The organism is Rhodobacteraceae bacterium Araon29 (assembly GCA_039640505.1).
In the GTDB taxonomy this organism is placed as follows: Bacteria; Pseudomonadota; Alphaproteobacteria; order Rhodobacterales; family Rhodobacteraceae; genus CABZJG01.
Window position 1 is genome coordinate 1821199 of sequence record CP046865.1, and the last position, 115343, is coordinate 1936541.

The 115343-nt window shown below is 46.1% G+C and carries 106 protein-coding genes and 1 tRNA gene (2 of these 107 only partly in view); 53 read left to right on the forward strand and 54 right to left on the reverse strand.

Translation table 11 applies throughout. The features are described 5' to 3' along the window. Both GN278_08835 and GN278_08840 read left to right on the forward strand, forming a co-directional pair. Positions 1 to 974: the 3' portion of a phosphoesterase gene (locus GN278_08835; GenBank protein XAT60827.1), read on the forward strand. It extends 604 nt beyond the left edge of the window; the window shows 974 of its 1578 coding nt (coding positions 605-1578); its start codon lies beyond the left edge, outside the window; it ends in the stop codon at positions 972 to 974. 13 nt (positions 975 to 987) lie between these two features. Further along, positions 988 to 1911 carry a hypothetical protein gene (locus GN278_08840; protein ID XAT60828.1) on the forward strand — a complete coding sequence of 308 codons (924 nt, stop codon included), beginning with the start codon at positions 988 to 990 and terminating at the stop codon, positions 1909 to 1911. Between the two features lie 10 nt (positions 1912 to 1921). Here the strand turns inward: GN278_08840 and GN278_08845 are convergent, their stop codons facing one another. The 7 genes from GN278_08845 to GN278_08875 all read right to left on the reverse strand — a co-directional run bounded on the left by GN278_08845 (position 1922) and on the right by GN278_08875 (position 9216). Next, complete coding sequence (locus GN278_08845; GenBank protein ID XAT60829.1) at positions 1922 to 2608, reverse strand: hypothetical protein; 687 nt, start codon at positions 2606 to 2608, stop codon at positions 1922 to 1924. A gap of 273 nt (positions 2609 to 2881) precedes the next feature. Beyond that, complete coding sequence (locus GN278_08850) at positions 2882 to 4174, reverse strand: branched-chain amino acid ABC transporter permease (GenBank protein ID XAT62609.1); 1293 nt, start codon at positions 4172 to 4174, stop codon at positions 2882 to 2884. 8 nt (positions 4175 to 4182) lie between these two features. Then, positions 4183 to 5193, reverse strand: a complete 1011-nt coding sequence (locus tag GN278_08855) for a branched-chain amino acid ABC transporter permease (protein ID XAT60830.1) — start codon at positions 5191 to 5193, stop codon at positions 4183 to 4185. 4 nt (positions 5194 to 5197) lie between these two features. Continuing rightward, positions 5198 to 5911 (reverse strand): ATP-binding cassette domain-containing protein, encoded by a 714-nt coding sequence (locus GN278_08860; GenBank protein ID XAT60831.1) that lies wholly within the window; start codon positions 5909 to 5911, stop codon positions 5198 to 5200. 76 nt (positions 5912 to 5987) lie between these two features. Further along, a complete protein-coding gene (locus tag GN278_08865; GenBank protein ID XAT60832.1) occupies positions 5988 to 6764 on the reverse strand; it encodes an ATP-binding cassette domain-containing protein in 777 nt (258 codons plus the stop codon). A gap of 103 nt (positions 6765 to 6867) precedes the next feature. Next, entirely contained in the window at positions 6868 to 8061 is a 1194-nt protein-coding gene (locus tag GN278_08870) for an ABC transporter substrate-binding protein (protein XAT60833.1), read from the reverse strand. A 156-nt stretch (positions 8062 to 8217) separates the two neighbouring features. Further along, positions 8218 to 9216, reverse strand: a complete 999-nt coding sequence (locus GN278_08875; GenBank protein XAT60834.1) for a helix-turn-helix domain-containing protein — start codon at positions 9214 to 9216, stop codon at positions 8218 to 8220. 174 nt (positions 9217 to 9390) lie between these two features. Between GN278_08875 and GN278_08880 the strand changes: the two genes are divergently transcribed. Then, the gene (locus GN278_08880; protein ID XAT60835.1) at positions 9391 to 10767 is read left to right on the forward strand and encodes a 3-deoxy-7-phosphoheptulonate synthase class II; all 1377 of its coding nucleotides are present in this window, start codon (positions 9391 to 9393) and stop codon (positions 10765 to 10767) included. A 91-nt stretch (positions 10768 to 10858) separates the two neighbouring features. Here the strand turns inward: GN278_08880 and GN278_08885 are convergent, their stop codons facing one another. Then, positions 10859 to 11359, reverse strand: a complete 501-nt coding sequence (locus GN278_08885; protein XAT60836.1) for a PAS domain-containing protein — start codon at positions 11357 to 11359, stop codon at positions 10859 to 10861. A 193-nt stretch (positions 11360 to 11552) separates the two neighbouring features. Here GN278_08885 and GN278_08890 point away from each other — a divergent pair, with 193 nt between their 5' ends. From GN278_08890 to GN278_08925, 8 genes are all read left to right on the forward strand, one after another. Further along, positions 11553 to 12458, forward strand: coding sequence for a YicC family protein (locus tag GN278_08890; GenBank protein ID XAT60837.1), 906 nt, complete (start codon positions 11553 to 11555; stop codon positions 12456 to 12458). Between the two features lie 4 nt (positions 12459 to 12462). Further along, positions 12463 to 13110 (forward strand): guanylate kinase, encoded by a 648-nt coding sequence (locus GN278_08895; protein ID XAT60838.1) that lies wholly within the window; start codon positions 12463 to 12465, stop codon positions 13108 to 13110. Beyond that, entirely contained in the window at positions 13107 to 13631 is a 525-nt protein-coding gene (locus GN278_08900) for a gamma carbonic anhydrase family protein (protein ID XAT60839.1), read from the forward strand. The genes GN278_08895 and GN278_08900 overlap by 4 nt, the downstream gene beginning before the upstream one ends. After that, the gene (locus GN278_08905) at positions 13591 to 14811 is read left to right on the forward strand and encodes an aminotransferase class I/II-fold pyridoxal phosphate-dependent enzyme (GenBank protein XAT60840.1); all 1221 of its coding nucleotides are present in this window, start codon (positions 13591 to 13593) and stop codon (positions 14809 to 14811) included. The genes GN278_08900 and GN278_08905 overlap by 41 nt, the downstream gene beginning before the upstream one ends. Positions 14812 to 15054: 243 nt before the next feature. Next, entirely contained in the window at positions 15055 to 16311 is a 1257-nt protein-coding gene (locus GN278_08910) for an FAD-dependent oxidoreductase (GenBank protein XAT60841.1), read from the forward strand. Between the two features lie 38 nt (positions 16312 to 16349). Continuing rightward, a complete protein-coding gene (locus tag GN278_08915; protein ID XAT60842.1) occupies positions 16350 to 16517 on the forward strand; it encodes a hypothetical protein in 168 nt (55 codons plus the stop codon). Further along, positions 16514 to 17017, forward strand: a complete 504-nt coding sequence (locus tag GN278_08920) for a hypothetical protein (protein XAT60843.1) — start codon at positions 16514 to 16516, stop codon at positions 17015 to 17017. Before GN278_08915 ends, GN278_08920 begins: the two co-directional genes overlap by 4 nt. A gap of 742 nt (positions 17018 to 17759) precedes the next feature. Next, complete coding sequence (locus tag GN278_08925; protein XAT62610.1) at positions 17760 to 18491, forward strand: LuxR family transcriptional regulator; 732 nt, start codon at positions 17760 to 17762, stop codon at positions 18489 to 18491. 501 nt (positions 18492 to 18992) lie between these two features. Here GN278_08925 and GN278_08930 read toward each other — a convergent pair. The 4 genes from GN278_08930 to GN278_08945 all read right to left on the reverse strand — a co-directional run bounded on the left by GN278_08930 (position 18993) and on the right by GN278_08945 (position 23075). After that, positions 18993 to 19787: an alpha/beta hydrolase fold domain-containing protein gene (locus tag GN278_08930; GenBank protein ID XAT60844.1), complete on the reverse strand. Its 795-nt coding sequence runs from the start codon at positions 19785 to 19787 to the stop codon at positions 18993 to 18995. 204 nt (positions 19788 to 19991) lie between these two features. Next, a complete protein-coding gene (locus GN278_08935) occupies positions 19992 to 20867 on the reverse strand; it encodes an elongation factor Ts (GenBank protein XAT60845.1) in 876 nt (291 codons plus the stop codon). A gap of 79 nt (positions 20868 to 20946) precedes the next feature. Beyond that, on the reverse strand, positions 20947 to 21756 hold the full coding sequence (rpsB, locus tag GN278_08940; GenBank protein XAT60846.1) for a 30S ribosomal protein S2: 810 nt from the start codon (positions 21754 to 21756) through the stop codon (positions 20947 to 20949). A 179-nt stretch (positions 21757 to 21935) separates the two neighbouring features. After that, positions 21936 to 23075, reverse strand: coding sequence for a HupE/UreJ family protein (locus GN278_08945; protein XAT60847.1), 1140 nt, complete (start codon positions 23073 to 23075; stop codon positions 21936 to 21938). Here GN278_08945 and GN278_08950 point away from each other — a divergent pair. The 4 genes from GN278_08950 to GN278_08965 all read left to right on the forward strand — a co-directional run bounded on the left by GN278_08950 (position 23047) and on the right by GN278_08965 (position 26472). Next, positions 23047 to 23883: a DUF4198 domain-containing protein gene (locus GN278_08950; GenBank protein ID XAT60848.1), complete on the forward strand. Its 837-nt coding sequence runs from the start codon at positions 23047 to 23049 to the stop codon at positions 23881 to 23883. The genes GN278_08945 and GN278_08950 overlap by 29 nt on opposite strands. Further along, positions 23880 to 24779 (forward strand): kinase, encoded by a 900-nt coding sequence (locus GN278_08955; protein XAT60849.1) that lies wholly within the window; start codon positions 23880 to 23882, stop codon positions 24777 to 24779. Before GN278_08950 ends, GN278_08955 begins: the two co-directional genes overlap by 4 nt. Continuing rightward, positions 24776 to 25681 (forward strand): pseudouridine-5-phosphate glycosidase, encoded by a 906-nt coding sequence (locus GN278_08960; protein ID XAT60850.1) that lies wholly within the window; start codon positions 24776 to 24778, stop codon positions 25679 to 25681. The genes GN278_08955 and GN278_08960 overlap by 4 nt, the downstream gene beginning before the upstream one ends. 83 nt (positions 25682 to 25764) lie before the next feature. Next, entirely contained in the window at positions 25765 to 26472 is a 708-nt protein-coding gene (locus GN278_08965; GenBank protein ID XAT60851.1) for a DUF502 domain-containing protein, read from the forward strand. Between the two features lie 838 nt (positions 26473 to 27310). Here the strand turns inward: GN278_08965 and GN278_08970 are convergent. After that, positions 27311 to 27934, reverse strand: coding sequence for a helix-turn-helix domain-containing protein (locus tag GN278_08970; GenBank protein XAT60852.1), 624 nt, complete (start codon positions 27932 to 27934; stop codon positions 27311 to 27313). A 64-nt stretch (positions 27935 to 27998) separates the two neighbouring features. Here GN278_08970 and GN278_08975 point away from each other — a divergent pair, with 64 nt between their 5' ends. From GN278_08975 to GN278_08985, 3 genes are all read left to right on the forward strand, one after another. Continuing rightward, positions 27999 to 29540, forward strand: a complete 1542-nt coding sequence (locus GN278_08975; GenBank protein ID XAT60853.1) for an AMP-binding protein — start codon at positions 27999 to 28001, stop codon at positions 29538 to 29540. Further along, positions 29527 to 30192 (forward strand): thioredoxin domain-containing protein, encoded by a 666-nt coding sequence (locus tag GN278_08980; protein XAT60854.1) that lies wholly within the window; start codon positions 29527 to 29529, stop codon positions 30190 to 30192. The genes GN278_08975 and GN278_08980 overlap by 14 nt, the downstream gene beginning before the upstream one ends. Positions 30193 to 30336: 144 nt before the next feature. Next, a complete protein-coding gene (locus GN278_08985) occupies positions 30337 to 31551 on the forward strand; it encodes an NADP-dependent isocitrate dehydrogenase (GenBank protein XAT60855.1) in 1215 nt (404 codons plus the stop codon). A 36-nt stretch (positions 31552 to 31587) separates the two neighbouring features. Here the strand turns inward: GN278_08985 and GN278_08990 are convergent, their stop codons facing one another. Both GN278_08990 and GN278_08995 read right to left on the reverse strand, forming a co-directional pair. Continuing rightward, positions 31588 to 32349, reverse strand: coding sequence for a class II glutamine amidotransferase (locus tag GN278_08990; GenBank protein XAT60856.1), 762 nt, complete (start codon positions 32347 to 32349; stop codon positions 31588 to 31590). Next, positions 32350 to 32556 (reverse strand): hypothetical protein, encoded by a 207-nt coding sequence (locus GN278_08995; GenBank protein ID XAT60857.1) that lies wholly within the window; start codon positions 32554 to 32556, stop codon positions 32350 to 32352. 113 nt (positions 32557 to 32669) lie between these two features. Here GN278_08995 and GN278_09000 point away from each other — a divergent pair, with 113 nt between their 5' ends. Continuing rightward, the gene (locus GN278_09000; GenBank protein XAT60858.1) at positions 32670 to 33134 is read left to right on the forward strand and encodes an AsnC family transcriptional regulator; all 465 of its coding nucleotides are present in this window, start codon (positions 32670 to 32672) and stop codon (positions 33132 to 33134) included. A 141-nt stretch (positions 33135 to 33275) separates the two neighbouring features. Here the strand turns inward: GN278_09000 and GN278_09005 are convergent, their stop codons facing one another. The 5 genes from GN278_09005 to pdxH form a co-directional block, all read right to left on the reverse strand. After that, positions 33276 to 36926, reverse strand: coding sequence for a vitamin B12-dependent ribonucleotide reductase (locus tag GN278_09005; protein ID XAT60859.1), 3651 nt, complete (start codon positions 36924 to 36926; stop codon positions 33276 to 33278). A gap of 700 nt (positions 36927 to 37626) precedes the next feature. After that, a tRNA-Pro gene (locus GN278_09010) sits at positions 37627 to 37703 on the reverse strand. Positions 37704 to 37773: 70 nt separating this feature from the next. Then, entirely contained in the window at positions 37774 to 38283 is a 510-nt protein-coding gene (locus tag GN278_09015) for a DUF192 domain-containing protein (GenBank protein ID XAT60860.1), read from the reverse strand. Then, on the reverse strand, positions 38259 to 38774 hold the full coding sequence (locus GN278_09020) for a cold shock domain-containing protein (GenBank protein ID XAT62611.1): 516 nt from the start codon (positions 38772 to 38774) through the stop codon (positions 38259 to 38261). The genes GN278_09015 and GN278_09020 overlap by 25 nt, the downstream gene beginning before the upstream one ends. Before the next feature lie 122 nt (positions 38775 to 38896). After that, on the reverse strand, positions 38897 to 39502 hold the full coding sequence (pdxH, locus tag GN278_09025) for a pyridoxamine 5'-phosphate oxidase (GenBank protein XAT60861.1): 606 nt from the start codon (positions 39500 to 39502) through the stop codon (positions 38897 to 38899). 101 nt (positions 39503 to 39603) lie between these two features. Here pdxH and fabI point away from each other — a divergent pair, with 101 nt between their 5' ends. The 5 genes from fabI (at position 39604) to GN278_09050 (ending at position 45696) form a co-directional block, all read left to right on the forward strand. Beyond that, positions 39604 to 40425 (forward strand): enoyl-ACP reductase FabI, encoded by an 822-nt coding sequence (gene fabI / locus GN278_09030; protein XAT60862.1) that lies wholly within the window; start codon positions 39604 to 39606, stop codon positions 40423 to 40425. Between the two features lie 119 nt (positions 40426 to 40544). After that, positions 40545 to 41048 carry a xanthine phosphoribosyltransferase gene (locus tag GN278_09035; protein ID XAT60863.1) on the forward strand — a complete coding sequence of 168 codons (504 nt, stop codon included), beginning with the start codon at positions 40545 to 40547 and terminating at the stop codon, positions 41046 to 41048. A 6-nt stretch (positions 41049 to 41054) separates the two neighbouring features. Further along, a complete protein-coding gene (locus tag GN278_09040; protein XAT60864.1) occupies positions 41055 to 42272 on the forward strand; it encodes an aminotransferase in 1218 nt (405 codons plus the stop codon). Positions 42273 to 42325: 53 nt separating this feature from the next. Continuing rightward, positions 42326 to 44173, forward strand: coding sequence for a peptidylprolyl isomerase (locus GN278_09045; GenBank protein ID XAT60865.1), 1848 nt, complete (start codon positions 42326 to 42328; stop codon positions 44171 to 44173). A gap of 8 nt (positions 44174 to 44181) precedes the next feature. Then, a complete protein-coding gene (locus GN278_09050; GenBank protein ID XAT60866.1) occupies positions 44182 to 45696 on the forward strand; it encodes an anthranilate synthase component I in 1515 nt (504 codons plus the stop codon). A 2-nt stretch (positions 45697 to 45698) separates the two neighbouring features. Here GN278_09050 and GN278_09055 read toward each other — a convergent pair whose 3' ends face one another. Further along, the gene (locus GN278_09055; protein ID XAT60867.1) at positions 45699 to 47378 is read right to left on the reverse strand and encodes a hypothetical protein; all 1680 of its coding nucleotides are present in this window, start codon (positions 47376 to 47378) and stop codon (positions 45699 to 45701) included. Between the two features lie 569 nt (positions 47379 to 47947). Between GN278_09055 and GN278_09060 the strand changes: the two genes are divergently transcribed. The 6 genes from GN278_09060 to lexA all read left to right on the forward strand — a co-directional run bounded on the left by GN278_09060 (position 47948) and on the right by lexA (position 52773). Next, a complete protein-coding gene (locus GN278_09060; GenBank protein ID XAT62612.1) occupies positions 47948 to 48529 on the forward strand; it encodes an aminodeoxychorismate/anthranilate synthase component II in 582 nt (193 codons plus the stop codon). Further along, on the forward strand, positions 48526 to 49548 hold the full coding sequence (trpD, locus tag GN278_09065) for an anthranilate phosphoribosyltransferase (GenBank protein XAT60868.1): 1023 nt from the start codon (positions 48526 to 48528) through the stop codon (positions 49546 to 49548). Before GN278_09060 ends, trpD begins: the two co-directional genes overlap by 4 nt. Further along, a complete protein-coding gene (trpC, locus tag GN278_09070) occupies positions 49545 to 50354 on the forward strand; it encodes an indole-3-glycerol phosphate synthase TrpC (protein XAT60869.1) in 810 nt (269 codons plus the stop codon). The genes trpD and trpC overlap by 4 nt, the downstream gene beginning before the upstream one ends. Continuing rightward, complete coding sequence (moaC, locus tag GN278_09075; protein ID XAT60870.1) at positions 50354 to 50830, forward strand: cyclic pyranopterin monophosphate synthase MoaC; 477 nt, start codon at positions 50354 to 50356, stop codon at positions 50828 to 50830. The genes trpC and moaC overlap by 1 nt, the downstream gene beginning before the upstream one ends. Beyond that, positions 50827 to 51999, forward strand: coding sequence for a molybdopterin molybdenumtransferase MoeA (locus tag GN278_09080; protein ID XAT60871.1), 1173 nt, complete (start codon positions 50827 to 50829; stop codon positions 51997 to 51999). The genes moaC and GN278_09080 overlap by 4 nt, the downstream gene beginning before the upstream one ends. A 78-nt stretch (positions 52000 to 52077) precedes the next feature. Further along, positions 52078 to 52773 carry a transcriptional repressor LexA gene (gene lexA, locus GN278_09085; protein XAT60872.1) on the forward strand — a complete coding sequence of 232 codons (696 nt, stop codon included), beginning with the start codon at positions 52078 to 52080 and terminating at the stop codon, positions 52771 to 52773. 9 nt (positions 52774 to 52782) lie between these two features. On the opposite strand, the gene GN278_09090 is transcribed toward lexA, so the two are convergent. Beyond that, positions 52783 to 54819 carry a DUF4131 domain-containing protein gene (locus GN278_09090; protein XAT60873.1) on the reverse strand — a complete coding sequence of 679 codons (2037 nt, stop codon included), beginning with the start codon at positions 54817 to 54819 and terminating at the stop codon, positions 52783 to 52785. Positions 54820 to 54895: 76 nt separating this feature from the next. Between GN278_09090 and GN278_09095 the strand changes: the two genes are divergently transcribed. Both GN278_09095 and gltA read left to right on the forward strand, forming a co-directional pair. Continuing rightward, entirely contained in the window at positions 54896 to 56308 is a 1413-nt protein-coding gene (locus GN278_09095) for a glutamate--tRNA ligase (protein XAT60874.1), read from the forward strand. 96 nt (positions 56309 to 56404) lie between these two features. Next, entirely contained in the window at positions 56405 to 57700 is a 1296-nt protein-coding gene (gene gltA, locus GN278_09100) for a citrate (Si)-synthase (GenBank protein XAT60875.1), read from the forward strand. A gap of 82 nt (positions 57701 to 57782) precedes the next feature. Here gltA and GN278_09105 read toward each other — a convergent pair whose 3' ends face one another. From GN278_09105 to GN278_09140, 8 genes are all read right to left on the reverse strand, one after another. Then, positions 57783 to 58559, reverse strand: a complete 777-nt coding sequence (locus GN278_09105; GenBank protein ID XAT60876.1) for a 2-(1,2-epoxy-1,2-dihydrophenyl)acetyl-CoA isomerase — start codon at positions 58557 to 58559, stop codon at positions 57783 to 57785. A 92-nt stretch (positions 58560 to 58651) separates the two neighbouring features. After that, positions 58652 to 59113, reverse strand: coding sequence for a cytochrome C biogenesis protein CcdA (locus tag GN278_09110; protein ID XAT60877.1), 462 nt, complete (start codon positions 59111 to 59113; stop codon positions 58652 to 58654). Beyond that, positions 59110 to 61080, reverse strand: coding sequence for a heme lyase CcmF/NrfE family subunit (locus GN278_09115; GenBank protein ID XAT62613.1), 1971 nt, complete (start codon positions 61078 to 61080; stop codon positions 59110 to 59112). The genes GN278_09110 and GN278_09115 overlap by 4 nt, the downstream gene beginning before the upstream one ends. Positions 61081 to 61162: 82 nt before the next feature. Beyond that, on the reverse strand, positions 61163 to 61606 hold the full coding sequence (ccmE, locus tag GN278_09120) for a cytochrome c maturation protein CcmE (GenBank protein ID XAT60878.1): 444 nt from the start codon (positions 61604 to 61606) through the stop codon (positions 61163 to 61165). Between the two features lie 15 nt (positions 61607 to 61621). After that, complete coding sequence (locus GN278_09125; GenBank protein XAT60879.1) at positions 61622 to 62650, reverse strand: N-acetyl-gamma-glutamyl-phosphate reductase; 1029 nt, start codon at positions 62648 to 62650, stop codon at positions 61622 to 61624. A 33-nt stretch (positions 62651 to 62683) separates the two neighbouring features. Continuing rightward, positions 62684 to 63496, reverse strand: a complete 813-nt coding sequence (gene murI / locus GN278_09130) for a glutamate racemase (protein XAT60880.1) — start codon at positions 63494 to 63496, stop codon at positions 62684 to 62686. A 3-nt stretch (positions 63497 to 63499) separates the two neighbouring features. Then, complete coding sequence (locus GN278_09135) at positions 63500 to 64390, reverse strand: acyltransferase (GenBank protein XAT62614.1); 891 nt, start codon at positions 64388 to 64390, stop codon at positions 63500 to 63502. 68 nt (positions 64391 to 64458) lie between these two features. Next, complete coding sequence (locus tag GN278_09140) at positions 64459 to 67866, reverse strand: indolepyruvate ferredoxin oxidoreductase family protein (protein ID XAT60881.1); 3408 nt, start codon at positions 67864 to 67866, stop codon at positions 64459 to 64461. Between the two features lie 155 nt (positions 67867 to 68021). Between GN278_09140 and GN278_09145 the strand changes: the two genes are divergently transcribed. Further along, complete coding sequence (locus tag GN278_09145; protein XAT60882.1) at positions 68022 to 68930, forward strand: LysR family transcriptional regulator; 909 nt, start codon at positions 68022 to 68024, stop codon at positions 68928 to 68930. 217 nt (positions 68931 to 69147) lie between these two features. On the opposite strand, the gene GN278_09150 is transcribed toward GN278_09145, so the two are convergent. From GN278_09150 to GN278_09160, 3 genes are read right to left on the reverse strand one after another with little or no spacing between them, the layout of a single operon-like run. After that, a complete protein-coding gene (locus GN278_09150) occupies positions 69148 to 69894 on the reverse strand; it encodes an Asp/Glu racemase (protein ID XAT60883.1) in 747 nt (248 codons plus the stop codon). A 2-nt stretch (positions 69895 to 69896) separates the two neighbouring features. Next, entirely contained in the window at positions 69897 to 71048 is a 1152-nt protein-coding gene (locus GN278_09155; GenBank protein XAT60884.1) for a M24 family metallopeptidase, read from the reverse strand. Further along, positions 71045 to 72064, reverse strand: a complete 1020-nt coding sequence (locus tag GN278_09160) for a pyridoxal-phosphate dependent enzyme (GenBank protein ID XAT60885.1) — start codon at positions 72062 to 72064, stop codon at positions 71045 to 71047. Before GN278_09160 ends, GN278_09155 begins: the two co-directional genes overlap by 4 nt. Before the next feature lie 201 nt (positions 72065 to 72265). Between GN278_09160 and purL the strand changes: the two genes are divergently transcribed. From purL to grxD, 3 genes are all read left to right on the forward strand, one after another. Then, a complete protein-coding gene (gene purL, locus GN278_09165) occupies positions 72266 to 74425 on the forward strand; it encodes a phosphoribosylformylglycinamidine synthase subunit PurL (protein XAT60886.1) in 2160 nt (719 codons plus the stop codon). 91 nt (positions 74426 to 74516) lie between these two features. Further along, positions 74517 to 74756 carry a BolA/IbaG family iron-sulfur metabolism protein gene (locus tag GN278_09170; protein XAT60887.1) on the forward strand — a complete coding sequence of 80 codons (240 nt, stop codon included), beginning with the start codon at positions 74517 to 74519 and terminating at the stop codon, positions 74754 to 74756. Positions 74757 to 74816: 60 nt separating this feature from the next. Continuing rightward, entirely contained in the window at positions 74817 to 75179 is a 363-nt protein-coding gene (gene grxD / locus GN278_09175) for a Grx4 family monothiol glutaredoxin (protein XAT60888.1), read from the forward strand. Between the two features lie 33 nt (positions 75180 to 75212). Here grxD and zapA read toward each other — a convergent pair whose 3' ends face one another. Together zapA and GN278_09185 are read right to left on the reverse strand one after the other, a co-directional pair. Beyond that, entirely contained in the window at positions 75213 to 75596 is a 384-nt protein-coding gene (gene zapA / locus GN278_09180) for a cell division protein ZapA (protein ID XAT60889.1), read from the reverse strand. Continuing rightward, entirely contained in the window at positions 75596 to 75934 is a 339-nt protein-coding gene (locus tag GN278_09185) for a hypothetical protein (protein ID XAT60890.1), read from the reverse strand. Before GN278_09185 ends, zapA begins: the two co-directional genes overlap by 1 nt. 220 nt (positions 75935 to 76154) lie before the next feature. Between GN278_09185 and tkt the strand changes: the two genes are divergently transcribed. The 3 genes from tkt (at position 76155) to gap (GN278_09200) (ending at position 80715) form a co-directional block, all read left to right on the forward strand. After that, a complete protein-coding gene (tkt, locus tag GN278_09190) occupies positions 76155 to 78173 on the forward strand; it encodes a transketolase (protein XAT60891.1) in 2019 nt (672 codons plus the stop codon). Between the two features lie 209 nt (positions 78174 to 78382). Further along, positions 78383 to 79387 (forward strand): type I glyceraldehyde-3-phosphate dehydrogenase, encoded by a 1005-nt coding sequence (gene gap, locus GN278_09195; protein ID XAT60892.1) that lies wholly within the window; start codon positions 78383 to 78385, stop codon positions 79385 to 79387. Positions 79388 to 79713: 326 nt separating this feature from the next. After that, complete coding sequence (gene gap, locus GN278_09200) at positions 79714 to 80715, forward strand: type I glyceraldehyde-3-phosphate dehydrogenase (GenBank protein ID XAT60893.1); 1002 nt, start codon at positions 79714 to 79716, stop codon at positions 80713 to 80715. A gap of 28 nt (positions 80716 to 80743) precedes the next feature. Here the strand turns inward: gap (GN278_09200) and coaD are convergent, their stop codons facing one another. The 3 genes from coaD to GN278_09215 form a co-directional block, all read right to left on the reverse strand. Then, on the reverse strand, positions 80744 to 81238 hold the full coding sequence (gene coaD / locus GN278_09205) for a pantetheine-phosphate adenylyltransferase (GenBank protein XAT60894.1): 495 nt from the start codon (positions 81236 to 81238) through the stop codon (positions 80744 to 80746). Between the two features lie 67 nt (positions 81239 to 81305). Next, positions 81306 to 81740: a CBS domain-containing protein gene (locus GN278_09210; GenBank protein XAT60895.1), complete on the reverse strand. Its 435-nt coding sequence runs from the start codon at positions 81738 to 81740 to the stop codon at positions 81306 to 81308. Positions 81741 to 81796: 56 nt separating this feature from the next. Continuing rightward, positions 81797 to 82693: a LysR family transcriptional regulator gene (locus tag GN278_09215; GenBank protein XAT60896.1), complete on the reverse strand. Its 897-nt coding sequence runs from the start codon at positions 82691 to 82693 to the stop codon at positions 81797 to 81799. A 101-nt stretch (positions 82694 to 82794) separates the two neighbouring features. Between GN278_09215 and mmsA the strand changes: the two genes are divergently transcribed. The 5 genes from mmsA to GN278_09240 all read left to right on the forward strand — a co-directional run bounded on the left by mmsA (position 82795) and on the right by GN278_09240 (position 88401). Continuing rightward, complete coding sequence (mmsA, locus tag GN278_09220; protein ID XAT60897.1) at positions 82795 to 84294, forward strand: CoA-acylating methylmalonate-semialdehyde dehydrogenase; 1500 nt, start codon at positions 82795 to 82797, stop codon at positions 84292 to 84294. Between the two features lie 74 nt (positions 84295 to 84368). Beyond that, on the forward strand, positions 84369 to 85511 hold the full coding sequence (locus GN278_09225) for an acyl-CoA dehydrogenase (protein ID XAT60898.1): 1143 nt from the start codon (positions 84369 to 84371) through the stop codon (positions 85509 to 85511). Further along, the gene (locus tag GN278_09230; protein ID XAT60899.1) at positions 85508 to 86539 is read left to right on the forward strand and encodes an enoyl-CoA hydratase/isomerase family protein; all 1032 of its coding nucleotides are present in this window, start codon (positions 85508 to 85510) and stop codon (positions 86537 to 86539) included. The genes GN278_09225 and GN278_09230 overlap by 4 nt, the downstream gene beginning before the upstream one ends. Before the next feature lie 10 nt (positions 86540 to 86549). Beyond that, complete coding sequence (gene mmsB / locus GN278_09235) at positions 86550 to 87425, forward strand: 3-hydroxyisobutyrate dehydrogenase (GenBank protein ID XAT60900.1); 876 nt, start codon at positions 86550 to 86552, stop codon at positions 87423 to 87425. 391 nt (positions 87426 to 87816) lie between these two features. Continuing rightward, positions 87817 to 88401 (forward strand): hypothetical protein, encoded by a 585-nt coding sequence (locus GN278_09240; protein ID XAT60901.1) that lies wholly within the window; start codon positions 87817 to 87819, stop codon positions 88399 to 88401. On the opposite strand, the gene lpxB is transcribed toward GN278_09240, so the two are convergent. From lpxB to GN278_09305, 13 genes are all read right to left on the reverse strand, one after another. Continuing rightward, positions 88398 to 89561: a lipid-A-disaccharide synthase gene (gene lpxB / locus GN278_09245; protein ID XAT60902.1), complete on the reverse strand. Its 1164-nt coding sequence runs from the start codon at positions 89559 to 89561 to the stop codon at positions 88398 to 88400. The genes GN278_09240 and lpxB overlap by 4 nt on opposite strands. Continuing rightward, positions 89558 to 90370, reverse strand: a complete 813-nt coding sequence (gene lpxI, locus GN278_09250) for a UDP-2,3-diacylglucosamine diphosphatase LpxI (GenBank protein XAT60903.1) — start codon at positions 90368 to 90370, stop codon at positions 89558 to 89560. Before lpxI ends, lpxB begins: the two co-directional genes overlap by 4 nt. Position 90371: 1 nt before the next feature. Continuing rightward, positions 90372 to 91163: an acyl-ACP--UDP-N-acetylglucosamine O-acyltransferase gene (gene lpxA / locus GN278_09255; GenBank protein XAT60904.1), complete on the reverse strand. Its 792-nt coding sequence runs from the start codon at positions 91161 to 91163 to the stop codon at positions 90372 to 90374. 1 nt (position 91164) lies between these two features. Then, positions 91165 to 91632, reverse strand: a complete 468-nt coding sequence (gene fabZ / locus GN278_09260; GenBank protein XAT60905.1) for a 3-hydroxyacyl-ACP dehydratase FabZ — start codon at positions 91630 to 91632, stop codon at positions 91165 to 91167. A 211-nt stretch (positions 91633 to 91843) separates the two neighbouring features. Then, positions 91844 to 92731 (reverse strand): hypothetical protein, encoded by an 888-nt coding sequence (locus GN278_09265; GenBank protein XAT60906.1) that lies wholly within the window; start codon positions 92729 to 92731, stop codon positions 91844 to 91846. A 75-nt stretch (positions 92732 to 92806) separates the two neighbouring features. Continuing rightward, positions 92807 to 93364, reverse strand: a complete 558-nt coding sequence (locus GN278_09270; GenBank protein ID XAT60907.1) for a hypothetical protein — start codon at positions 93362 to 93364, stop codon at positions 92807 to 92809. A 2-nt stretch (positions 93365 to 93366) separates the two neighbouring features. Next, the gene (gene bamA / locus GN278_09275) at positions 93367 to 95619 is read right to left on the reverse strand and encodes an outer membrane protein assembly factor BamA (GenBank protein ID XAT62615.1); all 2253 of its coding nucleotides are present in this window, start codon (positions 95617 to 95619) and stop codon (positions 93367 to 93369) included. A gap of 187 nt (positions 95620 to 95806) precedes the next feature. Further along, positions 95807 to 97153: an RIP metalloprotease RseP gene (rseP, locus tag GN278_09280; GenBank protein ID XAT60908.1), complete on the reverse strand. Its 1347-nt coding sequence runs from the start codon at positions 97151 to 97153 to the stop codon at positions 95807 to 95809. A 16-nt stretch (positions 97154 to 97169) separates the two neighbouring features. Continuing rightward, entirely contained in the window at positions 97170 to 98342 is a 1173-nt protein-coding gene (locus tag GN278_09285) for a 1-deoxy-D-xylulose-5-phosphate reductoisomerase (GenBank protein XAT60909.1), read from the reverse strand. After that, a complete protein-coding gene (locus GN278_09290; protein XAT62616.1) occupies positions 98339 to 99127 on the reverse strand; it encodes a phosphatidate cytidylyltransferase in 789 nt (262 codons plus the stop codon). Before GN278_09290 ends, GN278_09285 begins: the two co-directional genes overlap by 4 nt. After that, entirely contained in the window at positions 99127 to 99852 is a 726-nt protein-coding gene (uppS, locus tag GN278_09295) for a di-trans,poly-cis-decaprenylcistransferase (GenBank protein XAT60910.1), read from the reverse strand. Before uppS ends, GN278_09290 begins: the two co-directional genes overlap by 1 nt. A 23-nt stretch (positions 99853 to 99875) precedes the next feature. Next, entirely contained in the window at positions 99876 to 100439 is a 564-nt protein-coding gene (locus tag GN278_09300; protein XAT60911.1) for a ribosome recycling factor, read from the reverse strand. An 86-nt stretch (positions 100440 to 100525) separates the two neighbouring features. Next, positions 100526 to 101257 carry a UMP kinase gene (locus tag GN278_09305; protein XAT60912.1) on the reverse strand — a complete coding sequence of 244 codons (732 nt, stop codon included), beginning with the start codon at positions 101255 to 101257 and terminating at the stop codon, positions 100526 to 100528. Between the two features lie 124 nt (positions 101258 to 101381). On the opposite strand from GN278_09305, the gene miaA reads away from it, so the two are divergent. From miaA to ssb, 6 genes are all read left to right on the forward strand, one after another. Further along, a complete protein-coding gene (gene miaA, locus GN278_09310) occupies positions 101382 to 102284 on the forward strand; it encodes a tRNA (adenosine(37)-N6)-dimethylallyltransferase MiaA (protein ID XAT60913.1) in 903 nt (300 codons plus the stop codon). 429 nt (positions 102285 to 102713) lie between these two features. Then, on the forward strand, positions 102714 to 104369 hold the full coding sequence (locus GN278_09315) for a diguanylate cyclase (protein ID XAT60914.1): 1656 nt from the start codon (positions 102714 to 102716) through the stop codon (positions 104367 to 104369). 101 nt (positions 104370 to 104470) lie between these two features. Beyond that, the gene (locus GN278_09320) at positions 104471 to 105517 is read left to right on the forward strand and encodes an ABC transporter permease subunit (GenBank protein ID XAT60915.1); all 1047 of its coding nucleotides are present in this window, start codon (positions 104471 to 104473) and stop codon (positions 105515 to 105517) included. Between the two features lie 13 nt (positions 105518 to 105530). Next, complete coding sequence (locus tag GN278_09325; GenBank protein XAT60916.1) at positions 105531 to 106724, forward strand: ABC transporter permease subunit; 1194 nt, start codon at positions 105531 to 105533, stop codon at positions 106722 to 106724. 87 nt (positions 106725 to 106811) lie between these two features. Beyond that, positions 106812 to 108899: a dipeptide ABC transporter ATP-binding protein gene (locus GN278_09330; protein ID XAT60917.1), complete on the forward strand. Its 2088-nt coding sequence runs from the start codon at positions 106812 to 106814 to the stop codon at positions 108897 to 108899. A gap of 151 nt (positions 108900 to 109050) precedes the next feature. Next, a complete protein-coding gene (gene ssb / locus GN278_09335) occupies positions 109051 to 109524 on the forward strand; it encodes a single-stranded DNA-binding protein (protein XAT60918.1) in 474 nt (157 codons plus the stop codon). Between the two features lie 24 nt (positions 109525 to 109548). On the opposite strand, the gene GN278_09340 is transcribed toward ssb, so the two are convergent. After that, complete coding sequence (locus GN278_09340) at positions 109549 to 110670, reverse strand: 3-dehydroquinate synthase (GenBank protein XAT60919.1); 1122 nt, start codon at positions 110668 to 110670, stop codon at positions 109549 to 109551. After that, complete coding sequence (locus tag GN278_09345) at positions 110663 to 111214, reverse strand: shikimate kinase (GenBank protein ID XAT60920.1); 552 nt, start codon at positions 111212 to 111214, stop codon at positions 110663 to 110665. Before GN278_09345 ends, GN278_09340 begins: the two co-directional genes overlap by 8 nt. Before the next feature lie 257 nt (positions 111215 to 111471). On the opposite strand from GN278_09345, the gene GN278_09350 reads away from it, so the two are divergent. Then, the gene (locus GN278_09350) at positions 111472 to 113004 is read left to right on the forward strand and encodes a hypothetical protein (protein XAT60921.1); all 1533 of its coding nucleotides are present in this window, start codon (positions 111472 to 111474) and stop codon (positions 113002 to 113004) included. After that, the gene (locus GN278_09355) at positions 113004 to 113972 is read left to right on the forward strand and encodes a tyrosine recombinase (GenBank protein XAT60922.1); all 969 of its coding nucleotides are present in this window, start codon (positions 113004 to 113006) and stop codon (positions 113970 to 113972) included. Before GN278_09350 ends, GN278_09355 begins: the two co-directional genes overlap by 1 nt. On the opposite strand, the gene GN278_09360 is transcribed toward GN278_09355, so the two are convergent. Next, positions 113912 to 114727 (reverse strand): metallophosphoesterase, encoded by an 816-nt coding sequence (locus tag GN278_09360; protein XAT60923.1) that lies wholly within the window; start codon positions 114725 to 114727, stop codon positions 113912 to 113914. The genes GN278_09355 and GN278_09360 overlap by 61 nt on opposite strands. 70 nt (positions 114728 to 114797) lie before the next feature. Here GN278_09360 and GN278_09365 point away from each other — a divergent pair, with 70 nt between their 5' ends. Continuing rightward, positions 114798 to 115343 carry the 5' portion of a DUF21 domain-containing protein gene (locus tag GN278_09365; protein XAT60924.1) on the forward strand. Its footprint extends 762 nt past the window's final position, so only the first 546 of its 1308 coding nucleotides appear in the window; the start codon lies at positions 114798 to 114800; the stop codon falls past the right edge of the window.

Here is a 115343-nt window from a genome sequence, read left to right on the forward strand (position 1 = left end):
TTTTGGCCTCTGCACTGTCATTCAAACCGGACGTCATATTGCATGTGGGCGATGTTTATTATTCCGGCACCCAATGGGAGTTTGACCACTACTTTGTGGGCCTGTTGAAAGCGGCATTTGATGCAGCTGGTCATGCGCCGCCGGTTTATACACTGCCTGGCAATCACGAATATTTTTCGGGAGCGTTTCCCTATTTCAAATGTCTGGACAGCAGGACGCTTGTTCATAGCCCTGATCAATCTCAGCGGGCGAGTTTCTTTAAGCTGACAACCGAAGATGGCGGTTGGCAATTTCTTGGCATGGATACCGGATATCACGGGCATTACATGGGCGTTAAAGGTGATAAACTGGCCAAAGCGCTTAAGGCGATGGGCGTGAATCCAAAAGACGTGCGTGATCCGGTGAAGCCACCTGAAATGGTGCATCTCAGACCCGATGAAGTAGACTGGCATCGCTATCATCTTGGCCAGTTCCAGGGTCGGTCGATCTTGTTTGGCCATCACCAGCTTTATTCAGCCAATCAGAAAGTGGGTGCTGACCCGACATCCCCGGATGATTATGCAAGGCCGGGGGTGAATATCGCACTGTGGCAAGCGATGGGCCCCTATTTCGATAAAGTGGCAGCGTGGTTCTGGGGCCATGAGCATAATCTTTGTATATTTGAGGATGACTATCGCCCCGAAGGCCGCCCTGCGCCATCTGAAGCGCCGGATGATCCGTGGAAAACGCTGCACAAGGGGCGATGCATCGGTCATTCTGCAATCCCGGTCGCAGAAAAAGAAACCCCCTATAAGGCAAACAACCCGGTTCCGTTGATCCCTGATACTCAGCTCGCCATGACTGGCGGTTGGTACAATCGGGGGTATCAAATTCTGAAACTGAATGGCGCGGGCAAGGCCGCGCATTGCAGTTATTACCAGATCAACGGCGCCGATCCCAAACCCATCAAAATTTATTCAGAAAACATCTCATAACAGGAGAGTGCCCATGACATCCGCCCAGTTATATTCAATGACCCAGACCAACAGCCGTAACAAAATGGATTGGACCGATCTGGGGGCCGTTCCCCTGAAGCGCGTTTATACGGCCATGACCACCTATGACAACTATGGCACTGAAATGCTGATCGGATACGATAGCGCATCCGGCACCTGCGATACTTATGAGCTATTGGACAAGGCGCCGTGGGTGAAGGAAGTTGCGAACATCTTTGACTTTGGCAAAGGCTGGGATTCGATCCAGCCCTTTTACATGATGAACCATCCGCATATCCTCGCCTATCAGGCGAAGAATGGGCATATGTATTTCTTCCCGCTTACGAAATCACTGCACTCAGAGCACCCGCTGCATTTTTATCATCTGCGCTACCCCTACACCAACAACCTAAGCGAAGTGCGGTGCCTGAACTCTTTGGGCCAGAATTTTGTGCTGGGATATAACACCGAAGATGGCGCAGTGAATATCTGGACGATATCGGCGACGGCCACCTCAACCGGAAAATCGCCACCTTTAGTGGTAGAAAGTGTCTGGGCGCATCAATGGGCCAAGGGCTGGACAAGGTTTGCGTTTTTCACTTGGGGTGCAGAAAGCTTTTTCTTAAAGACCAACACCTGGAAGCCAAATGTGAATATTGATCACGTCTGGAATGATCTAAGCGCCGGTACCAACGAGGTAGGATCGCATCTGAAACTGAAGGATGATCAGACGCTTAATATTGTGCGACCCTTTATGGTTGGCTCCGGAGATCCGTATTTCCTGACTTATCTGAGCGCGACAGGTGAAGTCAGGTTGAACCGGGTACATGGCGATTGCATGGGATGGACGACCGAAGCCACTGAAAGGGCTTTTGCAAATGCAGAAACGATCCTTACCTATCGGTTGGGTGATCAGAACTATGGGCTCTTTGTCTAGATCGATTGGTTTACCCGGTCATCAGGCCGGGTAGCCCCACAATCAATATACCAGCAGAAAAGGCCAGCGGGGATAGGTTTTTGCGCGCTGATAGCTCTTCTTTAAACGCGCGCAACATGATGGACCCGGCGATCAGTGCGGTCAGAAAGCCGATGATCTCAATGGAAAATTCCGTCAGAAATCCAACCAGCCAACCCGCCAGCAATGCGCCTTCCAGCATTCCGGTTGTCATTCTGCCCTGGCTTTGCGGAACGCTGCTGGCCAACCCATGACGTTGCTGGATCAGATGAAGGCCCGGACCTAGGACAAATATCAGCGCCATCCAAAGGTTTTCGGGAATATTTTCATGCAACGTAAAGACCAGCAGAAATTGGTAGATAACGGCCTGTGTCATCTCAAAACCGTAGGTCACAACACCTGGCCTTTCCCTTTTTTGGGAAATAATAACCGACGCGATGTAAAACAATACAAAGCCTACCAACGTGACCAAATGGATATTCTTGCCGAGTATTCGGTGGCCGTTTTCAATCTCCGGGATCAGGACCAGAAACACATAGGCAGCCGCAGCACCGCCAGCAAATGATGTGGTCCAAGGACGTGCCTGGGCAGGTTGCCAAAGCCGCATCGCCACAAGGTTGCAAATAAACAAAACGAGCACAGCGCAGCTCGCATAAAGATCTTGCGTGGTGTAACTCACCTTTTGGAGGCTTCTACTCTGAAGACCGGGAACAGTAAAATATCAGTTCGTATAAGCATATCTCTGATCTAAAAATCCGTCATTACATGTTTGTATAATGGTATTCTTGGCGATCACATAAATCAACTTAAATTTGTATAATGCGGACCAATTTCGGCGAGTTATGAATTAGAACATCTGCGCATACGCTGGTTACAACTGCGCAACCAGCTTTACTCTAATTTACGACCATTTCTTAAGTAATACACCTTAATCAGTTTTGGGCTTCGCCCTCTACTTTTCAGGGATTAACCCGCGTGGAGAAAACCTAAGGACCAAAAGTAAAATTAAACCCATAGTCAAAAGCCGCATATGTGCCACACTGTCTATAAGATGCAGTCGCAATGCGTTATCCTCGGCCATACCCATTGTGATCAAACTCATCAGGAAATATCCGATAGGTTCCACTTGAACCCATAGGAACCAGATCAGAAAGCCCCCAAGAACAGCGCCAAAATTATTCCCCGAGCCGCCAACGATAACCATCACCCAAATCAGAAACGTATATCTGAGAGGTTGATAAGTGCCTGGGGTTAGTTGGCCGTCCAGAGTCGTCATCATGGCGCCGGCAATCCCGCAAATTGCGGATCCTAAAACAAAAATCTGTAAATGGCGCCGGGTTACATCTTTACCCATTGCTTCAGCGGCAACTTCGTTATCCCTTATTGCTCTCATCATGCGGCCCCAGGGGCTGTTTAAGGCTCTTTGCGCCATCCAGAGAAGGATAATCAACACCACCAAAAAGAGGACAGAGTAATTAAGCTTTACAAAAAGCGTAGAGCCAGTGACCGGATTAATACCGAGGGCTTGTGCCCGATCAACAAAGTCGGCAGTGTTCTGAAGGTCAATTTCATAAGGAACAGGCCGCGGCAAACCAATGACATTTTTAACTCCGCGCGCGAGCCAATCTTCATTTTTAATCACAGCAATTACAATCTCGGCTATCCCCAAAGTGGCAATAGCAAGATAATCTGAGCGAAGCCCCAATGCGGTTTTTCCAATCACCCAAGCTGCTGCAGCCGCCAATACGCCACCGGCAGGCCAAGCTAATAGTACTGGCAGGCCAAGTCCGCCAAGATAACCCGTAGCAGCAGGGTTCACCGATTCTACGGCTTCGACACCGCCGTCAAAAACAGCCCTGTACAAAAAGAAGCCGCCGATAAGAGTGACTAAAACAGCGACAGTTCTATTGCGTCCCTTTGGCAAAGAATTAAACAGATAGGCAGCGAGGCTGACAGTTATTGCGCCAAGAACAAGTCCCAAAATCACCCTTGTACCACCGGCAGACCACGCTTCTTCAACAGGTGCCATAGAGATAAGAACAGTGGCGAGACCGCCGAGCGCAACAAAACCCATAATGCCAACATTAAAGAGGCCTGCAAATCCCCATTGGAGATTAACGCCTAAAGCCATGATTGCACTGATTAACCCCATGTTCAAAATAAGTAGAGCCGTATTCCAGCTGTTAATGAACCCTGTGATTACAATTAAACCCGCAACTATTGCGAAAAGCGTTATGTTTTTCATTTGCTGCATTAGAACGCCTTTCCTTTGAAAAGTCCCGTTGGCCGAAACAATAATACGATCACCAAAATTACAAAGCTCACGGCAAATTTGTAATCCGTACTTAAAAGTTGCACCAAACTGCTTGGTTCCAGATGTTCAGGAAGTGCATACTTGAGGACTTTCTTCCATGCATAGGTTATGGTGACTTCAGAAAAAGCGATCACAAAGCCACCTGCAATAGCGCCTAGTGGATTGCCCAAGCCTCCTACTATCGCTGAGGCGAATATTGGAAGCAGCAGCTGAAAATAGGTGAAAGGTTTAAAAGTTTTATCAAGGCCATACAGAACCCCTGCGATCGTAGCCAGGGCAGCAACAATTATCCATGTAACCATCACAACGCGCTCTGGATTTATGCCTGACAGCAAAGCTAAATCTTCATTATCAGAGTAGGCGCGCATAGATTTTCCGGTACGGGTTTTGTTGAGAAACCAAAATAGTAAAACCACCACAATAACGGCTGTTACAACCGTAAGGCCTTGTGTTGTTTTTATTGCTAGGCCTTCGCGCAAACCAGTGAGTTGTTTGAACTCTCTTACAGATATTATGAACCGCTCACCGTCAGCAAACCGTTGGTCATTGGGGCCTATTATAAAGCGTACAAGCCCATTCATTATGAACATAACGCCCATCGACACAATCACCAATATAACTGGCTTTGCTTTTTTTACACGGTAGAATCTATAAACAACTCTATCGGTAAAAAGAACGAGTGCTGCGCAACCCAAAAGCCCGAATGGCAATGCTAAGAGTGCGGTTGGCAAAGGGCCAAATGATATTCCAACTGATTGCATCCACCAGGTGACTAAAATGGTCACCATGGCCCCGAATGCCATGGTATCCCCGTGAGCAAAGTTGGAAAAGCGCAAAATCCCGTAAATCATTGTTACGCCTAAAGCGCCTAACGCCAACTGGCTGCCATAGGCAATTGCAGGCACCAAAACAAAATTTGCAAGAACTATAAAAGCATTTAAGAAGTCCATAGTCTTATCCTCCTAAAAAGCTTTTGCGGACATCAGGATCAGCCAAAAGGTTTTTTCCTGTATCTGTATAAGCATTGCGGCCCTGTACCATGACATAGCCTTTATCGGCTATTTCCAAAGCCTGCCGAGCGTTTTGCTCAACCATTAAAATCGGAATACCAGTACGGGCAACCTCAATAATGCGATCAAATAACTCATCCATAACAATGGGGCTTACACCTGCGGTCGGTTCATCCAGCATCAAAACTTTAGGTTGGGTCATTAAGGCTCGGCCTACGGCCACCTGTTGACGCTGGCCTCCGGATAATTCGCCCGCAACTTGAAGCCGTTTCTCTCGAAGTATGGGAAATAGATCATAGACTTGATCAAGAGTGCCTGAGAAATCATCAGTGCGAATAAATGCACCCATCTCCAAGTTTTCTTCCACGGTCATGGATGAAAATATGTTGCTGTTTTGCGGAACAAAACCCATTCCTTTGACCACCCGATCTTGGGGGCTTAGCTGGCTAATGTCTTCGCCGTCTAGCTCTACCGAACCTTGTTTTAGGGCGAGCATTCCAAAAATGGCTTTCATGGCTGTTGATTTTCCAGCGCCGTTTGGGCCAACGATCACAGCAATTTCACCGCGCTGTACTTCTATTGTACAGGCGTGCAGGATATCGGGGCCGTTTCCATAACCGCCTGTCATCGTCGCGCCGATTAAAAATGGCTCACTCATGATTGTCACATTTTTGGTGGATGTTCATTATTGGTCCTCTTGCGCAGCAACTTTCCTGCTTAAGAAAATGAGGCTGCTATGTGCCGGTTTTATGCTTCAAGCCAGTGCCTAGGTAAGCTTCGATGACTTGTTCATTTGATTTGATTTCGTCCAAGGTTCCCTGCGCAAGAACTTTACCTTCGGCCATACAAATAACTGGATCACACAGTCGTCCGATGAAATCCATATCATGCTCAATCACAACAAAGGTATAACCGCGTTCTTTATTTAGGCGTTGAATTGCATCAGCTATTGTATTGAGAAGTGTTCGATTGACGCCAGCCCCCACCTCATCAAGGAAAACAATCTTAGCGTCTACCATCATTGTCCGTCCCAACTCGAGGAGCTTTTTTTGTCCTCCGGACACCTGACCAGCCCGATGATCCTTGAGATGATCAATTGTTAGAAATTCAAGTACTTGGTCGGCTTTTGCTGCTAGTGCGCGCTCTTCATTTGCAATCCGCTTGCGTCCAAACCATGTGTTCCACAGGGCTTCACCAGACTGGCCTGAAGGAACCATCATCAGGTTCTCTTTACAGGTCATGGAATGAAACTCATGGGCGATTTGAAAAGTTCTAAGTAAACCCTTTTCAAATAGGCTATGCGGCGGTAGCCCGGTGATATCTTCGCCGTCCATTGTAACCAGCCCTGAGGTTGGTCCCAACACACCTGCAATTACATTAAAGAGCGTTGTCTTTCCTGCTCCATTTGGTCCAATTAATCCCGTGATTGAACCTGGAGAAATCTCTAAACTGGCCCCATCAACCGCGCGAAAACCACCAAAGTGTTTGTGAAGATTCTCAACCTTGATCAAGCTTCTCTCCTTTAAGCTTTTCTAAGGCGCTTATGGCCTATACTGGCATTTTATACGAAAACAGCCCGAGCGAACCCGGGCTGTAATTTATTTCCTGTATGTTTTAGCGATACTGAGCAGTTGTGATTTTACCGCCTTCAACAACGATTTGACGGTAGTTACCAGCAGATTCGCCCGGCCCAATCAATTCAACAGCAGTTGCACCAACATAGTCGATTTCGCCGCCACTGGCCAAGATATCTAAGGCTTTCGCCAGCTCACCTGGGAAAATCTGCTCTCCAGGTGCGTTTGCAACGTCCATCACTGTTGCCTTGTAGTCGCCTGGCTCAGACGAACCAGCCGCTTGCATGGCAAGCATAATCAAAGCAGCAGCATCATAGCTTTCTGGCGAGAATGGTGATGTTGCATCAAATGCGCCTCCTACCATATCGGTGTATTTTGCAGCGCCCGCGCTATCTGTGCCAGGATGCTGGCCAGTAGAACCGTCGATTTCATCCCCAAAATTCTCTTCAAGCTTAGCTCCAATCATACCATCAGGAAAATGGAATGTGTCGAATGCGCCACTGTCCAGTGCAGCCCGTACGATGCCGCTACCGCCTTGGTCAACATAACCTGCCACAACCAAACGATCGCCTCCTGCGGCAGCTAGTGCACCAACTTCAGCAGAATAATCCGCTTTGCCATCTTCGTGCGCGGCGTTGATTGTTACTGTACCACCTGCGGCTTCAAAAGCTGCCTGGAAGCTATCTGCAAGACCTTTACCGTAGTCATTGTTGGTATAAGTCACGGCAACTTCGTTGATGCCTTCTTCCATGAGAACTTCTGTCATTACAACACCCTGACGTGCGTCAGACGGCGCCGTCCGGAAAAAGAGCCCATTGTCTTCGGCAGTAGACAGGCCTGGCGACGTGGCTGATGGTGAAATCATAACCATCCCATTTGCAAGGGCAACATTCGCCAAGATAGCACCTGTTACACCTGAGCAGTCAGCGCCCATGATGCCTTTGACGCCATCACTGGTGATTAAACGCTCTGCGGCTGCCGTGGCAGCGGCGGCATCGACACATGTGCTGTCAGCTCGAACAGGCGTCACTTTTGCGCCACCCAAGAGCTTGCCACTGTCGGTTACCTCTTTCATCGCCACTTCGGCGCCGTCCGCCATGGCTGGTGTTAGCGATTCAATTGGACCAGTAAAGCCCAGAATTACGCCAATTTTGATTTCGCTAGAATGGCCGTCTGCAAATACAGCTCCAGCCATTAATGCTGTCGCGGCAGATGCCGCTAAAAACTTTTTCATGATTGATCTCCCATTTTGGAACTTAACGTTCAAAAGGTAAAATACGCTGGTGTTTAAAAAAAGAAAAGCACTAAACTTTTGAAAGTAGTAGGAACATTTTCCTGAAGATGCCGATTAAGCAGGAAAATGACCTTTTCTGGTTCGATCGGGGTCATTTTATATTCGAACCGAGTGGCTGCCACGCTCGCGATAAGGTGTTGTATCGTAATGGGCCCGATAACATTTTGAGAAATGTGAAGGCGATGCAAAACCACAAGCCAACGCCACATTTATTACGCTCATATTGGTTTGCATCAATAGATTACGGGCTTTTTGTAGTCGTAATTCCATATAATACCGCTTGGGGCTACGATTGAGGTAGCGCCGAAACAATCTTTCGAGTTGGCGGGTGGACATCCCGACATCCTTGGCCAAAACAGCTGGGCTAATGGGTTCTTCTATGTTTGTTTCCATCATCTGGATGACGGCGCTTAATTTGGGATGGCGCACCCCAATTCGTGTCGGAACAGAGAGCCTTTGGGTGTCTTGGTCTGTTCTAATCGAGCTGTATATCATTTGATCGGCAACAGCATTTGCCAAATCTTCTCCATGATCGTCGGCAATTATTTTAAGCATCAAATCAATTGATGATGTGCCACCCGCTGTTGTCATTCGCATGCCGTCGGTAATGAATACTGACTTGGTTAGGTCAACCTCAGCGAATTCTTCGGAAAAACTATCTTGGTTCTCCCAATGTATTGTTGCTCGTTTGCCATCCAAGATTCCTGCCTTGGCCATCGGGTAGGCCCCTGTGCATAGACCCGCGATTGCCAATCCCCGCCGTGCTTCTCGGCGAATCCAATTGAGAATTTTTTTCGAGCTATGCGCTTGAATATTCATACCGCCGCATAACATGATGGTGTCATCTCTTTTGAGTTCAATCAGATCATCATGAAGTTTAAAAGAAGTACCTGCTGAGCAGGATATCGTATCTCCGCCTTCCCCAATGAATATCCAAGAATATAATGTGGTTTCTGCCATGCGATTGGCAATTCGTAAGGCATCAACCGCCGAGGCGAAGGACAACAGAGAAAAGCTCTCGATCAAAACAAATGCAAACCGCCGTGTTTTGGTCGGTGTCAGACGCGAGGGCGTTACTTGGGGTTGACTGCTCATAAGGCCACATTCCATTTAATCTAGTTGGCGCATTACATTCAAAAGCATGACTTTATCAATACAGTTGCTCAAAACTATTGCAATCCGTCAAGAGAGCTAAAAACATATATGGTTCTTTCAAAATCTTTTTCGTATAGACTGTATCAACAGTGAACACTTGTCTTGGAGTATAACATGTCTGAGTGGCAAAAAACTGATTGGCGGAAAAAGCCTCGGGTGCAGATGCCTGAATATATCGATCAAGGTGCGCTTTTGAAGGTTGAAGGCCAGCTATCAAAGTATCCACCGCTGGTTTTTGCGGGTGAGGCACGCAATTTAAAGGCTAAGCTGGGTGCAGCATCTCGTGGTGAGGCTTTCTTGCTGCAAGGGGGCGACTGCGCAGAAAGTTTTGAGCAATTCACTGCCGACGGAATTCGTGACACATTTAAGGTTCTTTTGCAGATGGCAATGGTGCTTACCTTCGGTGCAAAGGTACCCGTTGTAAAGCTTGGGCGGATGGCGGGGCAGTTTGCTAAACCTCGCTCAGCGCCTACCGAAGTGCAAAATGGCGTAGAGCTGCCCAGTTATCGCGGTGACATCATAAACGAACTGGCGTTCACCCCAGAAGCTCGTATCCCAGATCCCCAAAAGATGCTGCAAGCCTATACGCAATCAGCGGCCACTTTAAACTTGCTCCGCGCCTTCTCTACTGGCGGATATGCCGATATGCATCAGGTCCACAGTTGGACATTAGGCTTTACTGAAAGTGAAAAAGCAGCCCAATACCGTCAAATGGCCCAGCGCATTAACGATGCATTGGATTTTATGAGTGCTGCGGGGATAGGGTCTGATTCTGCGCAAGAATTGCGAACTGTTGATTTTTTCATTAGCCATGAGGCTTTGCTTCTGGAATATGAACAAGCGCTTACTCGGTTGGATTCCACCTCAGGAAAATGGCTTGCTGGTTCGGGCCATTTAATTTGGATAGGGGATCGCACCCGACAGCCAGATGGAGCCCATGTTGAATTTTGTAAGGGTGTGCAAAATCCGATTGGATTAAAATGTGGGCCGAGCACCTCGGTTGAGGATTTGAAGGTTTTGATGGAAAAGTTGAATCCGGAAAATGAGGCTGGGCGTTTAACCTTAATTGCTCGTTTTGGCGCTGGCGCAGTAGGAGACCATCTGCCGCGTCTTATAAATGCAGTTAAGGAAGAAGGCGCCAACGTTTTGTGGACCTGCGATGCAATGCATGGAAATACGATAAAATCGTCATCAGGCTATAAAACCAGACCATTTGAAAGTGTCCTCAGAGAAGTTCGCGAATTTTTTGCTATTCATAATGCCGAAGGCACCATTCCAGGTGGCGTACATTTTGAAATGACTGGTCAGGATGTGACCGAATGTACCGGGGGCGTAAGGGAAGTTACCGACGAGGACCTTTCTGACCGTTATCATACGGCCTGTGATCCACGCTTGAATGCAAGTCAATCGCTTGAACTTGCGTTTTTGGTAGCTGAAGAATTGGTGATGCACAGGGAGACCCAGGAAAAACAGGCTGCGTTGTCCGTGTAGCGTTGTCAAATCATTAGCAGTGCGCGCACCATTGGGGCATTAGGTCTGGACCGTTATCATAGCCTATTTGCTGGTGTGCTCTTTTTAGAAATTAGTTAATGAATGCACGATTTCTTTCGATTACTCCGATGGCCTTTGTCGTGTGTGCATGTCTATCAAGAAGTGGGAATAAGCCAAAGCGAAACAAAGACTTTTCGCAGGTCTTTAATGCATCAGACGCGCATGTTTTTTTACGAGGTACAGGGCTTTTAAAAAGGTCAGTTATACAGGTTTTTAAACTTGACTGAGTATCTGTGTAGACACGGCTTTTGCATCGGGTATGGACCGACAACTTTTCTAAACTTAATTTAGCCGATGCACCTATAAATCGAAAAAATATGTCATTTTCAGAGGCATAGTTGATCAGAAATATATATGGCAAAACTTCTTTTAATTTCACTGCACTGATTTGTGAACGCCAGGGCGCAGTTTCGTTTGCTGTTAACTCATCCCAGTAAATTTCCACTTGCTGAAGGGCTGAGGTGGGGTTTTTGTTACTTTTATAATCAAGAAAGTCTCTTTTTTCGCTGTTAAATATATAAATTTTTCCCATGTCTTTAAATTGCCGATTATGCTGGCCGCAGAGCTTTTAAAATATAAAAGGGTAGGGCGTTTAGCTACTTTTCGCGAATTTAGTACAAATTTGAATTGCATTGAACGTTAATCTTAATAAATGGTTAACAAAATAATCTAACCCACTGACATATCCAACAAAATAAACTAACTAAGCATTATTGAAAAAGGAGATGACGTTGGTTCAATCAATGACAGGATTTGGTGCCATAATAGGTGAAAACCAAACCCATAGCTGGGCAGCAGAATTGCGGAGTGTGAACGGCAAAGGGCTGGACATAAAAATCAGAGTGCCTGATTGGATTGATGGTCTAGAGAGTGTAGTTCGAACACGATTAAAACAGTTGATAAAGCGGGGCAATGTCACTTTAACAATCAAGTTGCAAAGCGATGAGAACGACCAAACCGTCAGTCTTTCTCTTGATCAAGGAATTTTGATCAAAACATTGGATAATATTGCAAAAATTGAGCAGCATGGGATGGATCAAGGCGTGTCATTTGCCCCATCAAAAGCCACGGATCTTTTGATGATCAAAGGTATTACGGGCAATAAAACCCTGTCCCAAGAGCAGCTTGACACACTCTATACTGAAATTTTAGCATCACTGGACCCACTTTATGAAGCTTTTATTGCTTCGCGCTTATCAGAAGGCACTCAGTTACTTCATCTTGTTGGGTCTCAGTTGGACGCCCTAAAGACCGAACTGGAAAAGGCTAAAGCGCTTTTGGGCGCACGAGATGACCACATGCGCGGTCTTTTAAAAACACAGTCGGCAAAAATTCTTGATAATACAGCGCAATTTGATTCACAGCGGATGGCACAAGAGGTGGCCTTGATCTTTATGAAGTCAGATGTAACTGAAGAATTGGACCGTTTGGCTATTCATATTCAAGCTGCTTCTGATCTAATGAAGGCTGGGGGCGCAGTAGGGCGCCGCATGGAGTTTTTGATGCAGGAATTTAATCGGGAAGCAAATACCCTCTGTGCTAAAGCCCAATTTTCGGAGTTAACCAGCATCGGACTTGAAATGAAGGTCATAATAGATCAAATGCGAGAGCAAATTCAAAATCTGGAATAAATGAATGAGTGAGCCGACACGACGTGGACTATTAATTATACTCTCTTCGCCTTCTGGCGCGGGTAAATCGACTTTGGCAACGCGATTGCGAGAGTGGGATAGAGATATCGAGTTTTCCATATCGGCCACCACACGCACTCCTAGAGACGGTGAAGCAAACGGGAAAGAGTACTACTTCCATGATCGTAAAACATTCAAGACCTTGGTGTCTGAGGGAAAAATGCTTGAACATGCCGAAGTTTTTGGTAATTTTTATGGCAGCCCAGAACAACCAGTAAGAGATGCCATTCTATCGGGCAGGGATGTTTTGTTTGATGTCGATTGGCAAGGCGGCCAGCAAATCAAAAATTCGGTACTTGGGCAGCATTGCGTTTCAATTTTTATCTTACCACCATCAATCAGTGAGCTGGAAAAGCGATTGATAACAAGGGCGTTAGACGCTCCAGAGGTAATAGAAGCTCGGATGAAGAAATCCAAGGATGAGATTAGCCATTGGCCAGAATATGATTATGTTCTGGTCAATGATATGCTGGATACTTCGGTAGAAAAGCTAAAGACGATCATCTCAGCAGAGAGGATGAGGCTATCCCAGCAGCCAGATATTGTTGATAGTATCCGCCAGTTAAATACTGAATTTGAGGATCGTAAATGACAATTTATACGCTTGGAAATACGGCGCCCCAAATATCCAATTCTGCTTGGGTGGCGCCAGATGCAAATGTGATCGGCAACATAGAGCTAAAAGAAAAGGTCTCTGTTTGGTTCGGTGTGACATTGCGAGGCGACAATGAACTAATTCACATTGGCGCTGGAAGTAATATCCAAGAAAACACGGTAATGCATACAGATTTGGGATTTCCGCTGCGTATTGGAAAAAATTGTACAATTGGCCACAAAGTCATGCTGCATGGATGTGAAGTGGGTAACAACTCGTTGATAGGGATGGGTGCAATTGTGCTCAATGGGGCAAAAATTGGATCTAACTGTCTTATTGGTGCCGGAGCATTAATTACAGAAAACAAAACCATTCCCGATGGCTCTCTGGTTGTTGGTGCACCTGGCAAAATAATACGTTCTTTAGATGACAAAGAGATTATGTCGCTAGAGCAAAGTGCTCTGCATTACCAGCAAAATGCGGCGCGATTTATGGCCGATATGGAAAGGATTTATTGAGTTGAAACGCAATACAACAACGTTCATTCGCCCTGTGGGGTTCCCGCAAAGTACCAGCCGCCCTGTTGTCACGCCACTTTCGCCGTCGGTGGTATATGCATCGGATAGTCCTGATATGCTGGATGATCAATATGATGGGAAACTATCCGGTTTTACCTATGCGCGCGAGGGGCATCCAAATGGCAAGGCTCTTTCGCAAATTTTGGATCGGTTGGAAGCAGCAGAAAATGGGATTGTGACAGGGTCTGGAATGTCGGCCGTGACGAGCGCGATTATGGCAACGCTGTCTAATGGGGATCATATAATCGCGGGGGATCAGCTTTATGGGCGCTCGTTGCGGTTGATGGGCGAAGAATTACCGCGTTTGGGCATTTCAGTTACGTTGGCCAACGCATCTTCTAGTCAAGATATCGCTCGGGCAATAAATCCAAATACAAAAATGGTTTTGATCGAGGGTATCTCTAATCCAACCTTGAGGGTCGCTGACTTAAATGGAATTTCTGCGATTTGCAAAGATGCTGGCATTTTATTAGCGGTTGATAACACCTTTACAACACCCAAAGCTTTTCAACCATTAAAGCACGGCGCTGATATTGCCATTCACTCAGTAACCAAGCTTCTAGCTGGGCATTCAGATGTTACTTTGGGATATGTTGTAGCAAAGGACCCTAATTTAAACAAACGTATCTATGATTTTGCTGTTACAACCGGTCTGACGGCAAGCCCCTTTGATTGTTGGTTGGCTGAACGGGGTCTATTAACTTTTGATTTAAGGTTTGAAAAAGCCCAAAAAACGGCTGAAAATTTGGCAGATGCATTAGCAATACATCCAAAAGTAGCCCGTGTTCTATATCCAATGCGAAATGACCATCCAGATGTGAACCTTGCTAAAATACATTTTGAGGAAAACGGATGTAATATGGTTAGTTTTGAATTGGCTGATAAGACACGAGCAGCGGCAAATCTGTTTACTCAACGTTTGGATGGCATTGCGTTTGCTCCGACCTTGGGGGATGTGGGAACCACGCTTAGCCATCCTGTAAGTTCATCACACCGCTCAATGATGGCTTCAGATCGTGAGAAAAATGGGATTAGCGAGGGATTTTTTAGAGTTTCCGTTGGTTTAGAAACGCCTGAAGACTTGATTTCCGCCTTTAAAAACGCCCTAGATCAGTTGTGACTTAGGATATTTAAATATCGTCATTTGGCATATTACCAAGTTTTTGAAATTCTAAATTTAAGGTTTTAACGCCGCAGTTATGGCAGTCATAACTATATTATTTTATCTGCCTTACATTTTTCTCTAATTACTTGCTTATAGAAAATATATAAATCGAATTTATTATTTGAGTTTGTCCAAATATTGTTAGGATATAAGTAAAGCAAAAGAAGTTTTAAAAATATGTTGGAATAATAGAAGAAGATGATCGAGCAAAGCAACTACTGGATGGAAAAGTGTGCCGAAGAATTTGAGGTGCCAACACTTGGTAAACGCCTGATTGCAGATCTGGTGGTTGTCGGGGGCGGTTATACAGGCTGTGCAGCGGCCCTAGAAGCAGCAAAGCTAGGATTAAATGTGATTTTGCTGGAGGCAAAATTTTGCGGTTTCGGCGGATCTGGTCGCAATGTGGGATTGGTAAACGCAGGTTTGTGGTTGCCACCGGATAAGGTCAAAGAAAAAATGGGCTGCGCACCAGGAGAAAAACTAGTTGATGCGCTGTCGAAAGCCCCCAATCTTGTATTTGAGTTAATTAATGAAAATCAAATCCAATGTGATGCAAAGCGAAATGGGACAATACACTGTGCACATAATCAAAAAGGGTTGAGCGACTTAAAGCTGCGCCATGCGCAATGGCAGGAAAGAAACGCACCGGTGAGCTTACTCGATCAAAAACAAGTCGCAAAACTTACGGGAACTAAGTCTTATCATGGCGGTTTAATAGACCACAGGGCAGGGATCATACAGCCACTTGGATATTTGCGCGGTCTCGCGAGGGCAGCCAAAGCCAAAGGTGCAAAAATATTCGAAAACTCTCCAGTTGTTCGGGTAGAACAAGGCAAAGGCTCTTGGTCAGTGACCACATCAAATGGGGAGGTCGTTGCAAAAACCGTTTTATTTGCGCAAAATGCCTATGCAGAAAAAGGTTTTGGCATGACCCCATCTAAAACTGCAATCGTGAATTATTTTCAAGCCGTTACTCACAGCTTGCCCGACGATATTTGGGCGGCCATACTGCCGCAGGACCAAGGATGTTGGGATACTGCGCCAATTATGACATCAGTGCGAAAAGCCCACAACAATAGATTTGTAATTGGGGCAATGGGCCAACCGGCGGGGTTTGGTCGATATATCCATTTGAGTTGGGCTGAGAAAAAAATGGCAAAACTGTTTCCTGTATTGAAAACGGCAGGGTTTGAATCCTATTGGAGTGGAAAGATTTCAATGAGTTCAAATTATATTCCCAAAATCTTGCGTTTGGATAGCAATCTTTACAGTATTTTTGGGTATTCTGGCCGCGGTATTGGGCCAGGAACTTATTTTGGAACACAGTTTGCTCGATATCTTTTGTCTAATTCCAAACAAACTTTACCTGTCGATATTACGCATTCATACCGAGATCGTTCCAAAGTGATAAAAACCCTTGTTTTTGAGATGGGGGCACGGATTTCACATTTGTAAAAAAAGGCGCGGCTAAGCGCGAATACGAAGTGTGGCCTTTGATAGAGGCTTACATGGGGCAGGGGATGGAATACTCTGGCACAGCCAGACAGCTGAACGCGATGGGCATAAAGACGCCCTCGGAACACTTGAGGCACGATAGAAAAACGACCGGCGAGTGGTACGCCAGCACCGTTCTAAACATCGTATTGAGGAGGAAGAAATGAACAGCCTAAGCGCGATAGAGATACAGAATTTGGAAGAAGAGTTTCGGCTGAGGTACTTACGCTCTATCTGTGACTTAAACCTAAACTACGCCCGCCGCCGAAACACGGCGGAAGGCGCCACTAGATTACAGCAGTGGCTTAGGTCAACATTTCAGAAGGATGCCTTTGCTTGGGCGGTGGTGCACGCGAAATGTGTCCGGCAGCCTGCAAGCCAGTCTGAGCTGATGGCAATGACAAAAATCAGCCGCCAGAGCATATCTGAAATGATAAAACATTGTTTAGCGGAGGGATGGGTTGAGGTTTTCTGCGGCGATCGAAAAATAGGAGAAAAAGACGTAAAACATTGTAAAGGATCGTTAAAATACCAAGCTGGCGATGAGCTAATGCAGCTTGGCCAGTCTTTTATTGATCGCCACATCGAAACTACCAAGGACACGTTTATGAACTCAAACTGGGACGACTTGATGGCTATTCGTAAGGTAAGGGCAGCTATCCTCTAGGTTATTTTTTAATTCCGAAGCATGTCAAGCTACCGGCAGTTTACAAGCCGTACAAATGCAAGATAAAAAAAGGAAGGAAAACAGTTGCAACGTACAAAGCGACAAAAAATCAGTAGTTCTGAAAATGCAAATGGGGATAGTGAAGTTTAAGCGCAGCGTGGGTTTTCCCATGTGGCATCGCGACCACCTCTGCAAAGTCTCAAATATATGCGTGAATACGCCGACCGTATTGAGGCTGCGCAAAGCTCAAACTCGATGCGGAGCTCCGATAAGACGTTATACCCCCAGCAACTTATCCAGCAAATGAGTGCTGATGTGGGGGGTATCACACCGACAGATATACGGGAACTTAGGGCTCAAAGGTTACGGCATATCGACTACTTTGGATTGGTAAACGAGGGGAGCTTTGACGAGAAGAACCTGGTTGAAGACATGAAAGACTAATATCTGGCGCCCGTAAAAGGGTGTTTGGAAAAAGAAAAAAGGAAAATTAAAAACTAAAATTATTTAAATGGTAATCGTCCGGAAGTACATGCTTTAGTCGCATAATATATATTATGTTAAAAAAGCTATCTTTTTATCTAGCTCTAGAAAATTACAGACAAAATTTACTATTCTTTACAGTATGTTGTTTTAAGTGATTAGCGTTATTAATTATGACGATAAAAGAACCGGTAGTAATCTACAAACCCACAAAGGTTTTAAAGTTTTGAATAGCGATCTAACATCCTACGTCATCGAGATGACGAATTCTCAATCTATCGAACAGCTTTGGGGTATGCACGTTGAAAAAATGAAATCTTATGGTTTTGATCGTATAATTTATGGGTTTACACATTTTTCTACTCCTAAGGGATTTGGGGATCCTGATGATTTCATTCTTCTAACCAACCTTAACTCTGAATATGTTGATGTATTTGTTCATGAAGGTCTATTTTTAGATGCTCCCATGACCAATTGGGCCTTTGAAAATGAAGGCGTAAGTAGTTGGGGTATCGTAGAGGATCTTGTAAAAAAAGGATCGCTTTCAGCAGGTGAATTACGTGCCATTGAGTTTAACAAAAAGCATGGTGCTATATGTGGTTATACAATTAGCTTTAAAGCTTTATCAACTCGATCAAGGGGGGCCATTGGGCTTGTGGGTCAACATGGTCTAACGCAAGATGACGTCGATGATATCTGGGCGCGTCATGGTGAAGAACTGGTTTTGATAAATAATGTCGCACACCTAAAAATACTCTCCCTACCCTACACAACGATGTCGGGTCGTAAATTGACAAAACGGCAACGTGAAGCTTTGGAATGGGTTGCAGATGGAAAAACCGCCCAGCAAATCGCGTTGCTTATGGGTTTAACCGTGGCGACTGTTGAAAAACATTTACGCCTTGCGCGAGAGAGCTTGGGGGTTGAAACAACGGCGCAGGCGGTTCTCAAGGCGGCTTTTCAAAATCAAATGTTTGTTGTGGACCGTTAAACCACTTTTAACGGCACAATATCTAAGATTATTGCATTTTTCAACTAAAAATAAGATAGTTATTTAGGATATGGTAATAAAACACTATAGGATTTTTTATCTAAAAGGCTCATCTATTTTCCTGAGAAATTATCATAAGAGCTTATCAAAAGTAGGGAAATCCATACTTTCAAATAACTTAGTAAAGAGCCATCATGTTAATTGTCTGTGAGTAGTGGCTTTGGCCATATGGACTTAAGAAATGCTCTGTACGGCGATTTTCTGTGATCTGAGTGTTTCCCCGCAAGGGACTGCCAGCTTATCGGTTTATAGTCGATCGATAAGCTGGTCTACCCAACTTATTTAACATTAAAATCAATCTTCCTCAGCTTTTCATTTGGATAATTTAGCAATGCTGGTTGGATAAAATGGGGGCGACAGGAGCTTAGGCATTTCTAATACTCCTTCATCGTTTTTCAATGAGCTGGGCCTAAAAGCCAGTAGCTTATTCCAAAAGAATATTTATTTGAGTACTTTAGAAAACAACACATCCACTGGAGTCTGCCCTTTAGGCAAAGCTGGCAGACCATTTCGTTTGGGTATCCCGTATAATTCACAATCTAAACCACGATTAATGCAGCCTTCCTGCAAAAGTTTTGAACCGCTAGGATGATGAACTTCATCTTTCAGCCCTGATCGTGACCAAATAACCATTGGTGGATCATCTTTGTCGATGAGCGAAACAATCTGCGGGGTAGAAAGAGCAGGATGACCTGTCGGTAATAAGCCAATAATATTATCATCCAATGCTAAGCCTATAACCTCGGCAATAGTAGCACCCGCAGATGAGCCAGAGATCATAATCTTGTTCGGATCGATACCGTATTTTTCTGCGTTTTTTCTTAGATAGATTATAGCTTCATGTGCTGCTTTGATTACTGTTTCATAATATTCTAAAGGAGCATGTTTATTTTCTTTTGCACCATAAGGTTTATCATACCCCAGTTGATGTATGAACGGATAATTTGCAGAAACTAACACAACGCCCAAATCAGGAACTTGGTTATAAATTTCTTTGTTGTGAACTTTTTTCTTATCGCCGCCCTTGAAACCTCCACCATGAAAATACACCAACACAGGTGCAGGGTCCTGGGAATCAGTTAGCCAGATATCCATAACCGAACGTTCGTATTTATCGCTGTAGCGAACATCTTTGAATGTAGGTTTCGATAATACACCTGCTTCAGCATTTGTGCGCACAGCAGTCCCGCACGAAACAATTAAAAGAACACTTAGAACGACAAATATCTTTCTCATTTTGAAAATCTAACCTTTCACATACCTTGGTAAATTTTCCATTTTGAATATGGTAATTCTACGTAACAAAATTATAAAAGTATAAAAATTACTACTTTTATACTTTTATAATTTGGAACGCCCTACTTTTTCAATTTCTGAGTGCAATGCACCGTCAAAGTAGTTTTGAAGTCAGGTTCTGCTCTGCTGTTTATTCTAACCTAGCTAACTTTGTGCCACCTTGGCCACTTCAGAGGCAAAGTCCTCTTCTTTTTTCTCTATACCCTCTCCAACTTCGAGGCGTACAAATCCACAAATTTCCACCCCTGCTTCTTTTGCAGCCTGAGCAACAGTTAAATCAGGATTGATAACAAAGGCTTGACCAACAAGCGTCACTTCTCCCAAGAATTTTTTCACTCGGCCAACGATCATTTTTTCAATCACCGCCTCTGGTTTGCCAGATTCGCGTGCTTGCTCGGTAAGAATATTTTTCTCGCGTTCAAGAACGTTTGGGTCCAAGTCAGCTTCCGTAAGCGACTGAGGATTTGCCGCTGCAATATGCATCGCAACCTGTTTTCCAAACTCAGGGCTTGATCCTTTCAGCGCCACCAGCACGCCTATTTTTCCCATGCCTGGCGCCGCTGCATTATGAACATAAGAATGCACTTCATCACCCTGAACCTTAGTCATTCTGCGCAAAGACATATTTTCGCCGATTGTGGCTATTTTAGCTGTCAACGTATCTGCAACAGATTTTCCATTAACTTCAGTAGTACTCAGAGCCTCTACTGTTTCCACCCCAAGCGCTGCTTGCGCAAATGAAGAAACCATATCTTGAAATTCTGAGTTTTTAGCGACAAAATCTGTTTCTGAGTTCACTTCGACTGCAACGCCTTCACCATCTGAAACAGCGACGGCAACCAAGCCTTCGGCGGCGACGCGCCCTGATTTTTTGGCGGCTTTGGCTAGTCCCTTTGTGCGTAGCCAGTCAATAGCGGCTTCAAAATCACCATCTGTTTCTATAAGTGCTTTTTTTGCGTCCATCATACCTGCGCCCGTTGTTTCGCGCAGTTCTTTGACCATAGATGCTGTGATCGCCATTTTAGGCTCTCCTCGTTTCTTTAATCCAACACGAGCGCGGGTGTCCCCGCGCTCAAATTTTTAATCCGTGTCCCAGATATTAAGCCTCTGCGGGCGCTTGCTCGGCATCAGGTTCAGCAGCGACGGGCTCTTCCGTTTCGGCGACAGCTTCCTCTGCTGGGGCTTCTTCAAGCTCACCTAGGTCAACACCTGCAGCCCCAAGCTGTGCAGACATTCCATCCAGAGCTGCCCGGCTTGCCAGATCGCAATAAAGTGCAATAGCGCGTGCAGCATCATCATTACCCGGAATAATGTAATCAACACCACTAGGAGGGCAATTTGTATCAACCACCGCAATCACTGGAATGCCAAGTTTGTTTGCTTCTGCAATTGCAAGTGCTTCTTTTTTTACGTCTATTACAAATAATAGATCCGGCACGCCGCCCATTTCGCGAATGCCGCCTAATGATGCTTGTAATTTGGCTTGCTCCCGCTCCATTCCCAACCGTTCCTTTTTGGTCAGGCCGTCGCCGCCAGTTGTCATCTGTTCTTCAATAACGGTAAGGCGGTTAATGGATTGAGAAACTGTTTGCCAGTTTGTAAGTGTGCCGCCCAACCATCTGTGGTTCATGTAATATTGCGCACATTTTTCAGCTGCTTCAGCAACTGGCCCAGCCGCTTGGCGTTTTGTGCCTACAAATAAAATTCGGCCGCCTTTGGCAACAGTTTCGCGAACTACATTCAGCGCTGCGTCAAGCATCGGAACCGTCTGTGTGAGGTCCATAATGTGGATGCCATTGCGAGAACCATAGATGAACTCAGCCATCTTTGGGTTCCATCTTTGGGTTTGGTGACCAAAGTGCACGCCAGCTTCTAGCAACTGACGCATGGTAAACTCTGGAAGAGCCATGTCTTTTTCCTTTCCGGTTTTCGCCTTGACGGGGGAGTATGAGCTATTGCTCCAACCGGAGGACGCCTGGGGATTTCTGTCCCAAATGCCCGAACCCCGTCTGCGGATTTCGATAGCTGCGTATACTGCCACTATTTTGGTGACGCAAGCGAAAAATACCGATGCAGTGGTTCATTAATTTAGGCCAAAAGGGTACGCTCTAGGAACCACCAACCACCAATGGACGCTATCAAAAGTGAAGCTGGAATTGAAACCCTTGCTCGGAACCATTGTTTTTTCCCAAACCAGTATCCGATTAGAATAAAAGCTATCAAAATTACACTCAGTTGCCCTAATTCAACACCTATATTGAAGCCAATTAAAGCGGGAATAAATTGAGTTTGTGGTAGGCCAAAGGCAGAAAGTACACTGGCAAATCCCAATCCGTGTAATAAACCAAAGGCAAATATCACCACAGGCCTCCACTTTGAAAGGCGTTGTGAAAATAGGTTTTCAACGGCAACAAAAACTATTGAGGCTGCAATAAGGGGCTCTACCAAGGTTGCTGGAACGCTTACAAGTCCAAGCGCCGCGGCTGTTAATGTTACTGTATGTGCAAGTGTAAAAGAAGTGATTTGCCAGAGTAAAACCGATAATTTCAAACTTAGGAAATAAAGTCCCAAGACAAAAAGCACATGATCCAAGCCCTTTGGCACGATATGATCAAAGCCAACTGGAATATACTCGACAAATATGAGCCACCCAGACTTTGGCGGTTGTGAATTATCGCCTATGGGTAGGCTTGTTTGACCAGATTGCAGATATTCTGTTACACCATTTTCGATACCCTGCTGACGTAGAATGATCGCGCCCAGTGTTTTGTCCCAAGAAAAAACAATCGGTTTTAAATCAGGCCTTGATGCCGTGAAAGAGGCATAGCTAAATCGCGGCAGCTCGATATCGCCGATGGGATCTGTACGTATCTCTTTTAGGCTTAGTTCGAAATCAGAATTGGCATCAGCATAACGAAGATGTATTTTCTTTACCAAGACTGGCCAATATTGGCGAAAGACTATCTCAAGTTGCTTTGGTTCGAGCAACCTCAACCGGTCATATTCCTGTTCATTTTCAGCGCCACTTGTATCTGCAACCGTTTGCAAGTCGATCTGTGCAAGCAAGGCCTCTGCTGTAAGCCTCATTTCGACATTGATAGACTTGCGATCCAACGTGATATCAGCGATGCTGGGCAAAACCTCATGGGATTGAGCTATAAAGGCCGGTACCAGCCCAAAAGACAAAGTTAAAATAGTAATGTTAAATATCTGTTTTAGATACGCCATTCGCATTTTTGCATTCGTCCTTTACACTATTTTTATTCCAAACTTTTCCCATGCCCATGAATTGTGGTTGGATACAAAGAGTTTTCAACCTCAAATCGGCGATACGGTTGCGATCGAACTTCGAAATGGTCAAAATTTCAAGGGCATAAATCTTTCTTATTTCAAAAATAGAATTGAGAGCTTTTTCTGGGAGCAGAATGGTACGTCAACGAACGTAACTTCACGCTCTGGGGACGTACCAGCGATGAAGACCCCTGCCCTAGAAAATGGTTTGATGGTGGTAGTTTATCAATCCAGCAGCAGTACACTTAGCTATAAGGACTGGGAAAAATTTGACAATTTTATCAGGCATAAAAATCTAGGCCTTATTGAGCAAGCCCATGAAAGTCGTGGCTTACCAAAGACAAACTTTAAAGAAAGTTACAAACGGTTTAGCAAAGCCCTAATTGGAATAGGAAGTAGCAAAGGGCAGGATCGATCATTTCATCTTGAAACTGAGTTCATTGTACTTACTAATCCCTATTCAGAGGACACTTCACGCGGAATTGAAGTACTTCTTTTGTATCAAAACAAGCCAAGAATAAATGCACAAATTGAAGTATTTCAGCGTTCTGTGTCTGGGGAGGTTTTAGTTTTTTATCTCAAAACTGACGCGTTAGGCAAAGCCGTTATAGATGTCCTGCCGGGGCATGACTATCTTTTGGACGCCGTTGTATTAAGAATTCCTGAGGGCAGTAATGACAAAAAAGCTGGAGCTGTTTGGGAAAGCCTTTGGGCCGCCACAACCTTTTCGGTTCCCATTAAATGAGTGCTGATTCACAGAAAATTATCTGCATTGGTAGTGTGCTATGGGATATAATAGGCTCAATTAACGGCTCGCTTTCAAGGGCTTCTGATGTACCAGGGCAAATTAAAATGCTGCCGGGTGGTGTTGCCTTTAATATTGCACAAAAGCTTAGTTTTCTTGGCTATAAGTCTACGATATTAACAGCGATAGGTGTCGATCAAGCGGGGCAAGGTCTTATCGACAAGTGCAATCAAATTGGTCTTGATACCGGATATATTTTTCGCCCCAAAGATTGGCCAACAGATCGCTATATGGCGATAGAAGATGCCGGCGGTGTAGTGGCGGCAATTGCCGATGCTCATAGCCTTGAAGCAGCCGGGGATCATATTTTACTGCCTCTTAAAGACGGCCGGCTCGGTTCGCTCGTCAATCCGTATGATGGAATGATCGTTCTTGATGGCAATTTGTCAGATCATGTTTTGGAAGAGATTTCCATTAGTCCATATTTTGCAGCCTGTGATTTACGTTTGTGTCCTGCTTCTCCGGGAAAAGGCAAACGGCTCAAGCCCTTTTTTGGACTTAAAAATGCAACTTTTTATTGCAATCTACAGGAAGCAGAGATTTTGTGTGAAGCGGAATTTAAGAATGCTGAGGTTGCGGTTGCCGGACTTTTGAGTATGGGTGCACAGCGGGCAATCGTAACCCATGGTGGACTGAGTGTTTGTGACGGAAAGGCCCCGAACAAACCAGTCCTTTATGAGCCACCTAAAATAGAAGTTAAAAGAGTAACCGGAGCCGGCGATACCTTCATGGCTGTACATATTGCAGCAGAAATGGAAAACCTTTCAGCTGAAAAGGCATTACAGCAGGCTGTTGAAGCCGCGGCGGCATTCGTGAATGGCAAGGAGAGTGCATGATTGAAATTGATGTAAGCCCAGAGGTGCAAGATGCCTTGGATAACTCAAAACCGGTTGTGGCTTTGGAAAGCACAATTATCACACATGGAATGCCATGGCCTGAAAATAAAAGGGTTGCGTTAAGAGTAGAAAAATCAGTTCGTGATAACGGTGCCGTTCCTGCAACAATTGCAGTTCTAAATGGGGTGTTGAAAGTTGGCCTTTCTGAACAAGAGATTTCTGAGCTTGCTGCATCGCAGTCACCGCGCAAGTTGTCTCGTGCTGACTTAGCGATTTGCCTCGCTCAAAAAGCAACTGGAGCAACCACAGTAGCGGCCACTATGATCGCAGCTGCAAAGGCTGGTATTTCTGTATTCGCAACTGGCGGTATTGGCGGAGTGCATCGCGGCGCTGAACTTTCATTCGATATTTCGGCTGATTTGCAAGAATTAGCGCAAACGCCGGTTACTGTTGTGTCGTCCGGATGTAAGGCTATTTTGGACATTCCTAAAACGCTCGAAGTTCTCGAAACACTTGGCGTTCCAGTTATTGCATATAAACAGGATGAGTTTCCTGCGTTTTGGTCGGCAAAATCAGAATATACAGCGCCGGTTAGAATGGATGACGTCAAAGAGATTGCCGAGGCGCATCAAATGCGTGCCAAACTAGGTATTTCTGGCGGTCAATTGATTGCTAACCCAATACCTGCAGAAAATGAAATCTCTCTATGTGATATTCAACCGATCATAGATGAAGCAATCGAGGACTCTTTGGATAAAAAAATTATAGCCAAAGAAGTCACGCCCTTTTTGCTTTCTCGGATATTTGAGTTAACAGAGGGTGAATCATTAACGGCAAATATTGCACTGGTTTTAAATAATTCGCAGTTAGCTGCTAAAATTGCTAAAAATTTTATCAATTGACAACAATGATTTTGTTTCTGTTTGCGCAGTCATTGTGTATTCAACTTAATAAGAATAGAGATATTGGCTAAGAGAAGGGTATCATGAATAAACCGTTTCAAGCCACGCCACCTCCTACGCCTCGAAAGCCTTTATTCTCAGGGCTTCGCAACAGTTTTCTAACGGGCATCGTTGTGATTGCCCCTGTTGGTCTTACCGTATGGCTAATTTGGACGGTAATAGGTTGGGTAGATGGTTTTGTATTACCTTTTGTTCCCAACTCTTATCAGCCTGAAAATCTCATCAAGCAAATATTTGGCGAAGAGAGCCAGATGAATATCCGTGGTCTTGGTGTAATATTTTTCTTGGTTTTCACGACCTTTGTGGGGTGGATTGCTAAAGGTGTTATAGGGCGCTTTTTTATTAGAAATGCAGAAACCCTGGTCCACCGTATGCCAGTGGTTCGTTCAATTTATTCTGGTGTTAAGCAGATTGCTGAAACAGTTTTTGCTCAGTCCGACCGCTCTTTTGAAAAAGCTTGCCTCGTTGAGTACCCTAGAAAAGGCATTTGGGCCGTTGGTTTCATTTCCACGGTTGCCAAAGGTGAAGTGCAATCAAAAGCGGCGAAAGACAGCCAGTTATTGTCTGTTTTTGTGCCGACAACGCCTAACCCTACTTCTGGATTCTTGCTGTTCTTTCCCAAAGAAGATGTCATTCAGTTGGATATGAGTATCGAAGATGCAGCTAAACTTGTGATATCAGCAGGGCTAGTCTATCCAGATTCCAAATTGGTTTCAGCGAAAAAGAAGTAACTGTTTTATTGTTGGCTCAAAAAGACTTTGCTCTATTGATATGGAGTAGTCAAGTGCAGCTCAAAACTCCTGTGCGTTTAACTGATTCAATGCCTGTCCATAACTTAAGGGGCAAAAAAAACGCCTGCATAAAGCAGGCGCTAAGTCATTGAGGCAGGTTTCATACAGGCAAGAAACCTATCGAGCAGTAAGATACGTATACTGCTTTAATCATCACTCTCCAAGTCAAAATTTGATTTTTTTATCTGTTCCAATGGTTGGGTTGCTAAACTTCCATATGGATTTTGTTTAAAGTGAGTTTCTTTTGCCGGTTATTTTATATAGCTAAAGAGTATCTAGGGCGATTTTTCTGTACGGTTTTTATGAAACGAGACGGTTAGTCATCAATACAATGAGTATTGTTTATTGGTGTATTACCCCACAGCATTTTGTGTTTTAGCGACAGTATGTTGAGGGAATTTATTTCTCCAAAGACACACTAAGAGTTAATTCGAATTTGGAATTTTATCATCAGTATATGTGAGCCAGCCTTGAGAGGATCCTAACATTTTTATGGTTCATTTTTTAAAGATCTGAATAAAGAATTTATTGCTTTGGTAAAATAATCGGGTTCTGGGCATTAGCTAATTTTTTTTGCGAATCGCTTTGAGAATCAAAAATCAAAGGATAGTTGCGAGCTTGCTAAGATGGTTACGCACCCAAGCCTTAGAATAACTCAACCTAAAAAGTCTAAAGCCAATAATGGCCTAAATAGGTCAGTTGCAGTTTAAGAGCTTATGTGAATAGCGCCTCTTATTGTTTTTATAAATATTAGAAAAGCAAAAGCGCCGTTTTCTAGCTACACAAGCGAAGTCACCCAAAGAATGGTAGCATCATCATCACTGATCGAAATAACGTTATGACCCATACTGCCATCATAATAAGCGCTGTCCCCTCGGCGCATTTCAATGGGTTCATAAAATTCTGTATAGAGAGTGATAATTCCCGTTAAGACATATAGAAACTCCTCTCCGTCATGACGCACCCATTCGCCAAACTCTTCAAACCGCCGCGCGCGTATTCGAGCTTGATATGGAAGCATCTTTTTTTGGGTTAGACCTTCACTCAGTAAATCATGTTCATAAGTGGTTGTTGCGTGGGCTGTCCCCTGCCCTGCTTTTGTGACAATCAATCTGCCGCTGATTTCATTCTTACTAGGTGGCGTGAACAATTGAGGAATAGAAATTTCAAGCCCAATAGCCAGTTTTTTCAAAGCGTCATATGTCGGTGACATTTGTCCGTTTTCAATTTTCGACAATGTGGATCTGGCAAGCCCGGCTTGTTGCGCGGCCTGCTCCAAGGTCCAGTTTCGTGCTTTGCGCAAGCTGCGAACACGGGAACCTAGGTTTAGCGGTTCGGCGATTTCTTGCATTCCGCCTTCGCGGGCAATTCTAATTAAAGATTTTGGATCTTTGGGCGGCATAAGTTAGGTATAGGCCTAGACTATTCTGCTTGCAACTTAGGTCATGGGGTTTAGGGGTATTTAAATGCGGTCAGTTTATGGAAATGGTGATCACCCGCGTTGCCCTGCTCCATTTAATTTGGCGGCCTATGCGTTGTCTTTTGCAGATGTAACTCCGAATAAACCTGCATTAATAATGGTTAACTCCGAAAGTGTAACTGAAACTTGGTCATATGGCGCACTTAGGAACGCTGTCTTATCAACTGCATATGGATTTCTTAAAAAGGGTTTGTGCCCTAGAGATCGCATTTTGCTTCGCCTTGGCAACTCAGTTGAGTTTCCAATTGCATATCTTGCGTCGATTGCCGTTGATTTGGTGCCAGTGCCAATTTCATCCCAACTCACAGAGCGTGAAATTGCCGCTGTTATTACAACCATTCAACCCAAGGCAATTTTAACTTCTGGTGAAACAGAAAGCCCAGAACAGACAAATGCGGTTCAGATTTCCCACGAAGAACTAAAGGAAATGCAAAAAGAACCTTTGGCGGATTTCGTCTTTGGTGATCCCAACCGCTTAGCCTTTATCGTCTTTACCTCAGGAACATCTGCCCATCCGCATGCAGTGATGCATGCCCACAGGGCTATTTGGGCGCGGCAAATGATGGTTCGTGACTGGTACCAGTTAAGCGCAAGTGATCGGCTATTGCACGCTGGAGCGTTTAATTGGACGTTTACACTTGGAACTGGGCTTTTGGACCCTTGGGCAATAGGCGCTACGGCTCTGGTTCCAGGGGCGAACTCAAGCTTTGATTCTATTCCATATTTGCTTGAGAAATATGATGTCTCGTTATTTGCGGCTGCTCCTGGAGTTTATCGCAGCATCCTCAAAAATATGTCTAAATTAAATGCACCTTCTTTAAGGCATGGTTTGTGTGCCGGGGAAAAATTACAACCCTCGGTTAGTAAAGCATGGAAGCGCGCAACAGGAACAAAAATTTATGAAGCCTTTGGAATGACAGAATGTTCAACTTTTATTTCACACAATCCACGTCTGAACTGTGCCGAGAACACCGTTGGAAAACCCCAAACTGGGCGCTCTGTGGCTATATTACCAATCGAAGGTGGTGACCAACCCGTTGGTTTGGGTGAAATTGGAATAATATCTATTGCAACTAATGATAGCGGTATGATGCTTGGATATTTAGAGGGCTTAAAATCAGGCTCAGATGTATATCGCGGAAATTGGTTTTTAACCGGCGATATCGGCAAGATGGACGCGGAGGGAACTATCACGTATCTGGGGCGAAACGATGACCTGATGAACGCAGGTGGTTTCAAGGTGTCGCCCATTGAAGTTGAAGCCGTGCTGTTAACCCACCATGATGTTTTATCAGTTGCGGTCAGTCAGATTGAAGTCAAAAATGACGTGACGATTATTGCTGCATTTTTTTTGGCAAAGTGTGACCTAAAAGAAGATGAATTAAAGATATTTGCATCAACCCGGCTTGCGCGATACAAGCAACCAAGAGCGTATTTCCAACTTGAAAGTCTTCCTTACGGACCAAATGGAAAACTTCTTCGCCGTAACCTAAAACAATTACTAGGACCTTCTAATGATCAGGCTTGATATATTTTCTGATCCTGTATGCCCATGGTGTTTTATTGGAAAGCACAATCTTTTTACAGCGCTCAGTGGCGTTGATGAGGAACTGTTTTCCATTGAGTGGCACCCGTTTCAACTTAATCCGAATATGCCCGAAGGCGGCATGGATCGCCGCGAGTATCTTGAGACTAAATTTGGTGGAAAAGAGGGGGCAATCCAAGCATATTTGCCCATTGTTGAACATGCAAACGCCACAGGTTTAACCATTAATTTTGAAGCCATTACAAAAACACCTAACACGCTCAAGGCACAGTGTTTAATCAATTGGGCTAAATTGGAAGGCTGTCAGAATGAGCTGATCCAAGCCTTGTTTGAAGCCTACTTTTGTCATGGAAAAGATATCGGTGATACCGCGGTATTGATAGATATTGCCGATGAATGCGGGATGAACGCTGATGTGGTCAAACGATTGTTTGCCTCTGGCCAAGATCAATTGGAAATGCAAGAAAGGGATGCGTCAGCTCGAGACATGGGTGTTCGTGCTGTGCCAACCTTTATTGTCGCCGGTCAGCACGTTGTAAGCGGTGCGCAATCCGTTGAAATGTGGCAGTCAGTTATTGAGGATATTCAAAAACAACTTGAATCTCAAAGTTCTGAAATGGGCAGATTTGGTTGAGAAGATTAGGGCTTCTGGTTTATTGTGGCTTTAAATCCAAAAGATTTGAGCTGAAAAGTATACCGTTGCATGCAGGGGTTGCATAACCCTGAAAATGCTCTAATAGACGCGAAGAATTGAAACGCAGTATAAGGATAAGGCACTATGAGTAGGATAAAAGTCGATAATCCAGTCGTTGAACTTGACGGAGATGAAATGACCAGAATTATCTGGGATTTTATCAAGAAAAAACTTATTTTGCCGTATCTTGATGTAGATTTACTGTATTATGATTTGGGCATAGAGGAACGTGATCGCACCAATGATCAAATCACGATTGATGCGGCTGAGAAAATAAAAGAAGTCGGCGTGGGTGTGAAGTGCGCAACAATTACGCCTGATGAAGCAAGGGTGGAAGAATTTGGCCTTAAAAAAATGTGGCGTTCGCCAAATGGGACCATCCGTAATATTCTTGGCGGTGTTGTGTTTCGTCAGCCAATTATCTGTTCAAATGTTCCGCGCCTTGTACCCGGTTGGACCCAACCGATTGTTATTGGTCGGCACGCCTTTGGAGATCAATATCGCGCCACCGATATGAAATTCCCTGGCCCGGGAACTCTGTCGATGAAGTTTGTCGGTGAAGATGGTCAGGTGGTTGAGCATGAAGTGTTTCAGGCGCCATCATCAGGTGTTTTCATGTCAATGTACAATCTCGATAATTCGATCATTGATTTTGCCCGAGCTTCAATGAACTATGGTCTCAACCTTGGGTGGCCAGTCTACCTATCGACCAAAAACACAATTATGAAACAATATGATGGGCGCTTTATGGAGCTTTTCCAAAAGGTCTATGAAGAAGAGTTTGAAGATAAGTTTAAAGCCAAAGGTATTCAGTACGAGCATCGCTTGATCGATGACATGGTTGCTTGTGCGATGAAGTGGAATGGTGGCTTTGTTTGGGCTTGTAAAAATTATGATGGTGATGTGCAGTCGGATACGGTTGCCCAAGGTTTTGGCTCTTTAGGGCTGATGACATCCCAGCTTATGACGCCGGATGGGAAGATAGTAGAAGCAGAGGCTGCCCACGGAACAGTAACGCGCCACTATCGCCAGCACCAAAAAGGTGAGGCCACCTCTACCAACTCCATTGCCTCTATCTTTGCTTGGACCGGTGGATTAAAGCACCGTGCAAAGCTTGATGAAAATGCACCGCTTTTGAAATTTGCAGCCACCTTAGAAGAGGTGATCGTCAAAACTGTGGAAAGCGGTGATATGACCAAAGATCTCGCTCTTTTGGTAGGGCCTGACCAGAAATGGTTGAGCACCATAGGTTTTCTTGAAAAAGTTGATGAAAATCTGAACGCCGCATTGGGGGGCTAAATTAAAAGTAATTTAGCGCGGATATTTCAATTCGCGCTAAATAAGCTTCTGAATAAATACATCTTTTTGGTCAAAAGTGCAAAAAGAATTACTTTCCATTTTTGTCCATCCATTGTGATTTTCATCAAATGGTTCCGAAACAATCGCCCAACTATCTTTTCGCTTATATCTGCGGTAATATATTGATGGCGCCCAACGGTCAGATGCATACCGCACAGCATATAGCTTTTTGCCATCTGAAAAGGTAATAGATAGGCGAAGATGCGGCGTGATAGGCGAGAGCTGTTCAAAAAGTTTAACCGTTTTGGCAATGGCCTCTCTGGGATTATTGTCCAGCCCCTGCCCCAAAGCGTTTAGAAAAAAGGCCTCGCTATCGGTTGCGCCTTTGCGGTGTTTATAAAGAGCATCCGGAATCAACATATCTGCCTTTTTTCGCACCTGTTCAAACCCACCGATTAGTCCATTGTGCATAAAGCTCCAGTTATCTACCACAAAGGGATGACAATTATTTCGACTAATTGCGGTTCCTGTGGACGCACGGACATGAGCAAGAAAGAGATGAGATTGAACTTGATTTGCAAAAGATCTGAGGTTCACATCTGACCAGGCTGGATGCGCGTCTTTATAAAGTCCCGGTTCGGCCCGTTTGCCGTACCAAGCAATGCCGAAACCATCACCGTTTAAGCTTGCCTTACCTTCATCAGCCGCCCTACTTTGCTCAATTAAAGAATGTTCTGGAGCGCTTAGGATGTCCGACAAATAGATTGGGGCGCCGATATAACCTGCCCAGCGACACATTTACTGACCTCGGTTGTGGGTTTTGTTAAAAAGATCGGCGATGATTGAACTTGCAGTTTTTTCAAAAAATGCGGGAATAATGGCATGAATTAGCGCTGCAAAAGCGGCGAGAAACAGAAGACTTGAAAATCTCAAAGCAAATCGTGCGTGTTCAAAATATGTTTCGTCGACGCTCTGCGGGTGATTGATAAACAGTTTTTTGTACATTTTTATCTCCTTTTACCTTCGGGAATTATAAAAATATATCTTGTAAAATAATTCCCAAATATCGCATATTAGCAATATTTTATGGGAATATATCCTAAAAAAGAGGTCATGAAGTGGAAATAGATACATTTGACAGAAGGATTCTGCAGCATATTCAAAAAGACTGCAGTATGTCGATTGAAAGCCTTGGCGAGCAGGTTGGACTGTCTAGAAACGCCGTGTGGCGCCGTATCAGGGCGCTAGAAGAACATGGTTTCATCAAAAACAGAGTGGCTATTATAGACCCACAAAAACTTGGGCTTGATTTGCTAGTTTTTGTGCAGATTAGAACCAGCCAGCATGATGCGGAGTGGCGGAAACGACTAGCACAAACAGCACAAGCCTTACCTCAGATACAATCTGTTCACCGTATGACTGGAGATCTTGACTATCTCATCATGGCCCGAGTGGCCAATATGGCTGAATATGACCAACTGTATCAGCGTTTAACAGAAAATGTGCAAATGACTGACGTATCCGCAAGCTTTGTAATGGAGAGCCTAAAGGAAACAACGGAAATTCCGGTCTCTTTGCTCTAGAGCAAAAAAATGGGGGGCATAAGCCCCCTTTGAAAGTCTCGCCGTTCAAGCTCATCATTATACCGCTCAATTTATGTTTATGCCTGCGGCCTGAACGTCGTCAGGGGTGAGCGCACCCTCCCCGTGTCTCGGTATTTTCCTTTAACTACATCCTGAGGTCGACCCGCAGGTGTTGCATTTCATACAAGTGCCATTGCGAACCAATGTGTAATTTCCACAATCGCCACATGGATCGCCTTCATACCCTTGCATCTTTGCTTTGGTACGGGCGTCCAATGCAGTTGCAGTTGCAGTCGCTATTGCCGCCGTCTCAGCTGATTGTTGCGGCAGATCCGCAACAACTGCTGCTGTTTCGGACATTGCTAAATTTCCGCTTGTTTGACCGCCTTGAAGAACCACTAATTCACGCGGCAGACGTTTTCTGAGGTATCCAGAAGAGCTAATTTGTTTAAGTACTTCCAAAGACTTAGAGGCATTGTCTTCACTAAGCTCTTTAACATTTCTGATGCCTTCATCTTGTCCGCGACCTAAATCATCAAACGTAGCACCCTCTGGCTTTACATGGGCCAAATCGGTCCTATCAAGATAGCTCACTGCTAATTCGCGAAAAATATAGTCAAGAATTGACGTTGCATTTTTAATGCTATCGTTGCCCTGAACCATGCCGGCGGGTTCAAATTTGGTAAAGGTAAATGCATCTACAAATTCTTCTAGAGGCACGCCGTATTGCAGGCCAACTGAGACTGCGATGGCAAAATTGTTCATCATAGCGCGGAAACCTGCACCCTCTTTATGCATATCGATGAAAATTTCACCGAGCGAACCATCTGAATATTCACCTGTGCGTAGATAAACCTTGTGACCGCCCACAATTGCCTTTTGCGTATAGCCTTTGCGGCGCTCTGGCATCTTTTCTCGATGAGATTTCACGATTTCTTTGACAATAACTTTCTCAACGATCTTTTCAGCTAGAACAGCGGCCTTTTCCTGCGCGCTGCCACTTTCAAGAATTTCAGCAGCCTCGTCGTCATCCTCAACCAATGCAGCCGCCAGTGGCTGTGACAATTTAGAGCCGTCTCTATAAAGCGCATTGGCTTTTACACCGAGAGACCAGCTGAGTTCGTATGCCTTTTGGCAATCTTCGATCGTTGCATCGTTTGGCATATTGATGGTCTTGGAAATGGCGCCTGAGATGAAAGACTGGGCGGCGGCCATCATATATATATGGCTATTAACGCTCAGATAACGCTTGCCCTTTTTGCCGCAGGGGTTGGCACAATCAAAGATATGATAGTGTTCTACGCTCAGATGTGGCGCCCCCTCTAGGGTCATGGTTCCACAAACATGATCGTTCGCAAGGTTGATATCTTTTTTGCTAAATCCGAGATGGCGCAAAAGATCAAAGCTTGGGTCGTTTAGTTTTTCCTCTGGAATACCAAGAACGCCAGTGCAGAATTCTGCGCCAAGGGTCCATTGATTGAACACAAATCTAATATCAAAGGCTGATTCTAGGGCGGCTTCAATCTTTTCAATTTCAGCAGGCCCAAAACCATGCCCAATAAGACTGGTGTGATTAATACCTGGGGCATTTCCAATCGATCCATGGCCCACTGCATAAGAGATGATTTCTTCAATGTGAGCGCTTCCATAGCCAAGTTTTTCCAAGGCCGCAGGCACTGAGCGATTGATTATTTTAAAGTAGCCTCCTCCAGCAAGCTTTTTGAACTTTACCAGTGCAAAATCTGGCTCAATTCCGGTGGTGTCACAGTCCATGACCAACCCAATAGTCCCAGTGGGTGCAATGACAGAGGTCTGAGCATTCCGAAACCCATGCTTTTCCCCTTCCGCAAGTGCGTTATTCCAACTGGATTGCGCAAGCATTATCAAATCTTGATCAGGACAGTTTTCACAATCGAGTGGAACTGGCTTGATGGCCAAGTCTTCATAGCCCGTGGATTTTCCAAAAGCTGCATTTCGATGGTTACGAATAACGCGTAACATATGGTCAGCGTTGTTGTCATACTTCGGAAAAGGTCCTAACTCACGCGCCATTTCAGCACTTGTTGCATAGGACACTCCGGTCATTATGGCTGATAAAGCTCCACAAAGGGCGCGGCCTTCATCGCTATCGTAGCCAAAGCCCATGTTCATCAGCAATCCGCCGATATTAGCATAGCCGAGACCTAAAGTTCTAAAATCATAAGAGCGCTGTGCAATTTCTTTGGATGGAAACTGCGCCATAAGAACCGAGACTTCTAAGGTTATGGTCCAAAGCCTTGTGGCGTGAATGTAGTCGTCTGCTTGGAACTTGCCATCTTTCAAAAAGCTTAGCAAATTCATCGAAGCCAAATTACAAGCGGTATCATCGAGGAACATATATTCAGAGCACGGGTTTGAGCCTCTGATCTCGCCATCCTCTGGACAGGTATGCCATGCGTTGACCGTATCATGATACTGAATACCTGGATCGGCACAGGCCCAGGCGGCATGTCCTACGTCTTCCCAGAGCTTTCTGGCTTTTATGGTCTTTGCGACAGAGCCGTCTGTCCGTCTAATCAGTTCCCAATCTTCGTCTGCTTTAACGGCTTTTAAAAACGCATCTGTGACGCGTATTGAGTTGTTAGAATTCTGTCCAGATACGGAAGCATAGGCTTCGCTATCCCAGTCAGTATCATATGTAGGGAATTCAATGCTATCATACCCTTGCTTTGCGTAGTCCAATACTCGTTTTACATAAGTTTCTGGTATTGCGACCTTTTTTGCGCCTCTTATGGCTGCTTTCAAAGACGGGTTTTTGCTTGGATTTACGGAATCTTCGCTGCTTCCATCCCAGGCGCGAATGGCGGCAAAAATCTCGTTGAGTTTTTCTTCATGCATTTTGCTGCCCGCAACGATGCTGGCAACCTTTTGCTCTTCTTTAACCTTCCAGTTGATAAAGCTTTCGATATCTGGGTGGTCTGCATCGCAGATGACCATTTTGGCGGCGCGTCTTGTCGTTCCACCGGATTTAATGGCGCCCGCAGCTCGGTCGCCAATTTTCAAAAATCCCATCAGACCAGATGATTTGCCACCACCTGATAGTGGCTCGCCGTCTCCACGAAGTGAGCTAAAGTTAGTACCTGTCCCGGATCCGTACTTAAAGAGCCGTGCTTCGCGCACCCAAAGATCCATAATACCGCCCTCGTTGACGAGATCATCGGTTACAGATTGGATAAAGCAGGCATGAGGTTGTGGGTGTTCATATGCAGATTTTGACTTCACCAGCTTTCTAGATTTAAAATCTACATAGTGATGTCCCTGACTAGGGCCATCAATGCCATAAGCCCAGTGGAGCCCGGTGTTAAACCACTGTGGGCTATTTGGTGCAGCTCTTTGGGTCGCTAGCATATACCGCATTTCGTCATAATAGGCTTGCGCATCTTCGGCGGTGCTAAAGTAACCACCTTTCCAACCCCAATAGGCCCAAGCGCCAGCCAAGCGGTCAAAAACCTGCTTTGCAGAAGTTTCGCCAGTTATGGCTGTTTCGTCAGACGACGCTTGTGAGCGCCACAAGAATTCTGGGACATTCTTTTCTTTAATCTTTTTAAGGCTTTCGGGTACTCCGGCTTTGCGAAAGTATTTTTGGGCGATTACGTCGCTCGCCACTTGAGACCAAGACGATGGAACTTCCACGTCGGAAAGATGAAAAACCACTGTCCCATCTGGATTTCTTATTTCAGAGGAGGTTTTTATAAAATTAATGTCGGAATAGGCATCCTGCCCGGCTTTCGTGAATTTTCTTTCAATTTTCATCTTTTTGCCTTGTTTGTTATTCTTTTTGTATCGTTCGGCTTTATGCCTGCTAATCTTTTAGTGCCCACCCATCGCTTAATTCATAAAGCGAAAGTATGATCTTCTTCCAACCCTGCCTTGCGGGAAAGGGATATACTATATGTTGTGGTGTCAGAGACAGCCTGTACAATCTGACGTAGGAGCACCAAGATGGTCAACGCATTTTTTTAATAAATTTTAAAAATTTTCACTTGACCTCTGCATAGATATGTAAATCCCGAAATTAGGGTTTATTTTGGCGCTTTCTTACAAAAATATGCCAATGCATTCTTGTTCATAAAAACGTCATATTATGCGATGGTTTACGCGAATTTTTTGACCCATAAAGTGAAACATAAAACGTTCATTGGTTTAAAGTATGAATTCTAAATAGCCGACCTGATAAAAAAATGATTCTGGGAATGTAGTTATAAATACCACAACAAATAGTATGCTCTTGTGGGCAACTATCTATACCTAGCGGTTTGAGGGCGTATCCCGAAGGATAGAATCGGATTAAATGGTTTGATGCAAAAGTAGCATATCCTAAAATCAGCAAATTATTTGCAGGGTTTAATAATCCATAAAGACATAACTTTATTCATAAACCAAGATTGCTGGGATGGTGCCACAGTGCCCTTGATCAATATTTTTTTAAAGTCAGGAAAACTCTATGAGTTTTTGGTCGGGACGGCAAGATTCGAACTTGCGACCTACGGTACCCAAAACCGTCGCGCTACCAGGCTGCGCTACGCCCCGAACAAGCGGCTGTCTAACCAATTGCAATGGGATTGAAAAGAGCAAACAGCACAGTTTAGGCAGAAAATAATCACTCTGTTTCAGTACAATTCAAAATTCGCTCTTTGGATATGGTTAAGTTGTGTGCAAAAGATCCAATAGAGATACCTAGTTTTTCTGAAATTCCCCCATTAATTTCCACAACATATTGAATGTCTGAACCTCCGTGAATAATCGTATGGTCAAGGGGCTTGGCGTTTGAATGTATGTGATCGACACGGCCTTCTGTGCTCAAAAAAATCATATCCAAGGGAATTTTAGTATTTTTCATCCAAAATGACACAGACTTTGGTTCTGGATACACAAATAACATTCCTTTATCGTTTGGTATATGGTCTGTGTGCATAAGGCCTTGGGCTCTGGTATTCGGAGTGTCGGCAATCCAGACAGCGAAACAAGCACGCCCCCAAGTTCCCCTAAATTCTAATAATTCAAACCTCAAACTCTGTGATGCTTGCAAATTGCACCCTAGAAAGATTGAAAAACCGACAAAAACAAAAATAAAGGTAGCTTTTGCTATATGGCACTGTCCCAAGAGCATAATTCTGCCGCCATTTTCCCACGTCGACCATCAATTACCCGCAAAGCAACGGCTTCCCCTGCTTGAAGGTCTGTCAGGCCCGAGCGCCTTAAAATTTCTATGTGGATAAACACATCAGTATCTTTGCCATATATATTAACAAAACCAAAACCTTTTGCCGAGTCAAACCATTTAACGCGCGCCGGTTCTAAAGGAAGTGTTTGGATATAGCTCAACTCTAGGTTTTCAAGATCCTTTAACTCCGGTCTTGGCAAAGAGCTTGGATCAATTGACAAGATTTCAGCGACCTGCAAACCTCGTGAGGTTTTTTGCGCTTTAAAGTCGATAAAGGACCCCTCAGCAATCGAATTGCGTCCAAACTTTTGCAAAACGTTTGCGTGCAACAGGATATCTTCGTTTGAAGTCTCATCCACCACAAACCCAAACCCTTTTAAGGGATTATACCACTTTAAATATCCTGCCAATGGAAGTTGCTCTAAGTCTTGATCCACGTAAGTCACCGCATAGCATACCCTTTAGGATCGCAATTATAGCCTTAAGTATGTAAATAGTAAAACCATAAATGAGGTAAATGAAACATTTTTGTGAAAGGCCTTAGAAATTTAATTGATATTCAAGGCGCTAAGCGCTGCACATGCCAGGGTGCCGATACAGCTTTACGCCGCCATTGAAACCTGTCGTGAAGCCTAAATGCGCCATCAGACCAAAATTCAATTTCGAGCGGCAAAATCCTAAAACCACCCCAATGGGGTGGACGTTTCGGGTTTATACCTTTTTGCGCAGTTTGCCTTGCAACTTCCTTCATTAGTTGTTGCCGCGATTCGAGCGGTGAAGACTGAGGTGACGCCCATGCACCAATTCTGCTTTGGAGCGATCGAGAGGTGAAGTAATTATCAGCAATGGTCCCGTTTTCTTTTTCTATCAGTCCACGGACCCTTATTTGCCGTCTCAAAGACTTCCAATGAAGCACAAATGCGACTTTGCCTGTAGTGTTAATTTCTTGACCTTTTTGGCTATTATAATTGGTGTAAAAAACAAAAGCATTTGCCTCGATGTCCTTTAAAAGTACCATGCGAGCGTTTGGCAGCCCCTCGCTGTCCACTGTCGCAAGCGCAATTGCGTTGTGATCATTGATTTCTGACTTTTCCGCTTCTTGCAGCCAACTGCTAGCGATCTGAAATGGATCATCTCCAGAAAAAATACCTGTTCGCTCTTCCATTATAACACCTTAAAATTATCCGATATGATTGTAGCTAGACTTGATGTGGAAGCTTCAATCGCCTACACGGTTCTCTAATTATAATGGTTGGAGATTACCACATGTCAAATAATCTTATGGCTGGCAAACGCGGTCTGATTATGGGTCTTGCTAACGATAAATCAATTGCTTGGGGGATTGCAAAATGTTGCGCCGAAGCGGGGGCTGAACTGTGTTTTTCTTTTCAAGGCGAAGCCTTAAAAAAACGGGTAAAGCCCTTGGCTGAAAAAGCCAACAGTAATTACATTGTAGAATGCGATGTTTCCGATGCCCAAAGTCTTGATGCACTATTTGATAATATTGAAAAAACTTGGGGAAAATTAGATTTTGTGGTTCATGCGATAGGATTTTCCGACAAGAGCGAGTTGCGCGGCAGGTATGTAGATACTAGCAGGGATAACTTTGCTATGACCATGGATATTTCGGTTTATTCTTTTACCGCTGTGGTGCAGCGCGCCGAAAAAATAATGAACCCGGGCGGGTCTATTCTTACCCTTACCTATTACGGCGCAGAGCAGGTCATGCCGCATTATAATGTCATGGGTGTCGCAAAGGCCGCCTTGGAAGCCTCTGTTATGTATTTGGCCGAAGATCTTGGCAAAGATGATATTCGCGTCAATGCTATTTCAGCAGGGCCAATTAAAACGCTTGCAGCCTCTGGAATTGGTGATTTTAGGTATATTTTGAAATGGAATGAACTTAATTCGCCTTTGCGTCGGAACGTCAACATCGATGATGTTGGAAAATCGGCTCTTTATCTTTTGTCGGATTTAGGATCAGGTGTCACCGGCGAAGTTTTGCATGTAGATGCCGGCTATCATGTGGTTGGAATGAAAGCTGTAGATGCCCCAGACATAGATGTGGTGACCGGCCGAAAAGATTAAAAGTGCCCTGTGATGGCCCAGCACAGCTTGGCGATTTGGTAGAATGACAAATGTATTGTGGTTAGCGTATCCTATCTAATAATCGCGTTGGTCGCATCAATCTGAAAGGTAAAACAGCGATGACTGATCGTCTTCCTCACGAAAAAGGTTTTCACGTAAGCTGGGATCAACTTCATCGTGATGCGCGGGCTCTGGCTTGGCGTTTGGATGGCCAAGGGCCGGTAGAAAGTGGATGGCGTGTGGTTGTCGCAATAACCCGAGGTGGTATGGCGCCGGCAATGATTGTCGCGCGTGAACTTGATATTCGAACAGTCGATACAATCAGTATTAAGTCCTATAATCATCAGTCTCAAACTGAACCGAAGGTTATAAAAGCACCTGATATGGACCTTGTTGGTGATGGAACTGGCGTTTTGATCATTGACGATTTGGTTGATACCGGACGCACGTTAGAAGTCGTACGGAAATTGATGCCAAAGGCGCATGTTGCAACTGTATATGCCAAGCCTAAAGGTCGCGCACAGGTCAATACTTTTATAACTGAGGTCAGCCAAGATACTTGGATATTCTTTCCTTGGGACATGGCATTACAGTATGTAGAGCCATTTCGCGGAACGGACTAATTCCGGATGTCACCCCGAACAACATCTAGTTTAAACCCTTACTCTGGTCGCACAAAATTTACGGCTCCTGCGCCCATAAAAAAAGTAAATGATTGGTTGAATGGGATAAAATTTTCGACTGATTTCCCTTTGATTGATGTCTCGCAAGCCGCACCCTCAGAGCCTCCTGCACTTTCTTTGCGCGAAGCTTTGGCAGAATATGTTTTGACCAACCCAAATGCGCATCTATACGGTCAAATACTGGGAACTGATGAATTGCGCAGCGCTTTGGCCAAGCATTGGAGTAAAGCCTATTCATGTAGTGTTGCAGCCCAAAATATTGCCATCACATCTGGTTGCAACCAAGCTTTTTGTGCGGTCATATCTGCAATTGCCGAGCAAGGTGATGAAATAATATTGCCAGCACCTTGGTATTTTAATCATAAGATGTGGTTGGACATGAATGGTGTGGTCACACGACCTTTAATGACCAAAGGCGATTTACTGCCTGATCCGCAAGAAGCCGCTGCTATGATAACGCGCAAAACCAAAGCAATTGTTCTAGTCACCCCTAATAATCCGGCGGGAATAGAGTACCCTGATGCATTACTAAACGAGTTTTATGAACTCGCTAAAACAAGAAAAATAGCATTGATTCTAGATGAGACGTATAAAGATTTTAGAAATCAAATTGGCCCACCTCATTTTTTGCTTGCCGATCCGGATTGGCAAAAAACTCTTATACAGTTGTATTCTTTTTCAAAGTCTTATCGTTTGACAGGGCACCGAGTTGGAGCAGTGATTGGTGCAACAGAATTACTGGCCGAAGTAGAAAAATTTCTTGATTCTGTAACGATCTGTCCCTCACAGGTTGGTCAATATGCGGCTTTGTGGGGGTTGGATAATCTTTCAGAGTGGGTGTCCGAGCAGCGTCAGGTTTTGCTTGAGCGGCAAGCTTTCATCCGAAATTCTTTTGATCTTTTGTCTGACAATGGATGGAAACTCTTGGGTTGTGGGGCGTATTTTGCATACGTGCAACATCCTTTTGCGCTGCCATCCCTTGATATCGCTAAAAAACTCGTTGAACAGTCGGCAGTATTAGCTTTACCCGGAGAAATGTTTGCGCCTTCTGAAATGCAATCGTCAAAACAACATTTGCGTTTGGCTTTTGCGAATGTAGATACGCAAAAACTAAAAATCTTACTGGAAAGATTAGAGAATTTTCGGTTCCAGCTTGCTCCTTAAGCTCTGGACGCGTAGAGAGAGCATTAACAAAAAGTAAGCACCAAGAGGGCACTATGGCGTCGCGCACACAATCGCTGTCGAAAATATTCGTTTGGATTTTGCTGGGACTACTCATTGTAGGTTTGGCTGGCTTTGGCGCCACAAACCTAGGCGGTACTATCCGCAGTATCGGACAAGTCGGATCACGTGATATCCCTGTCGATGAATACGCACGGGCGCTGCAAAGTGACATTCGGGCAACGGCAAGTCAATTCGGGCAGCAACTGACATTCCAGCAAGCTGAGCTTTTCGGAATACCGCAACAGACATTGAGCCGAATTCTAAGTGAGAAAGCTTTAGATCAGGAAGCAGATAACATAGGTCTTTCGGTGGGCGATGCAGCTGTGCGCGACCGTCTTATGAATGTTCGTGGATTTCAAGGGATTGATGGAAAGTTTGATCGCGATACTTATGCTTACGCACTGAGCAATGCAGGTTTAAGCGAAACGGTATTTGAGAACCAACTACGCGATGAAACAACGCGTACTCTTTTACAAGCTGCTGTTGTGTCTGGAAATACCATGTCGTCGACATACACAGATCAATTGGTTTCCTATCTACTTGAAAAGCGTAGCGGGCTTTTAATACAGCTTACAGAAAATGATTTGTCAGCGCCGCTTACCGCAGCAACACTGGATCAACTTCAAACATTTTATAATGAAAATATAGATCAATTTTCGCTTCCTGAAAGCAAGTTGATTACGTTTGTTTCCTTGACACCGAAAATGGTAATGGATCAGGTTGGCGTTGATGACAGCGCGCTTCAGTCTTTATATCAAAAAAATCTGGCCAAATATTTCACTCCAGAACAGCGATCTGTAGAGCGTTTGGTGTTTTTAAATGAGGCCGAAGCAAAATCGAGTAGCGAGCAGATTATATCAGGAGCCATTTCTTTCGAAGAACTGGTCACCAACCGGGGCCTAAACCTTGCTGATATTGGTTTGGGTGACGTGACCCTAGAAGATCTTGGCGCCTCAGGAGATTTAGTGTTTGGCGCGACTGTTGGAGATGTTGTTGGTCCATTTGAAACTTCTTTAGGACCTGCTTTGTTTCGCATCACCGGAAAAACTGAAGAGGAAACTACAAGTTTTGAAGACGTGCGGGATGACTTATTTGACGAGCTCGCCCTAAATAAAGCGGGCCGTCTTATCGAGGCACAAGCCAGCGACATAGATGATCTATTAGCCGCCGGCGCCACGCTTGAAGAGGTTGTAGAAGACAGCGATGCGGAATTGGGGAACATTCGGTTCTATTCAGGAGTTAATTCCGGAATAGCGACCTATGCAGAGTTTAAGCAAGCTGCGCGAGAATTGGGTGAAAGTGATTTTCCAAGTGTTATTCAGCTATCTGATGGGGGTATTGTTGCGCTGCGATTAGAAGAAGTGTTGCCGGCAAGCCCTGAGCCTTTTGAGGATGTGCAGGCATCCGTCGAGCAAGCCTGGAGAAACAATGCACTGATGCAAGCACTTCGTGCAGAAGCGAAAGAAAAACTTGCAAATATTAATGCAAATAATTCTTTGGCAAACCTCGATTTAGGTCACCAAACCTTTGAAAATCTCACTAGGGATCAGTCAATAGACGGTGCGCCCTCTGCGATTTTGGCTCAGGCCTTTGATTTAGAGCTCAAAGATGCAAGCGCAGTTGATGGTGATATGTCTGTCTATCTTGTTCAAGTTCTTGATCTTCAAGAGGCTGATTTGACAACTGAGCAAGCGGTGAATTTAAATACTCAAATCACATCACAATTGAGGTCAAGTTTGTCACAAGACTTAATCGAGTCTTACCTTACTGGAATACAAGAACGCGCTGAAATTACGTTGAATCAACAGGCCATCAGCGCGGTCCATGCCAACTTTCAATAAGGAAAAGCATGCCTATCGTTCCTGAGTTTGATGATTTTACTGCGCGCTATAATGCTGGGAAAAATCAAGTTATTTATACGCGCTTGGCTGCCGACCTTGATACGCCTGTATCTTTAATGATGAAGCTGACCGGGACCCAAAAAGACTCTTTTGTTCTTGAGTCGGTCACCGGTGGTGAGGTTCGTGGCAGATATTCCATTGTCGGTATGAAGCCTGACCTAATTTGGAAGTGTGAAGGCGATAAGAGTTATTTAAATCGTGATGCGCGGTTCGATCAGGATGGTTATGTTTTACAATCAAAACCGCCACTAACTGCGCTTCGAGATTTGCTCAGCGAAAGCCATATCGATTTACCAGATGATCTACCGCAGTCTTCGGCTGGTCTTTTTGGATACCTTGGTTATGACATGATACGTCTTGTTGAGTACTTGCCAAATATCAATCCAGATCCAATCGGGTTGCCGGATTCAGTCTTTCTTAGACCGACGGTCATTGCCGTACTTGATGGAGTTAAAGGTGAAGTGATTTTGGTGGCGCCAGTTTGGCACAGCTCTTCTGTTTCGCCAAAAGCTGCCTATGCGCAAGCGGCCGAACGCATTATGGATGCGGTTCGCGATCTCGAACGGCCAGTTCCAGATCCGCGCCGATTGGGCGCGCCTGATGAGGCGGCCTCATTAACATCAAATTTTTCTAAACAGGACTATATAGAAGCGGTACAAAAAGCTAAAAGCTACATAAAAGCTGGTGATATTTTTCAGGTTGTTCCAGCGCAACGATGGACTCAAGATTTCACCCTGCCCCCATTTTCTCTTTATCGTTCGCTTAGACAAACCAACCCGTCCCCGTTTATGTTTTATTTTAATTTTGGGGATTTTCAGGTGATTGGAGCGAGTCCCGAAATTCTTGTAAGAGTGTTTGGTAATCAGGTTACAATTCGCCCAATTGCAGGCACAAGGCCCCGCGGTTCTACGCCAGAAGAAGACAATCAAAATGAACGTGATCTTTTGGCCGATAAAAAAGAGCTAGCCGAACATTTGATGCTATTAGATTTGGGTCGGAATGACGTGGGACGGGTTGCAAAAGTTGGAACAGTGCGCCCAACAGAAGAGTTTATAATCGAGCGTTACAGCCATGTTATGCATATCGTTTCAAATGTTGTTGGTGAATTACATGATGACCAAGATGCATTGTCGGCCTTTTTCGCCGGAATGCCTGCTGGTACAGTTTCTGGAGCACCAAAAGTGCGTGCAATGGAAATAATCGACGAGCTTGAACCGGAAAAACGCGGTATTTACGGTGGCGGCGTTGGTTATTTTAGCGCAGGCGGCGACATGGATATGTGTATCGCCCTTCGGACGGCAATTCTATGCGAGCAGAAACTATATATTCAGGCTGGCGGCGGTGTGGTTTACGATAGTGATCCTGAAGCCGAATATATGGAAACAGTGCACAAATCGAATGCAATAAAGCGTGCTGCTGCAAATGCGGGTATGTTCGCCGAAAAACCTGGTGGAAATTCGTAATTTTAATTTTCAAGCGTTAAAGCCTGTGACAATGGGGTCATGGTCACGGTTTGTGAACGGCTTTGCATGCTCCACAAAAGAAGGGCTCCAAGGGTTTCAGGGCTTAGGCTAGCCGTTATTACAATCGCGCTGTTTTCGCCCTTCTGGCTTGCTCTAAATGCCGCACCATCTAGAAATCGCCGTATTGTCCGAGAACCACCCTTTAGCTTATCAAAATCTCGGTAAATTGTACCAACTGGTACACCGAGCTTTTTTGCCTCTCGAACGATCGTGTTTAGGCCTTTGTCGTAAACTAATAGCCCATGCCCGGTTTGTTGAAGAATTTTGGCTGTTTGCGCGCTTGTTGTGCGGGTTTTCTGCAAAATTCCAGGCGAACCCTCGATGATTGCAACAGCTTTGTTTAGTCGTTCGATTCCCGTCGTTAAGATTTGATTAATTTCTTCGGCCGAAATAGCATTTGGGTAATCGAATATCGCTGCGACTTCAAACCCATTTGACCTGTAGAAGTTCATAAGTTTGTCGCCTTCAAAACTGCTGATAGGAACTGCCAAACTAATCGGAAAAGGAACTTCTTTCAGAGCCTGAATATCAATTTGGTTTTTACCATCAACAACAAGAACAATCGCAAGCACTGGCTTGTCTTCTGTTGGCACCTTTGACATTGCATAAACAGCTATTGGCCGGGTCTCCTCCGAGCCTGATGTTATCGTAGAAAAACTTGGCTGTTCTAAATTTGAAACGGGTACAGAAGGGCTAGGCTCTAACGTAAAACTTTGAGGTTCTTGTAAAGTTTCAGTGGCAGAAAGTGGTTGCGAAGGAACTAAAGTAACTGCAACTCCTAAGGTGTTAATTGTTGGAGTTTGAGCATTATCTAGGCGGTTCTCTGTTTTCTTACTGGCGATAGAAACGTTATTGTCTAAGGGAGTTTTAATATTGCTTTGAGCCTTGCCAAAACCAGTTGTAGTAATATCCTTTTCAAGTTTGCTCGGCTCAATATCTGTGTTTTGAACTTCTGGGCCATAATCCAATGGTTGAGGATCATTTGGCACAAATGAATTTGGCGCCTGGTTTTGCAATGCAGGAGAAATCATTGCCTTATCAATATTGGTGTATGACAAAGACCCTTCTGAAGATCTGCTGGAGATAAGTTCAGATTGTTGCATCTTGGGACCCAAAGTGTCTTGAGTTTGCGTTTGAACTATATTTGGAAGCTTTGGGGATATAGGAAGGGTTGGGTTTGCAAATCCAGTGTGTTGGTCGGCGCTTTTTAAGTTGCTAAAGTCTATCGTTTTTATCTCATCACGGTTCGCTTCAGAAACTATATTGCGCGCTACGGTTTGAGGCAGCGTACTAGAACCAGTAGTGTTTATCATCACTGAAAAATCTGTATCTGGCAGTTGTGGGCTTACTTGAACATCCAATTCAGTGAACTGTGATGCCTCGGTGGTTTGGTCTTTTGGAAGATCAATAAGAGTATTTTCTTCGCCCAATTTGGCAGGGCTTTCGTCTATGCTGCTTAGGTTTGCAGCTGTAAGGTTTGGCCCCTTTGGATCAATGGAAACTTTTAAGTCTGGGGTCGGTAGTTTTGTTTGAACTTTTTGCTGTAGGATTATTTCTTGTTTTGGAAGTGGTTTAGGCGTCTCAGAATTAATTGAAACCGTGCTTTCAGCGCGTGGCGCCAAAGGTCTCTGCAGGCTGCGCAATGCAAAGGCTGGCTTTTCGCCCAGTGACAAAGACCTTTGAACGGATATTTCTGAGCCGATTGATGAAGTGCTTGAAAGGCTTGAAAGAGTATTTGACTCTGCGGTCGGGGCCTTAACTGATGATCCAATTGCTTTATCAATACCCGAGCCGAGATTTGGTTCTAAAAGTTCTGATTTGAAAACTTGTGCCCTATTGGCTGTCGAGATTTTTGTGGGGCTTTTCGCCGCCTTATCGTCTCGGGAATGATTGAATTCTGATCCTGCTGGAACTTCGAGAGTTATGGCCTCGGGTGACTCTTCAGGTTTTAGACTTTGGTAGGCGACAAAACAAAAAAGGCATAAAACGGCTGCCAATAGTCCCCATAGTAATCCACCTGTAAATCCGCGTCCCACACCATACCCTTTTTTCAATAGTGCGCTCTTTTATTTTTGTTTTAGGCGTCTAATGCCCAGCCACCTCTTGACGCTAGCGGCGAAGCCTGAACATGTATTACGCGACCAAAGAGCTTGGGGCTAGCCCTGAATGAAACTAAAACGAAAGAAAGATGATGCTGCTGCTTATCGATAACTATGACAGCTTTACCTATAATTTGGTTCATTATTTGGGCGAAATCGGTCAAGAGGTCACGGTTCGACGCAATGATGCCATAGATGTTCATAAGGCATTAGAGTTAAAGCCTAAGGGTATTATTCTATCTCCCGGTCCATGCGATCCGGATCAAGCTGGCATTTGCCTCTCTTTAACCTCTGCTGCCGCTGAAAATAAAATCCCTCTGTTTGGTGTTTGTCTAGGGCACCAAACAATTGGTCAGGCTTTTGGGGGTGACATCATAAGATGCCATGAGATTGTCCACGGTAAACTGGGAACGATTCATCACAACAACATAGGTGTTTTCGAAAACCTTCCCTCTCCTTTTAAAGCAACACGGTATCATTCACTCGTTGTTAATCGCACGACACTGCCAGATTGCCTTGAAATATCAGCTGAGTTAGAAGACGGTACAATAATGGGACTTAAGCATAAAAACCTACCCATTGAGGGCGTCCAATTCCACCCTGAATCGATTGCGGCGGAACATGGTCATGCATTACTAAGGAATTTTACAAATTTACTTAAGGTGACGGCATGAGTGACCAACTTAAACCTCTTATTTCCGCGGCCGCCGATCAACCGCTGAGTTTATCGCAAGCGCAAACTGCCTTTGGTATTCTATTTGAGGGCGCTGCAACCCCAGCCCAAATTGGCGGATTTTTAATGGCGCTTCGCACCCGCGGGGAAACCGTGGATGAATTTGCTGCGGCCGCCTCTGTTATGCGTGAAAAATGTAAAAAGGTTGTCGCCCCAGATGGCGCAATGGATATTGTTGGCACAGGTGGGGATGGCAAAGGAACGCTGAATATTTCCACCGCCACCGCTTTCGTCGTAGCAGGCGCTGGCGTGATTGTTGCAAAACACGGAAATCGAAACTTATCTTCCAAATCGGGCGCGGCAGATGCCCTTGGCGCTATGGGCGTAAACGTGATGATCCAAGCGCCAAAGGTCGAAGAAGCGCTTAGAAATGTTGGCATATGTTTTATGATGGCCCCGATGCATCACCCAGCAATGGCTCATGTCGGTCCGGTTCGGGCCGAGCTTGGTGCGCGCACTATCTTTAATATTTTAGGGCCTCTTACCAATCCCGCCGGGGTGAAATTTCAACTCACTGGCGCCTATTCTCGCGATTTAATTCGACCAATGGCCCTTACGCTAGGACAATTGGGTTCAAAAAAAGCTTGGTTGGTGCATGGCAGTGACGGCACTGACGAGCTGGCGATTTCAGGGATCAGCTGGGTGTCACAACTTAACGAAAATGGAACAGTTGACGACTTTGAGACCCACCCAGAAGAATTTGGGCTTCCAGAGCATGACTTTGAGGACATTCTTGGGGGCAGCCCTGCGGAAAATGCAAAGGCGTTTAAAGCACTACTTGACGGCGAAATTTCCGCGTATCGAGATGCCGTTTTGCTCAACTCTGCAGCAGCTTTGCTAGTTGCGGGCATTACCACAGACAAGAAGCAAGCCGTAGAGCTGGCGCGCGAAAGTATCGATAGCAAAGCGGCGAAGCGAAAAATAGAAATGCTTGCGCGTTTGACTTCGGAGGCACAATGACCCAAACAGTTCTCGACCGTATCAAGGCCTATAAACTTGAAGAAGTAAAAGCGGACAAGCAAGCCAAACCATTATCTCTAGTAGAAGATGAAGCCAAAGCCGCATCGCCGCCCAGAGGGTTTTATGCGAGCCTCAGGGCTGCCACGAAAACGGGATACGGCCTGATTGCCGAGATCAAAAAAGCCTCGCCTTCAAAGGGCCTTATTCGCCATGATTTTGATCCGGCCACTTTGGCAAAAGCCTATCAGGCCGGAGGCGCAACATGTTTATCGGTCTTAACGGATACCCCCAGCTTCCAAGGTGCAAAAGAATTTCTACCTTTGGCGCGCAATGCAACATCCCTTCCAGCGCTTCGCAAAGACTTTATGTACGACACTTATCAAGTGGCCGAAGCAAGAGCTTTAGGGGCAGACTGTATTTTGATAATCATGGCGTCGGTTTCTGATAGTCAGGCTCTGGAACTGGAAAGCGCGGCAAATGCCTGGGGAATGGATGCCTTGATCGAAGTCCATGACAGGCAAGAATTAGACCGGGCGCTTGATTTGAAGTCTCCGATGATAGGCATAAACAACCGTAATCTAAAAACTTTTGAAACATCTTTGGAGGTTACCCGTACACTTTCCCAGATCATTCCCAAAGATCGTTTATTGGTATCTGAATCGGGGCTAAACACTTCCGATGACCTTGCAGATATGACATTCTTTGGTGCGCGTACGTTTTTAATCGGCGAAAGCCTTATGCGGCAAAAGGATGTGACTTTGGCAACGAAAAAGCTGCTATCCAACCCAGTGATGGAGAAAGCGTAATGTCCGGTTTGTCGCATTTTGACAAGGATGGAAACGCACATATGGTTGATGTTTCGAAAAAGGACTATTCCGAACGTGTAGCGATTGCAGTTGGATGCATTAAGATGCAGCCACAAGCATATGAAATTATTTCTAAAGGGGGCGCGAAAAAAGGGGACGTTATAGGTGTTGCACGCTTGGCCGGGATCATGGGCGCAAAAAAAACGCCGGATTTAATTCCACTATGCCACCCACTGTTCTTGAGTAAAATTTCTGTAGATTTATCCTTGGATCCCGATCTGCCCGGGGTTCAAATTCAAGCAAAAGTGAAGTCAAGTGGACAAACCGGCGTGGAAATGGAAGCTCTAACAGCCGTAAGTATTGCAGGTTTAACGGTGTATGACATGATGAAAGCCGTGGATAAAACAATGGAAATTGGGGCTATTCGGCTCAAATTTAAAGATGGTGGCAAATCGGGTCGTTTTGAAGCGTCATGATTTCGGTTGAAGCAGCCCTTGAGCATCTTTTTGAACTGGTGGTGCCAACTGACATTGAAACTGTTCCCTTAGATCGGGCCTGCGGTCGAGTATTGGCAAAATCTGTCGCTGCTCATCGCGATCAACCGCCCTTTTCGGCATCTGCTATGGATGGCTACGCTATTTCAGAACAAGTAATCTCCACTGGTTTGGAGTTTAAAATTATTGGAGAATCTGCTGCAGGACATAGATTTAATGGTTCTGTTCATGCCGGACAAGCTGTACGTATTTTTACTGGGGCGCCGATTCCCAAAAATGCAAACCGTGTTATCATTCAAGAAAATGTAAAGCGTAGTGGCGATAAAATTATCATTCATAGCGCTGAAGATACGGCTGATCATATTCGCGTTTCTGGGGCTGACTTTATGTCAGAGGATAAGGTTCAACCGCCAAAGCTCTTAACCCCATCGGATATCGCTCTTTTGGCAGCTATGAATGCGCCGCAGATATCCGTACACAAAAAACCTGTGATTGCTTTGATTTCAAATGGTGATGAACTGGTCATGCCGGGACAAAATCCGAGTGAGGATCAAATAATTGCATCAAACACCTTTGGCCTAGCCGCTTTGCTTCGCGCACACGGGGCAGTGCCAAGGATATTGCCGATCGCAAAAGATAACATGCCGTCTCTGCAAACGGCTTTGCATCTTGCTGAAGGTGCTGACCTCATTGTGACAATAGGAGGTGCCTCGGTAGGTGATCATGATCTGGTTGCAAAAGCAGCGACTGAGATAGGGTTTGAGCAAAATTTCTATAAAGTTGCCATGCGTCCAGGAAAACCGCTCATGGCGGGGCGTTTGGGCAACGTTGCAATGATTGGTTTGCCGGGAAACCCTGTATCAGCCATGGTATGCGGTCATATATTTTTGATCCCTATGGTGCAGTCCATGCTGGGTCTGGAACCTTTTCAAAGACAGAGATTTACAGCTAAACTGGCCCATGATCTTGCTGCAAACGGCCCCAGAGAGCACTATATGCGCGCAAGTTTACGCTCTGATGGTTTGCACGTTGAAAAACGTCAGGACAGTGCTCTTTTAACTGTTTTGTCGCGGTCAAATGCTTTGGCAATTAGGCCACCATATGCGCTTTTTGCCGCCACTGGATCTATTATTGAATACATAGCTATTTGATAGAATTCAGCCCAAGGGTTGACACAAACCAAGAACACTTATAGAACAAAGGAAAAATATCTAGGCAGGAGGCACCCTATGCTGACCCGAAAACAACTGGATTTATTGAGCTTTATCAATACAAGACTGCAAAAAGACGGTGTACCACCCTCTTTTGACGAAATGAAGGAAGCCTTGGATTTGCGTTCAAAATCCGGCATCCACCGTTTGATTACTGCATTGGAAGAACGCGGCTTTATAAGGCGGCTCGCCCATCGAGCCCGCGCGATAGAGGTTGTTAAGCTACCAGAAACACTCGGAGGCGAGGCTACAGGCTTCCAGCCTCAAGTGATATCAGGCGGCAAACCCGATGAACGGCCCACCAAGGCCACACCAGTAGAGGCAATTCATGCTTTAGAATTGCCTGTTATGGGCCGCATAGCCGCGGGCGTTCCGATTGAAGCAATTTCCCAAGTATCCCACAATGTTGCCGTTCCCGGGCAAATGCTCCGAGGTGGGGGCGATCATTATGCTTTAGAAGTTAAAGGCGACTCGATGATTGATGCCGGGATAAACGATGGCGATGTGGTTGTTATTCGCGAAACTAAGACTGCAATTAATGGCGATATCGTGGTGGCGCTTGTAGAAGACCAAGAAGCAACCCTAAAGCGGTTTTTCCACCGCGGTGAAGCCATCGCGCTTGAGGCGGCTAACCCTGCGTATGAAACGCGAATTCTGCCACAGGAAAAGGTCAAGGTCCAAGGACGACTTGTTGGATTAATCCGCACTTATTGATTAAAGGCCCTAGCGATTAAATCGTCTCCACCTCGGTGGAGACCATACACGTGTTTTACGTTTATCCAGTGTCACGTTTATTTTTTCAATCTTTCCGCTTGCGTCGCGCCAGATCGCTAAGGATCCGGTTTCTTCTAAGTCTTCCTGATTGTAAATTACGCAATTCCCTATGATATTTTGAGGGACAATTGAAATATGAATTTCGTTTGATTTGCAGTGAACTATTTTCGGCGCAAGTCGTTTCGACCAATGGTGGAAAATAAATGGTGGCCTTTGATTTTTCCAGCGAACATGCGCACCGCTTTGGTTTGTTTTTTCACCATCATTTTCAAGCCAAATTCGAGCAACAAAACCAGCGCCTTTGGGCTTGCTGATGGCCCTGCCCTCTGATGTCATTACACCCACTAATGCGCCTCTGTCGGCAATTAGAATATCTGGCCTTTGCGTTTGATACCAGGACATGCCTGCGGCAAAAATTCCGATAACTCCCAACATACGCAGACGGCTTTGCCAGAGCGAAAATTGTAAGATGGCTACCATACCGAGTGCGAGTATCCACGTTTTAGGCATGACAATGCCTGATACCGCATTTTTTTGGTTGGCAAAAAACGTGGCGACTTTTAAAATCCACGCCAAGCCAAAATCGACAATCCAAAGTCCAATTATTTCTGCACCAAAGGGCATTAATGAAACAGATAAAATTGCACCTGGTGCAACCAACGCCCCCATAACTGGAACGCTTAGTATGTTTGCAATCAATCCATAATGAACAATTTGATTAAAATGAGCTGCTGCAATAGGGGCTGTGGCTAAACCTGCGATGAGTGAGGTTAAAATAACTGTTAGTATGGGGGAAAACCATTTTTTGGGATGCCCCTGCCGGCGATTGTTTATCCATCGAAAGCTAATAACCAACGCAAATGTGGCCGCGAAAGACATTTGAAAGCCTGCCGAAAGCAAAGACTCGGGGCGGTAGATTAAAATCAACCATGCAGCCAAAGCAACAGCGCGTAAACTTAAAGCGCGCCGATCAAATAATATCGCGCAAAGCATGAGTGAAACCATGAGAAATGCGCGCTGAGTAGCAATATTGAAGCCCGACAAACCTAAGTAAATAAAAGCAAATATTAATGCCCCGAGTGCGGCAATTTTTTTTGCTTTTGAGCGTAGAATAAAAATGGGTAACGATATTAAAACCCAACGCAAAGCCGCAAATATAACGCCGACCAATAATCCCATGTGCAAGCCGGAAATTGCCAATAGATGAGCCAAGTTTGATCTACGAAGGGCAATAACATGCTCTTGTTTGATACCTGATCTGTCACCGGTCATAATTGCCGCTGCAAATCCTGAAGTCCTTTCTGGTAAATTCTTTTGTAATCTTTTGGAAAATTTCATCCGGTATTTGAATAATGCTAAATCCATTGTTTTGCCTGCTGGCTGCAATAGAATAACGGGCTTGCGCGTATACCCAACTGCACCAAGTTTTAAAAACCAGGCATGCCGACGAAAATCAAAGCCGTCTGGCTCAACTGGGCTTTGCGGCGGCATCATGAAACCTGTCGCCTGAATGATCGATCCAGGATTAAAATTCTGGTTGGCTGATGTGGAAAGAAGCGAAAGGCGAATACGATGCGGCGTACGCCCAGAAGAAATTTTCCCCATCTTCACTTCATCAAGCGTTATTCGTAAAGCGTCAGAACTGGATTTATCAATGGCAATGATCCGACCCTCAATCGGTCCGTAATAACGGTATTTCAAAACAGGGGCGGATACTTGGTTTGCACGAAAGGCTGCAGCAAAAAAACCGAGGCAAACAATCAAAATAGCGCCAAATACTACACGGAAAGCAATTGATGAAAAAATGAAAACTCCCATAACGCATAGAGCAAAGGTACTGATCCATATATATTGTGAAAAATTTGGCTCATTAGGCAGTTCAAAGTACGCGCCTACACCGAAAGCTAAAAAGACCGGGCTCCAGTTAAACCAATGTGCACGTTGGTTAAGAATTTCATGTTCTAACGCAGAGTTAATTCTGCCCATGCTTGTTCTTACCTGATGGTGTCGTTAGATAGGGCCAACATTAACTTTGCCTCCTTTCTGAAAGGTTAATTTAACCATGGCCCAAGTCGTTACCCGGATCGCTCCTTCGCCCACGGGGTACATGCATATTGGAACTGCTAGAACCGCCCTGTTCAACTGGCTTTATGCCCGGGGACGTGGTGGTAAATTTCTGCTGAGAATAGAAGATACCGATCGCACGCGGTCAACGCCTGAGGCAACCGAAGCGATTTTAGGAGGGCTAAAGTGGCTTGGGCTTGATTATGATGGTTCAGCGGTTAGTCAATTTGAACGTGCGCCGCGCCACATTGAAGTAGCCCAGCACTTGCTTGCATCTGGCAAGGCTTATAAGTGTTTTGCCACACAAGAAGAAATCGCCAAATTTCGCGAGCAGGCAAAAGCTGAAGGCCGCTCCACTTTATATCAAAGCCCTTGGCGCAATGTCACCGACCCGGCACAGCACCCAGATGCTGCATATGTCCTTCGTATCAAGTCACCCGAAAGCGGAAACACGGTTATTCAGGACCAAGTTCAAGGCGATGTAAGCATCAAGAACGATCAACTTGATGATATGATCCTGTTACGTTCTGACGGCACCCCGGTTTATATGTTGTCAGTTGTTGTTGATGATTATGATATGGGAGTGACCCATGTTATCCGCGGCGATGATCATCTCAATAATGCTGCACGGCAAATGATGATTTATGAGGCAATGGACTGGCCTCTTCCGATTTATGCCCACATACCGCTGATTTTTGGCGAAGATGGAAAGAAGCTGTCCAAACGTCACGGAGCAACCTCGGTGCTAGACTATGCTTTTATGGGCTATCCTGCTGCTGCCATGCGGAACTATCTTGCACGTCTGGGTTGGAGCCATGGCAATGACGAGTATTTTACAGACCAAGACGCTCAAAATTGGTTCGATTTGCCGGGGATCGGTAAGTCACCAGCGAGGTTTGATCACAAAAAACTACAAAATTTATCCGGTCAGCATATTGCTGCCTCTGATGATGCCGCGTTGCTGCAAGAAGTGCTCAACTTCCTTACTCTAACCGATGATGTCGGTCTACAACAGATAGTGGAAAGCCGCCTTTGTACTGCGTTATATTGTCTCAAAGAGCGTGCTAAGACATTCCCTGAACTTATTGAAAAAGCTGCTTTTATCTTGCGTAATCGCCCAATTAAACTAGATAGAAATATGGAAAAGAATACAACTAATGCGTCTCAAGACATGTTGATAACATTGACGCCGCAGTTGCAAAATGTTAGCTGGTCGCGAACTGCGTTGGAAGCTTTGACCAGTCAGGTCGCAGAAGCGCATGGCGTCAATTTTGGAAAGTTGGCGGGCCCATTACGGGCTGCTTTGGCGGGGCAAGCAGTAACGCCAAGCGTGTTTGATATGATGTTGATTTTGGGACGCGATGAAACAATAGCGCGTCTAAGTGACATGCAAAAGCGTGGAGCATCTTGAGGTGGCCATGTTGTTTAAAGATGAAAGCGGTCTTGGGCGAGGATGGAATGAATATCTCGCTATAGCTGAGCGCAAGTAAAGAAGAAGGGGACGACTATGGATAACGAAAGCAGAACGGCAACGCTAACAGTGAATGGGCAAGAACATGAATTGCCCATGTATTCCCCGTCGGCGGGACCTGATGTAATCGATATTCGCAAGCTTTATGCTCAAACTGGTCTTTTCACTTATGACCCAGGGTTTACTTCAACAGCAAGCTGCGACAGTACAATCACCTATATTGATGGCACCAAAGGCGAGTTGCTGCATCGGGGTTATCCTATCGACCAACTAGCGGCAAAGTCGCATTTTTTAGAAGTTTGCTTTCTTCTACTTTATGGTGATCTGCCTTCGCCCACTGAACTGGAAGATTTTGAAAGCCGCGTAACCAATCATACAATGATACATGAGCAAATGATGTATTTGTTCCGGGGCTTTCGCCGCGATGCGCATCCCATGGCTATTATGAACGGCGTTGTCGGCGCTATGTCCGCGTTTTATCATGACAGCACTGACGTATCTGATGCATGGCAACGCGAGGTTGCCTCAATCCGGATGATTGCAAAAATGCCTACGATTGCTGCAATGGCTTACAAGTATACCATTGGGCAGCCATTTATTTATCCAAGAAATGACATCGACTATGCGTCTAATTTTCTACGTATGTGTTTTGCTGTACCGGCCGAGGATTATGAAGTTAATCCTATCCTGAGCAGAGCGATGGATCGAATTTTCACATTGCATGCTGACCATGAACAAAATGCCTCGACCTCAACAGTGCGGCTTGCGTCCAGTTCGGGTGCAAATCCATTTGCTTGTATAGCTGCTGGTATAGCCTGCTTGTGGGGACCATCGCATGGGGGCGCAAATCAAGCCTGTCTTGAAATGCTCAAAGAAATTGGTTCTGTAGACAGAATTCCAGAGTATATTGAAAAGGCAAAGGATAAAGATGATCCTTTCCGGCTTATGGGGTTTGGCCACCGTGTTTACAAAAACACTGACCCACGGGCAACAGTTTTAAAACAATCTGCAGACGAAGTTTTAGAATTATTAGGCGTCGAGAACAATCCTCTTTTGCAGGTTGCGAAGGAACTGGAAAAAGTGGCTCTGAATGATGCATATTTCATCGAAAAGAAGTTGTTTCCGAATGTAGATTTCTATTCAGGTATCATTCTTGAAGCTATGGGTTTCCCCACTTCCATGTTCACACCGATTTTTGCAGTCAGCCGGACCGTTGGATGGATTTCCCAATGGAAAGAAATGATTGCAGATCCGCAAATGAAAATCGGTCGTCCGCGGCAGCTTTATTTGGGCGCAACCCAAAGAGACTATGTGGATATTGAAAAACGATAAAATATCTTTTTAAAATTAAAAATGGCGCAAACACATAGTTTTGCGCCATTTTTTATTCGATGATAATGTTTGAAAACCTCAGTTACCGACCTTCAAATTTGGCCTCTCGCTTTTCTGTAAAGGCCAGCACACCTTCTTTGAAGTCCCGGCTTTGACCGCACATATTCTGTAGCTTTGCTTCAAGAGCCAACTGCTCATCTAAGTTATTTTCCGTTGATGCACGCAGCGCTTGCTTCAAATGGCCATAGGCAAATGTGGGTCCTGATGCTAGATGAGCGGCTCGCGCCATCCAGTGAGCGTCAAATGCGTCATCCTCAACCACCTCCCAGATCAGACCCCATTTTTCTGCCTGTTCGGCTGTGATTTTTTCGGCGAAGAGTGCAGCGCCCATTGCCTTTGCCATTCCCATGGCCCGAGGCATGATATAGGTTCCACCCGCGTCTGGGATTAGTCCTATTCTCGTGAAAGCTTGCATTAAATACGAAGACTTCGACGCGATGACGACATCTGCTGCCAAAGCAAGGTTTGCCCCTGCCCCCGCTGCCGCACCGTTTAGCGCTGTTATGGTGGGTACGGGGCAATCTGTTATCGCCCGCAACATCGGTTCGTACTCATCCCGCAAGGTACGCTCCATATCCACCTGAGCTGCATTCGAGCGGTCGCCCAGATCTTGACCAGAACAAAAAGCCCGACCTGTTCCAGTGAGCACGACAACACGAACTTGTGACGCAATCCGTGTAACTGCATCGGCGATCTCTGCGCGCATTTGAGTGTTCAAAGCATTCATAACATCCGGCCGATTAAGTCGGATGCAGCCGATATTATCTTTCAAATCTACTATTAGAGTTTGGTATTCCATTATCAACCTTCTCTATTTATTTCTCGTCATGATTTATTTAACTGCCAAAATAAAACAATATCCTAATGGCAAAAAACAACTAAAACCTCACGTCAACGTCTTAAAATCTGATCCAATTTATCCTTTTCTTCATTGCTTAGGGGCGTGGAAACTACACTCTTTACGTTGCGGTTTCTAGTGATGATATAGGCTCCGCTGAAAATTAAGGAAAGCAGCAAAGCGATTGGAGTTAAGGCCCATAAGATAAGGTTAACACCATTTGCTTGAGGGCGCAGCAAAACGAATTCACCATAACGATCCACTATGAAAACAAGAACCTCTTGGTCAGTTTCACCTTTCATCAGCCGTTCACGCACCAAAAGACGTAGATCTCGCGCAAGAGACGCGTTGCTTTCGTCAATGCTTTCGTTTTGGCACACCAAGCATCGCAAATTTTGGGATAAATCTCGCGCCCGGTTTTCAAGCATTGCATCAGATAGAATTTCATCTGGCTCTACTGCCCACCCCGGGATGGCAATCGCCAACATTAAAACAAAAAAAACCGGCTTGATCATAGTGTGCGGCTTTCTCGAGTGGGCGCGCGTTCGCGTCTTTGGCCAGCGGCCACCCGAAAACGCCGGTCAAACAAGCTAAATAATGCACCTAACGCCATCAAAACAGCACCGCCCCAAATCCAATTTGAAAGCGGTTTTATATATGAGCGCACGACCCAAGTTTGATCCTCTTGTTGATCCCCTAAAGCAATATAAATATCGCTGAAGAGCCTATAATGGATAGCAGCTTCGGTTGTTGGCATTTGCGCCACGGGATAAAAACGCTTTTCGGGATACAATAATGCAACAAACCGTTCGTTCTTGCGGATAACAACAGACCCTACCGTTGTGTGATAATTGGGACCAGAGCGGCGTTCAACATTTTTCAATGTTAATTCATAAGCACCAAAGGACCAGCTATCGCCAACGCCAACGGCACGGATATCTTCTTTTTGCCAAGCTGATAGTCCTGCAACCGCAAAAACCATTATACCAAAGCCACTGTGTGCAAAAAACTTTCCCCAGTCTGCTTTTGGTCGCCGTAAAATACGTGATAGGTTTATCCGCCGTCCAGAATGTCCAGCCAACTCTACAAGTGCACCTGAAATAACCCAAAACCCCAAAAAAAGTCCTATTGGAGCCTGTAAACTTTTATCTGTTTGCCAAGACCAAACAACAGCTGCCAGCAGTAAAGATACAGTTAAAACATAGCGCAATTTTTTAAATGGTCGTTTGAATTCTGCACGCTTCCACGCAAGCATTGCACCAATTGGCAGGATGAGAGCCAAAGCCATCATCAAAGGGGTGAAAACCAGATTAAAATACGGCGCGCCCACAGTAAGCTTTCTATCAAACAGCAGCTCTGCAATCAGCGGCCAAATTGTTCCAACAAAGATGACAAAAGCAGATACCGCTAATAAAATATTATTGGCAATCAGTGCGGTCTCACGACTAACCACCGCAAACACCCCTTGCGCTTCCATAACCGCCGCGCGCAAAGCAAATAGAACAAGAGCGCCGCCGATGAAAACGATTAAAATCAATAATATATAAAGGCCCCGCTCTGGATCATTGGCGAAGGCGTGAACCGAGGTCAAAATCCCTGAGCGCACAATAAATGTACCAACTAATGCGAAACCGAAAGCCAAAATAGCCAATAGTATTGTCCAGCTTTTTAGGCTCTCGCGTTTTTCGACCACAATCGATGAATGCAGTAAGGCCGCGGCTAAAAGCCAAGGCATGAAAGACGCATTTTCCACCGGATCCCAAAACCAAAAACCGCCCCAACCCAGCTCATAATAGGCCCACCAACTGCCAAGGGCGATGCCTAAGGTTAAAAACATCCAAGCGGCCAAAGTCCACGGCCTTACCCAGCGTGCCCAAGCGGCATCAACGCGGCCCTCAAGCAGTGCCGCAATAGCAAAAGAAAAGGAAACGCTCAATCCAACATAGCCAAGGTATAAAATTGGGGGATGAAAGGCCAAACCCGGGTCTTGAAGCAAGGGGTTTAAATCCTGTCCATCAAAAGGTGGAATAGGCATTCTTAAAAACGGGTTAGAGGTGAAAACCAAAAAACTAATAAAGGCAACCCCGATAGTGCCTTGGACTGCGATCACCCGCGCAAGCAGCGAAGGCGTAAGATTTTGACCAAACCAGCCGATACAGGCGCCGTAAAAAGCTAAAATAGCGACCCAAAGCAGCATGGAACCTTCATGATTGCCCCAAACCCCACTTATTTTATACAGCATTGGCTTTAGAGAATGTGAGTTGGAAACAACAATCTGAAGTGTGAAGTCTGATGTGATAAACGCATAAGTTAAGGCCGCAAAAGACCCGCTCAGTAGGAAAAATTGTGCAGTGGCGGCTGGCGAAGCGACAGCAATGAGTTCTGGGCGCCGCAGATGTAAACCAACCAAAGGCACAATGGCCTGAATGCAGGCCACAATCAGAGCAGTTATCAACGCAAAATGTCCAACTTCGGTCACCATGGTGGGAATATAATCTCCATTCATATCAGTGACCACATCAAAACAAAGGCCGATTGTCGCGGTGACGTTCTTAAAGTCTCACCTAATCAGTGGCTGGTTGAAACACGCCTTGTTCTTTTAACATATCTACAACCTCTTTTGGCATATATTTTTCATCATGTTTTGCTAGTATTTCATAGGCTTGAAAAGTATTGTTAATGTAATTTCCGGTTCCTATCATGCCTTGATTTTCGGCAAATAAATCCGGCAGAATACCATTAAATTCCACCTGAACCCGTGCATTTGTATCTGTTACAATAAATTTAATAACTTGGCCGCTACCCCGCACAATCGAGCCTGTTTCAACCAAACCACCTATTCTAAAGATTTCTGAGGGGTCTGGTGGGTCTTGCAAAACCTGACTTGGTGATCTGAAATAGTTTATACCATCGCGCAGTCCGTACCCGATGAGGGCAACGGATAATCCAAGCGCAATAAACATTAGAATTATAACTTGAATTCTGCGTTGCTTTTTAAGGTTCTTCACTCAGATCTCCACATGTTAAGGGAATAACGGAGCCATGGTCAAACCTGTGGTTTCTGGCAAACCAAGCATCAGATTAGCATTTTGAAGGGCTTGACCACTGCTGCCCTTGGTCAGGTTATCAAGCGCCCCGATCACAATTGTGCGTCCGGGTATTCTATCTCCTGCGATCCCTATATGACAAAGGTTGGATCCTCGCACATGGTGTGTGCTGGGCGTTTGCCCAAAAGGCAGTACGTGAATAAACGGTTCTTGCGCATAGGCATCGGCAAGAGTTTTATAAACTACGTCGGGCTCGCCCATAACATAGCCAGTTGCCAAAACACCCCGATTGACCGGAATTAAATGCGGCGTAAATTGGATTTTAACCGACCGTCCTGCAATCGCACTAAACTCTTGATCAAATTCGCCCAAGTGCCGATGGGTTCCGCCAACCGCATAAGCGTTATAGCCTTCTGATAGCTCAGCATGCAGTAAATTCTCTTTTAAAGCACGCCCTGCACCTGAAACGGCACATTTCAAGTCTAATATAATCTGGTCCAAATCAATCACGCCTGCCGCAATGAGCGGCCGCAGGATATATTGTCCAGTGGCGGCATTACATCCAGTCCCAGCAACCAGCCGTCCAACACGAATATCCTCGCGGTAAAATTCAGTTAGGCCATAGACTGCCTCAGCTTGCTCACGCGGTGCACTATGTGGATTGCCATACCATTTTTCATAGTCGTTTACGTCCCTCAGACGGAAATCTGCGCTTAAATCAACTATTTTTAGACTTTTAGGGAGTACAGATATAACTTCCTGAGAGGTTTTGTGGGGTAAAGCGCAAAAAGCCAAATCCACAGAGGAAAAGTCAACCTCTGGGACAGTGACCAAATCGGGCAATTCAAGATGTCTTAAATGTGGAAAAACCTGCTCAATTGATTGCCCTGCCTTGCTATTGGCAATCAAGTGCTTGATCGTCATTGAGGGGTGTTCCGCAACGAGCCGTATCAACTCAGCGCCTGTGTAGCCAGAGGCACCAATTATTGCGATCTGATAGGTCATTTCATTTCCTGATTTTTTGTTTCTTGGCGGAATTTACACGGTATCAAAGGCGATTTTTCGTCGCAAAAACTTAGTAGCTTGAACGGAAACTTGATCTGCATCGCCTGTGGTTATGAACTTTGACACTTGTCCGCTTCCCTTCATATTCGGATGGCGGTCAAGATAATCAGCTAGGCTTTCAGCCACAAGGCTTGCTTGCGAAAAAACTTTAACACGTGGGCCAAGGGCATCCTGAAATATATCCTGCATGAGCGGATAATGTGTACAGCCCAAGATAGCAGCCTGTGGTTTTGGCATTTTTCGCAAAAGGGCCGACACATGGCTGCGGACAAGTGCCTCAGCTAGAATGTAATCCCCCTCTTCAATGGCATCCACAACGCCTCCGCACGATTGCGCTTCGACATCAACGCCGATTGCCCGAAACGCCAATTCCCTTTGAAATGCGCGGCTTGAAACTGTGGCAGGTGTTGCAAACAGAGCCACATTTTTGACTGCGACCTCTCTGGGCGGAGAGTTATCACCCCATTGCCGTTCGGTTAGGGCTTCAATAAGAGGTACAAAAACGCCAAGAACACGTTTGTCTGATGGTATCCAGTTTTCTTGCATTCGCCGAAGGGCAGCTGCAGACGCGGTATTGCACGCAAGGATCACTAGATCACATCCGTCTTGCCACAAACGCTCTACGGCATTTTGCGTCAATTGATAAACGTCATCCGCATCGCGAACACCATAAGGCGCATGCGCGTTATCACCCATATAAGCCAGAGGTAAATCAGGCATTCTATGCTGAACCGCATCCAACACCGTTAAGCCGCCTAGTCCTGAATCAAATATGCCAACAGCCATGCTTTAGGCCCTTCTTTTGACTTTGTGATCATTTTCAAATTCAAAGCCATATTCAAACGTTTCAAGAGGAGTTGGCGACAACTCATAGGTTTTTCTTCGCAAGAAATCCATCATTGATTTAGCATCATTACTATTATGTGTGATCTCTTCGCGTGAAATCGGGTCACCAATTGAAACACGTACGGGTGATCCAACCCGGCTGCGAAATTCATTAATTAATAAACCCATGCGCAATGTATTGTGAAGATGACTCGCAATTTGAAACATCCGGCTTGTATGTCCATCAAAAAAAATCGGCACAACCTGAGCAGGTGATTTGGCGATCATGCGGGCTGTAAAAGATCGCCAGCTTGGGTCCATTGGCCGTGAAAATGGGTTCAAACCTGTGGAAACAGTGCCGCCCGGAAAAATTCCGATGGCGCCATCATTGGCAAGATAATCTAAAGCGTATTTTCGCGTGGCTAGGTTTAGCTTTACGGCGTCTTTGGTTTCATCAAATGAAATGGGTAAAACGATCCGGCTTAATTCGTCTGCCTTATTAAAAACTTGATTTGCTAGAATTCGAAAATCCCCGCGAACCAGAGACAAGATATGTCCCATCATTAATCCATCAAGAATTCCATATGGATGATTGGCAACCAGAATAAGTGGGCCGTTTCTTGGAATACTATCGAGGGACCCGTTGATGATGTCCAAAGACAATCCATAACGTTGAACCATTACATTCCAAAAACTCTGACCTTGAGCTATGTCTTTCTCATATCCCCTGGCGCGCCGCATGAGTTTGACGCGGCCCGTCGCATTTTCCATAAGCTTTATCAAAGCGCGTCCACCCCGCGTTTGTGCAGAGGAGGCATAACTGATTTCGCGCGCGATTTGGCGTTCCTGCATCATCCCTTCGGCCTTAATTTTTTTTGCGGGTGTTACGGTATTTTTCAACGCAGTGCCAGCGAACATTTTACCTATTCGGCCGCTTGAGTTAAACCTAAAGTGGTTTCGTCAATTGAGGCTAAAAGAGATTTTCGTTTCGCGGATGCTTTTTTGTAATTTTCCAATTTTACCGGACCAAAGCCCTTGATTGATAGCGGAAGCATTGCCAATTCAATAATAGCGGGTTTTGTCACAGCAGTGTAACGCGTTAGGATACGCTTTAAGTCTTGCTCATACTGGCGAATTAAGCCGCGCTCGATCTTTCTTTCTTCTGAATACCCGAAAATATCAAAGGGTGTTCCCCGCAATAGTTTCATTGAGGCCAGAATTTTAAAGCCTCGCAACATTCCGGGGCCAAATTTACGTTTTTGTGGGCGTCCGTCAGGCCCTGTCTTTGAAAGCAGTGGTGGGGCCAAATGAAAGTATATTTTTTTGACAGTTTCAAACTGATTTTTCACCTGCGCAGAGGTCATTTTATGCAGTCTCGCCACCTCATATTCATCTTTGTAGGCAAGCAATTTGTGATAGCCCAATGCTACTGCTTCTTTTAGCTCAGAGTCCTCAATTTTACTGAGCATTTTGATATATCTTCTCGCCAACCGTTTACTTTGATACTGACGCAGATGGTCTGCTCGAAACTTTATCTTTTCTTCTAAACTCTTTGGTAAATTGATCACTTTTGGTTGGATAATTTCTTCTGCCTGTTCGGGATAAAGCGCGATCCATCTGCCAATTTCAAATGCTCTTTTGTTGGTCTCAACAGCTGCACCGTTTAAGGTGATGGCTTGTGTAATGGCGGCATGTGTGATCGGCAACAATCCACGTTGCCAGGTTGCGCCGAAAAGGATCATATTTGAAAAAACTGAATCTCCCAACAACTCTCTGGCCAAAGCAGATGAGTCAATCATCAAAAGATCATCACGAAGCCGCGCCTCTAGCGCCAGTGTTAGCTGATCATGCGGTATTTTAAACTCAGCGTTCCGTGTAAAGTCACCTGTAACAATTTCTTGACAGTTTACCACTGCGCCGGTGCGCCCCTGCGCCGTCAAGCCAACAGTTTTCGAGCCTGCCGTGACGACCAAATCACCGCCGATCAAGGCATCACATTCACCCAATGCAACACGAATAGCGCTAATAGAACCGGGATGCTCGGCCAAGCGGCAGTGGATGTGGACTGCCCCACCCTTTTGCGCCAAGCCAGCCATTTCCATCATGCCTGCCCCCTTACCATCTAGATGGGCAGCTTGTGCCAGAATAGCACCAATAGTGACCACACCAGTGCCTCCAACACCTGTGATCACCACATTATGCGTTCCATCGATGGGCGCAATGGTGGGTACAGGCATATCCGGTAAGGAAATTGATTTTGCTTTTCGTTTTTTTGGCTGCGCGCCCTCAAGAGAAACAAAAGACGGGCAAAACCCGTTTACACAGCTAAAATCTTTATTACAGGCGGATTGATCAATTGCGCGCTTGCGGCCGAGTTCTGTTTCAACCGGAGAAATGGCAACGCAGTTTGATTGAATACCGCAATCGCCGCAACCTTCACAGATGTCTGTATTTATAAAAATGCGTTGATCAGGATCAGGGAACTCATTTTTTTTCCGCCGGCGACGCTTTTCAGCAGCGCAGGTCTGAACATATACAATCGCGGAAACGCCCATCACTTTCGAAAGCCTTTTCTGAACGTCAAGCATTTCTGCGCGTTCATGCCGAGAAATCGTTTTTGGAAAAGCGTTGAAGTCTAAATCTTCTTTTTCATCATAAACAAGGGCGATTTCACTCACGCCCATTGCCATGAGTTCACGAGCTATTCTTGGCGCGCTCAAGCCCCCATCATTGCCCTGACCGCCGGTCATGGCCACAGCATCATTAAACAGGATTTTATAGGTAATATTCGTATTGGCAGCGAGGGCTGCGCGGATCGCTTGAATGCCAGAGTGATTGTAAGTTCCGTCTCCTAAGTTCTGAAAAACATGGTTCCGTGTGGAAAAGGGCGCCTCACCGATCCAGTTTGCGCCTTCTCCGCCCATCTGGGTAAAGCCAAGCGTTTCACGTTCCATCCATTGCGCCATAAAATGGCACCCAATCCCAGCATAGGCACGAGACCCTTCAGGGACTTTTGTAGAGCTGTTATGCGGGCACCCTGCGCAGAAATATGGGAGGCGTGCTGCTATATCAGAGGCGTTATCCGAGCGGCGAGCTTCAGACAATTGGGCCATCCCGCCGTCAACAAGAGTGCTATTACATCCTTCCTCAATTAATATTGAGCCTAATTTTTCGGCAATCCAGATTGGATCGAGAGCACCCTCAATCGGAAACAGCTGTTCTCCTGACAGACCCTTTGCGCCGCCATAAACGCGCCGCCCTCTTAAATCATCAAACAAAGCTTCCTTAATCTGAACTTCAATCAGTTTGCGCTTTTCCTCAACAACAACGATTAAGTCTAGCCCTTCTGCCCATTCTTGCATCGAAAGTTTATCCAGTGGCCAAGTTTGGGCTACTTTGTAGGTGGTTATGCCCAATCGTTCTGCTTCCGCATCGTCGACATTTAACAGTGACAGTGCATGCACCAAATCAAGCCAGTTTTTGCCTGCCGCCACGAACCCTATTTTCGCACCAGCATGACCCTGAACTCGCTTATCAATTTTATTAGCTCGGGCAAAAGCTTCAGCGGCCTTCACCTTATACTGCAATAGCCGTTTTTCTTGCTCTGTCGGGGTGTCAACCAAACGGATGTTCAATCCACCCTCAGGCATTTGAACTTCGGGATATTTAAATACCTTCCGATGGGGATCGGCATCAACGACCGAGGTTACTTCAATCGTGTCCTTCATGGTTTTCAAACCAGCCCATAAGCCAGAAAACCTTGATAACTCATAAGCATAGTGCCCATAGTCAAGAATTTCTTGAACCCCTGCTGGGCTCACAACTGGGATATGTGCGTCCACCATCGCCCAATCAGACTGGTGCAGCGTTGTGGAACTTTCCCCGGTGTGATCATCCCCCATCGCCATCACAACGCCGCCTTTTGCGCTGCTGCCGGCCATATTTGCATGACGCATCACGTCGCCGCTGCGATCTACCCCCGGGCCTTTTCCGTACCAAAGCCCAAAAACTCCATCAAAACGACCCTCTCCGCGGAGTTCGGCTTGCTGCGACCCCCAGATCGCGGTGGCAGCGAGGTCTTCATTCAATCCTTCTTGAAAATTGATGTCTGCGTTAGATAACACAGCATTTGCACGCTGCATTTGAAAGTCCACTGCCCCAAGCGGAGAGCCACGATAGCCTGTCACATAACCAGCTGTGTTCCATCCTGCTTTAAAATCGCGCGCTTTTTGTGCCAACATAAGCCGAACGAGGGCTTGGGTTCCGTTTAACAGGACAAACTGTTTCGATAGATCAAATTTATCTGCCAATGAGACGATTTGGATGCTCACAAATAAACTCCTACTACGTACACTTTTCTTGATAGTAAGAAGATAGGTCACAAAACCTGACATAGCTAGCTTTTTTTGATTTACGTCCTGTCATTTGGCATAACTTGTGACCAAGGAAAGAATCATGATTCACTTCAACCATAGGATTCAAATATATGGATTGGGATAAATTACGGATATTTCATGCCGTCGCTGACGCGGGCAGTTTAACACATGCAGGCGATACTTTGCGTTTGTCACAAAGTGCTGTTAGCCGCCAAGTTCGCGCCTTGGAGGAAAGTCTAAATACCACGCTTTTTCATCGTCATGCTCGTGGCCTTATTTTGACCGAACAGGGGGAATTACTGTTTGATGCCACGAGCGCTATGAATAAACGCTTGGATACTGCCGCTGCGCGTATTCGGGACAGCGAAGAAGAGGTATTTGGAGAGCTCAGGGTCACCACAACAACTGGATTTGGGTCGCTATGGCTGGCTCCAAGGTTGCCAAAACTCTATGAATCTTATCCAGATCTAAAAATCGATCTAATGTTGATGGAGCGGGTATTGGATTTGCCAATGCGTGAAGCTGACGTGGCCATCAGAATGAAAGAGCCCAGCCAAGCCGATCTAATCCGGAAACGTCTTATGAGCGTTCGAATGCGTTTATATGCATCTCCGAGTTATCTAGAGCGCCATGGTGAGCCCAAAACATTAGAGGATATGAGAGATCATCGGTTGATTTGTCAAAACACCCATTCACCGCAGGTGGCAGCAGGGTTAAGCTTGGTCCAACGCTTGTTGACCTATGATATCCCAACGACCTTGACTGTGAATAACTACTTTGGCGTTCTACAATCGGTGCTACATGATTTAGGCATAGGGGTATTGCCGGATTATATCACAGAGGAATTTGATACAGTAAAACGGGTTTTGCCCGATGTCGAAAGTGTCGAAGTTCCCGTTTATCTGGCTTATCCTGAAGAGCTTCGCCATTCAAAAAGGATCGAGGTCTTTCGCGATTTTGTTCAATCAGAAATTATTGAGCATAGAAAAAAGCTTCGCAATTTAGAAAGTGCACCATAAATAGAATAAGCTATGCGCTCAGCGCATAGCGGATTTGCTTAGTGAAGGTTAATTTCCTCTTGAATGTGGGTTAAGCCAACCTTACATCGTTGAATATACAAGGACGCGAAGTTTTCCGTTCTTGTACCTCCCTGTTGGACTAAGGCCGAGCTTTGCTCGGCCCTTTTTTTCTAAACTACTCTATAGAACGATGAAAAATACCTGCTCTATGAACCGGCTATTTCATAAGGCGCCCGACGCCCGTTAAGCTCGGTTGAAGACTGGACAAAGTTCTCATGTGCCACGCCAACACTTGGTTTGATGATAAAACTGGCACCCGGCATAATTCTTCAATTTCCTCAATTACATCAATTGTTTGCAGATTTGTACAAGATAGAAATATTCCTTCTACGGGCCCTTGATTACATAATGTCCTGCAGGCATCGATGATCGACCCGCCTGAAATCCTTGCTACACGTGTTTCAACGGCTTCATCGAACGAGCCAAATACCAAAGAGTTTACGCCATTCTTTTTAAGTGAATTGCGTAGTGTGAGCGATACCTCAGCAATATAGGGTGACAAAAACCCTAACTGAGAAATTTTCAACTTTTTGCATGCCACGATTAAGGCTGTTAGTGGATCAGTGACCGCTAAGGTATTGCACCCAGACGAAATCAATTCGGTTACTTTTTCTGCTCCTATGACAGAAGTGCCAGATGTGCATCCGTACCCCACAACGCCAAAGTCCACAGGCGGCGGTAAAAGTCGGGCCGCTTTGGGCAGTTCGGCCTCCATCATGGCGAGTGTATCGGCGCTCACTTCAGGGGCGCTTGCAACCCGAGAAACGTAAAGAGCAACATCATTTTCCGGAAAATATCGCCGCATATCGCTTTCAATGGTTTCATCTGATTGCAGCGTTACAAGACCGATATTTGCACGGCTTCCAACAGGTTTATCCAAGCTGTATTTAAAAATATTTTGCATGGCTAAATTTCCATAATGCTATCTGGGGCCTGCGGCGAAATTTGTTCAACACCAGCTTTGCGAATAACAAAGTTATCTTCATGCACAAGCATACCGCCATTTGGGATAGCGACAGAGGGTTCTAAAGTTATGACCATTCCCTCTTTTAACACCGTGTGGTCATTGGGGATAAATGATGGCCATTCCGTAAGCTGCATACCCAAACCATGTCCTAAACGGCCAACGTCACCTCCGCCTTTTCCACCCGTCAAGACATTGTCCATCGCAAGAAAAACATCTGCAGCAGTATTGCCCACCTTTGCAGCTATTTTACCGGCTTCAGTTGCTTCAATGAGACGGGTGTATCCTACCGATATCCGACTATCTGGTTTGCCGATGGAAAAGTTTCGATCAAAGTCGCAAAAATAGCCATCAGACATTAACCCCGTATCTAGCATTAAAATATCCCCCTCGCATAAAGGGTGATCATTTGCAGGCGAAATTACGTCACTATAGCCAAGAGGTCCGGCTCCTCCAGCCAAATACGGAACCCAGTCGGCGCCTTCTTCCAAACATAATTTTTGAAACCCGCGAAACACAGATTCTAAAGACGCGCCTTGGCTTGCCACTTCTGAAACACGTGAAAACGCCGCGTTAGCAATATCACAAGCACGGGAGATTTTCAAAATTTCAGCTTCTGATTTAATCAACCTGAGCTTTCGGATAATGCCAGCGTCGCCAGCAAAAACAAAGTTTGGCAGTCGCTTTTTTAGATGCCCAAAATCTTGCAAAGGCATACGAAGATGACTTTCGTGACCAGAGGGAATCCCAAGTTTTGCAGATTTGGGTAAAACCTCTGACAGTGTTTCCGCTAGCAAACTTATGCCATCATCAATAGGATTAGGTGCTGTCCACGTGCGAATATCTCTGACCCAAGTTTTGGCCATTAAATCGGCGCCAATAGAGGGAATAACCGCAATAGGGTCACCAGATTGCGGCAGTATCAAAAACCATGGCCGCGTGGGGCTTTCCCAAAAACGGGTTAAAAAGCCAGTGAAGTAGCGGACCTCGGGTTCGGTGGTTAACAGCAGGGCGTCAATGCCTTCATACACCATTTCAATCTGTGCATTTTGCGCTCTAGTTTTGAATTCAGCAGGGTGAAATCCACGCATTATGAATCGCTTTCCTCACTTACAATACACAGCACTCGTGAATTTTGATTGATCTCGGGAAAACCATTTAAGAGCGCTACCAATCCTGCGCCTCCAGAGGGTGTTGTCTCTAGTCCTTTAATTGACAAAAGTGGCATCGCTTCTTCGGCAGCTTGATCAGAAATCAAGGCGAACATATCGGCATCTCGGGCGAGGCCTTTCAAAGCAATTAAAGAGGGCTCTTTACAGTCCAAGCGCCCCATATTTGAAACAGGTCCCGGTGTGTTTATGGCTTTACCGGCAAGAATACTTTGGAAGATTGCTGGTGCGATTTCTGGTTCGACAACTATAATTTCCGGTTCATTGCCCCAAGCATGGCGGAAATATGCCGCTGCCGCAGCAGCAAGCCCTCCTACCCCGGCTTGCAAAAATATATGAGTCGGAGTGTGCGGTACTTGCGCCACAGCTTCGGCTGCCATGACCAAATAGCCTTCCATCAAACGGTGTGGTATATCTAGATAGCCATCCCAAGAACTATCAGACAGCAATATCCAACCTTGTTCTGACGCTGCCTTTTGCGCCGCCTCCATGCTGGCCTCGTAATTGTCCCCTGCGCGCACCACCTCGGCTTTATGGGCGCGAAGCTTTTTGGCAAAACTTTCGGGAACCGTGTTAGACAAGTAGATCACCGCTTTGGCACCAAACACTTGCGCACCTGCGGCAACGGATAATCCATGATTGCCGGCACTGGCAGTTACATAGGTCACATTAGACACATCAGCATTCTGAGCTGCATGCGCAATAACATAGGCCGCACCCAAAGCCTTAAAGCTGCCCAACCCCATGCGCGTGCGCTCGTCTTTGACAAAAACGTGTCCCGCACTGCCGAACCCTTCGAGACAGTGTAGTGGTGTAGTGCCGGCGTCAGGGCACCGCGTAAGTAGATTACGCGGTTCAGACACGTTTACACTGGGGAATGGGACGTCGGTTAACCCTTTGGGTTCGTCGGACAAATGTCTGGAATGTTTGTGTATTTTCATGGGCCCTCTAGATTTCGCTTTCTCAAGTGGTGACAGAGAAACGTCTAATTGCAAGCTTATTGACGACACTTTAGGTTCAATTGCTCCGTTTACGGAAGCTTTAGCAATAAATATTTTCTTCTGAAATTTCCCATTAGCGCAACTTGCTCTTGTCCAGCCCTTGGCTTAAGACAGCCGCAAATAGATGCTAGGGGCTTGAGCATGACCGAACCAGAGATTTCAGAAGACTTGATTGCGGCACATGGGCTTAAACCTGATGAATACGCAAAAATTCTAGAAATCATTGGACGGACACCAACCTTCACCGAGCTCGGTATTTTTTCGGCAATGTGGAATGAGCATTGTTCCTACAAATCTTCTAAAAAATGGCTTCGAACTTTACCCACTAGCGGGCCACAAGTGATTTGTGGACCAGGTGAAAATGCAGGCGTGGTTGATATTGGTGATGGGCAAGCTGTGGTCTTTAAAATGGAAAGCCACAATCATCCTTCATATATCGAACCCTATCAGGGCGCTGCCACAGGGGTTGGCGGCATCTTGCGCGATGTGTTCACCATGGGAGCGCGCCCAATAGCTGCGATGAACTCATTAAGCTTTGGCGCCCCAGATCATCCAAAAACCAAACAATTGGTGCATGGGGTGGTTGAAGGCGTGGGTGGTTATGGAAATTGCTTTGGCGTGCCAACTGTTGGTGGTGAGGTTAGATTTGATCCCGCCTATAATGGCAATTGTCTGGTCAACGCCTTTGCCGCTGGCCTCGCAGATGCGGATAGGATTTTTTATTCGGCGGCTTCCGGGGTTGGAATGCCGGTGGTTTACTTGGGCGCCAAAACTGGACGAGACGGCGTTGGCGGTGCAACCATGGCGTCGGCTGAATTTGATGATAGTATCGAAGAAAAGAGACCAACTGTGCAAGTTGGTGATCCATTTACTGAAAAACGGCTTATGGAAGCCTGTCTTGAGTTGATGCAAACCGGCGCAGTGATTTCAATACAAGATATGGGCGCAGCGGGTCTAACCTGCTCTGCCGTAGAAATGGGCGACAAAGGTAATCTTGGCATTCACCTTGATCTGGAAAAAGTTCCTGTTCGCGAACCCAATATGACAGCTTATGAAATGATGCTTTCTGAGTCGCAGGAACGCATGCTCATGGTTCTAAGCCCAGATAAAGAAACCGAGGCAAGGCGCGTTTTTGAAAAGTGGGATTTGGATTTTGCAATCGTTGGAAAAACTATCGCAGAAGATCGCTTTCTAATTTATCTTGATGGAGCTTTAAAGGCCGACCTTCCGCTAAAAGCTTTATCCGGCAATGCCCCTGAATATGATCGTGAGTGGCAAGAGCCATTGCCTGCACCCCCATTACAAGGGCTCCCGGATATTGACCCTATAGAGGGTTTAAAGGCGCTTTTGGCTGACCCGAATTATGCGAGTAAGAAATGGGTTTATGAACAATATGACAGCCAAGTCATGGCAGATACGATAAATTGCCCTGGATATGGCGCTGGCATCGTTCGGGTGCATGGTACAAAAAAATCATTGGCGTTCACCAGTGATGTAACACCGCGTTACGTGCAGGCAAATCCCTATGAGGGCGGCAAACAGGCGGTTGCAGAGGCCTATAGAAATCTAAGCGCGGTTGGTGCAACTCCGCTTGCGAGTACGGACAACTTAAATTTCGGAAATCCCGAAAAGCCGGAAATAATGGGCCAATTTGTAACCGCGCTAAAAGGTATTGGAGAGGCGGTTTCGGCTTTGGATATGCCGATCGTTTCTGGAAATGTCAGCCTTTACAATGAAACAGATGGTGCCGCGATCCTACCAACGCCAACTATAGGGGCCGTCGGACTTATCGCAGAAAACGACGAGCCTATTATTGGCAAAGCCCGTGAAGGTCATGTTTTACTTCTTTTGGGGGAAAGTGACGGGCATTTGGGGCAATCTGCTTTATTGCATTCCGCCTGCGGGCGCACCGATGGTGATGCGCCTTTAGTGGATTTAGAAGCTGAAAAGAAAAATGGTGAGTTTATCCGGTCAAACCGGGCGCTTATTGAGGCGTGCACTGATATATCTGACGGTGGACTAGCACTTGCTGCTTTTGAAATGGCTGCCGCTGCTGACGTTGGGGTTAAGTTGGATACTTCCGATATCGCAGCATTATTTGGCGAAGACCAAGCACGATATCTGGTGGTTTGCGATTTTGATCAAGCCGAAGCGCTTATGAGTGCGGCGAGCGAAGCGCAAGTCACTTTACAGTTTGTTGGTAAATTTGGGGGCAGCGCCATTAAATTTGGGACGCTCTCGTCAGAGCTTGCCGAGCTTTGCGGCATTTACCGAAATGCCTTTGCTGAGCAATTTTCTTGATTTTAAATGATAGAGCATTGGTTTGAAACCCCTCTTGCGGTAGCGTACATACCGACCTACATCTAGATTGAGTGACACAAGGAAGATTACCATGGCAATACAAGCTCAAGAGATCGAAGAGTTGATCCGGGCAGAATTTCCTAAGGCTCAAGTAACCATCACCGATTTGGCTGGTGACGGCAATCATTATGCTGCTGAAGTCATAGATGAAAGTTTTCGTGGAAAAAACCGTGTCCAGCAACAAAGAGCCGTTTATGCTGCCCTTAAAGGAAAAATGGATGGTGCAAACGGCGAGCTTCATGCTTTAGCGCTGACCACAAAAGTGCCGTAGCAATAAAAATCGCAGAAATATCAGCCGTAAACTGAGCGCTGCTCAGAAAGGAGTTTGAAAATGAACAACGCGAAAGAGAAAATTGGCGAAGCAATTAAAGAAAATGATGTGGTGCTTTTCATGAAAGGCACAAAGGAAATGCCGCAATGCGGATTTTCCAGCCGGGTTGCAGGTGTTTTAAATTATATGGGCATAGACTATAAAGATATTAATGTTCTAGCCGATGACGAAATCCGGCAGGGCATTAAAGACTTTTCAGATTGGCCAACGATCCCTCAACTCTATGTTAAAGGCGAATTTGTAGGTGGCTGTGATATTATCACCGAAATGGCGCTATCAGCGGAATTAGACACTCTTTTTGACGAAAATGCTGTGTCCTATGACAAAGATGCTGCAAACAAAATTCGTGAAGCCAACGGTTAAACTAGATTGAAAACTGGTTTGTTTTGCCCGGTGTTATTTATCCAGCTGATCTGCGATAGCTTCAGCCCGGGCAGCCAATTCCGCTAATCCTTCGGAAATTTCAACTGGAACAGTTGGCACTTCCACACGCACAGGTTCCGGTGGTGGTACATTACGTATTTTTGACAGTTCCGAATTGAGTTCTTGCAGAGTTTTTTCAGCAGCATTTAACTTATCTTCCAAGGCCGCAGTTTTATCGGCCAACATCAGACCGGACATCAACAGCATACGTTCCTCGGGAACCCGTCCGATTTGCCCAATTAGTTGAGTCGCTTCTTGATCAAGCATTTTAGCGGCAGACAACAAATATGGTTCCTCACCGACTTGGCAAGAGACTTTAAAAACACGCCCGCCGATTTCAATATCAACCTCTGGCATTATGCATCCTCCCCAACTGTGGCGTCGCCGTTATTCAAGGCAAGCGCTAATTGATCATAGAGACGCTGCATTTCCTTTGTTTCTTCCTGGCGATCGCGTTCTAGCTGATCCAGCTGTGCGCGTAACTCTAAAATCTCGTATGCTTCTTGGCTATCCTTAGCCTTCTGTAACTGATCTTCCAATTGTTTATTGGCTGCGATCAATTCAGAAATTGTGTTGCGTGCGTCATGATCTATACCAGTTGAATCTTCTCGGACGTTTTCGGATTTTTCTATGCTGACAGAAATTCTATCCAAAGCATCCTTTATACGACCTTCAAATTCCGAAAATTGCTCCATTTTAAACCTCTGCTACTGCATCCATTACCGTTGGTTTTTGCCTGACGTAATTATGCGAAAACTTTACGAATCGCATTTCAACGCTGTTAGTGTTGAGTTTAAACCAGCCAATTGAAAAATGCGCCCCCTTTGAGAGCGTTTAAGCAGGCATGCGCTTGAACTTCGCTACGAGCCTGTTATGCAGCGCAGTAATAAGGGTAGAACAAAGGACATCTGGCCAATGGACATTAAAGCGACACAAAAAGAGCATTCAGAGCACTGGGCAAAAGCTTCGGCAATTCGCACCTTAACACTTGACGCCATTGCTGCCGCTAATTCTGGACATTCCGGTATGCCAATGGGTATGGCCGATGTCGCGACGGTTTTATTTGAAAAACATCTAAAATTTGATGCAGCCGCACCGTCTTGGCCAGACAGGGATCGCTTCATTTTATCGGCAGGTCATGGCTCAATGTTGATCTATAGTCTGCTGCATCTGTGCGGCTATAAAGATTTCCCCATTGATGAAATTAAAAACTTTCGCCAGCTGGGGGCAAAGACAGCCGGACACCCGGAAAACTTTCTGTCCGAGGCAATCGAAACAACGACTGGTCCATTAGGACAAGGCGTTACAAATGCCGTTGGCTTTGCCATAGCTGAAGAAATTTTACGGGCTCGTTTTGGCAAAAAGTTGGTCAATCATCATACCTATGTGATCGTTGGGGACGGCTGCCTTATGGAAGGGGTCAGTCAGGAGGCCATAGGTTTGGCTGGCCGCCAAGAGCTGTCTAAACTCATCGTGCTGTGGGATGATAATAATATTACCATCGACGGAACTGTTGATCTGGCCGATAGAACGGACCAGATACAAAGGTTCAAGGCCTCTGGCTGGCATGTGCAGAAAATTGATGGTCATGATCCAGAGGCCATTGATACTGCGCTTATGGCCGCCAAAAAAGCCAATAAGCCATCCATGATTGCCTGCAAAACTCATATCGCATTGGGATCAAGTGCTCAGGACACTTCGAAGGGGCATGGCGCGTTGACTGATCCGCAGCTGATTGCAGATACCAAAAAAGTCTACGGTTGGAGTGCAGATGAATTTGAAATCCCAGCTTCGATAAAATCTGCCTGGGAAGGTATTGGTCAGCGCGGCGCCACCGATCGCCAGGAATGGGAAGAGCGTTTATCTTCTGTCTCCAGCAATAAACAAAATGAATTTCATCGCGTTTTTGCCGGCGAAATTCCCAAAAAGCTGACATCGGTCATTCGGACCTTCAAAAAACAAATGTCAGAAAACCCGCAGAAGGTTGCCACGCGTAAATCAAGCGAGATGGTCTTGAATGCAATCAACCCAATTATGCCTGAAACGGTTGGCGGATCCGCAGATTTATCTGGTTCAAACAATACGAGATCCAAAGACATGGATGTATTTGACACGGTTACAAGACATGGGCGTTACATTCACTGGGGTGTTCGTGAACATGGCATGGCCGCAGCAATGAACGGAATGGCTTTGCATGGCGGCATTCGCCCTTACGGCGGAACATTCATGTGTTTTACAGATTATGCTCGACCTGCGATGCGTTTGGCGGCGCTGATGAAAGTGCCAACAGTTTTTGTAATGACGCATGACAGCATTGGATTGGGTGAAGATGGGCCCACGCACCAGCCTGTTGAGCATCTGGCTATCAGTCGTTCGACCCCAAATACACATGTTTTCCGACCTGCTGATACAATTGAAACGGCAGAAGCGTGGGAAATTGCTCTTAGTTCGAACCACACCCCATCTGTTTTGGCGCTGTCACGGCAAGGTTTGCCAGCAGTAAGAACCATACATAAATCCGCCAATCTATCTGAAAGAGGCGCTTATGTACTTGCCGATAGTGAAGACAAACGTCAGGTCATTTTAATTGCAACCGGCTCAGAAGTTTCGCTTGCTTTAGAGGCCAGAACTGCGCTGCAAGCCGAAGGAATTGGAACCCGCGTCGTATCCATGCCCTGCATGGAACTCTTTGCAGAGCAAGATCCGTCCTATCGTAAACGTGTTCTTCCTGGGGGAGCGTCTGTTCGTATTGGTATCGAAGCCGGAGTTCGGCAGGGATGGGATCGTTGGCTTTTGGGTGAACGTGGCCGTGAAGCCAAGTCTGATTTTATCGGTATGTCCGGATTTGGGGCCTCTGCCCCGGCCAATACACTTTTTGAACATTTTGGCATCACCACGCAGGCAATAATTGAAAGAGTGAAAGCACTACTCTGAACGCGAATGGCCTTTGGCAGTGAGTCGCTGCCAAGGCCGTTTGGGCTCAAATAAAACGCGAACCCAGTTAAAACATTTAAATGTTAGCGCAAGCAACTAAGTTTGCTTATAGTTTAACGCTAACATACTGGTAAATATATTGAATTTTCATTTCTATTGACCTGTCCCTTAGCTATAAGCAGTTCAAGACTGCGTATAGGGGAAAACAAATGACGGTGACTTTGGGCATAAATGGTTTTGGCCGTATTGGCCGGTCGACATTAGCGCATATCGCTGAAAGTGCGCGTAACGATGTGCAAGTTGTAAAGATTAATGCCACTGGCCCAATAGAAACAAATGCACATCTTTTACGCTATGACAGTGTGCACGGCCGGTTTTCTGGACAAGTGACCGTTAAAGGTAACACCCTCGACCTTGGCCGAGGAGCCATGCAGGTTATGTCAAGCTATAAGCCAGAAGAGCTTGACTGGAACGGGTGTGATGTTGTGCTCGAATGTACTGGCAAATTCAATGATGGTAAAAAGTCTGCTATCCATATGCAGCGGGGTGCAAAATCCGTCTTGATTTCAGCGCCGGCGAAAAATGTCGATAAAACGATTGTATATGGCGTCAACCATCGGGAATTGATGGCAAATCATAGGATAATTTCAAACGGCTCTTGTACAACCAATTGCCTTGCGCCCCTTGCAAAGGTTCTGCATGAAGCGATAGGCATTGAACGCGGCATTATGACGACAATCCATTCATACACCGGGGATCAACCCGCATTAGATCGCCGGCACAATGACCTATATCGCGCACGCGCAGCGGCTATGGCAATTATTCCCACGTCGACCGGCGCGGCCAAAGCATTGGGTGAGGTTCTGCCGGATTTAAACGGAAAACTGGACGGTACAGCCATGCGGGTCCCTACCCCCAATGTATCCGCAGTAGATCTAACTTTTGAAGCAAGCAAAACTGTCACCAAAGAAGACGTAAATGCCGCCGTAAAAGAGGCGGCAGCAGGTCACATGGGGCATGTCTTGGCCTATGACCCAGAGCCAAAGGTATCAGTAGATTTCAATCACACAACTCATTCATCGATTTTTGCCCCAGAGCAAACCAAAGTTATTGATGGTCGAATGGTGCGTGTTTTGGCTTGGTATGACAATGAGTGGGCTTTCTCGTGCCGAATGGCGGATGTTGCGGCAACGATGGGGCGGCTTTTGCATTAAGGACTTGCCTTGATCGCTCAATCGACTTAGGCTCTCCACGATTTATTTACACTGTTGCTTTATTTTTTAATTTTGGAACTTTTAATCTTGTCAAATCGCTCCTGGCTTATCTTATTTTTAGGAATTGTTGCCCTTTTCACGGGTGATATATTTATCTCCGATGGTGAGACTTTATTATTTCTTGGACGACGAATACTCGTGTTGATCGAGTGGATCGCCTTTTGGAGATAATCTAACTCTAATTTCAGGCTGTTTTATGGTTGACAATTGCTCTGAAATATCAATGTTAGCGCTAACTAATGGGCAGTGTTAAAGAAAGAAAAGTTATGGCGTTAAAAGTTGCAATAAATGGCTTTGGTAGGATCGGACGCAATATTCTGCGTTCAATCGTTGAAAATCAGAGAACTGACATTGAAGTTGTTGCCATCAATGACCTAGGACCGGTTAAAACCAATGCGCATCTTTTTAAATATGACAGCGTTCATGGGAAATTTTCTAAAGACGTCAAAACCACGGACACTTCAATTGATGTTGGCTTGGGTCCGATTGCAGTAACGGCACTGCGCAACCCTGCAGAATTGCCATGGGCTGATGTAGATGTTGTGATGGAATGCACTGGTATTTTTACCGATCGTGAAAAGGCTGAGATCCATCTTCAAAACGGTGCTAAGCGGGTTTTGGTATCTGCGCCCTCAATTGGATCCGACAAAACAATCGCGTATGGCGTGAACCATGAGACTTTGAGTGCCAGTGATGTGATTGTTTCCAATGCCTCTTGTACGACAAATTGCTTATCGCCTGTTGCCAAAGTTTTGAATGACGCGATCGGTATAAAACGTGGGTTTATGACGACGATCCATAGTTATACTGGCGACCAACCTACATTGGATACAATGCACAAAGATCTTTATCGGGCACGCGGCGCAGCACTTAACATGATCCCAACAACCACCGGCGCCGCCCGCGCAGTGGGGTTGGTATTGCCGGAACTGGATGGGAAACTGGATGGCGTCGCTATTCGCGTTCCAACACCGAATGTATCATGTGTGGATTTGACATTTGAAGCCGCACGCGGCACGACAATTGAAGAAATCAATGCCGCCATTCATGCTGCTGCCGCTGGACCAATGAAGGGTGTTTTGGGCGTAACGGATGAACAGCTTGTCTCTATGGATTTCAATCATGACAGCCATTCTAGCATCTTTGCAACGGATCAAACAAAGGTAATGGACGGCACGCTGTGCAGGATCCTTACATGGTATGACAATGAGTGGGGATTTTCCACACGGATGGCCGATACAGCTACCGAGATGGGCAAATATCTGTAATTTAAGTGTCTGCTAAAGCTCAGGAACCCTATTTTCCGAGCTTAGCGAGCAAGCGTTCATGCACTTCATGTGTGACAAACTTGGACACATCGCCATCTAAACGGGCTATTTCTTTGACAAGTTTTGACGCGATTGCTTGATGTCTTGCTTCCGCCATTAAAAACACCGTTTCAATTGTTGAATCAAGCACTCTGTTCATGCCAACCATTTGAAACTCATATTCAAAATCGGCAACCGCACGCAGTCCTCGTACGATGACACTTGCACCCACGTCATGTGCGCAGTCAATCAATAAATTTTCAAACGGATGCGCAACAATTTCAGTACCAATTTCAGCGGACAAACCAGAGCATTGTGTTTCAATCATTGATACGCGTTCTTCCAGTGAGAATAGCGGTCCCTTGTCACGATTGATGGCGACACCAATAACCAACCGATCAACAAGCATAGCCGCACGGCGAATGATGTCGATATGTCCCAGTGTTATCGGGTCAAAAGTTCCAGGATATAGCCCAATACGCATTTGAAAGTCCTATGCCGATAAATAATTCTTTCAGCAAGCAACAATATTGCTGGCAAAATTGCAAGGGTCAGTACCCCATTATCATACCTTCCAGAGCGTCTTTTTCCATTGCCAATTCAGAAAGTTTGGCTTTGACCACGTCGCCTTGGGTGATAAGACCGATCATTTTGCCATTATCAACCACAGGTATGTGTCTGAACCTCTTATTTGTCATAATAGTCAAGACTTGATCTGCGGTTGCCTCGCGTCGGCAAGTGACAAGTTTTCGCGTCATAAAATCGCTTACAGGCGCGCCCAAAGCTGTTGCGCCACGATGCGATATCGCGCGTACAATATCTCGCTCTGATAAAATTCCGCTGGCTTCTTTACCGTTTTCAGAAATGACAACTGTGCCAATTTTATGCTGGGTTAACACTGCCGCCGCCTCTACCAATGTAGTCCCCGGCGTCACGGTAATAACATCATCGTTCGTTTTAGAATTCAAAATTTGCTGCACCAGCATTCATTTTTCCAAAATAATATTACAATAAAGCAATCATATTTGTAATTATATTTTTGTCAAGATGATCTCTCTAAGTGATCAAGCTCTAAGCGGATTTCTTTAGCCAGGGCCTCTACAAACTTGTTCATTCTATCCATACGGCGATCTTCATAATGGCGAATAAGGTAAAAACTGCGCGTTAATGAAAACTCATCAGTAAGAACGCGTTTCAATACCGGAGCAAAAGGTAAAGCAAAATCATGAACCACACCAAGCCCTGCCCCTGCTCGCAGCCAGTTGAACTGGACTGCGACGGAATTTGATGCCAGAGGCAGGCGCTGAACACCAAGATCAGTCAAATAATCAAGTTCTTTGTCAAATATCATATCAGCAATATATCCAATGAACCTATGGCCCTTTACATCGGATAATTCGATAAGCGGTGGTTTATCCCTTAGGTACTCTTCCGAGGCCGCCAAATGCAATTTGTAGTCTGTTAACTTTTGCGCTGTCAGCCTACCAGTTTCGGGCGGGCTGACGGCGATAGCAATATCGGCCTCACGTTTGGTTAAATTAATCACGCGCGGCAAGGCAACAATTTGAATGTCTAAATTGGGGTTTTGGTCTAAAATTCTGGCGCACACTTGTGGTAACAGAAAGTTAGCACAGCCATCAGGGGCTCCAATTCGAATTTGCCCACTTAAAGAATTAGTTTGGCCAGAAATTTCTTCTGTTAAACCAAGCATTGCTTGCTCGACCCTCGCAGCATGGTCAAGCATTCGATTACCTGCGTCGGTTAAAGCATAACCAAAAGTTGAGCGCACAAATAAAGAAAGACCTAGTAGGTCTTCAATACGGGAAATCCGTCGCCCAACAGTTGCCGGGTCAAGCTTTATATGTCGCCCAGCCGCCGACAAGGTTTCATACCGAGCGACAGCTAGAAATATTCTCAAATCATCCCAATTTTCTGTCATCTCGCACCTTTGCAATTTTGCAGCACTATTTTGTGAATTTTCCTCTTTTCACCACATTTTTGCAAGGCTAACCTCATAATCAAATAAATAGGAGAGCTCTCATGCAAGAATTAACCCATTATGTTGGTGGTGCGAATATCAAAGGAACATCGGGGCGCTTTGCCGATGTCTTCAATCCCGCCACCGGTGAAGTTCAGGCCCAAGTGCCTCTGGCTTCGGAAAGTGAAATGGCGCACGCAGTAGAGGTGGCGGCAAAAGCCCAGTTAAGCTGGGGTCAGGTTAATCCTCAGCGCCGTGCACGCGTAATGATGAAGTTTGTTGACCTGCTTAATCGTGACATGGACCGTCTGGCAGAAGCGCTAAGCCGCGAGCATGGTAAGACCTTTCCAGATGCCAAAGGCGATGTTCAGCGCGGGCTTGAGGTTGTTGAATACTGCATCGGTGCGCCCCAATTGCTCAAGGGTGAGTTCACAGACAGTGCCGGTCCGGGAATTGACATGTATTCAATGCGGCAGCCTTTGGGGGTCTGTGCCGGTATTACGCCGTTTAATTTCCCCGCCATGATCCCAATGTGGATGTTTGCGCCGGCGATTGCCTGCGGCAATGCCTTTATCCTTAAACCGTCTGAGCGTGATCCCTCCGTTCCACTGATGCTTGCGGAACTCATGGAAGAAGCTGGATTACCCAAAGGCATTTTACAGGTTGTTAATGGCGATAAGGTGGCTGTAGACGCAATTCTTGATCATCCCCTGATCCAGTCGATTGGTTTTGTCGGCTCTACCCCGATCGCTGAGTATATCTATGGTCGAGGATGCAGCAATGGGAAGCGCGTACAGTGCTTTGGCGGGGCTAAAAACCATATGATCATTATGCCCGATGCGGATCTGGATCAGGCAGCAGACGCTTTGGTGGGCGCTGGATATGGCGCAGCTGGCGAACGGTGTATGGCGATTTCGGTTGCTGTGCCGGTGGGTGATGAAACGGCCGACCGTTTGATTGAAAAATTAGTGCCGCGAATTGAAAAACTGAAAGTAGGTCCCTACACTGCCGGTGACGATGTTGATTATGGCCCTGTGGTTACCGCCGCAGCCAAACAAAACATCCTAGGCCTGGTGCAAAGCGGCGTGGATCAGGGCGCAGAGCTTGTAATTGATGGGCGCGATTTTAATCTTCAGGGCTATGAAGATGGATTTTTTGTTGGGCCACATTTGTTCGACCGCGTCACGCCAGACATGGATATCTACAAAAAGGAAATATTCGGACCGGTTCTAAGCACCGTTCGTGCAGGCAGTTATGAAGAGGCGATAGGTCTGGCGATTGATCATGAGTATGGCAACGGCACTGCAATTTTTACCCGTGACGGAGATGCCGCACGCGATTTTGCTAACCGGATCAATATTGGAATGGTGGGGATCAATGTTCCTATTCCCGTGCCCCTTGCCTATCACACATTCGGCGGTTGGAAAAAGTCTGCCTTTGGGGATTTGAACCAACACGGCCCGGATGCTTTCCGGTTTTATACTCGGACAAAAACAGTGACGTCACGCTGGCCCTCTGGCATAAAAGACGGCGGCGAGTTTAACTTTAAAGCCATGGACTAAAACACCAGTTCGAGATCATCTATAGCCGTTGTTTACGGCTATAGATGAGCGGACTAGGATAAAGGAGCCTTGGGATGGATTTTGCTTTAACCGAAGAACAAAATGCTGTGTTTGATATGGCCTATGCTTTTGGCCAAGAGCAGATCGCCCAAGAGGCACGCGCTTGGGAAACACAGGGCACTATTCCCAAAGACCTTTGGCCAAAGGTGGCTGATCTTGGGCTTGGGGGAATTTATGTCAGCGAAGATCAAGGCGGATCAGGTCTCGGCCGTCTTGATGCAACACTTATCTTCGAAGCTCTGGCCATGGCCTGCCCTTCTGTTAGTGCCTTTTTATCTATTCACAATATGTGTGGAGGCATGATCGACAAGTATGGCAGTGAAGAAACCCGTACGCGGTGGCTTCCAGATCTATGCTCCATGCGCAAAGTTTATAGCTATTGCCTTACCGAACCGGGATCAGGATCAGATGCGGCAGCTCTTAGCACCAGGGCTGAACGAACCAATGAAAACTATGTAATGAACGGCACGAAGGCGTTTATTTCCGGTGGGTCCTATTCTGATGCCTATATCGTTATGTGCCGAACGGGCGACCAAAGCCCCAAAGGAATATCTGCGTTGGTAGTTGAAGCCGGAAGCCAGGGCCTGAGCTATGGCGCGCTAGAAGAAAAAATGGGGTGGCGATCACAGCCCACGGCGCAGGTCCAGTTTGATGATTGCACCGTTTCTATCGACAACCTTTTAGGAGATGAAGGTCAGGGCTTCAGCTACGCGATGGCTGGTTTGGATGGCGGACGGTTGAACATTGCCGCCAGCGCGCTTGGCGGTGCACAAGCCGCGTTGTCTGCCACCCTAGAGTACATGGGCCAGCGAAAAGCCTTTGGTAAATCCATTGATCAGTTTCAAGCTCTGCAATTCAAGCTTGCCGAGATGGAAGTGAAACTACAGTCCTCGAGAACATTTTTGCGTCAAGCGGCTTGGAAGCTAGACAATGGCACGTCAGACGCTGGTAAGTTCTGTGCGATGGCCAAGCTGTATGTGACCGATTGTGCGTTTGAAGTGGCCAATAACTGTCTGCAACTTCATGGCGGTTATGGCTATTTATCTGACTACGGTATCGAAAAAATTGTGCGAGATTTGCGGGTACATCAAATTCTAGAAGGCACGAATGAGATTATGAGAATGATTATTTCAAGACATATGCTCGCAGCCCGATGAAAGATATCAATATTCGCATTTCTGGCCGGGCTGGCCGCATCACCTTGCAGCGCCCCGATGCTTTAAATGCCATGACCTATGAGATGTGCACCGCAATTGAGGCGGCACTTATGGACTGGCAAACCAATGATACCGTTGATCTGGTAATTATCGATGCGCTTGGAACCCGCGCCTTTTGCGCCGGAGGTGATATTGCGGATCTATACCAATCTGGACTGGATAAAGATTATGCTTTTGGGCAAAAATTCTGGGCAGATGAATATAGACTAAATGCGCTCATCGCCCGATATCCCAAGCCTTACATTGCTCTTATGCAAGGTTTTACCATGGGTGGCGGCGTGGGCATTTCATGTCACGGAAGCCATCGAATTGTTGGTGAAACCAGCCAGATAGCGATGCCCGAATGTGGAATTGGTTTGGTTCCCGATGTGGGTGGTTCCTATATCCTGTCGCGTGCGCAAGGTTTCTTAGGAGAATATCTTGGTCTAACAGCGGATCGTATGGGGCCAAAAGATGCAATCGAGGTTGGCTTTGCAGATTATTTTATTCCGCAGGATCGTTGGGCGGCAATGACAAAGGAGCTGGAAAAGACCGGCGACCCAGAGGCCGTCAAAACCTATATCGCTGACGCGCCTGCTGGAAAATTTGCAGATGCTTTACCAATGATCAACACCGCATTCCAATCAGGAGATCTTTCCACAATCGTTAGAGAATTATCAAATCAAGATAGTTCTTTTGCAGAAAAAACATTGAAAGCCATGGGCCGCAACTCACCTTTATCCATGGCCTGCGCACTTAAAATAATTGAACATCTGAGGGATAGATCAGGCGATCTTGAAATGGCGCTGCGCTGTGAATATCGCTTTACCGCACGCGCAATGGAGTTTGGGGACTTCCTCGAAGGTATTCGGGCCGCTATAATTGACAAAGACCGCACGCCAAACTGGCAACACAATATGAGCAGCGTTCCCACCGCAGATATCGAACATATGCTTTCCCCCCTTGGGGCAATGGAATTGCGTTTATAGGAGAGATGAAATGAACATTGGATTTATTGGCTTGGGCAATATGGGCGCCCCAATGGCAGAAAACCTGACTGCTGCAGGTCTAAATGTCACCGGCTATGATCCCGTTGGGGTCACTGCCAAAGATGTTGCGATTGTAGGCTCGGCAGCAGAGGCCGCCGCAAATGCTGATATTGTCATCACAATGCTTCCCAATGGGGATATCCTGCGCGCAGTTGCGGATGAAATTATTCCCACTATGGCTGCTGGCGCTGCCTTTTTAGATTGCTCAACGGTTGATGTTGAAAGCGCGCGCCATGTGGCCCAAAGGGCGGCCAAGGCTGGCGTTTTACCGCTAGACGCCCCGGTCTCTGGCGGTGTTGGCGGCGCAACCGCTGGCACTTTAACCTTTATGGTTGGCGGCCCAGAGGTAGGATTTGCCAAGGCCAAACCAGTATTCGACATTATGGGTCAAAAGGCTGTCCACTGCGGAGATTCAGGAAATGGTCAAGCGGCCAAAATATGTAATAATATGATTTTGGGGGCCACAATGATTGCCACCTGTGAAGCTTTTGCGCTTGCCGATAAACTTGGTCTAGAAAGGCAAGCTATGTTTGATGTAGCCAGCACCTCTTCAGGCTATAGTTGGTCGCTTAACGTCTATTGTCCTGCTCCGGGCGTTGGACCACAAGCCCCATCAGACAATGATTACAAACCGGGTTTCTCTGCTGATCTGATGCTAAAAGATCTACGCTTAAGTCAACAAGCGGCCACGGCGGTGGATGCAGATACTCCGATGGGGGCTGCAGCAACGAAGCTTTATGGTGATTTTGTAGAGCAGGAAAACGGAAGTGGCCAAGATTTTTCTGCAATGTTGCCGCGCTTTTCTGGGCGAAATCGGTCACAATAAAATACTTTTATTCTCAATACCTTTTGTAATGGCACTAGAAAACCGAAATACTATTGCGAGTAACTATGGTTTCTACCCAATGGTAAAAAAACTAAAGTTTGCTTCTGATATCCAAAAATTGAAATTTATGAGTTTAAAAAAATATTCAAAATGCAAAAAATTATGCATTTTATTGTTGACCGATTCGAATTGTTTTCGTAGCGTAACGTCATAAGTCGGCCAGTCCGACGGGGAGAGAAATTTATAAGTGAAAAAGAGCCTTTAATCAGGCTCTTTTTTATTGGCCGCTGTCCTGTAACTTAGTGTCTTTTTTCATTCACATTGATTTCATGCTCATGACATCGGATAAATTGCATGATATCACGCGTTCATAAGCAGCAGAGGTAAATTAATGTTAAATCGCTTTGTCACAATATCTTTCTTTTTTGTGCTTTCATTTTTCTCATCCGCACAGCTTTTGTGGGCACAAAATGTTGAGGCAGGTGAAGGCTTATCCTTAGGGTTAGCTGTCCCGACACCTGAAATTGGGCAACCTTATATTGCAGAGCGGGTCGGCGACTGGAATATTCGCTGTGTGCGGACTCAAGATGGCAATGATCCATGTGAATTAGCCCAAATTATAATCAACGAGAGAAACGAACCTGTGGCTGAGATTGCATTATTTAAATTGCCATCTGGTCAACCCGCCGTTGCAGCGGCGAATATTGTTGTGCCACTTGAAACGTTGCTCAATATTCCTCTCACTATTTCCTTTGGGCCTAATAGCATAAAAAAGTACCCCTATTCATTTTGTTCCTCTGTCGGCTGTATAGCCCGTATTGGCTTGACCGAAGACGATATCGCACTGATGAAAAAAGGGTTAGTTGCCAATCTCATCATTGCACATCTGTCTCTTCCCAATGAAAATGTTATTTTTGAACTGTCTTTAAAGGGCTTTACGGCCGCCTATAAGAAAGCAACGATTATTCAAAACTAGCGGTTTTTAAGGAAATCCAAAACTGACTTCGCCGCGCAACTCCCGGGCGTCAAAAAGGGTGCTTTCAAGCGATCTACTGTGCTTTGCATAGATTGAAATTGGGCAGTGGGATTCTTTAAAACATCACAAATTGCAGATGCAATCGCATCTGGTTGGCAGGCTTCGCCGATATACTCGGGAACCGTGCGCGTGTCGGAAACCAAATTGACAAGATTAACGCTATCCACCTGCAGCATGCGCCCAATAATCTGACGAGATATCCAGTTCATATCATAGGCTACAACCATTGGCGTTTGATTGATTGCCAGTTCCAATGAGACTGTACCAGATGCAGCCAATGCGACATCCGCCGCTTTAAAGGACGCTCTTTTAAATTTGCCTGCTTGATCCAAGCTAAATTCACGTGGATCCAGAACAATAGGCTTATGCGTCCATTGGCGAACCTCGCTCTGCACCAATTCAGCCACTGATGGGGCAGCAGGAAGTACAATATTCATGTCAGGATAACTGTCTTTCACCTTTGCCAAACTGTTTTGGAAAATCGGGGTTAAACGTTTGATTTCCGAGCGTCTTGAGCCCGGCAAACACACTAAAATAGGCCCTGAGTTTAGCCCAAAATGCGATTTAAACTCAGACACTTCCTGTGGCGTGGCGATGCGGTCTTGAACCACAGGGTGCCCGACAAAATCACAGCTCATTCCTGCGTCCTGCATAAGTGGCGGCTCATACGGAAAAAGGGCAAGAACATGGTCGATGTATTTTGCAATCTTGCGCGCGCGTCCGGGCCGCCAAGCCCATACGGTCGGCGCTACATAATGAGCCGTTGGGATATCATATGTCTGCTTGACCAAATCGGCTACTCGAAATGAAAATTCTGGAAGATCAATTGTGATTAACACATCAGGCTTTTCATCCAAAACTGCTGAGGCCGTTTGGCGTATCCGCTTTTTCAGATGACGATACTGGCTTAGGATCTCGGAAATTCCCATCAAAGAAATTTCTTCCATCGGGAAAAGGCTCTTTAGCCCTATTTCTTCCATCAACGCACCACCAACGCCGATAAATTCGAGTTTATGGGAAATGTGTTGTTCAAACCCCTTCATCATCGCAGCGCCAAGTTTATCCCCTGAGGCCTCTCCTGCAATGATGAATATTTTCATAACTCGGGGTCCTGCGCCAAAATAAAAATATCCAGTGACTGGGCCAAGGACAGCGTGGTGTCACGATCAAGAACCAGCACTTTATCTGGGGAAATTACGATGCCGGACAATCCAGCCTTTGCCGCTTGGCGTATGGTTTGCGGCCCTATGGTTGGGACATCAACCCGCATATCTTGATTTACTTTCGGTCGCTTGACCAACACCCCACCTTGAGAAGATCGCAAAGAGCTCGACGTGATGGCAACAAAATCCAACAGGGCTTCGGTGCCTTGTAAGGTCTCGATCCCAAGAACATGGCCCCCTTCCACAACCACGCCCTGACCAATATCAAGCGTACTCATATGGCGTAGAATTTGATCTGCATAAGCAACATCAGCCAATAGAGCATCCGGCAATGCGCCAACAGCTGCACCCGCAAGCAGGGTTAATTCTAAAGCGATGTCCTGCGGGGCGACAACATCAAAGCCCTGATCTTCAAAAAGTGTAATCACGTACCGAAGAACTGTATCGTCGCCCTTTTGCAAAACTTTTATAAAATCAGGCGCAATGTTATGCATGAAGGCATCGAACTTTGCGGGATCAAGTTGGGGCCGCGACATTGCACCGGCCATAACGATTTTTGAAATCTCATGATGCTTTAACAGTTCAAATAGACTTTGCAATCTTTCAAACTGACAGACATGTAGGTTTTCTGATGCTAATTGGTGCGCCATGCCCTCAAATACGACACACAGCGCATCTGGGACAGCTTGATGCAGTTGCACTGGCAGACGACCATCCCCTGCAAGTATCGCAAGACCCGATGTCATATCATTCGCCAGGTGTTAAAAAAGAGCGATCCGATACGCCGGTAACAAAATCAACGATTTGCTGAACATAGTCACTTTCGGTTTCCTCGCCCAATCGCTTGGCGCGCTCTTGAAAAGCGCCCTCGCCTTGGGCCAGCATCTGAAAAGCAGCCCGCAAAGCAGTGATATCCGCACGCGGAACTCCGCGCCGTTTAAGCCCAACTAGGTTTAAACCATGCAGTTCACCGCGCGGCGCCTGTACCAACCCGTGGGGAATGACATCATTGGTCACCATTGTCACCGCCCCGATGATGGCGCCCTGCCCGATGCGCACAAATTGATGAAGCCCCGAAAGACCGCCAACAATGACGTCATCCTCTAAAACACAATGGCCAGCAACCGCCGCATTATTGACCAAGATCACCCGGTTGTGGATCTTCACATCATGCGCCACATGGCACCCGGCCATAAACAAGCCATCATCGCCAACCTGCGTTAGACCGCCGCCACCCGTTGTGCCGGTATTCATAGTAACATGCTCACGAATGCGGTTACGGGCTCCGATGCTAAGGGAGGTCTTTTCACCTTTGAATTTTTTGTCTTGTGGAATTTCGCCCAAAACTGAAAATGGGAAAACAACAGTTTCTTCCCCGATATCTGTTTTGCCGCTAACCACAACATGACTTTTCAAAGTTACTTTATCACCAAGCTTTACCTCTGGTCCAACATGGCAGAATGGTCCTATATCACACCCCACTCCTAGCTCGGCGCCCGGCTCTATAATCGCACTGGGATGGACAAAGGAATTGCTCATTCTACGCCTCCTGAGGCAAATCCATCATAGCAGTAAACTCGGCTTCTGCGGCCATTTCGCCCTCAACACTGGCGACACCGCCAAACTTCCAAACCTTTCCGCCCGGCTTACCGCGCAGAGTGGTCAGCTGCATTTCCAAAACATCCCCCGGAACAACTTTGCGGCGGAATTTACATTTATCAATGGCCATAAAATAAATCAGTAACTCTTTGTCAGCCAAATCTAACGCGGTTCCAACCATAACCGCAGCAGTTTGCGCCATAGCCTCGATGATTGTCACGCCCGGCATAATCGGATTACCTGGAAAATGGCCCTGAAAATGCGGCTCGTTCATAGTCACGTTTTTCAAGCCCTTGGCCGATTGTGTACCATTGATATCCACCACTTTATCGACCAGTAAAAAAGGATAGCGGTGGGGTAAAATTCGCTGGATGAGTTGTATATCTGCGCTCAGAGACTGGCTGCTCATTTGAAACCTTTATCTTACGTGTTGTAATGTCCTAACAATCTGAGCGGTTTGCAGCAAGGGGTGATCTGCATTGGGCGCAAAACTGGAGAATGCTATCGCTTTATAATTGGCATCCTTCGTCTGCGAGACTAAGCCCACTCAACATGAAAGCTTGGCGATTAGGATGACCGTTAATTTATAGATGTGCCTGCCAACTCCTTCATAGGTAAAACTATTTCAAGGAGCGGATGGAATAAAATCGTTCAACAGACATTTCAAACGTCTTTTCAAAGCAATGTTCCCAATCCTTTTTTCGACCAATGCATTTATAAAAGGAGAGTATAGAATCAGATCCACTACGGTCATATAAGAACTTTGCCGCAATGAAGCCTTTTGTATAATGTAGATTTTTATAAGTGCCGCGCATATCAAAACTTTCCATTTGAGAAAGTTCAAGCGAGCCCGGCGGAATGCTATCTCGCACCAACATATCAATTAGATCCAATCGCGCTTCACCGAATCTGGAAATATGTTCAGATAGTTCGGCAGCACCTTCAAACATCCATGCAGGTCCAAGGACGTCAGTTGCGGATTGGCCGGGGTTGCGCAACCCGCCTCCTGTTAATTCATTTTGAACAATGTGCATCATCTCATGAGTAATGTCAGGACAGAACTTCTTTTCGTCTCGTATTCTATCAAGCCAAAATGCTTGATCCCCCACGCAAAAACGGATTGTTCCAGCGGTGACGAGCATACCACCTGCCTTCCCTCCTCCGCAAAATTCGTTTCTGACGGATGTATTTGGAGAAACTGAAATCTGGCCCTTATAGTAATTTTGAAATATTTCATCCAAAACCACTATATCGCGAGCAATTAAGAACGGAATTCTTTCGGAACCTGTTCTATATTCTAAAAGGTCTGTTCTTTCTGCACATTGGTCTAATATATTTTTTGCTAATAGATCAGCGACAGGATCCAATTCAGCCTCTGACACAATAGTAAAATGTTGTGTTTCGATTTCTATAATGTCACTTGCTAACACATGGCCGCTAAGCTTTAAAGTTATGAGAAAAGATAAACAAAAATGCCCTGAGACGCTAAATATTCGTGCTTTATACAAACTTGGCTTCCCTATTTGTGCAATTTACTATCGTCTAAATATCAATTGCTTTTACCTAAGTAATTGGCAAAAATTTTAATTTTCAGGTGTCGCTACACCGTCGCCTAACCTTTGATCAATCAAAGTAATCGCTGATTGCGTAATATCGGCTTGTGGAAAAACAATCATACGTTGATCGTCTTTTTGGATTAAAATCGATGCGCCACGTTCCTGCATCAATTGGGAAAATATAGGGCCTAATTGACGCAACAGATTTTCACGTGCAACCTGCAAATCTTGGGTCAGTTTATTTCTTCGTTCAGATTGCTCTAATCTGAGCTTGGTTGATTTGGTGTCAAAAGCTTCGGCCATTTCGCGAAACTCGTCTGGCGGTGTTTCAGCTCTTACATCTCGCAGCTGTTTTTCTTCAGCGATTAACTCACCTGCAATCCTGTTGAAATCATTGCCTAAAGCTCTTTCTGCTTCTCTAAAATCTGCCTGCAAACGTTGACCATAGATGGTTTCCGTAAAGACGCGGTCGAGGTCCACCACCAAAACCTGAGTATTTGACGTAGATTGTGCAAAGGTTGGTGAAGCACAAAGGAAGCAGGCTACAGCAACCACAAAGATCTGCCGGACAATATGCCTAAGCATATTTAAAATTGGGTTGAGAGCGTGAACTCAAAGTCTTGTTCTTTATCATACTGTTCTTTTTTAAGTGCTCGGGTGAAATTAAACCGAAGCGGCCCGATGGGTGTAGCCCATAAGATCGCAGCGCCCACAACTTGCCGCGTGCTACTATCTTTATACAACACATTTGGATCGCTGGTGGTAATTCCCCAAAGTGATCCGACATCATAAAAAACGCTTCCAGACAGTCCAAATTCTTCTGGGATGCCCAATGGAAAATCGGCTTCAAAACGGGCAACTGAAAATTGCTCACCGCCCAATGCATCATTTACGGAGTTTGCAACATATTCGCGCGGTCCTATTCCGCCCGGCTCAAACCCCCGCATAATTTGACTTCCCATACTAAAGCGGTCGATCACGCGGCTTTGACCCTTGGAATAGTTTAAAATACCACCTTCAAGCGTTGCTCGTAGTGTGACCGCGTCTTTAAGCACCTTTGTTTGGCCAATTAGTTTTGCTTCAGTTTTGATGCTAGAAGTATTGCCTGAAATGCCAGAAAAATCCTGATTTATCTGAAAAAGAATACCCGTGTCAGGATTGAACCCACTACGCCGTGTATCAAAGCGGTAGGTATACCCCAAACCGTTTGAAGTGACTGCTGGTAAATCTTCTTCAGCTGAAATCACATCCCCGAGAGTGTTTTCAGCGGTTATATCACTATTTTTGGAGAATAGGCGAAGGGCCAAGCGCCCATTTTCTCCCATTGGAAAGCCTACTGTCGGTTCAAAGATCACAGACGTGGTGTCATAAAGAGAATTTTGCTGAGCGGTTTGCCGAAAAGCCGCATTGAGCGAAAACGATAAATCATTGTACAAAAACGATGGCTCGGTAAAGCGTAATGAATAAACTTGGTTGTCAGTGCCGCCCTTTAAAGCGAGGGAAAGAGATTGACCACGCCCAAGAAAATTGCGCTCTCCATACTCAAGCGCTGCTCCAAATCCTTGTGCGCTAGAATAACTGCCGCCCAATGACAACGATCCAGTTGCTTTCTCAGTCACGACAATATCAATAATCACTTGCTCGGGCGAAGAGCCGTCACGCGAGCTGATATCTACATTGGCAAACAATCCCGAGGCCCGGAGACGACGGGCAGTGGCGCCAATGTCGCGCGGATTAAAGGGATCGCCTTCGGCTGTTCGAAAATACCGCCGAATGACACGATCCAATGTCCCTTTATTTCCTTCAATATTTATGCGTTCGACAAAAAGACGCTTGCTGCGGGTCAACTCAAACGTCACATTCAAAAGCTTGTTGGCTTCATCACGCGAAATTTGCGGCATGACTTTCATAAATTCGATGCCTTTGCGCAGCGCCAAATATTCGAGACGAGCAATATCATTTTCAACAGCAAGTGGTGCGTAAACTGAATTTTCTTTGATTTTCAAAGCCGCTGAAAACTCATCTGCGTTCACATTTGGCAAACTTGAAACGGCTGCGACTTGACCAAAGCGAAATTGCTGACCTTCGCGAAGATTGAATGTTATAAAATACCCATCACGCTCTTCTGCCAGTTCAGCCGTGACATCATTGACCCGGGCGTCAACATAGCCCTTAGACCGGTAAAAGTCCTTTAATATCTGTTTGTCGTACTCAATCTGATCTGAGTTAAACGTGTCGCGTTGGATCACGGTTCTTAGAAACCCAGCCTGCTTGGTTTGCAGAACACGGCGCAAACGCTGATCGCTAAAGGCAGAATTACCAACAAAACTAATACGTTCTATTTCAACAGTGCCACCCTCAAAAATTTCAAATACCAAGTCGACTCTGTTGTCTGACTGACGAATAATTTGTGGTGTTACTTGGGTCGCCAAGTTTCCAATATCAGCATAAGCTTTTACGATAGCCTCGAGATCCTGCTCAATATCTGTTGGGTTAAATACCCGTCTAGGTTTCACACTAACGAGCGACTCAAGCGTTTTATTGGTGATCTTTTTATTACCTTCAAATGCAATCTGGTTCACCGTTGGAAATTCTTGAACGGTGATTAGTAAGCGACCATCTGAGGGTTGCAATTCAACACTTTCGAAAAGCCCGCTGTCAGAGATATTTTGATAGGCCGTGTTTAATTCTGCTGCATCTACAACCTGTGCAACTGGAATGCTTGCGTAATTTAGAATTGTTGAGCTTTCAATACGTTTGTTCCCCGTTACCTCAATCGAGCTAAAGCGAAATTCCTGTGCAGAAACTAAGCCTGCAAAAACCGCGAGAAGGCCAAACATAAAGCCAAAAATGAGATTATTTATCCAACGCCATTGCGTCCAGATGCCAAGCCACTGAGAATATTTCATTTTTTGCACGCCTCTCATGAGCTTACTCCGCTCTGATGTTCTGCTTTTTGATTATCGGGAAAGCGCTTGTTTGTCAAAACTACATTAAAAAAATTATCAGCAAATTCTCTTACCAGAACTATGGACAAAGCACGTCATTTGCCATCGCAAACATCATGAAACTTAAAATAATGGCCAACCCTGCTACCATGAGTGCATTCAAGATTGCCTCGTTTGGGGGTCGGCCTGTCAAAGCTTCATAACCAAAAAATACCAAGTGCCCCCCATCAAGGACCGGTACAGGAAAAAGATTTATCATGCCCACGGCCGCTGATAACACAGCGATGAACCAAAGAAAGTTGTCCCCTCCTTGGCGGGCCATTTGGCCAGATGTTTCCGCAATTCCTATGGGACCCGATAGATTACAGCTGCTAATTTCGCCAGATACGATGTGATAAAGCCCGGAAACCGACCCGGAAATTATCGACCAAGTTCCATTTACTCCAACCGTCAAACCTTTTGTAAGACTGAGCGGTGAAACCAATGGATCAAAGAAAAAGCCCCCGCCAACAACGCCGATACGCCAATGCTTTTTGAACCCACCGTCTTTAGATGGCTCGTCCATGGCTTTGGGAGTCAATGTGAGGTCTATTTCCTGACCATCCCGCCAAATAGTAACTGCCAAAGGCATTCCATCAGAAGTTTCTACATGACGCCTTAGATCGCCAAATGTAACTATTTCATCCCCCTGAACAGAAACAATAAAATCACCCTCTTTTAGCCCAATGTCTGCAGCTGCCGAGCGCGGTATGACACTTAATACACGCGGTGGGTTTACATTTGGTCCGGGCAGAACAAGCCTTTGACCTGAGCGTTCAATTTCATAAACAAATTCGGTCGATCCATTTAAATTGTTAAAAAATGCTTGAACCGCAATGGGTTGATCAAATTTTGGAATTTTTTGACCATTAATGGACCGCAGAACATCACCGTTTTCTAAATTGTGCTCAAAGGGCATCGGATATAATGTTCCGATTGTCAGAGGGTCGCGCAATTGACCTTGCCAAATTGAGATCCCCGAAAGTAATAAAATTGCAAAAGCGAAGTTGAACAATGGCCCAGCAGCGACCGTTGCGGACCTTGCCCATAAAGGTGCACCTGACAATGAAGACCGCCGTTCACTTGATGACAGCATATTAACAGCTGCTCTATCGGCCTGACTTGCGGCGTTCTTGTCGCCTAGGAACTTGACATAACCACCAAGAGGAACGGCTGCTATTTGCCATTTGGTTCCGCGATTATCGGTTTTTGACAGTAAAACCGGACCAAAGCCCAACGAAAAAACCTCGGCATGAATACCCGACCAACGTGCAACAATATAATGCCCATATTCATGCACTGCCACGATTACTGATAATGCGACGACAAAAGCTACCAGCGTTAGCAAGAGACCGCCAAAAGCGGGGATAATTGAAATCAAATCCAAAGTTTCGGTCCTGTATTTATGCGCTCAGTGCGCTAATTTCTTCCTGTCCGATCGTCCTGCCCATATGGTCTGCATGGATTATATTATCAAGGCTCTGCTCAGTACTTAACTCGCAAGCCGTTCCAAACAAGCGGTGTAGAGTGCGGTCTACTACTTCAGCCATATCTAAAAACCTAATTTGGCGGGCAATAAACGCGTCTAGAGCGACTTCTTTTGATGCATTGTAAACTGCACCTGCAACGCCGCCCAACTCAAGCACATCATAGGCGATTTTAAGCGCTGGAAACCTGTTTTGATCAGGCTCTGAAAAATCCAGTTGCCCTATCTTAGTAAGGTCGAGCCGGTTGAGCGGCAAAGGTTTGCGATTAGGGTAGTAAAGCGCAAATCCAATCGCATGACGCATATCGGGTGGCCCGACATGTGCGAGCAAATTACCATCGTGGAAACCAACAAGCGCATGAACAATGGACTGAGGGTGAATTAAAACCTCAATTTGCGAAGCCTCTATTTCAAAAAACTCTTTTGTTTCTATGACTTCCAAGCCTTTATTAAACATAGATGCGCTATCAATTGTAATTCTTGTTCCCATCGACCAATTTGGATGAACCATAGCCTGCTCTGGCGTAACTGTCGCAAGTTCTGAGTTTGACCAGTTCCTAAATGGACCACCAGAGGCGGTAATAATAACGCGCTCAACAGCACTTTTACTTTGGCCTGTAAGAGCTTGGAAAATAGCGGAATGTTCACTATCTACGGGCAAAATCATTACGTTGTTTTCTGCAGCGGTTGCTTTCATCAACCCTCCAGCGGCCACCATGCTTTCTTTGTTTGCCAAGGCGAGATTTGCGCCATTAGACATGGCGATCAACCCTGGTTCAAGTCCAGCGGCGCCCACAATAGATGACATCACCCAATCAACTGGCATTGCAGCGGCCTGGGCAATAGCCAACTTACCGGCGCTAACGCTGATACCGCTGCCCGCCAGAGCATTTTTGAGGTCTTGATAAAGCGCGTCCTCTGCAATGGCGGCATGTTTGGCGCCAAGCTCAATGGCTGATTTTGCCAGCAAAGCAACATTACGCCCACCAGTCAGCGCCACCACCTCAAAGTTGTCCATATCGCGTCGAATAAGGTCGATTGTATTTTGACCGATGGAACCAGTAGCGCCTAAAATACTGACCCGCTTCATACAGGAAATACCCAAGGAGCGGTGAGTATAAATCCAAGTGTTGCCCCCACCATTGCATCAAATCGGTCTAATAACCCCCCATGACCGGGAATAAGGTTCGAGCTGTCTTTCACACCGCAGACCCGTTTAAGAGCGCTTTCGCAAATATCCCCTATCTGACCAGCAAATGATAAAAAGACCGAAAAAAGAACAAAGCCAAAAACTGTAGTTTGCGGCGCAACGTAATCTTTCACAACAAAACTAATAACCGCCACAACAAACCACCCGCCAAGCGTTCCAGACCAAGTTTTTTTTGGGCTCACTTTGGCCCAAAATTTAGGCCCTCCGATAGTTTTGCCCACGAAATAACCGGCCACGTCGGTAAAGACCACCAAACAAATCAGCCAAAGTATAATCGGCAAGCCAAAGTCTTGTCGCAAATCAAATAGAACTGTGCCAGCAGACATAATCGCAAAAGAAAACAATGCTCCTATATTTTTATGGTGCACAAAGAACATCCGTTGAAGGACTGCTGATATGAGTAGCAGTGTTACACTGACCCATAAAGCATCCCAAACTGATGTGGCTATGATCGTAAAGGCAGCGAGGCCCGTGATGATCCATATCTTAAGCTTTGAGCCTGCGGTCAGCATTGACCCCAATTCCCAAACCATTGCTGCTATGATAATAACGATTAAACCAGCAAACCAAAGCCCACCAACCCAAAGGGCAAGCCCAGCAATCGTGGCCAACACCAACGCAGACCCCAGTCTAGGTGTAAGATCGCTCCAGCCCTTTGCGCCCATCATACAGAGGCACCTCCAAAACGCCGAGAGCGTTGGGAATAACCGGCGACGACCTTTTCAAAGACGTCAGCTGTGAAATCGGGCCACAAGGTATCGATAAACTCATATTCTGCATAGGCTGATTGCCAGAGAAGGAAATTTGAAATGCGGGCCTCACCAGAGGTTCTAATCACCAGATCAGGGTCCGGCAAAACATAAGTATCGAGATATTTGGGCAATGTTTCTTCGTTTACATCTTTTGCAGATAGTTTTTTTAATTCAACATCATGGGCCAGTCGGCGCGTGGCGCGTGCAACTTCATCCCGGCCGCCATAATTTATCGCAACGGTTAAATGCACAAGATCATTGTCTTGGGTCATAAGCTCTAAATCATCCATTAAATCAACGAGCGTATCTTCAAGCCTAATGCGATCACCAATGAAACGCACCCGCACTCCGTTATTTTTAAGGTTTGCGGCTTCTTTGCGAATATATTTCTCAAACAGGCTCATCAAACCGGCGACTTCCGCTTGCGTTCGTTTCCAGTTTTCTGTCGAAAAGGCAAAGATAGTAAGATATTTTACGCCCAGTTTAGGGCAGCTTTCCAATATTTCCCGGATGCGGGCTGCGCCAACACGATGGCCAAAAAGACGTGGCCTGCGGCGCGCCTGCGCCCAACGTCCATTGCCATCCATAATAATAGCAACGTGATTAGGAGTTTTATTATTTTTATCAAAATTTTTCATTAAACTAACTTTTTTGCTGACCCTTAAACTTGCATAATTTCTGATTGCTTAGAGGTAAGCGCGTCATCAACAGCTTTAATCGCCGTATCGGTTAACTCTTGTACCTCTGTTTCCCAAATCTTTTGGTCGTCCTCGGACATTCCATCGGTTTTGGCTTTTTTAATCTGATCCATTCCATCGCGCCTAATATTTCGAATAGAAACTCTGGCGTGTTCTGCATATTGCGCAGCCACCCGGGTTAATTCGCGGCGGCGCTCTTCATTCAGTTCTGGGATTGGCAGCATAATAATTGTGCCATTAAGTTGCGGGTTGATGCCAAGACCGCTTTCGCGAATGGCCTTTTCTACCGCGCCAACCATTGATTTATCCCATACATTCACTGTCACCATACGGGGCTCTGGCACATTGACTGTGCCCACTTGGTTGATCGGAGTGCGTTGCCCGTAGGCTTCGACATAAACCGGCTCAAGCATTGAAGCAGAGGCCCGGCCGGTTCGCAGGGATGCAAATTCGGTTTTCAAAGAAGCCATCGCGCCATCCATGCGGCGTTGTAAATCATCGGTATCAAGCATAAAATCGTCTGACATAGTCTTTTCTCTTATTTTCTTTGCTCTGTTTTATTGCCCTTTGAGTGCAAGATTAAAGCACGATCTGCTTGAACACAATTCAAACGTCAATCAGAAACGGTTGTATAGGTTCCTTCGCCATCAAGAATACCTTTGAATCCGCCCGGTTCATCCAATGAAAATACGATGATCGGTAGATTGTTGTCCCGCGCAAGAGCAATCGCACTTGCATCCATAACAGCCAGGTGCTTGGCTAGAACATCATCGTATGATATTTTGTCATAGCGAACAGCATCGGCATTTGTGACCGGATCTTTATCATATACACCATCGACTTTTGTGCCCTTAAAAATCGCCTCACAGGCCATTTCGCTTGCTCTGAGCGTCGCTGCAGTATCGGTGGTAAAATAAGGGTTGCCAGTTCCGGCAGCAAAAATACACACCCGCTTTTTTTCGAGGTGCCGCACCGCGCGGCGTCTAATATAGGGCTCACAAACCTGATCCATTGGGATTGCGCTGATAACCCGGGTATATACACCGATGCTTTCCAAAGCGCTTTGCATGGCAAGGGCATTCATCACCGTGGCCAGCATACCCATATAGTCTGCAGTTGTGCGTTCCATTCCTTGCGCACTGCCCTGTAAGCCGCGAAAAACATTACCACCGCCGATAACCATACAAATTTCAACCCCCAGATCATGCACCGTCTTGACCTCACGCGCGACCCGTTCAACTGTCGGGGGATGCAGCCCAAATCCTTGGTCGCCCATCAGGGCTTCACCAGAGATTTTCAGCATCACGCGGGTAAATGTCGTTTTTGGGGCGAGGGTTTGATCCATATTGCACTCCTTGCGCATATTACTAATTTTATGCCAATATGCCGCCAGTTGGCGACCCTAATCGCGCATCACATTTTGGCCATATCGCCTTGACGCAAAAAGGCCAAGGATCGTATGCACACGGATGAACAGTTTTTCCCTAACAGACCTCGAACGTGTTGACCATAGGCAGCCAATCTTGATTGCCGGACCCACCGCATCTGGCAAGTCGGACTTGGCGATGGAAATTGCGCGCAGGCATGGCGGTTTGATCGTGAATGCCGATGCCATTCAAGTCTATTCGAATTGGCGCGTTTTAAGTGCCCGACCAAGCGCCCAGGATGAAGCAGAAATAGACCACGCGCTTTACGGCCACCTTGCGCGGGATGCGCATTATTCTGTTGGTCATTGGTTACGGGAAGTGCGGCCGCTGATACGTGAGGCCAAAAGGCCAATTATAACGGGGGGGACAGGGCTTTATTTCACAGCCCTGACGCAGGGGCTTGCCGAGCTTCCACCTATTTCTGAAAGTTTACGACAAGAAGCAAACGACCGAGTGCAAAAATATGGATTTCAAATTTTACTAGACGATATAGATGCAGACACTATTCAAAAGCTAGACGTTCAAAACCCGATGCGCGTCCAGCGAGCGTGGGAAGTGCAGCAGGCTACCGGAAAATCACTTTCGTATTGGCATTCTCAAACACCCACGCCAGATTTGCCGCTTGAAAATTGCTGCGCAATCGTCATGGAAACAGATACGGAATGGCTCAATACCCGAATTGAACAGCGTTTTGAAAAAATGGTCAAAGCTGGCGCACTAAAAGAAGCCGCAGGGCATCTGCCAAACTGGAATGAAAACCAATTGTCCTCCAAGGCTATTGGCGCGCGTCAATTGATTGCCCACCTTCGTGGGCAACTGTCTTTGGAACAGGCACAGCAATCCGCAACAATCGCCACGCGGCAATTTGCCAAACGGCAGCGCACATGGTTTCGTAGCAAAATGAGGCACTGGCATTGGTTTGATGCGACACATTGTATAGGTTAATCGTTTTTTTGAGTAATATCTCTGTTGGCTTCCTTTAAAACCAAAAAAACCTGTTTTTTTTAAGCATATACTCGCCCTAGAAATACTGGCTAAAAATTATCATTTTGATTTATTGCAGAAGTTAGTTTTCGAATTACTGCCGCCATTCAATATTTATACTAACACAGGCAGCTTTATTTTCGCCTATATGACATTGGAAAATTCGCATGATTTGAAATGAGCGCTTTGAAAATATTTTCAAATTATGTCGTATTTAGAATTGCTCAATGTCGTTCCTGAACCAAAAAGTGCCGATCAATGTTATTGACGTCTTGCAAAAATTAATGCCGTATGAACTCATAGGGAGCTAAAGTGCTGTTTGCTCGGGCAATTAAAACGGCCCATTCAGTGAATTAAGAGCCTCCGAAATTGTCACAGGGAGAAAAAACTATGACGCATAACAACCGTAGCGAGAGCTACATTCACCCGGCAGCGGAAATGTATGCCACAGAACTTAAGTCCGGTCAGCTTGACCGCCGGGAATTTTTATCTCGCACAACGGCTTTGGGCCTATCAGCCTCTGCCGCCTGCGCTCTTGGCGGGCTGGCGACACCCGCATTAGCTGGCGGGCACATGAAGCAAGGCGGAACAATCCGTTTCCAAATGGAAGTTCGGGCGCTCAAAGATCCAAGAACTTATGACTGGACGCAAATTGCCACTTACACTGCAGGCTGGCTTGAGTACCTCGTGGAATACAACAACGATGGTAGCTTTAATCCTATGCTTCTAGAAAGCTGGAGCGCCAACGCAGATGCCACACAGTACACTTTGAACGTTCGTAAAGGCGTTAAGTGGAACAATGGTGATGATTTTACAGCCGATGACGTTGCGCGCAATATTGCTGGCTGGTGTGATAAGTCCGTTGAAGGCAACTCAATGGCTGGCCGTATGGCAACGCTGATTGATGCCGATTCAGGCCAAGCTGCTGATGGCGCAATCGTTGTGGTAGACAGCCACACCGTTCAACTAAACACCTCTGCACCTGATATTACAATCATCGCAGGCATGGCCGATTATCCAGCCGCTATTGTGCACAGCAGTCACAATCCTGACAATATGTTGGGCACCGCCGTTGGCACCGGTCCTTATAAGCCAGAATCGCTTGAGGTTGGTGTTAAAGGCGTGATCGTTCGCAATGAAGATCATGACTGGTGGGGCTATGCCGCAGGCAAAGGCGCACATCTGGACCGCTTTGAATTCATCGATTACGGCACTGACCCATCCTCATGGGTGGCTGCTGTTGAAGCTGATGAAGTTGATGCGGTATGGGATGTTGATGGCGAATTCATCGACATTATGGCCGGACTGGGCATGGCTCAATCAACCGTTGCCTCTGGCGCAACGATTGTTATCCGTGCAAACCAAGAAACCGAACCTAAATACGGCGATAAACGCGTGCGTCAAGCACTTGCTATGGCCGTTGACAACAGTGTCTGTCTTGAATTGGGCCTTAACAATATCGGTATTACAGCAGATAACCATCACGCTGGACCAATGCATCCAGAGTATGATCCAAGTGTTGGCCGTTTGCCCTATGATCCCGCCAAAGCGAAAGCTTTGATGGAAGAAGCGGGCATGATGGACTTTGAACATGAGGTCATCTCTATCGATGGTGGCTACCGCAAAGACACAACAGACGCGGTTGCTGCGCAGCTTCGTGATGCTGGGTTTAAAGTAAAACGCACCATCCTGCCTGGTTCAACATTCTGGAATGATTGGGCGAAATATCCTTACAGCTCAACCAACTGGAACCACCGTCCTTTGGCGACACAAGTTTGGGGTCTTGCCTATCGCTCTGGCGAAGCTTGGAACGAATTTGGTTGGAACAACCCAGAGTTTGATGCGCTTTTGGCAGAGGCAAACTCTCTTGCTGATGCAGACACTCGGCGTGCGGTTGCTGGCAAATGTCAGGCTTTGATCGTTGAAGAGGGTGTAACCATTCAGCCCTACTTCAGAAGCTTGAACCGGTTCCACAAAGAAAACGTGGTTTGCGATATGCATATTGCGTATCTGCCGCAAATCTACAAATGGGGCTTTACAGCTTAAGAACCAAAAATGGCCACAGCGGTAAACCCGCTGTGGCTAGATTACATAAAAAATGCTAATGCTGCGACCATACGCACTGCCTGAGCGGTACAGGGAATAAAATGGGACTATTCATACTTAGGCGGACAGTGGTCATGCTGTTCACCGCATTATGCCTTACATTCATCGTCTTTTTTATGACGAACCTTTATCCGAATTTGGAAAAATTGGCGAAATCCGAAGGTAACTTTCGGATGGATGATGCCGCAGTACAAACCATGTTATCCAACCGTGGCTATCTTCAGCCACTGCCTGTAAAATACGGCCAGTGGCTTGGCGTATTGCCCGGCTATGTTATCGAAGGAACTGATGACAAAACACGGCGGCGCTGTCAACTGCCCGCCATGGAACTGGAAGATGTGCCCAAATTTTGTGGGATTTTGCAAGGCTATTGGGGCTATTCCACTGTTTTCAAAGATGAAGTAAGCTCAATTATTGGCACGCGCTTATCGCTCACAGCGAAACTGATGTTTTGGGTGATGCTTGTGATGGTTCCAAGCGCATTGATTGTCGGAGTTGTCGCAGGCATGCGCGAAGGGTCCCGCACGGACCGAACGCTCTCGACATTTGCAATCACAACGACCGCAACGCCGGAGTATGTGTCGGGCGTCATCTTTATCGCAATATTTTCTTCATCGGCCTTTGGGTTGAAGTGGTTTAAAGGTACCGCGACAAAAGCCATGGAGGATGCAAATATAGAAAACTTCCTATTGCCGGTGATTACGATCGCACTTTACGGCATGGGGTATATTGCGCGCATGACGCGTGCCTCGATGGCAGAGGTGATGACGGCACAGTATATCCGAACCGCTCGCCTGAAAGGCGTTAGCTTCCGCAATATTGTTGTAAAACACGCCCTTAGAAACGCCCTCATAGCACCCTTTACGGTCATCATGCTGCAATTCCCGTGGCTTTTGAATGGCGTTGTGATTGTAGAAACGTTGTTTAATTACAAAGGTTTCGGGTGGGTTCTTGTTCAGGCAGCCGGCAATAATGATATCGAGCTACTGCTGGGCGTTTCGGTTGTTTCGGTAATTGTCGTACTGGTGACACAGCTTATTTCCGATATTGGCTATGTCTACCTCAACCCACGCATAAAAGTGACATAAAGGGAGCAGCGGCATGGAACTTTTATCTTGGGGTGAAATCATCATCCGCATATTGATGCAGCTTATGCCTGTATGGATATCGCTTGTCGTTTTGTTTGCTTTATCGATCCTCTACAAGCGCAGGCTCGGCCTTTATGGAAAGCTCTTTGACTCGACCATTGGTATGATCGGTTTTGCCATTGTCATGTTTTGGGTCTTTGCAGGCTTTTATGCCGGTGCGTTAGATTTAATTTTGACTCACGATCCTTTGTCGCAGGTCTCTGGGATGAAAAACAAAGTACCAGGCACACCGATGCGCGGCGCTGAAGAAAATGAGTACGCCTATTTTTTACTTGGGGGCGATACACTGGCCCGCGATGTGTTCAGCAGAATGATTGCCGGCAGCACTGTGGTCATTGTGATCGCGCCATTGGCCACTCTTTTTGCCTTTATGGCAGGCATCACGCTTGGACTTCCAGCAGGCTATTACGGTGGCCGGTTGGATACAGCGCTGTCATTCGCGGCCAATTTAATTCTCGCCTTTCCAGTGATTTTACTCTTTTATTTGCTCGTCACACCAGAGATTAGATTAACAGGAATGCCGCAATATATGGCGGCGGTGCTGTTTGCCTTTCCACTGATTTTCTGCACGGTTTTGATCAACTCTCGACTGTATATTGTTCCGCAGAAGCGCAATATCGTTTTATCGGGCGTTTTATTCGTTCTTTTAATGCTTTATATTTCTTTGATTAATGAAGACGGTAGTAAAATCACCCTGTTTAACGCGATTGATTTGTTCAACGTGGATGGCGGGCTTTTAACAGTATTTGTCTCGGTAGTCTTTGTTAACTCGCCAACCGTCTTTAGGATCGTACGCGGTTTGGCGATGGATATAAAAACCCGCGACTATGTGGCCGCCGCCCAGACCCGAGGCGAAGGCCCTTGGTATATTATGCTTTGGGAAATTTTGCCTAATGCGCGCGGTCCTTTGATTGTCGATTTCTGTTTGCGGATCGGTTACACCACCATTTTGCTTGGAACGCTTGGGTTTTTTGGTCTGGGTCTTGAACCGGAAAGCCCAAACTGGGGGGCAACTATTAACGAAGGCCGCAAACTTCTGTCGATATACCCGCACCCTGCTCTAGCGCCGTCTTTTGCACTGCTTAGTTTGGTTCTAGGATTGAACCTTCTTGCGGACGGATTGCGCGAAGAAAGCCTAAAGGATTAAACCGAAAGGACCGCTAAGATACTCACTAGCGTGAAGGGTAAACTGACGTAAGGCACTGATCTGCCGCCCGTAAAAAAGGAATAGCTGATGACCAAGCCAAAATATGACGGACCAATCCTTGAAATCGACGGGCTTTCAATTTCATTCTTTACGCGTCTAAGAGAAATTCCTGCGGTGATGGATTTTTCGGTTGATGTGCAGCCTGGTGAAGCCGTCGGGTTAGTGGGCGAGTCTGGTTGTGGCAAGTCCACGGTTGCTTTGGGTGTAATGCAGGACCTTGGCGTAAACGGACGTATTGTGGGCGGGCAGATAAAATTCAAAGGCCAAGATCTTTCAGCCATGAGCGATGAAGAGCTTCGAGGCATTCGAGGCAATGAAATTGCCATGATTTACCAAGAACCAATGGCCTCGCTGAACCCAGCGATGAAAATTGGCAAACAGCTCATCGAAGTGCCCATGATCCACGAAGGCATTTCCGAAGAGGACGCCTATCAACGTGCGCTTGAGGTGGTTGGCGACGTGAAGCTTCCGGATCCAGAGCGTATTCTTAAATCTTTTCCACATCAATTGTCCGGAGGGCAGCAACAGCGCATTGTGATTGCGATGGCGCTGATGTCAAAGCCGTCCTTGCTCATTTTAGACGAGCCAACCACTGCGCTTGATGTCACTGTTGAGGCCGCTGTTGTTGAACTGGTTAAAGACCTGGGGAAAAAATACGGCACATCAATGCTGTTTATTTCCCATAACCTTGGATTGGTGCTTGAAACCTGCGACCGTATTTGTGTGATGTACTCGGGCGAGGCGGTTGAGACCGGCAGCATCAAAGATGTCTTCGACAAAATGCAGCACCCCTATACCCAAGCGCTTTTTAGATCTATTCCCCTGCCCGGCGCTAATAAAAATGCCCGCCCTTTAGTGGCTATACCAGGCAATTTTCCGCTGCCTCATGAACGTCCTATGGGCTGCAACTTTGGCCCTCGGTGTGATTATTATGAAGAGGGCCTTTGCAATCAAAGCGAAATTTCAATGGGAGTGATTGAGGGTGATGATCGCCACTTTAGCCGGTGTTTGAAGTTTTCCGAAATTGATTGGCATGCACCTATCAAAGCCAGCGTGACATCGGAAAAAACAGAACCTGGTGAGGTCGTTTTAAAAATAGACAACCTGAAGAAATATTATGAAGTCGCCGCCAACGCCTTGTTTGGCTCTGCGGGCGACAAAAAGGTTGTTAAAGCCAATGAAACGCTTAGCTTTGAAGCGCGCGAAAGTGAAACTTTGGCCATTGTTGGCGAATCCGGTTGTGGAAAATCAACCTTTGCAAAAGTGCTTATGGGGTTAGAGACCGCAACCGAAGGCGAAATCCTTTTGGATGGCAAAAATATCGAAAGCACATCAATTGAGGATCGCAATACGGAAACTGTTGCGGACATCCAGATGGTGTTCCAAAATCCGTTCGATACGCTTAACCCGTCGATGTCCGTGGGCCGGCAAATTATCAGGGCGCTTGAAATTTTCAGATTTGGAAATTCAGATCAGGACCGCTCCGAGCGTATGCTTGAGCTGTTGGATTTGGTTAAGTTGCCACGCGCCTTTGCCGAACGCATGCCGCGCCAATTATCGGGGGGGCAAAAACAACGGGTCGGGATCGCGCGCGCTTTTGCTGGCGGTGCACGGATTGTTGTCGCAGACGAACCCGTATCGGCTTTGGATGTATCAGTGCAGGCTGCGGTAACAGATCTTTTGATGGAAATTCAACGCCGCGAAAAAACCACGCTTTTGTTTATCAGTCATGATCTCTCTATCGTGCGCTACCTTAGCGACCGTGTAATGGTGATGTACCTTGGCCATGTGGTCGAACTGGGCAGCACGGATCAAGTGTTTTCGCCGCCCTATCACCCCTATACAGAGGCCTTGCTTTCGGCCGTTCCCATCGCGGATACGAGCGTTGAAAAACAGCATATTGTGCTTGAGGGGGATATACCTTCGGCGATGAATCCGCCCTCTGGGTGTCCGTTTCAGACCCGCTGCCGTTGGAAATCCGAGGTCGCGAATAATCTCTGCGACACAGAAGTGCCTCCAACACGGCGACTTGAAGAAGGGCATGAGATCAAATGCCACCTTGCCGCGGACATCTTGTCCAAGATGGAGCCTGTGATCAAGATTGCCGCTGAATAATCAACGTATTAGGCCGATTTTTTGACCTAAACAGTATATCCGCTTTTTAACCCCATTTTGCTATATCGTTGTGGATTAGGCTTTCCTTAACCTTTATTGAGTGGTCTAAACTAGGTAAACACACACCAAAGGATTCGACAGGAGATAGGCAATGGCCGGTTCGGTAAACAAAGTCATTTTAATAGGCAATCTAGGACGTGATCCCGAGGTGCGTAATTTTCCCAATGGCGGGAAGGTCTGCAACCTGCGAATTGCAACCTCAGAAAACTGGAAAGATCGCAATACAGGCGAACGCCGCGAAAAAACCGAATGGCATTCGGTTGCCATTTTTAACGAGGGCCTCGTTCGCGTTGCTGAGCAATATCTGCGCAAAGGCTCTAAAGTTTATCTTGAAGGTCAGCTTCAAACCCGCAAATGGCAGGATCAATCCGGCAATGACCGCTATTCAACTGAGGTGGTGCTACAAGGCTTTGGCTCAACACTGACAATGCTGGATGGCCGCGGCGATTCCGGTGGCAGTGGCGGAGCGCCCGGAGGCTATGATAGTGGATATTCTTCGCCCGAGCCCGCCGCAGAAAGTAGCAGCCTTCCTTCTCGTAATCTAGATGACGAGATCCCGTTTTAAAGTTACCCTAAATGAACAAAAACTCTAGCGGGCCGATCGGCTCGCAAGGGCATCATTAAGAAGGGTGCGTACCGCATCCTGCGCCACATCACGTGCGACAAAGGCTTTTCCGATATCTTTGGCCAGAATGAAATTTAGTTGACCATCAACGACTTTTTTGTCCTGTCGCATCAGGTCTAGCAAACCATCCGCATCAGGCAAATCACCGGGAATATCATTCAAATCGGTTTTCATACCCATATCTGCTAAATGGGACCGCACCCGGCTGGGTGCTTCTTGCGCGCAGAGCCCCAAACGCGATGACAGCTCAAAAGCCAAGGCGCACCCAATGGCAACGCCTTCGCCATGTAGCAAACGGCTTGAATAGCCAGTGGCGGCCTCTAGGGCATGGCAAAACGTATGCCCAAGGTTCAAAAGCGCCCGATCACCCTGTTCGGTTTCATCGCGTACAACAATTTCAGCTTTCATTTCACAGGCGGTTTTGATGGCCTTTAGTCGGGCATTTTGATCGCCCGACGCCATCTTTGGCCCATTGTCTTCCAGCCAATCAAAGAACTTTGAATTTCCAAGCAAACCATATTTAACCACTTCGCCATATCCCGCCAGAAAATCGCGTGGCGCAAGGCTATCTAGAACAGAAATATCGGCCAAGACCAAGCAAGGTTGATGAAACGCGCCCACAAGGTTTTTACCATGCGAAGTGTTAATTCCCGTTTTGCCCCCAACCGAACTGTCGACCTGCGCCAATAATGAAGTGGGCATTTGCACAAACCGGACCCCGCGCCTTAATATCGCCGCAGCAAATCCTACCAAATCACCGATGACCCCACCGCCCAAAGCAATAACAACATCACGCCGCTCGATTTTTTGATCCAGCAGCCACTCAACGGTTTGGGTCAAATAGCCCCATGATTTTGTTGTCTCACCGGATGGAAGCACCAAAGAACTAACCTGAATTCCTTTTGCGTTCATTGCGGCCTCAAGCGGCTTGAGGTGTTGTTTTGCAACATTTTCATCTGTCACAATTGCAACTTTTGGACGCTGGAGAAATGGCGATATGTAATCGCCGCTTTGCTCAATGAGCCGCTCGGCGATAATGATATCATAGGCGCGATCGCCCAAGCCGACATGCACGTTTTCAACCATCTTGCCTCTCCAGAATATCAGGGCGGTTTAATAGGTTTAATATGACCTTATCAGCCATATCATCTACACTAATCTGAGCTCCGGATTCGACCGATAAATCGGCCAGAGCATAAATTGATTTTCGTTCTGAATATAATTTAGACAAGGCTTGAAACGGATTTTCTGTTTGCAAAAGCGGACGGCTTGGGTTGTTTTTCACCCGCCCCCAAAGCACGTCTAGGCCTGCATTAAGCCAAACAGAGGCACCTTTTTCATGGATCAACCGACGATTATGTTCTGCCAAGAAGGCTCCGCCACCAGTGGACAGAATACATTTTTCACCCTCAATCAGGCGCTTGATAATCTGGCTTTCTTTTTCTCTGAAAAAAGCTTCTCCGTCGCGCTCAAAAATTTCGGCAATGCTCATATTGGCTGCGCGCTCAATTTCACTATCAGAATCGATAAACGGTGCGCGCAAACGCGCGGCAATGGCTTTACCGACCGCTGTTTTGCCCGCCCCCATCATGCCGATCAGCGCAACCGTTTTATTTAAAACCAATTTCATTCGCTTCTTATTGGCAATCTACCGCTAAATTGCAATTGATCTTATTGAATGACGTGATCTTAGGCAAAAGGCTATATATAAAGGGAACAGATAAATGCAAAAATAAAAAGGCTGATCGATGGGACGTTTGCTAAAATGGATTTTTGTTTTCATCGTTATATGTTTTGTGGCCCTTGTGATATATACCTATATCGGGCCCTATTTCGGGGTTTCATTTGATCCGGTACGAACGTTAACGCAGGAGCCAGTGATTCTGAATGAAAGCTAGGTTTTTTGCCATTGCCTTGCTGCTACCCGGTTATTTAGCGGCTGAAACCCCACTGTCGGCAATAGATTGGCTGGATGAGCAACGCCTTGGACTTGTAACCGAGCCCGGTCAAAACCCAATCAAACCGAGCGAACCGCCAGTATCCAGTTCAGTGAACCGTCCAGATATAGAGGTAAGCACCCTTAGTGAAATTCAAAGTGACTCTGTGGGGCTTTTGCCGCCCTCGGTCACCGGTTTTCCGCTCACAATGTGGCACAACAGCAGCACCAAAGATCTCGTCACTTTGTTGGGCAATGTACCCGTTAGCCATAATCCGGCCATCCAAAGCCTGACCCTGCGCGTGCTATTGGCTGAAGGTGATGCCCCAAGCGACAGTGAAGGAAAATTTACCTTCTTTGCTGCACGACTAAAGAAATTAATTGACTATGGCGCGATAGATCCGGCCCTTGCACTTGTCGAACGTGCAGCCCCGCTGCCCGCGCCTTTGGTTCCCCTGCTATTTGATCTAAGCTTGCTGAGCGACACGCTGCAGCCCGCCTGTGATCAGGTTTTACAATTGGGGCCATCTTATCCCCATGACGATGCACGGATTTACTGTCTTGCGCGACGCGGGGATTGGCTCACAGCAACTTTGATGCTTGATACAACCTCGGCTTTAGGAACGATTTCGGCGCGCAAAACTGCTTTGATACAACTTTTTCTAGAGGATGAGGCCTTTGACACTCTGGCAATACAATTGCCGCCTTCGAGTGCGCCCACGCCATTGGAATTTCGGCTTTATGAGGCAATCGGCGAACCTTTGACCGCCGCGTCTTTGCCCCGCGCCTTTGCGGTCAGTGATCTATCTGGCGAGCATGGCTGGAAAGCGCAATTGCAAGCCGCAGAGCGCCTTATTGAGTTTGGCGCTTTGGGCGATAATCGCTTCTTGGGAATTTATACAGACAATGAGCCTGCTGCATCAGGCGGCATTTGGGATCGTATTTCGGTCATACAAAACCTTGATCAAGCGCTGCTTGATGAAAATGGTTCAGCGATTGCTTTGAACCTCGTTGAGGCTTGGCAGTTATTGGGCGAAACACCGCTCGCCGCCCCAATCGCACGAATTTTTTCAGCGCGCCTTCTATCTGCAGAGCTAAGCGGCGGCGGTGCTCAATTGGCTGCAAAAATTGCACTTTTATCACCAAGCTATGAAACCGCTGCCCAAATAATTTCACCGATGTCTGAACAGGACGCATTTTTGGTTTCGATTGCCACAGGCGACTTTTCTACTTTTAGCCCCAAAAGCGAGTTTGAAAAAACCATACAGGATGCCTTTAATGATCCCCGTGTTCCTTATTCGGTTAATCAGTTGATGAGCCAAGGAAAATTGGGTGAAGTCATTCTGAACGCTATGATACAGTTTGAAAAAGGTGCGTCAGGCGATCTTCAAGATCTTCTAGAAGCTTTGTCCACTTTAAGGCTTATCGGATTGGAAGATACCGCGCGACGCGCAACGCTTGCGCTTGTGCTATTGGCGAATTGATGGATAAAGACCTACGGCGTATTGCAGATTTTTTGGACGCTAAGTCAGCCGAGGCAGGCGCGGCAAAAAATACCATCAGCGCCTATGCACTTGATTTAAGAGACTTTTCCGACTGGGCTGCAAATAACAAACAAACGCTATTGCAACTCAAACAGCCCCAGATCGAGGCCTATCTGACGCAGCTAAACCAAATAGGTCTTGCCAGCGCAACCCGTGCCCGGCGCCTGTCTGCGGTAAAACAGTTTTACCGCTTTGCAGTTGAAGAAAACTGGCGGGACGATAATCCGACACTGCAAATTTCGGGTCCGGGCCGCAGTAAGCATCTACCAAAGACACTAAGCATGGACGAGGTTGATCTGCTTTTGATTGCTTCTGAGAAGGCGGGAAAAACAAATGAAGCGCGGGCCCGTGACAGCTGTTTAATGCAACTTCTATACGCCACAGGGATGCGGGTGAGCGAGTTGATGGCGCTGCCAATCTCCAGCGCGCGCGGCGATCCCTCGATGCTTTTGATCCGTGGTAAGGGCGACAAAGAACGACTTGTTCCGCTATCGCCTCCGGCAAAAAAGGCTTTGGCCGCATGGTTGGCGCTACGCGATCAAAATGAAGCGCTGGCTAAAAAGCAGGGCCGCGCTGGGTCGATTTACTTATTTCCATCGAGGGGCAAATTGGGCCATTTTACCCGCCACTGGTTTTATCTGCGGATCAAAGCATGGGCCGTTCTCGCCAATATTGATCCCAATAAAGTTACGCCGCATACCATCCGCCATGCTTTTGCCACGCATCTGTTGTCAAATGGCGCAGATTTACGCGTCATACAAACCCTGCTTGGGCACAGCGATATTTCTACCACTGAAATATACACTCATGTTCTGGAAACCCGTCTGCGCGATCTGGTGCTTAATAATCACCCAATGGCCAGCTCGCGGCGCAGTTCGGCCGGTAAAACTTCTTCCGATGGCCAATAGCCGTCAAGCAAACTTTTGTGATAGCCTTGATGTAAACCTGCGTCCTTCATGGCCTGCGATGCCGCGTAATGGTCATAAGCAAGATGATGAAACTGTGTTTTTTGGTTTTCAAGAACGGCAAATCGGGTGCGCGGATCACCGCAATGCGCGGGCATCCCAATAGCGCCGGCATTGATCCAAGTCACAGGGCCAATTTGACGGGAAAATGCAAACCCGCAATGCCCTGCAACCACCAGATCGACGTCACCCACATAGTGCCGAAGCACTTTAATTTCAGTCTCAAATTCGGCTTGAGGTGAATTGGGCCATAAAAAATGCGCAATATCACTTACTCCACCGTGAATAACAGCCACACGCAACTCTTGATGGGAAAAGATGATTATATCAGGTAAAGTCGTCATCCAGCGGCGCAGATCAGTGCGCAGCTGCCCAGTTGCAAAGTGGAACCATCCTGCGGAAAGTCGATCGCATAAACTACCCTGTTCAAATCCACAGCCACAATCCTGCGCGTCATTTGCCAGTTGTTTTTCGCAGTTTCCAGCCACCATTGCGGCGCCAAACCCACGAATTAAATCAACAGTTTCGTTTGGATGCGCACAGTAAGCCACAGAATCGCCGGTCATAATACAGTGATCATCCGCGATTTTATGCGCAGTGGCCCAATTCTTCATGGCATGTGTTGCATGAGCATTCGAATAGCTGCCGCCAAATAGCAACACTGGCTCATCGCGCGCGCCCAAATCAATATATTCCATCTGATGATCCCTTGATCCGTAGGCGCGGAAACCCCATAACAAGCAGGACGTTAATACTGAACCGAGGAAAATGGAACCGACATCTTTAATGAATGACACAGCTTTTTGGATCACAGTGATTGCGATCCTAGGCTTGCTGGTGCTTTCTGGCTTTTTTTCTGGCAGCGAAACGGCGCTCACGGCGGCATCGAGGGCCAAGCTGCGATCTTTGGCAGACAAAGGCTCGCGCGGTGCGCAAAGAGCGCTGAATATCACCGAAGACAATGAACGTCTGATCGGATCAGTTCTGCTGGGCAATAATCTTGTCAATATTTTAGCCACTTCACTGGCAACCGCGCTGTTCACACGGCTGTTTGGCGAGTCTGGTGTAGCCCTTGCAACTTTGGTTATGACCCTGCTTATTTTGATTTTTGCAGAAGTTTTACCAAAATCCTATGCCATCACCAATGCGGAAACGGCTGCCGCGCGGGCCAGCCGGCCTATTCAAATAATTACCTCAATTTTTGCACCAATTGTTTCGGCTGTGCGTTTACTGGTTCGGGGAGTTTTGCGGATATTCGGGGTTAAAACCGATGCAAATCAGCAAATTCATGCGGTGCGCGATGAAATCGCAGGC

What these genes read in the sequence shown, in the direction of transcription:
- GN278_08840 (XAT60828.1), top strand. Translation starts at nt 988, where the DNA reads ATGACATCCGCCCAGTTATATTCAATGACCCAGACCAACAGCCGTAAC.
- GN278_08850 (XAT62609.1), bottom strand. Translation starts at nt 4,174, where the DNA reads ATGAAAAACATAACGCTTTTCGCAATAGTTGCGGGTTTAATTGTAATC.
- GN278_08855 (XAT60830.1), bottom strand. Translation starts at nt 5,193, where the DNA reads ATGGACTTCTTAAATGCTTTTATAGTTCTTGCAAATTTTGTTTTGGTG.
- GN278_08860 (XAT60831.1), bottom strand. Translation starts at nt 5,911, where the DNA reads ATGAGTGAGCCATTTTTAATCGGCGCGACGATGACAGGCGGTTATGGA.
- GN278_08870 (XAT60833.1), bottom strand. Translation starts at nt 8,061, where the DNA reads ATGAAAAAGTTTTTAGCGGCATCTGCCGCGACAGCATTAATGGCTGGA.
- GN278_08875 (XAT60834.1), bottom strand. Translation starts at nt 9,216, where the DNA reads ATGAGCAGTCAACCCCAAGTAACGCCCTCGCGTCTGACACCGACCAAA.
- GN278_08880 (XAT60835.1), top strand. Translation starts at nt 9,391, where the DNA reads ATGTCTGAGTGGCAAAAAACTGATTGGCGGAAAAAGCCTCGGGTGCAG.
- GN278_08885 (XAT60836.1), bottom strand. Translation starts at nt 11,359, where the DNA reads ATGGGAAAAATTTATATATTTAACAGCGAAAAAAGAGACTTTCTTGAT.
- GN278_08890 (XAT60837.1), top strand. Translation starts at nt 11,553, where the DNA reads ATGACGTTGGTTCAATCAATGACAGGATTTGGTGCCATAATAGGTGAA.
- GN278_08895 (XAT60838.1), top strand. Translation starts at nt 12,463, where the DNA reads ATGAGTGAGCCGACACGACGTGGACTATTAATTATACTCTCTTCGCCT.
- GN278_08900 (XAT60839.1), top strand. Translation starts at nt 13,107, where the DNA reads ATGACAATTTATACGCTTGGAAATACGGCGCCCCAAATATCCAATTCT.
- GN278_08905 (XAT60840.1), top strand. Translation starts at nt 13,591, where the DNA reads ATGCGGCGCGATTTATGGCCGATATGGAAAGGATTTATTGAGTTGAAA.
- GN278_08910 (XAT60841.1), top strand. Translation starts at nt 15,055, where the DNA reads ATGATCGAGCAAAGCAACTACTGGATGGAAAAGTGTGCCGAAGAATTT.
- GN278_08920 (XAT60843.1), top strand. Translation starts at nt 16,514, where the DNA reads ATGAACAGCCTAAGCGCGATAGAGATACAGAATTTGGAAGAAGAGTTT.
- GN278_08925 (XAT62610.1), top strand. Translation starts at nt 17,760, where the DNA reads ATGACGAATTCTCAATCTATCGAACAGCTTTGGGGTATGCACGTTGAA.
- GN278_08930 (XAT60844.1), bottom strand. Translation starts at nt 19,787, where the DNA reads ATGAGAAAGATATTTGTCGTTCTAAGTGTTCTTTTAATTGTTTCGTGC.
- GN278_08935 (XAT60845.1), bottom strand. Translation starts at nt 20,867, where the DNA reads ATGGCGATCACAGCATCTATGGTCAAAGAACTGCGCGAAACAACGGGC.
- rpsB (XAT60846.1), bottom strand. Translation starts at nt 21,756, where the DNA reads ATGGCTCTTCCAGAGTTTACCATGCGTCAGTTGCTAGAAGCTGGCGTG.
- GN278_08950 (XAT60848.1), top strand. Translation starts at nt 23,047, where the DNA reads ATGTTAAATATCTGTTTTAGATACGCCATTCGCATTTTTGCATTCGTC.
- GN278_08945 (XAT60847.1), bottom strand. Translation starts at nt 23,075, where the DNA reads ATGGCGTATCTAAAACAGATATTTAACATTACTATTTTAACTTTGTCT.
- GN278_08955 (XAT60849.1), top strand. Translation starts at nt 23,880, where the DNA reads ATGAGTGCTGATTCACAGAAAATTATCTGCATTGGTAGTGTGCTATGG.
- GN278_08960 (XAT60850.1), top strand. Translation starts at nt 24,776, where the DNA reads ATGATTGAAATTGATGTAAGCCCAGAGGTGCAAGATGCCTTGGATAAC.
- GN278_08965 (XAT60851.1), top strand. Translation starts at nt 25,765, where the DNA reads ATGAATAAACCGTTTCAAGCCACGCCACCTCCTACGCCTCGAAAGCCT.
- GN278_08970 (XAT60852.1), bottom strand. Translation starts at nt 27,934, where the DNA reads ATGCCGCCCAAAGATCCAAAATCTTTAATTAGAATTGCCCGCGAAGGC.
- GN278_08975 (XAT60853.1), top strand. Translation starts at nt 27,999, where the DNA reads ATGCGGTCAGTTTATGGAAATGGTGATCACCCGCGTTGCCCTGCTCCA.
- GN278_08980 (XAT60854.1), top strand. Translation starts at nt 29,527, where the DNA reads ATGATCAGGCTTGATATATTTTCTGATCCTGTATGCCCATGGTGTTTT.
- GN278_08985 (XAT60855.1), top strand. Translation starts at nt 30,337, where the DNA reads ATGAGTAGGATAAAAGTCGATAATCCAGTCGTTGAACTTGACGGAGAT.
- GN278_08990 (XAT60856.1), bottom strand. Translation starts at nt 32,349, where the DNA reads ATGTGTCGCTGGGCAGGTTATATCGGCGCCCCAATCTATTTGTCGGAC.
- GN278_08995 (XAT60857.1), bottom strand. Translation starts at nt 32,556, where the DNA reads ATGTACAAAAAACTGTTTATCAATCACCCGCAGAGCGTCGACGAAACA.
- GN278_09005 (XAT60859.1), bottom strand. Translation starts at nt 36,926, where the DNA reads ATGAAAATTGAAAGAAAATTCACGAAAGCCGGGCAGGATGCCTATTCC.
- GN278_09015 (XAT60860.1), bottom strand. Translation starts at nt 38,283, where the DNA reads ATGCTCTTGGGACAGTGCCATATAGCAAAAGCTACCTTTATTTTTGTT.
- pdxH (XAT60861.1), bottom strand. Translation starts at nt 39,502, where the DNA reads ATGGAAGAGCGAACAGGTATTTTTTCTGGAGATGATCCATTTCAGATC.
- fabI (XAT60862.1), top strand. Translation starts at nt 39,604, where the DNA reads ATGTCAAATAATCTTATGGCTGGCAAACGCGGTCTGATTATGGGTCTT.
- GN278_09035 (XAT60863.1), top strand. Translation starts at nt 40,545, where the DNA reads ATGACTGATCGTCTTCCTCACGAAAAAGGTTTTCACGTAAGCTGGGAT.
- GN278_09040 (XAT60864.1), top strand. Translation starts at nt 41,055, where the DNA reads ATGTCACCCCGAACAACATCTAGTTTAAACCCTTACTCTGGTCGCACA.
- GN278_09045 (XAT60865.1), top strand. Translation starts at nt 42,326, where the DNA reads ATGGCGTCGCGCACACAATCGCTGTCGAAAATATTCGTTTGGATTTTG.
- GN278_09050 (XAT60866.1), top strand. Translation starts at nt 44,182, where the DNA reads ATGCCTATCGTTCCTGAGTTTGATGATTTTACTGCGCGCTATAATGCT.
- GN278_09060 (XAT62612.1), top strand. Translation starts at nt 47,948, where the DNA reads ATGCTGCTGCTTATCGATAACTATGACAGCTTTACCTATAATTTGGTT.
- trpD (XAT60868.1), top strand. Translation starts at nt 48,526, where the DNA reads ATGAGTGACCAACTTAAACCTCTTATTTCCGCGGCCGCCGATCAACCG.
- trpC (XAT60869.1), top strand. Translation starts at nt 49,545, where the DNA reads ATGACCCAAACAGTTCTCGACCGTATCAAGGCCTATAAACTTGAAGAA.
- moaC (XAT60870.1), top strand. Translation starts at nt 50,354, where the DNA reads ATGTCCGGTTTGTCGCATTTTGACAAGGATGGAAACGCACATATGGTT.
- GN278_09080 (XAT60871.1), top strand. Translation starts at nt 50,827, where the DNA reads ATGATTTCGGTTGAAGCAGCCCTTGAGCATCTTTTTGAACTGGTGGTG.
- lexA (XAT60872.1), top strand. Translation starts at nt 52,078, where the DNA reads ATGCTGACCCGAAAACAACTGGATTTATTGAGCTTTATCAATACAAGA.
- GN278_09090 (XAT60873.1), bottom strand. Translation starts at nt 54,819, where the DNA reads ATGGGCAGAATTAACTCTGCGTTAGAACATGAAATTCTTAACCAACGT.
- GN278_09095 (XAT60874.1), top strand. Translation starts at nt 54,896, where the DNA reads ATGGCCCAAGTCGTTACCCGGATCGCTCCTTCGCCCACGGGGTACATG.
- gltA (XAT60875.1), top strand. Translation starts at nt 56,405, where the DNA reads ATGGATAACGAAAGCAGAACGGCAACGCTAACAGTGAATGGGCAAGAA.
- GN278_09105 (XAT60876.1), bottom strand. Translation starts at nt 58,559, where the DNA reads ATGGAATACCAAACTCTAATAGTAGATTTGAAAGATAATATCGGCTGC.
- GN278_09110 (XAT60877.1), bottom strand. Translation starts at nt 59,113, where the DNA reads ATGATCAAGCCGGTTTTTTTTGTTTTAATGTTGGCGATTGCCATCCCG.
- GN278_09115 (XAT62613.1), bottom strand. Translation starts at nt 61,080, where the DNA reads ATGGTGACCGAAGTTGGACATTTTGCGTTGATAACTGCTCTGATTGTG.
- GN278_09125 (XAT60879.1), bottom strand. Translation starts at nt 62,650, where the DNA reads ATGACCTATCAGATCGCAATAATTGGTGCCTCTGGCTACACAGGCGCT.
- murI (XAT60880.1), bottom strand. Translation starts at nt 63,496, where the DNA reads ATGGCTGTTGGCATATTTGATTCAGGACTAGGCGGCTTAACGGTGTTG.
- GN278_09135 (XAT62614.1), bottom strand. Translation starts at nt 64,390, where the DNA reads ATGATGCAGGAACGCCAAATCGCGCGCGAAATCAGTTATGCCTCCTCT.
- GN278_09145 (XAT60882.1), top strand. Translation starts at nt 68,022, where the DNA reads ATGGATTGGGATAAATTACGGATATTTCATGCCGTCGCTGACGCGGGC.
- GN278_09150 (XAT60883.1), bottom strand. Translation starts at nt 69,894, where the DNA reads ATGCAAAATATTTTTAAATACAGCTTGGATAAACCTGTTGGAAGCCGT.
- GN278_09160 (XAT60885.1), bottom strand. Translation starts at nt 72,064, where the DNA reads ATGAAAATACACAAACATTCCAGACATTTGTCCGACGAACCCAAAGGG.
- purL (XAT60886.1), top strand. Translation starts at nt 72,266, where the DNA reads ATGACCGAACCAGAGATTTCAGAAGACTTGATTGCGGCACATGGGCTT.
- GN278_09170 (XAT60887.1), top strand. Translation starts at nt 74,517, where the DNA reads ATGGCAATACAAGCTCAAGAGATCGAAGAGTTGATCCGGGCAGAATTT.
- grxD (XAT60888.1), top strand. Translation starts at nt 74,817, where the DNA reads ATGAACAACGCGAAAGAGAAAATTGGCGAAGCAATTAAAGAAAATGAT.
- zapA (XAT60889.1), bottom strand. Translation starts at nt 75,596, where the DNA reads ATGCCAGAGGTTGATATTGAAATCGGCGGGCGTGTTTTTAAAGTCTCT.
- GN278_09185 (XAT60890.1), bottom strand. Translation starts at nt 75,934, where the DNA reads ATGGAGCAATTTTCGGAATTTGAAGGTCGTATAAAGGATGCTTTGGAT.
- tkt (XAT60891.1), top strand. Translation starts at nt 76,155, where the DNA reads ATGGACATTAAAGCGACACAAAAAGAGCATTCAGAGCACTGGGCAAAA.
- gap (XAT60892.1), top strand. Translation starts at nt 78,383, where the DNA reads ATGACGGTGACTTTGGGCATAAATGGTTTTGGCCGTATTGGCCGGTCG.
- gap (XAT60893.1), top strand. Translation starts at nt 79,714, where the DNA reads ATGGCGTTAAAAGTTGCAATAAATGGCTTTGGTAGGATCGGACGCAAT.
- coaD (XAT60894.1), bottom strand. Translation starts at nt 81,238, where the DNA reads ATGCGTATTGGGCTATATCCTGGAACTTTTGACCCGATAACACTGGGA.
- GN278_09210 (XAT60895.1), bottom strand. Translation starts at nt 81,740, where the DNA reads ATGCTGGTGCAGCAAATTTTGAATTCTAAAACGAACGATGATGTTATT.
- GN278_09215 (XAT60896.1), bottom strand. Translation starts at nt 82,693, where the DNA reads ATGACAGAAAATTGGGATGATTTGAGAATATTTCTAGCTGTCGCTCGG.
- mmsA (XAT60897.1), top strand. Translation starts at nt 82,795, where the DNA reads ATGCAAGAATTAACCCATTATGTTGGTGGTGCGAATATCAAAGGAACA.
- GN278_09225 (XAT60898.1), top strand. Translation starts at nt 84,369, where the DNA reads ATGGATTTTGCTTTAACCGAAGAACAAAATGCTGTGTTTGATATGGCC.
- GN278_09230 (XAT60899.1), top strand. Translation starts at nt 85,508, where the DNA reads ATGAAAGATATCAATATTCGCATTTCTGGCCGGGCTGGCCGCATCACC.
- mmsB (XAT60900.1), top strand. Translation starts at nt 86,550, where the DNA reads ATGAACATTGGATTTATTGGCTTGGGCAATATGGGCGCCCCAATGGCA.
- GN278_09240 (XAT60901.1), top strand. Translation starts at nt 87,817, where the DNA reads ATGTTAAATCGCTTTGTCACAATATCTTTCTTTTTTGTGCTTTCATTT.
- lpxB (XAT60902.1), bottom strand. Translation starts at nt 89,561, where the DNA reads ATGAAAATATTCATCATTGCAGGAGAGGCCTCAGGGGATAAACTTGGC.
- lpxI (XAT60903.1), bottom strand. Translation starts at nt 90,370, where the DNA reads ATGACATCGGGTCTTGCGATACTTGCAGGGGATGGTCGTCTGCCAGTG.
- lpxA (XAT60904.1), bottom strand. Translation starts at nt 91,163, where the DNA reads ATGAGCAATTCCTTTGTCCATCCCAGTGCGATTATAGAGCCGGGCGCC.
- fabZ (XAT60905.1), bottom strand. Translation starts at nt 91,632, where the DNA reads ATGAGCAGCCAGTCTCTGAGCGCAGATATACAACTCATCCAGCGAATT.
- GN278_09270 (XAT60907.1), bottom strand. Translation starts at nt 93,364, where the DNA reads ATGCTTAGGCATATTGTCCGGCAGATCTTTGTGGTTGCTGTAGCCTGC.
- bamA (XAT62615.1), bottom strand. Translation starts at nt 95,619, where the DNA reads ATGTTTGGCCTTCTCGCGGTTTTTGCAGGCTTAGTTTCTGCACAGGAA.
- GN278_09285 (XAT60909.1), bottom strand. Translation starts at nt 98,342, where the DNA reads ATGAAGCGGGTCAGTATTTTAGGCGCTACTGGTTCCATCGGTCAAAAT.
- GN278_09290 (XAT62616.1), bottom strand. Translation starts at nt 99,127, where the DNA reads ATGGGCGCAAAGGGCTGGAGCGATCTTACACCTAGACTGGGGTCTGCG.
- uppS (XAT60910.1), bottom strand. Translation starts at nt 99,852, where the DNA reads ATGAAAAATTTTGATAAAAATAATAAAACTCCTAATCACGTTGCTATT.
- GN278_09300 (XAT60911.1), bottom strand. Translation starts at nt 100,439, where the DNA reads ATGTCAGACGATTTTATGCTTGATACCGATGATTTACAACGCCGCATG.
- GN278_09305 (XAT60912.1), bottom strand. Translation starts at nt 101,257, where the DNA reads ATGGATCAAACCCTCGCCCCAAAAACGACATTTACCCGCGTGATGCTG.
- miaA (XAT60913.1), top strand. Translation starts at nt 101,382, where the DNA reads ATGAACAGTTTTTCCCTAACAGACCTCGAACGTGTTGACCATAGGCAG.
- GN278_09315 (XAT60914.1), top strand. Translation starts at nt 102,714, where the DNA reads ATGACGCATAACAACCGTAGCGAGAGCTACATTCACCCGGCAGCGGAA.
- GN278_09320 (XAT60915.1), top strand. Translation starts at nt 104,471, where the DNA reads ATGGGACTATTCATACTTAGGCGGACAGTGGTCATGCTGTTCACCGCA.
- GN278_09325 (XAT60916.1), top strand. Translation starts at nt 105,531, where the DNA reads ATGGAACTTTTATCTTGGGGTGAAATCATCATCCGCATATTGATGCAG.
- GN278_09330 (XAT60917.1), top strand. Translation starts at nt 106,812, where the DNA reads ATGACCAAGCCAAAATATGACGGACCAATCCTTGAAATCGACGGGCTT.
- ssb (XAT60918.1), top strand. Translation starts at nt 109,051, where the DNA reads ATGGCCGGTTCGGTAAACAAAGTCATTTTAATAGGCAATCTAGGACGT.
- GN278_09340 (XAT60919.1), bottom strand. Translation starts at nt 110,670, where the DNA reads ATGGTTGAAAACGTGCATGTCGGCTTGGGCGATCGCGCCTATGATATC.
- GN278_09345 (XAT60920.1), bottom strand. Translation starts at nt 111,214, where the DNA reads ATGAAATTGGTTTTAAATAAAACGGTTGCGCTGATCGGCATGATGGGG.
- GN278_09350 (XAT60921.1), top strand. Translation starts at nt 111,472, where the DNA reads ATGAAAGCTAGGTTTTTTGCCATTGCCTTGCTGCTACCCGGTTATTTA.
- GN278_09355 (XAT60922.1), top strand. Translation starts at nt 113,004, where the DNA reads ATGGATAAAGACCTACGGCGTATTGCAGATTTTTTGGACGCTAAGTCA.
- GN278_09360 (XAT60923.1), bottom strand. Translation starts at nt 114,727, where the DNA reads ATGGAATATATTGATTTGGGCGCGCGCGATGAGCCAGTGTTGCTATTT.